Below are 100041 nucleotides of genomic sequence, written 5' to 3'. Positions count from 1 at the left end.
TGCCGGTTCTTTCCGGTGGTCTTCTCTGGTTGTTCTTTCTGGTGGTGGAAGCCCTCTTGTCTTTGTGTGGTTTCCGCTTGCTGTAGGTGTTGATCGGGGGTTCGTCTTCTGCGGGTGTGGAGAGGGCGGGGCCCGCTTGCGGGTGGCCTCAGCGTTGAAACGGATTCCTTTTCTCTTTGGTGTTCAGGGTGGCTCTGCTTGTGGGCCCTCCTCTCTTTGACACGCGTGGGGAGGGATCGGCTCGTCGGCTTCGGCGGCTCCTTCGGGGTGCCTGAGGCCGGGAGTCACTTGCCGGCTCTCTGGCTGGCTCTTTGGCGTGGCGGATTGGGGGGCCGTTCGATGGTTTCTGGGATCTTTTGGGTGGGTTTGAGGGTCGTATACGGGGACTGGAGTCCTTCTCTCGCCTTCTTTGTCGCTGGTGTGGGGGTGCGGAGGCTGTCGGTGGGACGCGGAGGTTGCGTCCTGGTGTGAAATCGGTTCGCCCGGCGCGGTGGAGCGGTCCGTGCGGTCAGTAGGGTTAAGGGGTGGACTATCGTGCGGTTGAACGCGCGATCATGGATCGTGGCGTCGAGTGGGATTTCGAACCGACGCTCGACAGGATCGCGGCCCTCATGGACGTGCTCGGCTCGCCGCAGCAGGCGTACCCGGTCATTCACATCGCGGGCACGAACGGCAAGACGAGTACGGCGCGGCTGACCGAGGCCCTGCTCAAGGAGCGGAACCTGCGTGTGGGGCGCTTCACCAGCCCTCACCTGGTGTCGGTTCGTGAGCGCATCACGGTCGACGGCGAGCCGTTGAGCGAGGAGCGCTTCGCCCAGGCGTACGAGGAGATCGCGCCCTACGTCGATCTGGTCGACACGCAGGGGCGGCGTATCCAGTTCTTCGAGCTGCTCACGGCCATGGCGTTCGCGGTGTTCGCCGACACTCCGGTGGACGTCGCGGTCATCGAGGCGGGCATGGGCGGCTCGTGGGACGCCACCAACGTGGCCGACGGTGCCGTCGCGGTCGTCACTCCGATCTCTCTGGATCACACCGACCGCCTCGGGCCCGACATCCCGAGCATCGCCGGTGAGAAGGCGGGCATCATCAAGCCCGGCGCCACCGCCATCCTCTCCCAGCAGGAGCTGGAGGCGGCGGAGGTGCTGATGCGGCGGGCCGCCGACGTCGGGGCGGTCGTCGCCCGCGAGGGCCTGGAGTTCGGCGTGCTCAACCGCGAGGTCGCGATGGGCGGTCAGCTGCTCAGCCTGCGCGGGCTCAAGGGCGTCTACGAGGACGTCTACCTCCCGCTCTACGGCGCCCACCAGGCGAGCAACGCGGTGACCGCGCTGGCCGCCGTCGAGGCGCTGACGGGCGGTGACGACCCGCTCGACGTGGAGCTGGTGCGGCAGGCGTTCGCGCAGGCGTCCTCGCCGGGGCGGCTGGAGGTCGTCCGGCGGACCCCGACGGTCGTGATCGACGCCGCGCACAATCCCGGGGGGATGCAGGCCACGCTGGAGGGCATGCACGAGGCGTTCGACTTCGCCAAGGTCGTCGGCGTGGTCGCGGTGATGCGCGACAAGGACGTCGACGCGCTGCTGGAGCTGCTCGAACCGATCGTGGACGAGATCGTCGTCACCCGGAACTCCTCACCCCGGTCGATGTCGCCGGAGGACCTGGCGGCGCTGGCCGTTCCCCTCTTCGGAGAGGACCGTGTGCACGTCGTCGAGAGGCTGGACGAGGCGCTCGACAGGGGCATCGGGATCGCCGACGCGGAGGGTGAGTTCAGCGGCACGGGCGTGCTGATCACGGGCTCGGTGGTGACGGCGGGAGACGCGCGTCATCTGCTCAGGGCGGAGGGGACATGATGAGCTTCGAGGTCACTCCGGGGATGCGGCGGCTCGGCGCGAGCGTGCTGGGCATGGAGGCGATCGTCGCGGGGCTCATCACACCGGTGGCCATCATGGTCGACGGTGTCCGGCCGGCGCTGGCGGTGACCGCGGGCATCGGGCTGGCCGTGCTGTGCGTGATCTCCGCAGGGCTGCTGAAGTGGCCTTTCGGATACATCGCAGGCAGTGTGGTGCAGGTTCTTGCGGTCTGCACCGGATTTCTGGTTCCGACCATGTTCTTCCTCGGAGGGATCTTCACGGCGCTGTGGATCACGGCGATATTCGTCGCTCGCCGTGTCGAGGGCGTGACTTCCCGCTAAAGTCGGGCACCATGGCCGTCCCCCTAATCCAGCCAGTCCAGCGGCTCCAGCGCGCGAGGTTCCCGGGGCTGCTCGATGTCGTGCTCGGGCTGCTCGTCGTCGTCGCGCTCCCGCTGGCGATCGTCGCCATCCCCAACACCGTCTCCGTCGTCGCCGAGCTGCTGCCGGGCGACATCGACCGGGTCGGGCTGATGCGGGCGCACGGGCTCGCGCTCCCGGCGATGATGCTGACCGTGCCGCTCGCGGCAGTGGCTCTGCGGCGGCTGAGGCCGGCGCACGTGCTGGTGGGCGGGCTCGTGGTGCTCGCGCTGGCCGACGCCGCCGGGGGCTATGCGGGTTCGGCGTCGCTGGTCGGGGTGCTGCGGGTGCTGCACGGCATCGGGGCGGGCCTGCTCGTCCCGGCCACGCTGGTGGCGGTCTGGGAACGGTCCGCGGTGCTGCGTGGCCTGTGGGTCGGGATGCTCGCGCTGAGCCTGCTGAGCGCGCAGGCGCTGGCGTTGTGGCCGCTCGACGGGATACGCAGGTGGCAGGTCACGCTGCAGCCGTACCCGTTGGTGACCGGCATCGCGCTGGCGCTGGCGGCCGTCTACCTGCTGGTCTGGATGCTGGAGGGGCAGCCGTCGACGCCGAGCGGCACGGCCAGGGAACGTGGTCGCCTGCTGCTCGCGACGGTTCCCGCGGCGGGCATCGCGGTGGTGGCCCTCAGCACGGCCAGCGAGGACTGGACCGCCAGCCTGGTGATCCTGCTGGCGGTGCTGGCGATCGTGGCGCTGCTCGCGCTCGCCTCCATCGGCAGCCGCGAAGGGCGCACGCTGTCCTACGCGATGATCGCGGTGGGCGTCGTGCTGCTGCCCAGCGTCGCCCAGGTGACGTATGTGGAACTGGGCGGTCTCGGCGGGCCGGGGCTGAAGGGGCTGTGGGTGCCGTTCGTCGTGGCAGGCGTGCTCGCGCTGGTCGCGGCCGTGCTGGTGCGGGTGTTCGCGGCCGACTCGTCCAGGTGGCTCACGCCGTTGGGGTTGCTGGCGATGGTGGTCGGGCTGTGCTCGGTCCGGGTCGTGGTGCCGGCCGCGGAAGGGCTGGTGCTGATGGTGCCGTTCACGCTGCTGGCCGTGGGCGCGGCGGTGGCGCTCACCGCGGCGCTGAGCCACGTGGGCGTCGGCGCGACGCTGTTCGGCCTGGCGCTGTGCTTCCCTGGTGTGCTCGCGGGCTACCTACTCGGAACCGGGGTGCAGGTGATGATGTTGCGCGGCGTCGGTTCCGCGCAGCAACTGGTCGACAAGTTCGTCGGGGCGTTGCACCTGTGGTCGCTGATCGGCGGGTTCCTGGTGGTGGCGGTGATCGTCCTGTCCGCGTTGCTGGCCAGGCGGTCCTCGGCGGCCTCCGTCGAGGTGCAGGAGCCAGACCGGCCGGAACCCGCCCACGCCTACGCGCACGCGCCTGCGGCGGTCGCCGGGGCGGAGCCGTCCCCGCTGCCGGAGGGCGAGCCCGCGGAGATTCCCGAGCAGGGAAAGCCCGCAAAAGAGGAGGAAGGGGACGACGCCGATCTGATCCCTCCCGTCCCGCCTCCAGCGCAGTCCCCTGAAGGCTCGTAGCAAACGGTCCCATGGCGGCGGGACGGTAGGCTAAGCCCAGCCGCGACCATGCGCGGCGCGATCCCACAGCCACCAGACCTGTTCGAAGGAGAACCTCTCGTGTCCGAGCGCACTCTTGTCCTGATCAAGCCCGACGGGGTGAAGCGTGGCCTCATCGGTGACGTGATCGCCCGCGTGGAGCGCAAAGGCCTCAAGGTCGTGGCGATGGATCTGCGCACCCTCGACGTCGACACCGCGAAGGCGCACTACGCCGAGCACGCCGAGCGTCCGTTCTTCGGCGAGCTGGTCGAGTTCATCACCTCCGGGCCGCTGGTCGCCCTCGTGCTCGAGGGCCCGCGCGCGGTGGAGGCGTTCCGCGCCCTCGCCGGCCTCACCGACCCGGTCAAGTCCGCTCCGGGGACGATTCGCGGTGACCACGCGCTGGAGATCGGTGAGAACGTCGTCCACGGTTCCGACTCGCCCGAGTCGGCGGCTCGGGAGATCAAGATCTTCTTCCCCGACCGTTTCTGACCTCTTCTGAGCTGGGCTCGATCGGCCCAGCCCGCTCCCGGTGCCCGCCAGCCGCTGCTGGTGGGCACCGGTCGTTTCTGGGGACGACCTTCTTTCTGGGGGCGCCGGCGGCCAGGCAGGGGCACCGGCGCGGAGCGTCCGGGAGGCATGGGGGCCAACCGTGGGGCTGGGAGCGTCTGTGGGGGCCTCAGCACGCGAGCAGCGGTGTTGGTGAGCCCGATGGCGCCGGTGCGGTGTTCGGAGGCGTTGTGTGTCGCTGAGCGGTTCTGTATGAGTCTGCGGGACGACCCGCCGGCACGTCGGCGCCGGTGGTTCTGAGGGGTTTGTGGCGGCTGGAGAGATGGGTGGAGTATCCAGCGGCGGTGGGGACGGTATGCAGGTATGGGTGGTAAAGGGTGACTTTGAGGAGGGGGTGAAGAATTTTGGGGGGCGCAGGGGCTCATTGCGGGCACCGGTGGGTACGTCACGTTACGATTCGAATTCGATCCGTAGTCATCGCGAACGACGTTACGGAAGGCTCCGTTCCCCATGGGCAGCAAGCTCGCGTTTCTCGGCCGTGACATGGCGGTCGATCTCGGCACCGCCAACACGCTCGTGTACGTGCGGGGCCGCGGCATCGTGCTGAACGAGCCGTCAGTCGTTGCCATCAACACCACCACGGGGAAGATCGTGGCGGTCGGCATCGAGGCGAAGCGGATGATCGGCCGGACGCCCGGCAACATCGTCGCCGTGCGGCCGCTCAAGGATGGTGTGATCGCCGATTTCGACGTAACCGAGCGGATGCTGCGATATTTCATCCAAAGGGTGCACAAAAGACGGCATTTTGCTAAGCCGCGCATCATCATCGCCGTGCCCAGCGGCATCACCGGGGTCGAGCAGCGGGCGGTGAAGGAGGCCGGTTACCAGGCCGGCGCGCGCAAGGTCTACATCGTCGAGGAGCCCATGGCGGCCGCCATCGGCGCCGGGCTGCCCGTGCACGAGCCGACCGGGAACATGGTGGTCGACATCGGCGGTGGCACCACCGAGGTGGCCATCATCTCGATGGGCGGCGTGGTCACCAGCCAGTCGATCAGGGTCGGCGGCGACGAGCTCGACCAGGCGGTGATCACCTTCGCGAAGAAGGAGTTCTCGCTGATGCTGGGCGAGCGCACCGCGGAGGAGATCAAGATCTCGATCGGCTCCGCCTGCCCGGGAACCGAGGAGTCGCACGCCGAGGTGCGCGGACGCGACCTCGTCAGCGGGTTGCCGAAGACGATCGTGGTGTCGGGCGAGGAGATCCGCAAGGCCATCGAGGAGCCGGTCAACTCGATCGTCGACGCGGTCAAGACCACGCTCGACAAGTGCCCGCCGGAGCTGTCCGGCGACCTGATGGACCGTGGCATCGCCCTGACCGGCGGTGGCGCGCTGCTCAAGGGCATGGACGAGCGGGTCAAGGCGGAGACGGGCATGCCCGTCCATCTGGTGGAGAACGCCCTTGACTCGGTCGCGCTCGGCTCTGGCAGGTGCGTCGAGGAGTTCGAGGCGTTGCAGCAGGTTCTGGTGCCGGAGTCGCGACGCTGATGCGAGACTCGCGCCGCGCCCGGCTGATCCTCGGAACGCTGCTGACGGCGGCGCTGGTCACTTTGACCGTTGATCACCGTTCCGGTGCGGGCTCCCCGCTCGCCTCGCTGCGCGGGGCGGGTTCATGGCTCTTCGGCGGGGTGGAGCAGTTCGCCGGTGCCACGTTGCGCCCGATCGGCAGCTTCGTCCACGCGGTGGTCGCGGCCCCCAGCGCCCAGGGCGAGATCGACCGGCTCAAGGCGGACAACACCAGGCTGCGCGCGAGCCTGGCGGCGAACCGGCTCGACCAGGTCAGGTCCGTGGAGCTGCGGCGGATGCTGGGCCTGGCGGGGCTCGGCGGCTACCGGGTCGTGCCCGCCAACGTGGTCGCCAGGCGCGGCCAGCCGGGCTTCGAGGACGCCGTCGAGCTCGACGTCGGCACCGCTGACGGCGTCCACCCGGAGATGACGGTGCTGAACGGCGAGGGGCTGATCGGACGGGTCGTCCAGGCGACGGCGAGCAGTTCCACCGTGGTGCTGCTGAGCGACCCCGGCTCGGCCGCCGGCGCCAGGCTGGAGGGCGGCCAGGAGATCGGGGTCGTGCACGGGGTGGGGGAGAACGGGCGAGTCATCCAGTTCAAGCTGCTCGACTCGACCGCGCCGCTCGCCCGCGGCGGGCGCATCGTCAGCTTCGGCTCGCAGAACGGCAGGCCGTACGTGCCGGGGGTGCCGATCGGGGTGATCGAACGGGTGGAGGCGACGCCGGGCGAGCTGACCCGCATCGCCTACGCCAGGCCCTACGCGGATCTGATGGCACTCGACGTGGTGGGGGTGGTGGTGGAGGGGCCCAAGCGCGACCCGCGCGACTCGGTGCTGCCGGCGAAGGAGGGAGCGCGCTGATGCCCGCCTTGTTCGTGGTGGCGGCGGTGCTGGTGCAGGTGATGCTGGTGAACCGGGTGCCGCTGCCCGCGGGCGGCGCGCCCGATCTGGTGCTGCTCGCCGTGGTGGGAATCGCGCAGGCGCGCGGGGCCGCCGCCGGGGCGCTGATCGGGTTCTGCGCCGGGTTGCTGGTGGACGTCGTACCGCCGACCGCGCACCTCGTGGGGCAGTACGCGTTCGTGCTGGCCCTGGTGGGTTACGTGGCGGGGCGGGGGTTGGGCGGCCCGGTCACCACCGTCGTGCTCTGCGTGCTGGCCGCGCCGCTGGTGGCCGCGGCGATGGGCGGGCTGATCTCAGATCCGCGGGTGACGGCGTCCACGCTGACCGCGCAGGTGCCGCTCACGATCGTCTACACGCTGGTGGTGGCCCCGTTCGTGATCTGGCTGGTCACCCGTCGATGGCTGGCGAGGTACGGGACGTGAACAGGATGCATGCCCGGTTGCTCGTGCTGCACGTGCTGGTGCTGACCCTGCTCGCCGTGCTGGCCGTGCGGCTCTACCAGGTGCAGGTCGTACGCGGCCAGGAGTTCGTCACCAGGGCGGCCGAGACCAGGACCAGGACCGTGATGGTGCCAGCCGTGCGAGGGCAGATCCTCGACGCCGCGGGCCGCCCGCTGGTGCGCAACCACACCGCGCTGGTCGTCTCGGTCGACAGGATCGGGCTGATCAGGATGCCCGACGGCGGGTTGAGCGTGCTGAAGAAGCTGGGCGCCGTCCTCGACAAGCCGGTCAAGCTGCTGCAGAAGCGGATCACGCCGTGCGGCCCCGGCGTGGGCAAGCCGTGCTGGACCGGCTCGCCGTACCAGCCGATCCCGATCGACGACAAGGTCAACACCCGCGAGGCGCTGCAGATCCTGGAGCGGCAGGAGGAGTTCCCCGGCATCACGGCCGAGGTGCACTCCGTCAGGCAGTACCCGGGGGGCGAGGCCGGCGCGCAGATGCTCGGCTACCTACAGCCGGTCACCCAGGCCGAGCTGGAGAAGCGTGAGGGGCTCAAGGCCGTCTTCTCCGGCGTGGACCTGGTCGGACGCGACGGCCTCGAGTACGTCTACGACGACGTCCTGCGCGGCAAGCCGGGGTTGCGCCGCGTGCAGGTCGACCGGATGGGCAAGGCCCTCGGGGTGGAGCAGGAGGTGCCGCCCGTCAGCGGCGACACGCTGGTCACCAGCATCGACTCGCGCGTGCAGGCCGTGGTCGAGGAGGCGTTGCAGCACGCGATGAAGAACGCGCCGAAGGCCGACGGCGCCGCCGGAGTGGTGCTCGACCCGCGAACGGGCCGGGTGATCGCGCTGGCCAGCGCCCCCGGCTACGACCCGGCGGTCTGGGCGGGCGGCATCTCGGCGAGCGGGTACCAGCGGCTGCTGTCGGACGCCACCGGCAAGCCGCTGGTGTCACGGGCGCTCAACGGGCAGTTCGCCCCCGGCTCGACCTTCAAGGTGTCGTCGGTGACGGCCATGCTGCGGGCCGGGTACCCGCTGAAAGGCACCTACGACTGCCCCGGCTCGTTCATGGTGGGTGACCGGCCGTTCAACAACTTCCACGGCATCGGCCTGGGCCCGATGAACCTGCACACCGCGCTGGTCAAGTCCTGCGACACGATCTTCTACAGGTCCGGTTACGAGCAGTGGCTCAAGGACGGCGGGCTGCATCCCAGCAAGCCGCCGAAGGAGGTCTTCGCGAACACGGCCAGGGCGTTCGGGTTCGGCAAGCGCACCGGGATCGACCTGCCGGGCGAGTCCTCCGGCCGCATCCCCGACCGGGCCTGGAAGAAGGCGATGTGGACGCAGACCAGCGGCACCGCCTGCAAGCGCGCGAAGACCGGCTACCCGGAGGTGGCCGACAAGGCGCGCGCCGACTTCCTCAAGCGGCTGGCCAACGAGAACTGCCTGGAGGGCTTCCTGCTGCGGGCCGGTGACTCGGCCAACTTCTCCATTGGGCAGGGCGACGTCCTGGTGACGCCGCTCCAGCTGGCCCGCGCGTACGCGGCGCTGGTCAGCGACGGCAAGCTGCGCAGCCCGCGCATCGGCTGGGCGACTGTGCGGCCCGACGGCAAGCTGGTCAAGCGCATCCCGGTTCCGGTGGTCGGCAAGCTGCCGCTCAGCGAGAAGGAGCGCCTCTACATCAAGGACGCGCTCAGCCAGGTCCCCTCCGACGGCACCGCGGCCGGTGCGTTCACCGGCTGGCCGATGGACAAGATCCGCATCGGCGGCAAGACCGGTACCGCGGAGGTATGGGGCAAGGAGGACACGTCCTGGTTCGCCTCGTTCGCGCCCACGCAGCACCCTCGCTTCGTCGTGGTCGTCATGGTCTCGCAGGGTGGCATGGGCGCCTCGACCGCCGCGCCCGCCGCCCGCGAGATCTACGAGGGCATCTTCGGCATCAAACGCCCGCCCGCGCTGCCGCACGGCCGCACGGCCAGCGTGCTGCCGCGCTTCGCGCCCGACGGGACGGTGGAAGGGGAATGACCGACCGTTCCGTGGTGGTGAGGCGGCGCTCGTTCGCCCGGAGGGCCGTGGGCGCGGAGTCGGCGGTGTGGCGGCTCGACGGGGTGATGCTGGTCGCGGTCGCCGCCCTCTGCGTGATCGGCACGTTGCTGGTGTGGTCCTCCACCAGGACGTGGGCGCCCGGGTCCACCGGGCTGGTCAAGAAGCACGTGCTCAACGAGGTCATCGGGGTGGTGCTGTTCGCCGTGGTGGCGATGGTGGACCATCGGGCGATGCGGGCGTATGCGGCGCTGGTGTTCCTGGTCTCGCTGGTCGGTCTGGGTCTGGTGATCACGCCGTTGGGCGCGACGATCAACGGGTCGCACTCGTGGATCCTGCTCGGCGGCGGCTTCGCCGTGCAGCCGTCGGAGTTCGCCAAGGTCGGGCTGCTGCTGATCATCGCGATGCTGCTCGCGCAGCCCGCCGAGGGCAGTGACAGGCCGCGCGGGCTGGACGTCTGGCTGGCGCTGTTCGCCGCGCTGGTGACGATGGGGCTGGTGATGCTCCAGCCCGACCTCGGCACCACGCTGGTGCTGGCCGTGATCACGGCGTCCGGGCTGGTGATCGCCGGGGTGCGCAAGCGGTGGATCATGCTGCTGACGCTGATGGCCGCCGCCGGGGTGTTCTGCGTGTTCTTCTTCCAGATGCTGGAGCCGTACCAGGTGGCGCGGTTCACCGCGTTCGTCGATCCGGGCGTGGATCCGCGCGGGGTGGGCTACAACAGCACGCAGGCGCTGATCGCGATCGGCTCCGGGCAACTGTTCGGCAAGGGGCTGCTCGACGGCGGGCAGACGACCGGAAGGTTCGTGCCCGAGCAGCACACCGACTTCATCTTCACGGTGGCGGGGGAGGAGTTCGGCTTTCTCGGCTCCGTGACCGTCGTGCTGCTGCTCGGCGTGGTGCTGCTGCGCGGGCTGAAGATCGGCAGGCTCTGCGACGACAGGTTCGGGACGCTGGTCGCGGGCATGATCGTGTGCTGGCTGGCGTTCCAGACGTTCGTCAACATCGGGATGACGATCGGGATCATGCCGATCACCGGGCTGCCGCTGCCGTTCGTGTCCTACGGAGGAACCGCCACGTTCGCGAATCTGATGGCGATCGGCCTGCTCCAGGCGATAAGGATCAGGCAACAGACGTTTAATTAGGGGTATGTTCCTGGTTTACTGCGACGAGTGCGAGGAGCGCTTCCTGCTGCCCGCCAGTCACGTCACCGCCGTCCACAACCTCGCCAGCGGCGTCATCGCCGTCGAGCTGATCTGCTACGAGGGCCATCACATCGTCGTGCTCAGCGGCAACGACATCGACATCCCCGGACCAGCCACGGTCTGAGCGCCGCTACGCTGGGTGCCATGCCTGTCGAGTCGATTTTTCCTCGCCTGGAAGCGCTGCTGCCCAAGGTGCAGAAGCCGATCCAGTACGTCGGGGGTGAGCTCAACTCGACCGTCAAGGACTGGGACTCCGCCGACGTGCGCTGGGCGCTGATGTACCCCGACGCGTACGAGGTCGGGCTGCCCAACCAGGGCGTCGCGATCCTGTACGAGATCCTCAACGAGCTGCCCGCGACGCTGGCCGAGCGCACCTACGCGGTCTGGCCCGACCTCGAGGCGCTGATGCGCGCCGAGGGTGTGCCGCAGTTCACCGTCGACGGGCACCGCCCCGTGCGGGCCTTCGACGTCCTCGGCGTGTCCTTCTCCACGGAACTGGGCTACACGAACCTGCTGACCGCGCTCGATCTGGCGGGCATTCCGCTGATGGCCGCCGAGCGGGGCGACGACGACCCGATCGTGCTGGCCGGCGGCCATGCGGCGTTCAACCCGGAGCCGATCGCCGACTTCCTCGACGCGGCCGTCCTGGGCGACGGCGAGCAGATCTCGATCGCCATCTCCGAGGTCGTCCGTGAGTGGAAGGCCGAGGGCAGGCCGGGCGGGCGCGACGAGCTGCTGATGCGGCTGGCCGAGTCCGGCGGCGTCTACGTGCCGAAGTTCTACGACGTGGAGTACCACCCCGACGGGCGCATCAAGCGGGTCGCGCCCAACACGCCCGGCGTGCCGTGGCGGGTGCACAAGCACACGGTGATGGATCTCGATGAGTGGCCGTACCCGAAGAAGCCGCTGGTGCCGCTGGCCGAGACGGTCCATGAGCGGTTCAGCGTGGAGATCTTCCGCGGCTGCACGCGTGGCTGCCGGTTCTGCCAGGCGGGCATGATCACCCGTCCGGTGCGCGAGCGGTCGATCACCACGATCGGCGCGATGGTCGAGAACGGCATCAAGGAGTCGGGCTTCAACGAGGTCGGGCTGCTGTCGCTGTCGTCCGCCGACCACTCCGAGATCGGCGAGGTCGCCAAGGGCCTGGCCGACCGGTACGAGGGTACGAACACCTCGCTGTCGCTGCCCTCCACCAGGGTCGACGCGTTCAACATCGACCTGGCCAACGAGTTCTCCAGGAACGGCCGTCGCTCCGGCCTGACCTTCGCTCCTGAAGGCGGCTCTGAGCGGATGCGCAAGGTGATCAACAAGATGGTCACCGAAGAGGACCTCATCCGCACCGTCAGCACCGCCTACTCGCAGGGCTGGCGGCAGGTCAAGCTGTACTTCATGTGCGGGCTGCCCACCGAGACCGACGAGGACGTCCTGGGCATCGCCGACCTGGCCAGGAAGGTCATCAAGGCGGGCCGCGAGAGCACCGGCTCGCGCGACATCCGCTGCACGGTCTCCATCGGCGGTTTCGTACCAAAGCCGCACACCCCGTTCCAGTGGGCCGGCCAGGCCGACCACGAGACCGTCGACCGGCGGCTCAAGGCGCTGCGCGACTCGCTCAGGGGCGACAAGGTGTACGGCAGGGCTGTCGGATTCCGCTATCACGACGGCAAGCCGTCCATCGTGGAGGGGCTGCTCTCGCGCGGCGACCGCCGGGTCGGCGCCGTCATCCGCGCGGTCTGGGAAGACGGCGGGCGCTTCGACGGCTGGAGCGAGCATTTCTCCTACGAGCGGTGGATGGCCTCGGCCGAGAAGGCAGGCGTCGACGTCGACTGGTACACCGTGCGTGAGCGGGCCGAGAACGAGGTCCTGCCGTGGGACCATCTCGACGCCGGGCTCGACCGGGAGTGGCTCTGGCAGGACTGGCAGGAGGCCGTCTCCGGCGGCGAGGTCGAGGACTGCCGCTGGACCCCCTGCTACGACTGCGGCGTTTGCCCCACTATGGGAACGGAAATCCAGATCGGCCCGACGGGCAGGAAACTCCTTCCCCTTACGGTGGTTTAGCGGCGCTCAGTGGCCGGGCGGTACCTCGCCGTACATGATCGTGAGCGGTTCACGCGTCAGGGCGGCTTATCCTGGGGTAAGGAACTCTGACACGGGAAGGACGACAAGCTCTGAAACCTGTTCCGGAAGGGCCTCCGCCAGCGCCAACGGTGCAGCGCCTGCGCGTGCGCTACACCAAGCGTGGCCGTCTGCGCTTCACCAGCCACCGCGACATCTCGCGGGCCGTCGAGAGGGCGGTTCGCCGTGCCGGTATTCCGGTGGCGTACAGCGCGGGCTTCTCGCCCCACCCGAAGATCTCCTACGCGGGAGCGGCGCCGACCGGTGTCGCCAGCGAGGCCGAATACCTTGAGATCGGCGTCACCACGCCATGCGACCCCGAGCGCATCCGCGATGACCTCGACGGCTCTCTGCCGCCGGGCCTCGATGTGATCGACGTCGTCGAGGCGGGCGCCGGAGGGCTGGCCGACCGCTTGGAGGCCTCCGAATGGGAGGTGCGGCTGCCCGGCGCCGACCGTGAGCCGGCCGAGGTGGCGGTGGAGAAGTTCCTCGCCGCCGGTGCGGTGGAGGTCGAGCGTCTCACCAAGAAGGGGCCCCGGCGCTTCGACGCCCGGGAGGCCGTGCTGGTGCTCACGGTGCCCGAGGGAACAGGCAGAACCGCAGCTCAGGTGCCCGGAGAGTCGTGTGTCATACTGCGCATGGTTGTTCGGCACGTGACTCCGGCCGTTCGACCCGACGATGTGCTCACAGGGCTGCGCCTTGTGGCCGACTTCGCGCCGCCGGTTCCCCCCGAGGTGACCAGGCTGGCGCAGGGGCCGCTCGACGCAAGCACCGGTGCGCTTGCCGACCCGTTCGACCTTGACCGCGAGACCACGCGCGGCGGCGAAGCGGGACCGGCGGGTGAGTACGTCGCCGGTTAAGGGAGCGCCTTGCGCGAGCGAGGCTCGACCGCTGACAGGACTTGGCGCCTGCGTCCTTTCACGAGGGCGCGGGCGGACAACGAGACACGAGAGCTCCTGCGCGGCGCGGCGACGCGCCCGGGAGCTGACGGGAGAACGCCCGCATGCTCGAGAACGAGCCCAACGGCGGGGCCAACGGCCCTGACGAGGAAACAACAGAACAGCTCAAGGTGACCAGGCGCCGCCGATCGGCGAGCCGCCCGGCCGGCCCGCCGCCGGATGTGACCGACGAGTCGGCCGCCGCGCCGGTCACCCAGCCCGCGCCCGCCGTCACGGCGGAGAGCCCGGTTGAGACCGCGGCCGCACAGGCCGTGGGCGAGGCCGTCGCCGAAGCCGCCGAGGCGGTCGAGGAGAAGCCCAAGCGGGCCACCAGAACCAGATCTACGGCCACCACGACGCGCCGCCGCACCACCAAGAAGGCCGCCGAATCCGACGGCGAGCAGCCCTCGGCGGAGCCGGCCGCGTTGCCGGCGTCCGACACGCCCGAAACCGCGCACGCGGTCCGCCCTGCCGGAGCGCCCACCGAGGTGGACGAGCCCGTCCAGGGCTCCGCGACTCGTGTGGTGCGTCGTCCTGCGGGTGCGCCTGTTGAGGTGGAGGAGCCTGTTGAGGCTGCTGTGACGCGGGCGGCGGGGGCTCCGTCGGTCGTGGAGGAGCCGGTTCAGAGTTCCGCGACTCGTGTGGTGCGTCGTCCTGCGGGTGCGCCTGCTGAGGTGGAGGAGCCTGTTGAGGCTGCCGTGACGCGGGCGGCCGGGGCTCCGTCGGTCGTGGACGAGCCCGTCCAGGGCGCCGTGACCCGGGCGGTCCGGCGTCCTGCGGGTGCGCCTGCTGAGGTCGAGGAGCCTGTTGAGGCTGCCGTGACGCGGGCGGCCGGGGCTCCGTCGGTCGTGGACGAGCCCGTCCAGGGCACCGCGACCCGGGCGGTCCGGCGTCCCGCTGGCGCGCCCGCCGAGGAGGCCGCGGAAGAGGCCGCGCCGAAGCGTCGCCGTACCAGGAAGAAGGCGGAGCCGGAGGCTGAGGCGCCGGTCGAGGCGGCCGGCCCGGTCGCCGAGGCCGAGGAAGACGAGATCCTGGAGGGTCTGCCCGCGGACGAGCCGCTCGACGACGAGCCCGCCGGGGAGGACCTCGACGAGGAGGTCGACCGGCCGAGCCTGCTGTCCGACCCGTTCGGCTTCACCGGCCGCAGGGACGAGCAGCCGGGCACCGCGTTCCAGCGGCCCGCCGCGATCTTCGCGCCGCTGTTCCAGGCGCCCGACCCCACCCAGGCCAAGCCCGCGCGTCCGGAGTCGCCGCAGCCCGTCGCCGAGCCCGAGGACGAGCCGCTCGACGAGAGCGTCGAGGACGAGGACATCGAGGGCGAGAGCGCCGAGGAGCAGGAGGACGAGGGCGGCGGCCGCCGCCGTCGCCGCCGCCGCGGCGGCAGGGGGCGCGGCAAGGCGCGCGAGCGTGACGAGGCCGACGAGTCCGACGAGTCCGAGGACGAAGGCGACGAGGAGCGGGGCGAGGAGGCCCAGGAAGAGGAGGCGTCCAGCTCGCGCCGCCGTCGCCGGCGTCGCCGCCGCGGTTCCGACGAGGGCGCCGAGCCGTCCAGCGACGACCCGCCGAACACGGTCGTGCGCATCCGCGCGCCCCGCTCCGGCCGCGCGTCCGCGCTCGACACGGCCACCGACGGCGTCCAGAGCGTGCGCGGCTCCACCAGGCTCGAGGCCAAGAAGCAGCGCCGCCGAGAGGGCCGTGAGCTGGGCCGCAGGCGTCCGCCGATCATCACCGAGTCGGAGTTCCTGGCCAGGCGCGAGTCGGTCGACCGGATGATGGTGGTGCGCCGCCAGGGCGACCGCACGCAGATCGCGGTGCTGGAGGACGGCGTCCTCGTCGAGCACTACGTCAACCGCGAGGCCAGCCAGTCCTACGTGGGCAACGTCTACCTCGGCAAGGTGCAGAACGTCCTGCCGTCGATGGAGGCGGCGTTCGTCGACATCGGCAAGGGGCGCAACGCCGTCCTGTACGCCGGTGAGGTGAACTTCGACACGGCGGGGCTGGAAGGGCAGCCGAAGCGCATCGAGTCGGCGCTGAAGTCCGGCCAGTCGGTGCTCGTGCAGGTCACCAAGGACCCGATCGGCCACAAGGGAGCCCGGCTGACCTCGCAGATCAGCCTTCCCGGCCGCTACCTGGTCTACGTGCCCGACGGGTCGATGACCGGCATCAGCCGCAAGCTCCCCGACAAGGAGCGCACCCGGCTCAAGAGCATCCTGAAGAAGGTCATGCCGGAGAACGCCGGCGTGATCGTCCGCACGGCCGCCGAGGGCGCGTCCGAGGACGAGCTGGCCCGCGACGTGGCCCGCCTGTCGGCGCAGTGGGAGAACATCCAGAAGAAGGCCAAGTCGGCCAGCCCGCCCGAGCTGCTCTCGGCCGAGCCCGACCTGACCATCCGCGTGGTGCGCGACGTCTTCAACGAGGACTTCACCTCGCTGGTCGTGCAGGGCGAGGAGGCCTGGGACACGGTCGACGAGTACGTCAAGTACGTCGCGCCGCACCTGGCCGAGCGCCTGTCGCGGTGGGACGGCGACCAGGGCGACGTGTTCGAGCAGTACCGCATCGACGAGCAGCTCGGCAAGGCGATGGAGCGCAAGGTCTGGCTGCCCAGCGGCGGTTCGCTGGTCATCGACCGCACCGAGGCGATGACCGTCGTGGACGTCAACACCGGCAAGTTCACCGGCCAGGGCGGCAACCTCGAGGAGACCGTCACCCGGAACAACCTGGAGGCGGCCGAGGAGATCGTCAGGCAGCTCAGGCTCCGCGACATCGGCGGCATCATCGTCATCGACTTCATCGACATGGTGCTCGAGTCCAACCGCGACCTGGTGCTGCGGCGGCTGCTGGAGTGCCTGGCGCGCGACAGGACCAAGCACCAGGTGGCCGAGGTCACCTCGCTCGGCCTGGTCCAGATGACGCGTAAGCGGGTCGGTCAGGGGCTGCTGGAGGCGTTCTCGACGCCGTGCGAGTGCTGCAACGGGCGCGGCCTGATCGTGCACACCGAGCCGGTCGAGGCCAAGCCGGAGCCGCGCGGCACGCAGGGGAAGATGGCGGTGGAGAAGGCGGTCTCGGAGAAGGTTTCCGCGGCCAAGGACTCCTCAAGCCGTGATACCGTGACCGGTGCGCTTGAAGACGTCCCTGCTGAGGACGACCAGGCCGGCCAGACTTCCGGCAGGGGGCGGCGACGTTCCCGCCGAGCCAGGTCAGCTGAGTAACGGAACGCTGCTCGGCTGACTGTCCGACGATCCGTCCGGTTCGCCTAGGGTGCTGTCAATCCGGTACCCTAGAGAGCCGGTGCGTCAGGTGACGTGCCCTGTTGGCGCGCCCCACTAGGTTCGTTGGTTCCAGACAGGATGCCAGTGCGGGCGCAGCACTCGGCAGTCAGTGGCCGCTCCTCCGGGGCGGCCGGTGATCGCAACAGTAGACAGTAGAAGGGTTCCGCGGTGTACGCGATCGTTCGTTGCGGCGGCAGGCAGCAGAAGGTCTCCGTCGGTGACGTCCTCGAGGTGGACAAGGTCGCCGGCGAGGTCGGTTCTTCGGTTTCGCTGCCGACGGTGCTCGTCGTCAACGACGGCGATGTGACCACGGAGGCGGGCAGGTTCACGGTCAGCGCCGAGATCCTCGGCGAGACCAAGGGCCCGAAGATCCGCATTCTCAAGTACAAGAACAAGACCGGTTACAAGAAGCGCCAGGGTCACCGCCAGCGGTACACCCAGGTGAAGATCACCGGTATCGACCAGGCCTGATCGGGAGTTTGAGAGATGGCACACAAGAAGGGCGCGTCGTCCACCCGGAACGGCCGTGACTCGAACGCCCAGCGCCTGGGCGTCAAGCGCTTCGGCGGCCAGCTGGTCAACGCGGGCGAGATCATCGTCCGTCAGCGTGGCACGCACTTCCACCCCGGCGACAACGTCGGCCGCGGTGGCGATGACACGCTGTTCGCGCTGGCCGCGGGCCACGTGCAGTTCGGCGTCAAGCGCGGCCGTCGCGCCGTGAGCATCGTCCCGGTCGCGGAGTAATCTGCCGCCACAGGGCGTTACACGAGGGGTGGATCTATGTTGATCCACCCCTTTGTCATGTTTTTGGGGTTTTGTGCGGCTCGCCGGGCCGGGAGGTGGCGCGCCGCGTCCTCGTCCGTACGGCTGTAGCAGGAATGTGGCCCTCGGGCGAGGGTGGAGAGAGGGGCGGAAATGCCGGACTTCGTGGACCAGGTGGTCCTGCATGTCAGGGCCGGTGACGGGGGGAACGGCTGCGCCTCCATCCATCGGGAGAAGTTCAAGCCGCTCGGCGGGCCCGACGGCGGCAACGGCGGGCGCGGGGGTGACGTGATCCTGGAGGTCGATCCCAACACCGCCACGCTGCTCGACTACCACCGGCGGCCGCACCGCAAGGCCGACAACGGCAAGCAGGGCCAGGGGTCCAACCGCGACGGCGCCAACGGCGGCGACGTCATCCTGCCCGTCCCCAACGGGACCGTGGTCAAGGACGCCGACACCGGGGAGGTGCTGGTCGACCTCATGGGAGCCGGCACCCGGTACGTGATCGCCCAGGGCGGGCACGGCGGGCTCGGGAACGCGGCGCTGGCCACCACCAAGCGCAAGGCCCCCGGCTTCGCGCTGCTGGGCGAGCCGGGCGACGGGCTCGACATCATGCTGGAGTTGAAGAGCGTCGCCGACGTGGCGCTGGTCGGGTTCCCGAGCGCGGGCAAATCCTCGCTGATCGCCGCGCTCAGCGCCGCCCGTCCGAAGATCGCCGACTATCCGTTCACCACGCTGATCCCCAACCTGGGCGTGGTGACGGCGGGCGAGACCGTGTTCACCGTCGCCGACGTGCCCGGTCTGATCCCGGGGGCCTCGCAGGGCAAGGGGCTGGGGCACGAGTTCCTGCGCCACGTGGAGCGGTGCGACATGCTGGTCCACGTCATCGACTGCGCCACCATGGAGCCCGGACGCGACCCGATCACCGACTTCGAGGTGATCGAGGCGGAGCTGGAGGCGTACGGGAAGCTCGACGGGCGTCCCCGCATGGTGGTGCTGAACAAGGCCGACGTCCCCGACGCGCGTGAGCTGGCCGACCTGGTCAGGTCCGAGTTCGAGGAGCGGGGGCTGCGCGTCTTCACGATCTCCGCCGCCACCCATGACGGGCTGCGGGAGCTGACCTTCGCCATGGGCGAGTGGGTGGCCGCCGCAAGGGCCAACAGGCCGGTGGAGGAGCCGACGCGGCTGGTCATCAGGCCGAAGCAGCTCGGCGAGGCCGGGTTCACCGTCCGCAAGGTCAACGAGAACCTGTTCCAGGTCACCGGTGAGAAGCCGGAGCGGTGGATCAGGCAGACCGACTTCACCAATGACGAGGCCGTGGGGTTCCTGGCCGACAGGCTGGAGCGGCTCGGCGTGGAGGAGCAGCTGGCCAAGGCCGGCGCCACCGCCGGGGCCGAGGTCGTCATCGGGCCGATGGAGGGCGGGTACATCTTCGACTGGCAGCCCACGCTGAACGCCGAGTCCGTCCGTTCCGGGCCGCGCGGCACCGACAACAGGCTCGGCTAGGCGCAGGACCGCCGTCCGGGTCTGAGAGGGTCGCCTCGGGAAAAGCGGTCGATATCGTGCGGCCGACCTCGGATAGGCTTCCCATGTGCGGGAACGGATCAGCTCTGCGTCGAAGGTCGTCGTCAAGGTCGGCTCGTCGTCGCTCACGACCCCCCAGGGAACGATCGACGTCGACCGGGTCGACGCGCTCGTGGACGTGCTCGCGGCACGCCGGCGCGCCGGGTCGCAGATCATCCTGGTGTCGTCGGGGGCGATCGCGGCGGGCCTCGGCCCGCTCGGGCTGCCGGCGCGACCGCGCGACCTCGCCACCCAGCAGGCGGCGGCGTCCGTCGGCCAGGGCGTGCTGGTGGCCCGCTACACGTCCTCTTTCGCCCGGTACGGCGTGCGCGTCGGGCAGGTGCTGCTGACCGCCGACGACATGATGCGCCGCGCCCACCACGCCAACGCCCAGCGCACCCTCAACCGGCTGCTCGAGCTGGGCATCACGCCGATCGTCAACGAGAACGACACCGTCGCCACCGACGAGATCCGCTTCGGCGACAACGACCGGCTGGCGGCGCTGGTGGCCCACCTCGTCCACGCCGACGCGCTGGTGCTGCTGTCGGACGTGGACGCGCTCTACGACGGGCCGCCGAGCCGCGCCGGGTCCAAGCGGCTGGGCGAGATCCGGGGGCCGGAAGACCTGGTCGGGGTCGAGCTGGGCAGGAACGGGGCCGCCGTCGGCACCGGCGGGATGGTCACCAAGGTGCAGGCCGCCCGGATCGCCACCGGGGCGGGAGTGCCGGTGGTGCTGACCGCCGCCGCGCACGCCGCTCAGGCCCTGGCGGGAGCCGACGTCGGCACCTACTTCCATCCGGGTGGGCGGCATCCCGGCACCCGGCTGCTGTGGCTGGCCCACGCGACCACCGGGCGCGGCCGCCTGCACCTCGACGACGGCGCGGTCGAGGCGATCGTGACCCGCCGCAAGTCGCTGCTGCCGGCCGGGGTGACCTCGGTCGAGGGAGACTTCGCGGCGGGCGATCCGGTGGACCTGTGCGAGCCGCGCGGCCTGGTGGTGGCCCGGGGGCTGGTCAACTTCGACGCGGGGGAGATTCCCGAGCTGCTCGGACGGTCCACGCGGGAACTGGGCAGCACACTGGGCCCGGAATACGAGCGCGAGCTGATTCACCGCGACGACATCGTCATACTGGAAGCCCACAACTGAGACCGCCTCGCCTTGCGAGGCGTTGACGAGGAGCGTGTGATGTCCGAGGAGTTCCTGAAAGTGGCCGGGGCGGCACGGGAGGCTGCCGCTGAGCTGGCTCCGCTGCCTCGGGCGCCGAAGGACCGGGCATTGCGCGCGGTCGCCGACGCTCTGGTGGCCCGCGCGGGCGAGATCGTCGCGGCCAACGCCGAGGATGTCGAGCGGGCCAGGGAGCAGGGCACGTCCGAGGCGATGATCGACCGGCTGCGGCTGGACGAGGCGCGGATCGCCGCCATCGCGGAGGCCGTGCGGCAGGTGGCCGACCTGCCCGACCCTGTCGGGGAGGTGGTGCGCGGCAGCACCTTGCCCAACGGGCTGGAGCTGCGGCAGCTGCGGGTGCCGCTCGGCGTGATCGGGATCATCTACGAGGGGCGGCCGAACGTGACCGTCGACGCGGCGGCGCTCTGCCTCAAGAGCGGCAACGCGGTGCTGCTCAGGGGGTCCTCCAGCGCGTACGCGTCCAACACGGCGCTGGTGCGGATCATGCAGGAGGCGCTCGACGGCACCGAGGTGCCGTCCGGGGCCGTGCAGCTGGTGCCGGGCCTGACCCGCGACTCCGTCAAGGAGCTCATGCGCGCCCGCGGGCTGGTGGACGTGCTGATCCCGCGCGGCGGCGCGTCCCTGATCAACTCGGTGGTCGAGGAGTCGACCGTGCCGGTGATCGAGACGGGCGTCGGCAACTGCCACGTGTACGTCGACGCCGACGCCGACGTGGATCTGGCGGTGGAGATCCTGGTCAACGCCAAGGCGCAGCGGCCGTCGGTGTGCAACGCGGCCGAGACGTTCCTGGTCCACGCCGGCATCGCGGCCGAGTTCGTGCCCAAGGCCCTCGCCGCGCTCGGGGAGGCCGGGGTGACCGTTCACGGTGATGCCGAGATCGCCCGGTTCGGCGAGGTCGTGCCCGTCACCGAGGACGACTTCTACGCCGAATACCTGTCGCTCGACATCGCCGCCGCGGTGGTCGGCTCGCTGGAGGAGGCGGTGGCGCACATCAGGCGGTACGGCTCAGGCCACACCGACGCCATCGTCACCCGCTCCCAGGGGGCGGCCCGCAGGTTCGTGTCGCTGGTCGACTCGGCGGCGGTGGCGGTGAACGCGTCCACCAGGTTCACCGACGGCGGTGAGTTCGGGTTCGGCGCGGAGATCGGCATCTCCACCCAGAAGCTCCACGCGCGCGGCCCGATGGGCCTGCCCGAGCTGACGTCCACCAAATGGGTGTACACAGGGGAGGGGCACCTGCGCACGCCGGAGGGCACGGTCATCGCTCGGTCAGGGAGCTGACCGGATCGGGCGCGGGTCGGCGTGTCGGGTGTCTGGTGACGCGGTCGCTGGTTTGACTGGGAGGCATGGAGATCGTCCTCGCTCTCGCCTCCTCGGTCGCCGTGCTGTTCGGGGCCGACCGGCTGATGCTCTGGCTGGAGAGTCGTGGCCACGTCAACTGGCGCAGGAAGGGCCGCAAGGACCTGTCGGAGGAGCCGACGACCGGGATCGACGGCATGCTGCAGGGGTAAAGCTTCGGCGCGTCGCAGGCGTTCTCCCCTGTCCCGGCGCTAGGGTTGTTTCCCCTATGGGCGCGCCGGGCGGGGAGGGTTGGTGAGCAAGCTCGGCAAGGTCGGGCCTTACACCCTGGTCGAGCGGCTCGGCCGGGGCGGCATGGGCGAGGTCTACCTCGCCAGTGCCCGCCGAGGCGAGAGAGTCGCGCTCAAGGTCCTGCACAACCTGTCGGAGGACGATTCCTCCCGGATAAGGCTCGAACGCGAAGTTCGCGCGCTGCGCCGGGTCGAGAGCCCGTACGTGGCCAAGGTGCTCGACGCCGACCTCGACTGTGCCCGTCCCTACCTGGTCATGGACCACATCGACGGCGCCAACCTGCTCGACCGCGTCCGGCAGGACGGCCCGCTGAACGTCGCCCAGCTGGTCGAGCTGGCGCAGGGCCTGGCGACCGCGCTGGCGATCATTCACGCGGCCGGGGTGGTCCACCGCGACCTCAAGCCCGCCAACGTCATCATGGGAGCCGAGGGGCCCGTCCTCATCGACTTCGGCATCGCGCAGGTGCTCGACGCCACCCGGCTCACCATGACCGGCACCTTCCTCGGCACCCCCGGCTACACCGCTCCCGAGATCTTCGCCGACGAGGAGGTCAACTCGCCCGCCGACGTGCACGCCTGGGGGGCGACGGTGGCGTTCGCCGCGACCGGGCGTCCCACGTTCGGGCGGGGCACGGCCGAGGCGCAGATGTACGCGGTGCTGAACGGGCAGGCCGACCTGAAGGGCGTGCCGGTGGCGCTGCTGCCGCTGGTGCGGGCCGCGCTCAACCGGGAGCCGGGCAAGCGGCCGACCGCGGCGCTGCTCGCCGACCGGCTGTCGCGGCTGGCCAAGGCCACCAGCCCGCCCGATGCCGACGCCCCGGCCAAGAGCGCCCGAGCCGGCGACGAACGCGGCCGCGCCGCCACCGCCGACGACGCGTCGCGTCCAGGTGCGGGGGAGGAGGCCAAGCGGACGGGCGAGGAGGCGAAACCCGCCGCGCCACGGGCGCGCACGAGCACGGACGGATCGGCCGCCACGCCGCGATCCAGGACGAGCGCGGACGGATCGGCTGCCACGCCCCGAGCCCGGACAGGCACGGACGGATCGGCCGCCACGCCGCGCAGCAGGACGGGCACGGACGGAGGGGCCGCCGCCGCACGGGCCCGCACGAACGCGGACGGCAAGGTCCCCGCGCCCCGGAGCCGGACGAGCCCGGACGGGAAGGTCACCGGGCCTCGCAAGATCGCATCCACGCGGAGCCGCGCGGAAGGTAAGACCCCCACGCCGCGGGCCCGCGGCAGCGCCGAGGTGGCGGGGTCCCGGAGCCGGACCACGGGCAAGGCGCGGACAGCCGCGAACCGGTCGGACGCGAGCACCACCACGCTGCCGGCGGGCAACGCGGCCCTGCTGATGCTCGCCGTGCTGGCGGTGCCGTGCGTGGTGGCGTCGGTGATCTGGCCGATCGCGACGATCGGCATCACCGCCGCGTTCGTGGTGCTCACCAGGACGGTCTGGATGAGCCACTGGATGGTCAAGAACCGCACGTCGCGCCGGATGCGGGTGTTCCTGCGGGTGCTGCTGTTCCCGGGCGCGCTGTCGGGCGCGGCCCTGACCGGTGTGGTCTGGCCGGGCGTGCCCGTCGCGGTGGCGGCGGCCGGGGCGCTCTGGCTCACCGGCGGCGGCCAGATCAGTTCCGACTGGTGGCAGCAGCCCGCGCCGGTCACGGCCGCGGGCGTGGTGTTCGGCATGCTGTGCGGCGGCATCACCGGCCGCGAGATCGAGCGGATCGGCGCCCGGCTGCCTGAGCTGCGCCGTGAAGGGCTGCGCGCGCTGGCCGTGCTGGGCGGGTTCGTCGCCCTGTGCGCGGCGGCCGTGCGCGCGATCGCCCTGCTGCTGTGAGGCTCCTGTCTAGCCGTCGCGGCGGGAGAAGCGGTTGAAGATGCGCTCGCCCGCGTTGACCGCGCCCTCCGCGACGTCGCGCAGCACGCCGATGAACGGGTCCTGCGACTGCGACCACGACGTGCGGTACGACTCGGCCGCCGCCTTGATCTCCTCGGTCACCCTGGCGCTGGCGTCGTCCTCGCGGCGCGGGTAGTCGCCGCCCAGGATGCGGTCGTACTCACCGCTGCGCTGCCACTTGTCGAGCTCGGCCACGCGCACCACGGCGAACGGGTGGGTGGTGCCGAGCAGGTTGAGCACCTTGAGGAAGCCGTCGCGCAGGTCGCCCGCGGTGTCGTACTCCTGGTACTGCTCCAGGAACGCCTCGATGTTCATCTCATGCGTGTAGTCGCCGCCGGCGAGCTTCATCAGCGCGCGCTTGGCCGCCTCAGGGTCCTGGCTGGTGAGCAGGCCGCCGCGGTCGGAGGAGAGCTCGGACTTGCGGTACCACTCCTCCAGGCCGGCGACGATCGCGCGCAGGCCGATGTAGCCGAGCGGGATCCAGGCAACGCGGGAGGCGAGGCGGGTGAGGATGTCGAGCATCGTGCGGTAGACCGCGTGGCCCGACAGGATGTGCGACGTCTCGTGGCCGATGACGAAGCGCTGCTCCTCCTCGTTCATGAGGTTGAGCAGGCCGGTGGTCACCACGATGAACGGGTCGTCGAAGCCGATCGCCTTGGCGTTGACCTGCGGGTCCTGCTGGACGTAGATCTCGGGAACCCGGTGCAGGTCGAGCGTGTAGGCGGCGTCGCGGCCCATGTCGTAGAGAGAGCGGAACTGGGTCTCGCTCACGCGCACGGCCGAGGCCAGGTACATCAGGCGCAGGCGGCGCTCGCTGATGAGACCGGACATCTGCTTGAGAACCGTGTCGAACCCACTCAACTTACGCAGAGCGACCAGGGCGGACCGGTCTGCGGGGTGTTCGTAGGCACGGGACGAGATGCCGGGCAGTTGGACGCGGTTGCGGTCCGGGGTGGTCGTCATGCCCGGCATGCTACGTCCGCAACGGGAGTGATGCGCGGTCATCACCCAGGGGGGTGCCGTCATGTTGTGAGATGGCATCCGCGTAAGGTCCGTTTCATGATGAATGCGCCCAGTGTCCGGGGAAAGCGGCGTGTGGGCGTGATGGGCGGGACGTTTGATCCCATCCACCACGGTCACCTGGTCGCCGCCAGCGAGGTGGCACACCACTTCGACCTCGACGAGGTCGTCTTCGTGCCGACCGGACGCCCGTACCAGAAGGCCGAGCGCGAGGTGTCGGCCGCCGAGGACCGCTACCTGATGACGGTGATCGCCACCGCGTCGAACCCGCGCTTCTCCGTCAGCCGCGTGGACGTCGACCGCCCGGGGCCGACCTTCACCATCGACACGTTGCGGGACATCGCGGAGATCTACGGGCCGGACGCCGACCTCTACTTCATCACCGGAGCCGACGCCCTGGGGGCCATTCTCACCTGGCAGGACGTCGACGAGCTGTTCGAGCTGGCCCACTTCGTCGGCTGCACCCGCCCCGGGCACACCCTGCACGACCCCGGTCTGCCCGAGGGAAAGGTGACCCTGTTGGAGATCCCGGCGCTGGCGATCTCGTCCTCGGAGTGCAGGCAGCGCGTGGCGAAGGGCGAGCCCATCTGGTACCTCGTACCGGACGGAATCGTGCAATACATCAACAAAAGGGGTCTTTACCACGCCGAGGGCTGAATGCGTCGTCGTGCCGGACGTGGGGCGTCGGACCCCCAACGGGTACCCTCAACATAAGGCATGTTGCCGACACAGGAGGACCGACCCGCATCGTGACCGCATCCGACAGAGCCGTCCAGCTCGTCCAGATCGCCGCCGAGGCCGCGGCCGACAAGCTGGCCGACGACATCCTCGCCTACGACGTCAGCGAGCAGCTCGTCATCACCGACGCCTTCCTGCTCTGCTCCGCCACGAACGACCGCCAGGTCCGCGCCATCGTCGATGAGATCGAAGACCGGCTGCGCACCGAGGCCGACGCCAAGCCCGTGCGACGCGAGGGCGAGCGCGAAGGCCGCTGGGTGCTGCTCGACTACATCGACATCGTCGTGCACGTCCAGCACGAGGAGGACCGCACCTTCTACGCCCTGGAGCGGCTGTGGAAGGACTGCCCGGCCATCACGCTGCCCGAAAGCGTGGTGCAGGCGAACATCCAGCGGGCCCGCGCGTGAGCAAGCGGATCGTCTGCCTGCGTCACGGGCAGACGCTGTGGAATGTAGAACACCGCTTCCAGGGGCACTCCGACATCCCCCTCGACGAGACCGGGCACGCCCAAGCCGCCAGGGCGGCCTCGCTGCTCGCGTCGCTGCGCCCCACCCTCATCGTCTCCTCGGACCTGCAACGGGCCAACGACACCGCGCTCGCGCTCGGCCGCATCGTCGGCCTCGACGTCGCCGTCGACAAACAGTTCCGCGAACGCGGCGGCGGCCAGTGGGAAGGCCTGACGCGCGACGAGATCGCCGCGCGCTGGCCCGACGAGTACATGGCCTGGGAAGCCCCCGACGGCGAGCCGGTGACCGACGTCGCCGGACGCGTCGCCGCCGCCCTGCGGCGCTGGGCCGCCAAACTCGGCGACGACGGCCTGCTGGTCGTCGCCTCCCACGGGGCCGCGCTGCGGCTCGGCATCTGCGAGCTGCTCGGGCTGCCCGAACAGCTGTGGTCCGCCCTCGGCGGGCTCGGCAACTGCTCGTGGTCGGTGCTGGAGGAAGGACGCAAGGGCTGGCGCCTGCTCGAACACAACGCCGGCACGCTGCCGGAACCGATCAGCAGCGACGACAGCCCCGACGCGGAAGGCCTCACAGCCTGAGCGGCTCCCACCGCACAGGCTGTGGCCCGGCTGCTCCCGCAGGCCCGCCAGCGGTTCTGGTGGCGCAGGCGGGACGGACGAGACGCGATTAGGCGAATCGTGCGGATGGCTATATGCTCTCCGAGCGCCGCAAGGAGTGTGCTTCAAGCGGTGACCAGGGGCTATGGCGCAGTTGGTAGCGCGCCTCCATGGCATGGAGGAGGTCTGGGGTTCGAATCCCCATAGCTCCACTCGGTTGACTGGGGACCCATGGTCGCAAGCCCTGGCGGGCTTGCTCCCTCGGGTCCCCTCGTCGTTTAAACGGGGGGATAACCCCCCGAGCCCCCCAGCGTCGGGCCGATGGGCCTCGCTGCGCTCGGGCTGATTCCTTTTTTTGGCGCCTTTGGCGCAGTGCGTGGGCTTCGCCGGGGGCGCTTCGCGCGTTGTCGGCTCAGGCTGATTCTTCCAGTCGGGCCGGGGCCCGACTCCTGTAGGGCCTCGCTTCGCTCGGGCGTTTTTCTTTTGCCTGCGGGTTGTTGGGGTTCGTATGTCAGGTGACTGCTGCCTCGCATGGGCCCGAGCGGTGTGCCGCCTGATGGCGTCTTGTCAGGCCAACTACGCGCGGGACGCCGCGATCACGGTGGCGCTGGGGCGTGGCTGTTGGGACGCGTGCTCGCCGCCGGCTCCGATGCTCGGCAGGTCGTCGGGGCCGGGCGCTGGAACGAGATCACCCGGCCGCTCGGACAGCAGGCGCTCTTGTTTTATCGTTTTTCGATGCTACGCTGATCCTTAGGGTTCATCGAAAAACGATATGGGGTGATCGTGGTGGATGCCGCGTCGAGTCAGCCGGGTGCGGAGGTTCTGCGGAGTAGCCGGTGGTTCGGGAGGCTGGATGCGCTGCTTCAGGCCGCCCTGGCCGTCGGTGTGCTGGGGCTTGTGGCGGGGGTGGTCACGAGCATCCTGATGGTGCTGCCGGGCAGTCGCGACTTCGGGATCGAGGGGTTGTGGCCGGAGGGGGCCAAGGTGTCGCTCGACGGGGTGCTCACCCGCGGAACAGAGGTCGTCCAGACGAAGGTCCACGTCAGCCTGTACAACGCCGGGCAGGCGCCCGCGATCGCGGTGCTCTTCCTGCTCACCTGGGTGCCTGGCGCGCTCACCGCGCTGCTGGTCTGCTTCTCGCTGCGCCGGATCACCGGGCACTGCCGGTTCAGCGACCGCGCGCTGTTCTCTCTGGTCACGATCTCCCAGCTGCGCAGGATCGGCGCGGTTCTCGTCATCGGGTCGCTGGTGTCCTTCGTGCTGGACGCCGGCGCCAAGGGCGTGGCGACCCGGATGATGATGAATGATGGGTACGTGTTGCCCAGCCTGGGTGACCTGCCGGTGCTCGCCGTGTGCGCAGGGGTGGGGGTGTTCGCCGTGGCCGAGGTGATCCGGCGGGGGATGGTCATGTTCGACGAGCTCGAAGGCACGATCTGAATGCCGCCGGGCGAGTCGGGCGGCCGCATCGAGATCCGCCTCGACCAGTTGCTCGCCGAACGGGGTATGACCCTGACCGAGCTCTCGTACCGGGTTGAGGTGACGATCGCCAACCTTTCCATTTTGAAGACCGGCAAGGGCAAGGCCATCAGGTTCTCCACGTTGATCAGGCTGTGCGAGGTCCTCGACTGCCAGCCTGGAGACCTGCTCCGCTACGTGCCCGAGAGGTCCGGGTAGCGGTCGATACCGGGGAGCGGCGGTGCGGGGTTCGCGGGTACGGCGCGGTCATGGGCCGAGGCCGTGGTCGGCGGCGTAACGGGTGGCCTCCACCCGATTGCGGACGTGGATCTTGGCGAACGCGTTGTTGATGTGCGTCTTGACCGTGGCCGCGCCGATGAACAGGACGCCGGCGATCTCCTGGTTGCTCAGCCCGCGGGCGATCAGGCCGAGCACCTCGGCCTCGCGGGCGGTCAGGCCGTCCGGCAGGGTGATCGGCGGGCGCGGGGGAAGGTGGTCGAGGGCCGCCACCAGACGGTCGGAGACCTTGGGGTCGAAGGTGGACTGGCCGGCGGCGGCCGAACGGAGTGCCGCCGCCATCTCGGCGCGTCCGGCGTCCTTGGTGAGGTAGCCGCGGGCGCCCGCGCGCAGGGCTTGGACGATCGACTCGTCGTCGGTGTAGGTGGTCAGGACCACGACGGCGGTGCCCGGATGGTCGCGGACGATCCGGCGGGTGGCCTCGACGCCGTCCATCACGGGCATGCGCAGGTCCATCAGGACGACGTCCGCCGGGCGGGCGGCGAGCAGGTCGAGCGCCTGCCGGCCGTCGCCGGCGGTGCCCAGGACCTCCACATCGCCGAGCATGCCGAGCAGCGCCGCCAGCCCTTCGCGCATCAGTTGCTGGTCGTCCACCACGACCACCGTGATCACTCAGGCACCTCCGCCGTCACCTGCCACTGCCCGCCGTCCTGTTCGGAGGTCAGTGTCCCACCGGCCAGCGCGAGGCGTTCCCGCATTCCGGCCAGGCCGAATCCGGGAGACTCCGTGGGGACGCCGCCGCCGGTGAGCGGGTTGGCCACGCGCAGCCGCACCCGGTCGCCGGTGAAGTCCAGCGTCATGGAGACGGGCTCGCCCGGCGCGTGCTTGGCCGCGTTCGTGAGCGCCTCCCGCGCGGTCCCGAGCAGCGAGACGGCCGCCGCCGACGACAGCGGGCGCGGCGTGCCGGACGGGTCGAAGCGCACGGCGGAGCGGTGGTCGCGCCGGTGGGCCTCGGCCAGCGCGGCGAGGGCGTCGGTCAGGGCGGGGATGTCCTGGCGCAGCGCCGCGACCGCGTTGCGGGCCTCGGCCAGGCCCTCGGTGGCCAGCCTGCGCGCACGCCTGACAGTGACCAGCGCGGTGGGCACGTCGGCGCGCTCCTCCAGCACCGCCTCCGCCAGCTCCAGCTGGACGCCCAGCGCGCCGAGCGAGTGCGCCAGCACGTCGTGGATCTCGCGGGCGATCCTGGTGCGCTCGTCGAGCGCCGCCGCGCGGGCGTGCTCGGCCTGCGCGCGGCGGGTCTGTTCGAGCAGCAGTTCCGCGTGCCGCCGCTGGACGACGTGCTGGCGGTGGTTGATCCCGATGAGCGTGAGCGCCAGCAGCAGCGCCGCCTGCCCGAGCGCGTCGGCGGCCGAAGCGCCGTAGAGGGGCCAGGTCAGGACGGACAGCGCCATCGCCGCCACGCCCGTCGCCATGATCGCGGCCACGGATGGCACCGCGAGCGCCGCGAACCGGCCCAGGACGACCGAGGTCAGGATGATCGCGGAGCCGTCCCCGGCGAGTCCGAGCGCCGCCGCCGACAGCAGCGCGCCCATGGCCAGGCAGGCGGCCGCCGGACCCGGACGGCGCCTGTCGAGGGCCACGAACGCCAGCCAGCACCCGGCGGCGGCGCTGTACAGGGCCCAGACCGGCGCGGCGTCCTCCCGCGCGGTGAGCAGGGTGACGGCGATGAACACCGTGCCGAACACCTGCACGACGAGCCAGCCGGGCGCGATGGTGTCAGGCAGCGCCCGTCTGGTCAGCGGCCGTCCTGTCGGCATCCGTCTTCTCACAGGTCGATTCCACCAGGCGCCGCAGCCGTCAGTGGATGCGGGTGATGAGCTCGATGAGGATCAGCCGGTACGCGATGAACCCCACCACCACGACGGCGCCGATCGCCGCCACCGCGATCCAGGTCTTGCCGCTCATCTTTCCTCCCCGGTTCGATTCCATGATCTTGTCTGCTGCGTGCCTGATCAGATCGTGTCTGTTCACGCAGGCAACGCTAGGAACCGGGACGGGTGGAGCGGCACCGCCAGATGGTGGAGACGGGGGTGGAGACGCCGGCGCGGGGGTCCACCGGCCGGAGTCCATGTCTAGCGCACGCGAAGGAAAGTTTCTAGAGGGAGTCCACCAGAGAAACTTTCTTCCCCGAACTTATTGACCTGACCGTAAACAGGAGGGAAAGCTGTGCCAGGAGAGACCTGCGAAAGGACCCCGATGGTCACAGTCCGCGCGTTCGTCTCAGGTGATGAGAGCTCCCTGGTTGACGCATGGAATCGGAGCATGCCAGGCGATCCCACGACCTCCGGATGGCTACGCGACTGCGTGCTGCTCGACCCGAACTTCGACCCCGAGGGTCTCCGCGTCGCCGTGGTGGACCAGCGGGTGGTGGGCTGCGCCTACGCCGTGCGCAGGCTGACGCCGCTCGCCCCCGGAACCGATCTGGAGCCGGAGACGGGCTGGATCCCGTTCTTCTTCGTGGCGCCGGAACACCGGGGCGGCGGGCTGGGGCGGCGGCTGGTCGGCGAGGCGCTGGCCTTCCTGGAGGAGCAGGGCAGGACGCGGATCGACTTCGCCTCCTACACGCCCAACTACGTGCTGCCGGGCGCCGACCAGGAGCTGTATCCCGACGCGTTCCGGCTGCTCGGCGCGCTGGGGTTCGGCACGCTCTACTCGCCGGTCGCGATGGACCGCACGCTGGTCGGCTACGCGACTCCGGACGACGTCCACGACCTGCGCGCCAAGCGCGAGAGCGAGGGCTACGTCTTCCGCAGCCCCGAGGACGGCGAGCTGCCCGAGCTCATCCGCTACGCCGCGGACGTCTTCAACCCCGACTGGGGTGAGGCGATCAGGCACCACCGCGACCCCAAGCGCATGATCATCGCGAAGAAGGAGCGGATAGCCGGATTCGCCCTGTACGGCGCCTACCGCGGGATCCCCGAGCGGTTCGGGCCGTTCGGCGTCGATCCGGAGCTGCGCGGCACCGGGCTCGGCAAGATCCTGCTGCATCTGACCATGACCAGGATGCGGGCGGAGGGCCTGCACTCGTCCTGGTTCCTCTGGACCGGCGAGACCAGCCCGGCGGGCCACCTCTACACCCGGGCGGGCTACGAGATCACCAGGCGGTTCCACGTGATGAGGCGGTCCAGTGAGCGAGTCTGACCAGAGCACGACGCATGTCCTGGCCATCGGCGCCCACGCGGGCGACCTCGACCTGACGGCGGGCGCGGTGCTCGCCCAGCACGTCCTGCGCGGCGACCGCGCCACGCTCCTGCACCTGACGCTCGGCGAACGCGGTCACCCCCGCATGTCGGTCGCCGACTACGCGAAGCAGAAACGCGACGAGGCGGAGACGTTCGCCGACAGGATCGGCGCGGGCGTCCGCTTCCTCGACTACGAGGACGGCCTGCTGCCCGAGGACGAGGACGTCAAGATGCGCGTCGGCGACCTGATCAGGGAGCTGCGGCCGGACGTCATCCTGACCCACTGGAGCGCCTCCATCCACAAGGACCACGCCCGCACCCACCGGATCGTGGAGGACGCCCGCTTCTACGGCGGGCTGAAGACGCTCGAACGCGACCTGCCCGCCTACTGGGCGGGCGAGCTGTACTACGCGGACAACTGGGAGGACGCCGAGGGCTACACGCCCGACGTCTTCGTCGACCTGAGCGAGGAGGCCTACGAGGTCTGGTCGCAGGCGATCACGGGGTACGCGTACGCCAGAGGAGAGACCTACGGCTTCCCGTACGTCGACTACTACCGCGCACTCACGATCGTGCGCGGCGCTCCCGCCGGATTCCGCCGAGCGCAGGCCTTCGCCGCCCCGAAGGGCTCGCGGAACCTCCGGACGAGCTACTTCGGAAAGGCAACCCCCCAATGAGACGAACTCTGGTGGCCGTCACGGCCCTGACCCTCGCGATCGCGGGCTGCTCCAGCTCCGGTTCCGCCGGCAAGACCGGCTCGAACGCGCCGCCGCTGGTCATCCACGCCGTGGACGCGGGCACGTTCCAGGAGGACTTCAACCCGTTCCACCTCGAAGGCGTGAACTTCGGGACGAGCGGGATGATCTACGAGACGCTCGAGTTCTTCAACAAGCTCAAGCCGGGCGAGATCACGCCGTGGCTGGCGCTCAAGCATGAGTGGTCCAACGACGGCAAGTCCCTCACCTTCACCCTGCGCCAGGGCGTGAAGTGGACCGACGGCCAGCCGTTCACCGCCGACGACGTGGCCTTCACCTTCGACCTGCTGCTGAAGCACCCGGAGCTGAACAAGAGCGCGCTGGAGATCGCCGGCACCAAGGTCCTCGCGCCCGACAAGGTGCAGATCGACTTCAAGAGCACGTCCTACGCCAAGCTGTTCAACATCGCGGGCAGCTCGCCGATCGTGGCCAAGCACATCTGGGAGAAGGAGCAGGACCCGGTCACCTTCACCAACCCCAAGCCGGTCGGCACCGGGCCGTACAAGCTGTCGAAGTTCAGCGCGCAGCTCTACGAGATGGAGAAGAACCCGAACTACTGGCAGCCGGGCAAGCCCGAGGTGCCGAAGCTGAAGTTCCCCGCCTACACCGCCAACGCGGTGCAGACGGCGCTTCAGCAGGGCGAGCTCGACTGGGCCGGCGCCTTCGTGCCCGACATGCAGAAGATCTACGTCCAGGGCAAGCCGGACCAGAACAAGTTCTTCTTCCCGCCTGAGGGCGTGGTCAACCTGCTGCCCAACCTGACCAACCCCATCCTGGCCAAGCCCGAGGTACGGCAGGCGATCAGCCTGGCCATCGACCGGGACAAGATCGTGCAGGTGGCCGAGCGCGGCTACACCAAGGTGGCGCACCCGACGACGGTGCCGATGCCCGGCGGCGAGTCCTACCTGCCGCCCGAGTACAAGGACGCCGCCTTCAAGGTGGACGTGGAGAAGGCCAAGGAGCTGCTCAAGGGCGTCGACCCGGCCAAGCTGAGCTTCACCCTGCTGGTGCCCTCGCCGTTCACCGACTGGGTCAACGTCGCCCAGCTCATCAGGGAGGACCTGGCCAAGGTCGGCATCAAGATCGAGACTCGCGGTGTGGCGTTCGCCGACTGGGTGTCCAAGGTCGGCAAGGGCGACTACGACCTGTCGATCAGGTCGACCCAGGCCGGGCCCACGCCGTACTTCCAGATGCGCTCGTTGCTCTACAGCGGGCTGGCCACGCCGGTCGGCAAGTCCGCGACCGGCAACTACGAGCGGTGGAAGGACGCCGAGACCGACAAGCTCATCGACGCGTACGCGGCCACCGACGACCTCGCCAAGCAGCAGGAGGCCACCCAGGGGCTCGGCAAGATCATGGTGGAGAAGCTGCCGGCGGTGCCGCTGTTCTACAGCCCCTCGTGGGCGCAGTTCCGCACCACCAAGTACGTCGGCTGGCCGTCGGAGCAGGACCCGTACGCGATGCCGTCGCCGTACACCTCGCCTGACGCGGCCGTGGTCCTGCTGCACCTGAAGCCGGCGGCCAAGTGAGGTTTCTGGCCAGGCGGCTCGGCTTCTACATCCTGACAGCCTGGGCCGCCGTCACGCTCAACTTCCTGGTCCCCCGGCTCATGCCGGGGGACCCGGTGGACCTGCTGGTCGCCCGGATGAAGGGCAACGTGGACCCCGCCGCCATCGACGCGATGAAGCGGGCGTTCGGGATCAGCGACGCGAACCTGTGGCAGCAGTATCTCGACTACCTGTCCAACCTGGCGCACGGGGAGCTGGGCAGGTCGATCACGTTCTTCCCGACCGAGGTGTCCACGGTCATCGCCGGCAGCCTGCCATGGACGGTCGGCCTGGTCGGGGTCGCGACGCTGATCAGCTACCTGGTGGGCACCTCGCTCGGCGTGCTCATGGCGTGGAAGCGCGGCACCTGGCTCGACGGGGTGCTGCCCGCCGCCACGTTCCTGCACGCGGTGCCGTACTTCTGGGTGGCGCTGGCGCTGACGTTCGTCTTCGGCGTGACGCTGAAGTGGTTCCCGGCCAGCAGTGCCTACAGCCTGGAGGTCGAGCCGGGCCTCACCGGCGAGTTCGCCGGGAGCGTGGCCTACCACGCGGTGCTGCCCGCGGTCACGATCGTGCTCGCCTCGATGGCGGACCGGATCCTCGGCATGCGCAACGTCATGGTGACCACGCTCGGCGAGGACTACGTGGTGATGGCCGAGGCCAAGGGCCTGACCAGCCGCCGGGTCATGTGGGCGTACGCGGCGCGGAACGCGATCCTGCCGAACATCACCAGCTTCGCGCTGTCGCTCGGCTTCGTCGTGGGCGGCTCGGTGCTGACGGAGATCGTCTTCTCCTATCCGGGAATCGGCTCGATGCTCCTCAAAGGGGTGGAGAACGAGGACTTCCCGCTCATGCAGGGCATCTTCCTCGTCATCTCGCTGGCCGTGCTCGTCGCGAACTTCCTGGCCGACCTCGCGTACGTGGTGCTCGACCCCAGAACCAGGCAGGAGGGCCAATGAAGATCAAGATCGGGGCGGGCATCCTCGTCTTCTTCATCCTGATGGCCCTGCTCGGGCCGCTGCTCATCGGCACCGACCCGGCGGCCACCAGCAACGACGGCCTCCAGGGGCCGTCGGCCGAGCACTGGCTCGGCACCACCCAGACGGGCCAGGACATCCTCGTCCAGGTCGTCTACGGCGCCCGGATCTCGATGGGCGTCGGCCTGCTGTCGGCGATGATCGCCACCGTCCTCGCCGTCGCCGTCGGCCTGGTCGGCGGCTACTTCGGCGGCGCGATCGACGAGACGCTGTCGGTGCTCACCAACATCTTCCTGGTGTTGCCCGCGCTGCCGCTCATCATCGTGCTGGCGGGCTACCTGCCCCAGCGCGGCGTCGCCTCGGTGGCGGTGGTGATCGCCGTCACCGGCTGGGCGTGGGGCGCGCGCGTGCTGCGCGCCCAGACCCTGTCGGTACGGCGGCGCGACTTCGTCGAAGCCGCCAAGGCCAGCGGCGAGCGGCCGTTCAGGATCGTCTTCTTCGAGATCCTTCCCGTGCTGCTGCCCGTCATCGCCACCAGCTTCCTGGCCACCGTGGTCGGCGCGATCCTGGCCGAGGCCGGGCTGTCGTTCCTCGGCCTGGCCGACCTGTCGACCGTGAGCTGGGGGACCATGCTCTACTTCGCGCAGACCGGCCAGGCGCTGCTGATCGGCGCGTGGTGGTGGTTCATCCCGCCCGGTCTGTGCATCGCGCTGGTCGGCACCGGGCTCGCGCTGGTCAACTTCGGCATCGACGAGCTGGCCAACCCGCGGCTGCGCACGATCAGGGCACCGCGCAAGCGCAAGGCGGAGGGGACGGCGTGAACATCCTCGAGATCCACGGCCTCAGCGTGGACTACCAGTCGAACTCGGGCGCCGTCCACGCGGTCTCCGATGTCTCGCTCGACCTGCGCCGCGGCGAGATCCTCGGCCTGGCGGGCGAGAGCGGCAGCGGCAAGTCGACGCTGGCCAACGCCGTGGCCCGGCTGCTGCGCCCGCCCGCCGCGATCACGTCCGGCTCGGTCGTCTACCACCGCAGGGACGGCACGGAGGTCGACGTCCTCGGGCTGAAGCGCGAGGAGCTGCGCGCCTTCCGCTGGAAGGAGCTGGCCGTCGTCTTCCAGAGCGCCATGAACGCGCTCAACCCGGTCAGCACGGTCGGCGCGCAGATCGACGACGTGCTGCGCGTCCACGCGCCGGACCTGCCGCGCAACGCGCGCACCGAGCGGGCGGTGGAGCTGCTCCAGCGCGTCGGCATCAGCGCCGACCGGCGGCGCAGCTACCCGCACGAGCTGTCAGGCGGCATGCGGCAGCGCGCCGCGATCGCCATCGCGCTCGCGCTCAACCCCGAGATCATCATCATGGACGAGCCGACCACCGCCCTCGACGTGGTGGTCCAGCGCGACATCCTCCAGGAGATCAGGACGTTGCGGGAGGAGTACGGCTTCGCGGTCGTGTTCATCACGCACGACCTGTCGCTGCTCATGGAGATCTCGGACCGGATCGCGATCATGTACGCCGGGCGGGTGGTGGAGACCGGCTCGGCCAAGGCCCTGCACCGGGCGCCGCGGCACCCGTACACGCTGGGGCTGCTGCGGTCGTTCCCGCGGCTGCGCGGGCCGCGCGAGGAGCTGCTCGGCATCCCCGGCACCCCGCCCGACCTGCGGTCGCTTCCCCCAGGGTGCGCGTTCCACCCGCGCTGCCGGTACGCGATGGACGAGTGCGCCGTCACCCGTCCCGCGCTGCTGGAGGGGCCCGAGGGCGCGGCGGCGTGCCTGCTCAACGACGGGGCCGGTGTGGACCCCGTCCCGGCTGGAGGGCAGGAAGGGCTGTGAGCGGACAGATCGTGCTGGAGGGACGGAACCTCACCAAGCACTTCACGGCGGCGCGCGGGCCGCGCGGCAGGTTCGGCAAGCGCCCGCCGGTGCGGGCGGTCGAGGACGTGTCGCTGGCGCTGCGGGCCGGGTCGGTGACCGCGCTCGTGGGCGAGAGCGGCTGCGGCAAGAGCACGGTCGCCCGGCTGCTCGCCCAGGTGTACCCGGCCACCTCGGGAGAGGTGCTGCTGCGCGGCGAGCCCGTGCGGGCGCACCGCGGCCCGGCCTTCCGCGACTTCCGGCGGCAGGTGCAGCTGATCTTCCAGGACCCGTTCGCGTCCCTGAACCCGTTCCATCGGGTCCGCTATCACCTGGCCAGGCCGCTGCGCGTGCACGGGCACGCGCGCTCCGCGGCGCACGAGCGCGAGCTGGTCGCCGAGCTGCTCGAACGGGTCAGCCTGACCCCGGTGGACCAGTTCATGGACAAGCTGCCGCACGAGCTGTCGGGCGGGCAGCGCCAGCGCGTCGCCATCGCCCGCGCGCTCGCCGTGCAGCCGGTCGCGCTGATCGCCGACGAGCCGGTGTCCATGCTGGACGTGTCCATCCGGCTGGGCGTGCTGCGGCTGCTGGAGAAGCTGGCGGACGAGAGCGGCCTGGCGCTGCTCTACATCACGCACGACATCGCCAGCGCCCGGTACTTCGCCGAGGAGATCACGGTCATGTACGCCGGGCGGCTCATCGAGAGCGGGCCGAGCGAGCAGCTCACCCAGTCGCCGCGGCACCCGTACACGCAGCTCCTGCTGGAGTCGGCCCCCGACCCGGACCGGGTGACGCCGCCCGAGGGCAAGCGGCACGGCGAGCCGCCGAGCCTGATCGACCCGCCGGGCGGCTGCCGTTTCCACCCACGCTGCCCGGTGGCGCTGCCGGTCTGCTCCACCGAGGTGCCCGCACGCACCGAGCTGGGCGAGGGCCGCTGGACGCACTGCTGGCAGGCGGCCGAGGACGACGCGCTATCGCCCGTAGCGCCCGGCTAGCTCGGCGACGGTGGCGGCCAGGCCGTCGCGCAGCTCGGCGGGGGAGAGCACCTCCACGTCGGTGCCGAGCCGGAGGAACTCGCCCAGCGCGTGCTCGATCGACTCGATCGGGACCGTGACCCGGGTCCAGCCCTCCCCGTCGGTCGTGGCGGTGGCCCGTGCCGCCGCCACCACGCCCGGCGTCATCAGCAGCTCCAGGCGCTCCACGCCGCGCGGCGACAGCCGGACCACCGCCTCGCCCCACCGCAGCCGCTCCTCGAACTCCGCCAGGTACGCCTGCCAGTACGCCGTCAGGTCGAAGTCGCCGGGCCTGGCGAAGCGGCCGGGAAGCGGGTGCAGGTCGAGGATCTGCGACACCCGGTACGTCCGCACGTCCGTGCCGGAGCACGCCACCAGGTACCACCGTCCGGCCTTGATGACCAGCCCGTACGGCTCCAGCCGCCGCTGCACCTCCTGCGGCGCCTTCCACCGCCGGTACCTGACCTGGATCGGCCGCTCGTTCCACACGGCGTCGGCCACGGCGGGCAGATGGGTGACGGGCTCGGGGTCGCGGTACCAGGTGGGGGCGTCGAGGTGGAAGCGCTCCTGGATGCGCCCGGCCCGGTCACGCAGCTCGATCGGGAGCGCGGCCATCAGCTTGAGCTGCGCCGCCGTCACCACGGCGCCCAGCCCCAGCTCGGCCGCCGGCCCCGGCAGCCCGGCGAGGAACAGCGACTCGGCCTCGTCGGTGGTGAGCCCGGTGAGCCTGGTGCGGTAGCCGTCGAGCAGCTGGTAGCCGCCCCTCGGCCCGGCGTCGCCGTACAGCGGGATGCCGGCGGAGTGCAGCGACTCGACGTCGCGGTAGATCGTGCGCACCGAGACCTCCAGCCGCTCGGCGAGGTCCTGGGCGGTCATCCGGCCGCGGGTCTGCAGGAGCAGCAGGATCGAGACGAGACGGGAAGCGCGCATTCACTGACATTACATGTCAGTGACCACGGCCTAGGGTCCTCGCATGAACGACTTCGACTTCTACGCGGGCTCCTGGAACGTGCTCAACCGCAGGCTCGTCAAGCCGCTGTCGGGCAGCGACGCATGGGACGAGTTCCCCGCCACCAGCGTCGCCACCCGGCACTTCGACGGAGCCGCCAACTTCGACGAGATCACCTTCCACACCAAGGGGTTCTCCGGCCTGACCCTGCGCCTCTACAACCCGGCCACCGAGCAGTGGGCGATCTACTGGTCGAGCAGCGCCAGGGGAGTGCTCGACGTGCCGCCCATGATCGGCTCCTTCGACGGCGACAGGGGCGAGTTCTACGGCGAAGACCAGCACGAGGGCAGGCCGGTGCGCTGCCGATTCATCTGGACCGTCCTCGGCGAGGACGCCGCCCGCTGGGAGCAGGCGTACGCGGAGGACGGCGAGACCTGGGAGACCAACTGGACGATGGACTTCACGCGGGCGTGACGCTGTCGAGGACCTGGTCGAGGGCCTGCCGGGCGGCCTCGCTGTCGGGCGCGGCGCTGCCGTAGACGTAGGACACCGTGCCGTCGGGCGTGTGCACCGCCACGATGCGGACGTAGGCCGGGTCCTTGGTGGCGCTCCTGAACAGGACCCGGAACGAGGCCGTCGCGGCGGGCTGGCCGCCGAGCTGGAGCGCCCGGGTGCGCAGGTCGTCCCGGCTGCTCACGTCCGGCATGAGGGTGCGCGCGGTCTGCAGCGCGACGTCGTTCGCCTGGCTCTGCAGCAGCACGGAGCTCTGCGCGCCGCCGACCTCGCCCTGCTGCTGCGGGAAGGCGAGCACGACCGATCCGCCCGCGGAGATGCCGGAGGTGAACGGCTGCCTCGCGGCCTGCTTCCAGCCCCCGGGGAGGAGATAGGACACGCGGGCCGTGGTGTCGGTGATCCGCGGCGGGCCCGCGCTCGGTTTGCCGGGCGCGGCGGCGTTGCCGCGCAGCCACAGGATGGCGGCGATGGCGATCGCCGCCATCAGTAACGCCAGCCCGCCGATCGCGATCACCCACCACCAGCCGGACCTCGCCGGCCTGGCCTCGTACTGGCGCACATCGGGGAACATGTCCGGCGTGTACGGCAGGCGCCGGGTGCTCGAGGGCTGCTGCGGTTGCCGCTGCCCGGGAGGCGCGGGCCAGCGGTGCCTGATCGTCCGGTTGAGGTCCTGGTGCCCCGGCTGCTCTGGTGTCATGGTCCCCTCGGACGCGCATCAGATTGCTTTACCGAACATTGTCACACCCGGAGCGTCTGCCCCGTCCCGTTCGCATGATGTGTGTTCTGGTAACAGGCGGAAGCGGGCGGCTCGGCCGGGTCCTCCTGGACGGGCTGGTGGAGTCCGGCTTCGACGTGCGCGCGGTGAGCCGCGTCGCCCGGCCCGGCTCGGGCGGCGTGCGCTGGTTCGTCGCCGACCTCACCACCGGTGAGGGCGTCGCCGAGGCCGTCAGGGGAGCGGACGTGGTCGTCCACCTGGCGTCGGCGCCGTACAAGGGGCGCTACACCGGCAGGGTCGAGCTGGGAGGGACGTCCGCGCTGCTCGCGGCGGCGCGCGACGCCGGGGTGCGGCACCTCGTCTACACCTCGATCGTGGGCGTGGACCGGGTGCCGTGGGGATACTTCCAGACCAAGGTGCGGGCCGAGCGGCTCGTCGCGGCGGGTGGCGTCCCGTGGACGATCGTCCGGGTGACGCAGTTCCACCAGTTCGTCGACCAGGCGTTCACCGGGCTTGCCCGGCTCGGGTTCATGGTCGCCGACCCGGGTGTCCCCGCCCAGCCGGTGGACGTGCGCGACGTCGCGTCCCGCCTGCTGAGCGTGGTCCGGCGAGGCCCGGCCGAGACGGTCGAGGAGTACGGCGGGCCGGAGGTGCTGTCCATGGCGGAGGCGGCCGAGCAGTGGTTGCGGGCGCGCGGGCTGCGGCGCCGCGTGCTGCGGGTGCGGCTGCCCGGCAGGTTGGGACGGGCCTTCAGGGCAGGGCACCTGACCACGGCGGCGCAGCCCGCCGGGAAGATCACCTGGGGTGGATATCTCGCTCAGCGGCCCTGAGGCGGCTGCCAGCCGGGCGTGGGCGGCTCCCCCTGCTGGGGTGGCTGCCAACCGGGCGCGGACGGCTGGCCCTGCTCTGCCTGCTGGGGATACTGCTGCCAGGCGGGCTGCTGCTGCCAGCCGGGAGCCGCCGGCTGCTGGAGCGGCGGGCGGCGGGCGACCACGGCCATGATCAGGAGGCCGATGCCGACGGCGCTGAGCAGGCTGGAGACGGCCGTCTCCACCAGGATGATCGTGTTCGCCGAGCTGATGCCCATGGAGTCGACGAGGGAGGAGAACGTGAGACTGCGGACGACGCCGAACACGACCTCGAGCAGGAGCACGAGGCACCCGGCCAGGCCCAGCATCGCCCCCCTGCCCTGTTGGCGTCTCTTCGCGACCGTCAGCACGATCCCGGTGACCAGCACGCTGCCCTGTACCAGGACGATGATCCCGGTGGTCAGCACAATGACCATGTCCACGCCTGCTTTCACCTTGGCTTCGTCTCCATAGACCGCCCCGACGTTACGGGGATCTGATCAGTTCCGCCACTGCCTTGCTGATCGACTCCAGGTCCAGCCCGCCCTGGTAGCGCCGGCCGTTCAGGAAGAGCGTGGGCGTGCCCCGTACGCCGCTCGCCATGCCCGACTCCTCGTCGCGCGCCACCCGCCGCCTGTGCTCGCGCACCTCCGTCCACGGCTCCACGTCCAGCTCGGCGGAGTAGTGGGCCAGGTCGGCGTCGGTCAGGAAGCGCTGGTTGTCGAAGAGGATGTCGTGCATCTCCCAGAACCTGCCCTGGTCGGACGCCGCCTCGGCCACCAGCGCGGCGGGCACCGCCCTCGGGTGCAGGGTGCGCAGCGGGTAGTGCCTGAACACGGTTCGCAGCTCGGGATGGCGTTCGCGGAGCTCGTCCAGGATGGGGTGCAGCCGTCCGCAGAACGGGCACTCGAAGTCGCCGTACTCGACGAGCGTCACCTTGGCGTCGGCGGGCCCGCGCACGTGGTCGTCGGAGCCGACCGGCACCGACAGCAGCTCGGGCAGCTCCTCCTCGGGCTCCGCCTCGGGCGGCGCGCACACCCCGCCCCGGTCCCACGCCATCCGGAAGATCACCCAGCCGAACAGCGCCGACAGCAGCGATCCGGCCAGGATGCCGATCTTCGCCTGGCTCTGCACCGCCGGGTCGTCGAAGGCGAGGTCCACGATGAACAGCGCCACCGTGAACCCGATGCCGGACACCGCCGCGCCGCCCAGCAGCTGGCCCCACACCAGGTTCCCCGGCAGCACGCCCCAGCCGAACCTGAGCGGCAGCCAGGTGCCGAGCGAGATGCCCGCGAACTTGCCGAGCAGCAGCCCGGCCACGATCCCGAGGGAGATGGGCGAGGTGACGGCGGTGCGCAGCGATTCGGCGTCGAGCCGGACGCCCGCGTTGGCCAGCGCGAAGATCGGCACGATCACGTAGCTGCTCCACGGGTGCAGCCGGAGCTGGAGCCGCTCGTTCACGGACACGGCCAGCCGCACCCGCCGGGTCGCCTCCCGCGCGGCCCGCGCCGACGGGTCGCTGGTGAACTCCTGGACGGCCTCGCCCGCCAGCAACAGCTTCTGATCGCTGGGCGCGTACACGAACACCAGGACGCCCAGCGCGATGCCGACCAGTGTCGGGTGCACCCCGCTCTCCAGCGTCGCCACCCACAGCGCGAACCCGAGCACGATGTAGGCGGGCGCCCGCCAGATCCGCAGCCACCGCAACGTCATGATCGCCGCCAGCAGCACGGCCGCCGTGACCAGCGCGGGGATGGACAGGCTGGCGGTGTAGAAGAGCGCGATGATGATGATCGCCAGCACGTCGTCCACGATGGCCAGCGTCAGCAGGAACGCGCGTAGCGGGTCCGGGCACCTCGCCCCCACGATGGCGAGCAGGCCCAGGACGAACGCGGTGTCGGTCGCGATGGGGACACCCCAGCCGCCCGCGCCCGGCCCGCCCGCGTTCAGTGCCAGGTAGACGGCGGCGGGAACCAGCATCCCGCCCAGCGCGGCGACGGACGGCACGGCGATCAGCCGTCGGTCCCGCAGCTGCCCGAGGCGCATCTCGTAGGAGATCTCCAGCCCGATGACGAAGAAGAAGACCGTCATCAGCCCGTCGTTCACCCAGTGGCGCAGGTCGAGTGAGAACTCCGCGCTGCCGAACGACAGCCCCATGGGCGTGTGCCAGAACGTCTCGTAGGTGTCACCCCACGGCGAATTGGCCCACAGCAGCGCCAGCGCCGTCGCGACGAGCAGCACGCTGGTGCTGCCCGCCTCGGTCTTGAAGAACGTCCGCAACATGCCCAAACCCCCCGGATGATCCTAGAGCTACCCGTTTCGGGTAGTTCAGTCGGTGGGGCGGGCGACGTGCCGGGGCGGGCCTTGCGCGCCGCTCGGCGGCGAGGGCGGGCCCGCGGGCCGCCGAGCAGGAACTCGACGGCCCGCGTCCTCCTACAGCGCGCGCAGGTACGCCAGGGACGGCATGAAGAAGTACTCGCCGCCCTTCATCGTGATCGTCTGGGCCACCTGGGCCTGCGGCGCGGACTGCTCCGGCCTGCCCCACACCTTCGGGAAGGTGACCTTGACGTTCCGGTCTCCCTGCCCGATGACGGGGTCGTGGCCGGTGCCCGGCTGCTGGAAGTCCGGGTTGTCGGCCCAGCTGTGCTGGGTGAACTCGAACTGGCTGACCAGGCTGGAGTTGAACGCCATGAACAGCAGCCCCACCTCGCCGCTCGGGCGGGTCTCCGGCGGGGAGTCGTCCCACGGGTCGTCGGTGCGCACGCCGTAGGTCTGGCCCCGCCGGACCATGAGCACCTCACGGCCGAACGAGCGCGGGTTGGTCTTGCGGATGTGACCGCTGAACGGGCACTTGCTGCCGTCGTCGGCGTCGAAGGTGAAGTCGTTGCTCACCGGGCCGCCCGCGGGCCTGGCCTTGGCGGTGATCGGGGTGCCGTCCTTGAAGCGTCCGATGAGCATGGCGCCCGCCCTGTCGCAGTCGGCGCCGGCCAGGCCCAGGTTGTCGGCGAGCTCCTGCTCGATCACCTTGAACGCGCGGACGTCCTGCTCCAGCTTCCTGAAGACGAAGTAGCTGCCGAAGTGCCTGCCAGGGTTCGGGGCCAGCGGGTCGGCCACCAGGATGTTCCCGAGCGGGAACGCCGGGTTCCAGTGCTCCTTGGGCTCCTTGTCCACCTCGTCCTTGACGAACAGCGGCTGGCTGCGGCCGTCCACGTACCCGAAGTGCTCGATGCCGTCACCCGCCGGATTGCGCATGCCCTGGCCCGTCTCCTCGCCCAGCAGCCTGGCGCTGGCGGGCAACTCGCCCAGGATCTCCTCGCGCAGCGCGGCCACCGGCTCGGGGGTCGCGTCGCCGATCAGGATCACGGCGTGGATCTCCCGCTGGTAGCAGTTCTCCCACTGGTCCACGGCCGGATCGTCGATCTCGGCGCCCCTGCGCTTCATGCCGTCGCGGAACGCCTTGTCGCCGAATCTGCGCATGTCCTCGACCGAGTGGCCGAGGTCGCGGTATCCGGCCTTGCTGATGCCGACGCCCACGTAGGGGGTGCCGCTGGTGCGGTTTCCGGCGAAGTCGCGAATCTCTTCCAGGTGCTTGCGGGCCGACTTCATCCGGGTTTCGGCGAGGTGCCGGAGAAAGCGCCGACCCTCCGGAATGTCGTTGAAGCGGACGAACAGGACGGACAGGTGCTCGCGCACGTGCGCGCGCAGGATGTTGGGCTGGAGATTGTCCAGCATCACCTTGGTGTCCGTGTCGAGCGTGGCCGAGTCCCAGGCCAGGGGTTGTGCGTTGGTCAGATCGACAGGCATTGCCGAGTCCTCTCCCCGTTGTGGTGATTCGAGCCCCCTGGTCGCGTCATCGGGAATCGGGCACAGCGCGGCTAGCTGTTAATGAGCCAAATATCCCCGTAATTCCAACGCGCCCCATTGATATGACTCCTGGGGGTGCGGCAAAGTTTCCGGTAATTCCGGTTGTTTCGATTTCCTGTTTCTTGCCGGGGAGCCGCTACTGCTGACGGTGTAGCTGAAGGATCAGCCCACAGTCTGATTCGCCGGACCTCCCCATGGTGGGAACCTCGTCGGCATGGACGCACTGCGGAAAGCCCTGGGAGCCCTCTCGGTGGTGTATGCGCTGGTCTTCTGCGTCGGTGCGGTGCTGCACACCGGCGTCGCGATCGGCCCGCTGAGCGAACCGGTGATCCCCCCGGCCACGATCGCCGAGACGCTCTGCGCGGTGGCCGTGGCCGTCGGCGCGTACGGAGCGCTGTCGGGGCGCCCCTGGGCCTGGAACGGGCTGATCTACACGCACGCCGGCGCGCTGTCGGGAGTGCTGCTCGGCATCCTGGCCCTGGCGTTCGGCGCGGGGGAGGCCACCACCCTCAACACCTGGTACCACCGCATCATGGCGACCTTACTCACGGCCGGCCTCGGCGGCGCCCTCTACGTCTCGAGGGTGCGCAGGTAGTCGGCCGCCTCGGTGACGTGCTCCTCGTTGAACACGCGGATCCCGTTCAGCTCCAGGAGCGCGGTGGTGACGCCCTTGCCGGGCGTGCGGTGGCCCCTGAACGTCCCGTCGTAGATCGACAACGCGCCGCACGACGGGCTTCCCTCCTTCAGCACCGCCAGCCTGACACCGAACGAGCGGGCCACGGCGAGCGCCGCCTGGGCTCCGGCCAGGAACTCGGCCGTCACGTCCGACCCGTCGGTGGCCAGCACCCGGGCCGCGCCCGAGAGCACGGCGGCTCCGCCGACGCCGCCCTCGATCTCGGCGGCGGGCCGGGGGATCGGCAGCCCGCCCTCCACCTCAGGGCAGAACGGCACCAGGCGGCCCTCGTCCCGCCAGGCGGCCAGCAGCGCGTCGTGGCTCGTCTTCGCGTGGCCGTCGTAGCGCACCTTCCGGCCCATCAGGCAGGCACTGACCAGGATCCGTTCCACGCAGTCGATCCTATGCGCGCATAACGGGTGGGAGACGGACGAGAGCCGCAGGAGGGAGTGTTTCCGGGGGAAATGTCGGCTGATGCGGGCGGCGAGGGTTCCTATGCGCGGCGGATCAGGGCGAGTGGGGCGAGCGAGACGGCCGCCAGGGCGATCGCGCACCAGAACGTGTACGTGAACGGTTGCGCCGCTCCTGACCTGGTGAACACCTGCAGCAGCACGGCCAGGAGCGCCACGCCGAACGACGACGCCAGGCGTACCGCGATGTTGCTCAGCGTCGATCCAGCGGGGATGGCCGCCCTGTCGAGGGTCTTGAACGCCGCTGCCGCGACCGACGGCGCCACCAGGCCGTGCCCGAGACCCAGCACGAACATCGGGACGTACCCGGGAAACGCGACGAAGGCCAGCATGCCGGCCACGGCCACCGCGATGCCCGCCGCGCCGACCCCGCGCGGGCCGCCGCGGTCGGTGAGCCTGCCCGCGATCGGCATGGTCAGCGCGGCGCCGACGCCCATCGGGGCCATCAGCAGACCCGCGTCGAGCGCACTGCCGCCCGAGGAGAGCTGGCTGTACAGCGGCACGAGCACGGTGACGCCGAACAGCGCCGCCGAGTAGCAGACCAGCGTGCCGACGGCGGCGGCGAACGTCCGGTCGCCGAACAGCCGCAGGTCGAGCAGGGTCTCCGACGTGCGCAGGGCGCGGATCACGAAGGCCGCCACCAGGGCCAGCCCGATCCACAGGGCCGGATGCGCGAGCGAGGCGCCGTTGCCCACCTCCGACAGGCCGAAGACCAGCCCGGCCAGCCCGGGGGAGAGCAGCACGAGACCCACCACGTCGAGCCTCCCGCCCCGCCGCTGCTCGCCGCCCGTCCGCGCGTTGCCCGCCGGCTCGCCGGCCCTCGAGGCGACGGCGGTCTGCCTTCGGTCCGCCCGCTCGCCGGCCGCGGGGTCGCTGCCGGTCGGCCCGCCGGGCTGCTGCTCGGCGTCCGTCTGCTTGCTGTGCGTGGGTTCGGTGTTCGCCGGGGCGGCGTTCGGGAGGAGGATGATCGCGGCCAGGAGGGCGACGGCGCAGACCGGGACGTTGACCAGGAACAGCCAGCGCCAGTCGAGGCTCTCCACGATCACGCCGCCGAGCACCGGGCCGAGGACCGGGGCCAGCATGGCGGGCACCGAGATCATGGCCATCCCCCGGCCCATCCGCTCCTGGCCGGCGGCCTGGGCGATCATTGCCTGGCCGACCGGCATGAGCAGGCCGCCGCCCAGCCCCTGCACCGCGCGGAACGCCACCAGGCTGCCGACGGACCAGGCCGCCGCGCTGAGCACCGACCCCCCGGTGAACAGCACGAGCGAGGCCAGCCAGACCGCCTTGGCGCCGAACCGTCCGACGGCCCAGCCGGTGATGGGGATCGTCATCGACAAGGCCAGCAGGTAGCCGGTGATCACCCACTGCATGGTGGCGAGGGTCGTCTGGAAGTCGCGGGCGAGGGCGTTCACGGCGACGTTCATGATCGTTGTGTCGAGGATCGTCATGATCACGCCGAGCAGGACGACGAGACCGGTGGTTCGAAGCGAGGGCGCTACGGTGTATCGCATGTCGTACAGCGTAACACCGAGCCGCTACGGTGTAGCGGCCAGACCGAGGTGTAGCGATATCCGTACGCTGTATCGTGAGGTGCATGAGTTCCGTCTGGTCGCGTCCTGCGCCGCAGCGGCGTCCCGCGCTGACCCGTGAAGCGATCGTGGCCGCGGCCATCGCCATCGCCGACGCGGAGGGCCTGGCCGCCGTCTCCATCCGGCGCGTCGCCGCCGAACTGGGCGCGCGGGCCATGAGCCTGTACACGCACATCGAGCGCAAGGAGGACCTCCTCGACCTGATGGCTGACGAGGTGGCCGCCGAGGTGCTGGTCGAGGAGCCGCTGCCCGCCGACTGGCGCGAGGCGATCCTGGTGATCGCCCGCCGCGAGCGCGAGGCCGTCCGACGCCACCCGTGGCGGGTGGACCTGGTGTCGCAGCGCGTCTCGGTGGGGCCGAACGGGCTGCGTCACGTGGAGCAGTCGCTGGCCGCCCTCGACGGGCTCGGCGTGGACGAGCTGACCAAGTGGCGCATCCTCGCTGCGATCGACGACTACTCGCTGGGCTTCACCATCCGGGAGTCGCTCGAACGCGCCGCACCGCGCACCGACGGCGTCAACGACGCCGAGCGCGCCGCGGTCGCCGAGCCGTACATGCGGGAGTTGATCGCCAGCGGCGAGTTCCCCCGGCTCGCGCCGATGATCGAGCGAGGGGTCGCGGGCGCCGACGACAACTACGAGCGCGGGCTCAACTGGCTGCTGGACGGAGTCGAAGGCGACCTGCGCCGCCGATAGCGCAACATCCTGCTCCGCGCCGATCCGTACGCGGGACAACCGTCGGAGAACGAGCACGCGCGTCTGCGTCATGACAGCTGTCATGCAGAGCCGATGACACAGCGGACTAACCTCGCCGCACGCGAGCGATCAGGGTGATGCCCATGCGTACTCGCCAATCCAGACATGCGTTAGAGACCGCCGGCAAGCGGATGATCGTCCGGGCCGCGGTGGGCGCCCTGCTCGCGGTGGGCGTCCTGACCGCACCCGGGACGGCCGCGGCGGCCCAAGCTCCTGGGCTTGACCAGCGGGCGCTCCAGCAGTCCCTCGACGCCGTCCACCAGGCCGGGATGTTCGGCATCTACTCCGGCGTGCGCGACGCGCGCCAGACGTGGCAGGGCGCGGCCGGCGTCGCCGACGTGGCGACCGGCCGCCCGGTGCAGCCGCTGATGCTGCGCCGGATCGGCAGCATCAGCAAGACCTTCACCTCGGTGGCGATCCTGCAGCAGGTGGCGCGCGGCACCGTCGAACTGGACGCGCCGGTGAGCCGCTACCTGCCCGGCCTGATCCCCGGCGATCGCGGCCACAAGGTCACCGTGCGGACGCTGCTCAACCACACCAGCGGCATCGGCGACTACGTGGGAGGGGCGTTCCCCTCGCTCCTGGAGGGCTCGCCCGCCAGCCTGGACGACAACCGATTCCGCGCGTTCGAACCGGCAGAGCTGGTGAAGTTCGGCCTGGCCGCGCCGCCGACCGGGGAGCCGGGGGCGACACCCGGGTCGTACTCCAACACCAACTACGTGATCGCGGGCCTGCTGCTGGAGAAGGTGACAGGCGTCGGCGCCGAGCGGTACATCACCCGCAACGTGATCGAGAAGGCCGGCTTGCGGCACACGTCCTTCCCCCGCACGCCGCACATCCCTGGACCGCATTCCAAGGCGTACGAGTCCCTGTTCGGGCTGATCGACCCGCCGCGCGACTACAGCGTCTACAACATGTCCTGGGCGAGCACGGCGGGCGCGGTCGTGTCGACCATGGACGACCTCAACCGCTTCTACCGGGCGCTGCTGCGCGGTGAGCTGATCGGCGGCGCGCAGCTCGCCGAGATGCAGAAGACGGTGCCCATCCTGGCCGGCGGCGCGGAGCTGCCCTACGGTCTCGGCATCTACGCCCTCGACCTGCCCTGCGGGCGGTTCTGGGGGCACGACGGCGCCGTGTTCGGCATGGCCACGCAGTCGCTGTCCAGCCCGGACGGCGACCGCCAGCTCTCCTTCGGCGTCAACTGGACGAAGTACCAGCGCGTCCATGACGACGGCACCATCGAGCCCAGCCCGATCGACTTCGCGCTCGTCGACCATGTCTCCCTGGCGCTGTGCGGTCAGCGCGAAGCCAGGACGTCGCGGGCGCCCTTCCTGCCGTTCCCCACGGGAGGGCTGCCCTTGAAGCGCTGACCCCGCTTCCGTCGGAACGCGGACGGAATCGAGGGCGACCTGCGCGGGCGATAGCCTTTCCCCCGATGAACACCACCGTTTCCACGATCGTGATCGTCTGGTCGCTGCTGCTCGCGGTGGCGAGCCTGGTCGTCGCGATCCGCAACCGGCCGATGGGCATGGTCCTGCTCGTCGGGTTCGCCGTGCTGGAGGTCGCGGTGCTGGTCCAGGCGGGCTTCGTGATCGCGGCGGTGGCCGGCGGGCAGGGCCCGGCCGACAAGGTCACGCTCTTCGGGTACGTGGGCGGCCAGATCGTGATCCCGCCCGCCGGTGTCGTCCTGGCGCTGGCCGAGCGGAGCCGGTGGGGGCCCGCGATCCTGGTGGTGGCCGGGTTCGCGATCGCGGTGATGACGGGCCGGCTGTTGCAGATCTGGCAGGGCGGCGCATGACGTCCCCCATCAGTACGGGGCCGGGCCGGGCGCTGCTCGCCGTCTACGGGCTGTTCGCGCTGGCCGCCGGGGCGCGCGCCGCCGTCCAGATCGTGCTCCGTTTCGACGAGGCGCCGCTGGCCTACTCGCTGTCGGCGTTCGCCGCGCTCGTCTACATCCTGCTCACCGTGGCCCTGGCGCGCGGCGCGCGCCGAGTCGCGCTGGCGGCGCTGGGCGTCGAGCTGGCCGGCGTCCTGGTCGTCGGCACCGCCAGCGTCGTCGACGCGGCCGCCTTCCCGCACGACACGGTCTGGTCGGTGTACGGCAAGGGGTATCTGTTCATCCCCCTCGTGCTGCCGCTGGTGGGCCTGTACTGGCTGCTGCGCAGGCGTTGACGCCCTTCCGCGGGACCCAGACCTTCGGTGTGAACTGGGAGGTTTGTCATAGGGGGCCCCGATGGTCAGGAATAAATGTTGATTTTGCTACTGTTGGGGAGGTTATTCGTCCCATGATTTGATGAGTGGAGGACCGGTCCCCCATGAGCGTGCTGGCCCAAGAGTCCCGAGGCAGAACCAGCTCCCTTGCCTGGCTCCTCGTGCTGGGGATCGTGCTCGCCGCGCTGAACCTGCGCACCGCCGTCACCTCCGTCGGCCCGCTGCTCGACCAGCTCGCCGCCGCGCTCGGCATGTCGAGCGTCGGCACCGGACTGCTCACCACGCTGCCCGTCCTGGCCTTCGCCACGGTGGGCGCGGTGACCCCCACGATGGCCAGGCGGGTCGGCGAGCACCGGCTGCTGCTGCTCGCGCTCGTGACGCTCGGCGTCGGCCTGCTGGTCCGGTCACTCGTCGACTCGGCGCCGGTGTTCCTGCTGAGCAGCGCGGTCGCGCTGTCGGGCGGGGCCGTCGGCAACGTGCTCATCCCGACGCTGATCAAGCGTCACTTCCCGGCCCGTACCGGGATCATGACCACCGTCTACACCACGGCCCTGGCGGTCGGCACCATGCTCGCCGCCGCCGCGACCGTGCCGATCGAGCGCGCGTCAGGCAACTGGCACATCGCGCTCGGCGTGTGGGCGGCGCTGGCCGTCGTCGCCGCCATTCCGTGGCTTGCGCTGCTGCGCAGTGAGCCGGAGCGCGACACCGGCCAGAGAGACGCGGGCATCCGCCAGCTCGCCAGGAGCAAGCTGGCCTGGATGGTCGCGATCTACTTCGGCACCCAGTCGATGATCGCGTACATCATGTTCGGCTGGCTCGCCACCATCCTCCTCGACAGCGGCTTCAGCACCGGCCAGGCCGGGGTGATCCTCGGGGTGTTCACCGCGCTGAACATCCCGGTGTCGATCCTGGTGCCGATGGTCGCCTCGCGCTTCCGCGACCAGCGTCCGGTCGTGGTGGGCCTGGTCGTCTCGTACACGGTCGGCTTCCTCGGGCTCTGGTTCGCGCCCGGCTCCACCGCGCTGGTCTGGGTGGTGCTCGTGGCGCTCGGCATGGGCTCGTTCCCGCTGGCGCTGATGATGCTGGCGCTGCGCACCCGCACGCCGGAGGCGACCGCCGCCCTGTCCGCCTTCGGGCAGAGCGCCGGATATCTGATGGCGGGCGCCGGCCCGCTGCTCGTGGGCGTGCTGCACCAGCTGACCGGCGGCTGGGCGCTGACGTACACGCTGATCTTCGGTGTGCTCGTCGCGCAGCTGTTCACCGGCCTGTACGCGGGACGCGACCGCTACCTGGAGGACGAACGGCTGCCGAAGGCGATCGAGCTGCCTGAAACAATAAAGAGGTGAACCAGACAGTAGTCACCTTCCCAGACGGCCAGGTTAGCGGGCGTTCGGAGATCGTCGGAACCGTGCAGGCGGGGGGTCTGCACGGCCTGATCGTCGCCGAGACGCCGTTCCATCCGCTCGACCACACCTGGCCCGACCAGCCCGCCGACCGCGGCACCATCGGCGGGCTGCCGGTCGTCGACTGCGTCTCGGGGGCACAGTCGAACGACGGCGAGGTCGTCCTCGGGGCCGACATCCCCGTCCGGCGCGGCGCCGACGGCTGGCAGTGGCTGGTCGTCCACCTGACCGAGAGCCCGCTCGACGTGGGCGCGAAAGTCGAGCTCTCGGTCGACGCCGCGTACCGGGCGGGATTGTCGGCCGGTCACACCGCCTGCCATCTGGCGGCGCTCGCGCTCAACGCGTCCCTGGCGGGCCGCTGGCGCAAGGAGGTCGCGGTCGACGGGCTCGGGAACCCCGACTTCGACCAGAGCGCGATCACGTCCTCGCGGATCTCACCGTACGGCAGCGTGGACGTCTACCGGCTGGGCAAGTCGTTGCGCAAGAAGGGGTTCTCGGCCGAAGGGCTGGACCTCGACGAGGTCGCGCACGACGCCAACGTCCGGCTCAAGGCGTGGGTGGCCGCCGGCGTGCCCGTCTGGCTCGACGTGCCCGACCGCGGGCTCACCGCCCGCCGCACCTGGCACTGCGCGCTGCCCGAGGGGGAGGCCGTGATCCCGTGCGGCGGCACGCACGTGTCGCGGACCTCCGAGCTCGGCGAGGTCACGGTCGGCCTGACGCTGGACGACGCCGCGCTGACCATGCGCACCACCGTGCGACCCTCCGGTACCTAGCGGGCGGCCAGAAAGCCAGGCTCCTCACCTCGGGGCCGAGGTCAGGAACGCGTCCTCCGGTACCTAGCGGGCGGCCAGAAAGGCCAGTACCCGCTGCCACGCGTCCTGGCAGGCCGCGGCGTGGTCGGTGGCGTGGGCGTCGAAGAAGCCGTGCGGGGCGTCCGGATAGGTGACCAGCTCGTGTTCGACCCCTGCCGCCGTCAGGGCCTGGTCGAACTCCGACACCGCCTCGGCCGGGATGCCCTGGTCCGCGCCGCCGAACAGGCCGAGGATCGGCGCGTCCAGCTCTGATGCGTGCTGGGTCGGCCCCGGCCCGTACGGGCCCGCGATGCCGGGAGCGCCGTAGAAGCCGATCACGCCCGCGAAGCCGAACCTCGGGGCCGAGGTGAGGAACGCGTTGCGTCCGCCCATGCAGAACCCGAGCGCGACGGCGGGCCTGCCCAGGTGCTCGGCGGCGGCCATGATGTCGTCCTGGATGGTGTCCCTGCCGAGTTTGGTGACGTGCTCCATGATCGGGAAGTCGGCGTCGCGGCTGTCGTCGGTCGCCGTGCGGCCGTAGTAGTCGATGGCGATGGCCGGATGCCCCTGCTCGGCCAGTCGCACGGCGAGCTGTTTGTAGAAGCCGTGCAGCCCGCGCACGTCGGGCAGGATGACCACGCCCGGCCCCCGCTGGTCGCCGGGGCGGGCCTCGTAGGCGGCGAACGCGGTGCCGTCGGCCGAGGTGAGGCGGACGGGCCCGGCGGACGTCGAGGTGAGGGGCGTGCTGTGAGCGGGTGGTGTCGCATCGTCGTCGTAACACATAGTGCGGTGAAATTACCAAAGCCAGATTGATAAAGCTAGACTTGCTTTCGTGCTCTCAGAAGATGTGCGGATCGCCGTCGGACGCCTCGCCCGGCGCATCCGCCAGCTCTACACGAACGCCTCGAACGACGAGCTCTCGTTCACCGAGCTCGCGGTGCTGTCGCGGCTGGACCGCGACGGGCCGCACACCTCGGCCCAGCTGGCGGCCCTGGAGAAGGTGACGGCGCAGGCCGTCGGCACCGTCCTGGGCGGCCTGGACAGGCGGGGGCTGGTGTCCAGGGAGCCCGACCCCGCCGACGGCCGCCGGGTCATCACCGCGATCTCGGGTGCGGGCAAGGCGGCGCTGAACAACCGCGAACGGGTCATCACGGAACGGCTGGAGGCGGCGGTGGGCACGCTCACGCCCGAGGAGCGCGCCCGGCTGGCGGACGCCCTCCCGATCCTCGCCCTGATGGCGGAACGGCTCTAGTGTCAGCACATGTTGACAAGCGGGTGCTTGTCAGCACATGCTGACACCATGAGAGTCACCGAACTGGCCGAGGCGGCCGGTGATCGCGACCCCGGCGTCGGCCTGGCGGCGGTCGCCGCCCTCAGAGCCCTGCTGGAAGAGCTGGAGGCCACGCACGTGTCCAACGCGCGCGCCCAGGGCTGGTCCTGGGAGCAGATCGCGGACGCGCTCGGAGTCAAACGGCAGTCCGCCCATCGCAAGCACGCCCGCCGGGTCAGGAGGTAGTCCTTGTTCGCCAGGTTCACCGAGGCCGCCCGCCGCGCCGTCATCAAGGCCGGCACCCACGCCCTCGACGCCGGACGTCCCGCGCTCCCCGCCGAGCTGCTGCTGCTCGGGCTGGCCGAGGTGCGTCCCTTCGCGCTCGACACGTTCACCGCGACCCCCGAGGACGTACGGGAACACGTCGACACCGGCGACGCGCGCACGCTGCTCGCCACGCTCGGCATCGACCTCGACGCCGTCCACCGCCGCACCCGGGCCGGAACCGACGACCCGGCGCTGTGGCGGCTGGGCCGCTCCCGCATCAGGCCGCTGCGCGTCACCCTGTACGGGCCGCTCGGGGCGATCCCGCTCGCCGCGCACGCGCGGAAGGCGGTCGAGGTGGCCATGTCGCGGCCCGGACCCGTCACGGGCGAGCGCCTGCTGTGGGGGCTGCTCGCCGACGGCTCCAACGGCACCGGACGGATCCTGCGCGCCACCGGCGTCGACCTCTGCGCGCTCGTCCGCGAAGCGGGCATCCCGACGGTCCGGCGCGCCGCCTGACCCTCTACCCGCCTGGCCGTGTGGCGGTTCCGCTCCACGGCAGGTGGGCGATCTTGTCGGGATTGGCGAGGAGGTAGATCGTGTCGATCCTGCCGTCCGAGACCAGCAGGGAGATGACCGTCACCACCCGGCCCCCGGCGAACAGCACCATCGCTGGGCCGCCGTTCACCTCCTGCACGCCGAACGAGAAGTCCGCATAGTCCTGGACGCCGATCGACGCCATGAACTTCGCGATGCCCTCAGGCGTCGTGGTCGACATGAGGAACCGGGTGACGTTGTCGGCACCCGTGAGAGCGCGCAGCGGTGACCTCGCCTTACCGCCGCCGTCGCTGACCAGCGTGACGTCGCTGGAGAGCAGCTCGATCAACCCGTCCAGATCGCCGTTGACGGACGCGTTGACGAACCGCTCCGTGATCCTCCTGCGCTCGCCCGGATCCACGTCGAACCGCGGCCGCTTCTCCTGTACGTGATCACGGGCCCGCTTCGCCAACTGCCGGGTCGCCGGCTCCGCCCGCCCGATCACCTGCGCGATCTCCGAGAACGGCAGGTCGAACGCCTCTCGCAGCACGAACACCGCCCGCTCCAACGGCGACAACGTCTCCAGCACCACCAACAGCGCCAACTCCACCGAAGCGGCCAGCTCGGCGTGCTCCGCCGCATCAGGCGCCGTACTGATCGGCTCCGGCAGCCACGGGCCGACGTACGACTCCCGCCGCGACTTCGCCCACCGCAGCCGATCGAGCGCCGACCTCGACGTCACCCGCACCAGGTACGCCTTCGGATCGGCCACGGCCGCCTCGTCCACCCCGGACCAGCGCAGCCACGTCTCCTGCACGACGTCCTCGGCGTCGGCGACGCTGCCCAGAATCCGGTAGGCGACACCCGTCAGCAGGCTCCGGTGCTCATCGAAAGTCGACACGAAACCTATGACGTATCACGGACGGCTCGGCGTGACACGAGGCCGCCCGTATTCCGATACACTTGGCGACGCATCGCAAGGGGCTATGGCGCAGTTGGTAGCGCGCCTCCATGGCATGGAGGAGGTCTGGGGTTCGAATCCCCATAGCTCCACTCGGAGTACGGCGAGGTGTGGTCGCGCCTTTGGCGCTTCCCCACGGTCTCCTCGTCATTTTGCCCGGGGGATGACCCCCGGACCCCCAGCGTCGGGCCAATGGGCCTCGCTTCGCTCGGGCGTATTCAATTTCACGCTTGCGCCGAGCGTTCGTAGCGGCGGTGTCAGGTGACACCGCCGCCCTTGCGCCTTCCGTGGGCCGTGTCGCCGACGAGGGGCACCCTCTCAGTGCTCGGCGAAGCTCTCGATGGCAACGCCTTGATCGCTCATAATGGAGACGAAGGGAGTGGTGTAGCTCTCGGGGCGTCCAGTCTGTCCCGAGTCGCGCCCGCTTGGTGATCCGGCGGAATGAGCACCGGACGTTGTGTGCGTCGAGAGGGGTACCGACGCTCGTGCAGAACACCAGGTTGAGATCGTGCCATGCCTCGCCTGCGGACGGCACGCCACACGTAGATGGCGATCCTGTTGTGCCTGAAGCCGACTTCGGCCACTGGTCGCCAGGACTTGGTCTTGGGTATCCAGGTGACGACGTGATCTCATTGCAACGCACGGCTTCCTCGGTGCGTACGCCTGTGCTGAGGCTCAACACCACGTAGGCGTTCAGGGCGGATGATGCAGCGGCTTTCAGCAGCGCATCGGCTTGTTCCCGGCTTGCTCGGACGTCCATCCGTGCCTTCCGGCGTGGTGACCAACTCGGCCACGTTCCTGAGGACCCTGTCGCGGGCCTGAGCTTGCCGGACGGACCGCTTCATGATGCTGTGAACCTCTCGCAGAGTCCTGGTGGCTAGCTTGGTCGCGAGTCCATCAAGCCAGTCGTCCACGTCATCCGCGGTCAGTCGTTGGAGCTTGCCGCCCCTAACGCTGGAACCACGTGAGTCTCGGCGAGCCCTGTTAGCTTGACGATGGTCGCTTTGGATCGTCCCTTGAGGCCCTTGGCGAGCCAGCCTTTGACCGCCTCACCCACGGTGTAGTTCTCCGATGTTGTGATGCCTGCTTCAAGGTCTTCGACCAGCTTCTTGAGCTTGTCCTTGACGACGGCGTTGGTCTTGCCCTTGCGCTTGGGGCGGTTGCGTCTGCCGTCGGGGGGGAACCCGAGGGAGATGGCTCCGGTGTTACCGCCTCACTTGGGGTAGATGGTCGCTTCGTATTTGCCGATCAGGATCTTGGCCAAGGGATCACCCCTTGTCGTGACGGTTGAGGTACTCCTCGATCGCCTTCCTGATCAGCCACGACACACCACGTTCCTGCGACTCGGCGTACCTGCGGAGACGGTCCTTCAGCTCCGCATCCACCCGCACGGGTGGCAGCGCCGTTCGGTCGCTCGTCATTGACGGCTTCCTTTCGTGTCATGCAGTTATCAAGAGGCGCTTGCCGGGCAGTGCGGTCGTGCCGCACATCCGGCTATTAGGCGTTGGTAGACCCATGTTCGACGCATGGCTGTCGCGCGTATGAGATCGGCGAGGCTGATCCCGTCGTTGAGGGCGCGCCTCAGTGCCGCAGTCAGCGCCTCCTCAGGTTCTCATACGGCTTCGTATCGAATGAGTTTGATAGATGACGTCGCCTGCACCTCGGCAGCCTGCCCCAGGGCTTGGACGGATATCTGATCGAGAGGTGAGCGGTGTCCCGCGCGCTGTTTCGCCGTGGCCTGTACTCCGTCGTCGTTGAGGAGGTAGGTCCGGGCGCGGCGTGGGGTGTCGTGTTCGGGGGGAGATGAGGAACTTGCCGGGGCGTCGAGGCGGTGTGCATCCCAGCCGTTCTTGAGCAGGCCCTGTCCGAGGATCAGGTCTACATCACGTTGTTCGCGGACGCGACGGGAGATGCAGACGTCCATCTAGGAGCGGACGGCTCCCTTGCCCATGGCCTTCTGCGAGGGCCGTTGGGTAACGGCCACGAGCTGCACGGCGAAGGCGCGACCGCGTCGGGCGATGGAGTCGGCGTGCACAAAAGCCTCGGGAGCTTCAGCATCGGGAGCTTCGTCGACCAGTTCGGCATACTCGTCTACCAGGATGATCAGCGCAGGCGCGTCCGGAGATGGCTCCCAGGTGCGGTGCCCGTGCCGGGCCAGGTGATCAGCCCGTCCGTCGAGCAAAGTGACCGCGTCGGCGAACAGGGCGTCGGCTTCCCGCGGGCTGGTGGCCAGCCGATCAAGGCAGGATGCCCACGGTTGCAGCTCCATCCCGCGCTTGAGATCCACACCCCAAACGAGGACGTCCGGGCAGGCGGTCAGATCGCCCAACAGGACGTTGTCGGTCCCGGACTTGCCGCGGGGCTTAGCTCGGGCGCCGCTCGCTGATGTTGCCGAGCGGCGCTCGCCCCATCACCAGGGTGGCGGCTATTTGACGACCGTCAGCACCCGCACTTCGTGGTTCGCCGTCGCGGGAGGAAAGAGACCGTTGCCGAGCCACTCGACGGTGTAGGTGTACATACCGGCCTCACGCGGCCGGTCAGTGAAGCGGTATGTCCCGTTGCTGCTGGGGTGCGCCGACGGCAGAGTCGTGGTGATGGTGCCGTTGCCGTTGCTCACAGTCCGGCGCACCTGGAGCGTGAAGCCATCGGTGGAGTTCAGGCCGTCGAATCGCAGCACCCCGTTGAAGGTCAGCGTCGTGCCGACCGGTCCGCCGGCTGGGCCTGTCAGCGTGAGGGATGGCGCGTACTTGACCGTCGCCGTCACTGAAGCCATACTCCCGCGGAAGCCGCCGTTTCCACCCCAGAACACGGTGTAGACGTGCTCTCCGCCGACCGTCGGGGTGTCGGTGACGGTGAAGCTGCCATCCGCAGCGGTTGTCACGTTGTCGAGCGGCTGGCTGGTTCCATCAGGCAGGCGATGTGTCACCGTGAGGATCTGCGCACCGGGAGCCGGCTCGCCGGGGAGTTCAAGCCGCCCGGTCAGAGCGAGCTGCCGGTTCACGAACGGGTCGGCGGGAGCCGTCAACGTCAGCGTCGAGTCCGGGCGGGTGAAGCCCTCGAGTCGCCACAGGTGGAGGCTGTCGTCGTTGGAGGACCTCAGGACAGCGAAGACGTCCGCGCCCAAGAACGCGACGCTGCCGGCGACCAAGTCGCCGATTTCGTTGTCCACCTCGTGGATCTTCGCCCCTGTCGTCGCGTCGTACATGGTGATATCGGTGCCGTAGGTGCGCCCACCTACGACCTGCTTTCCGTCCGGGCTGAGCGCCAAGCCCATCGGAAAGCCGGGGGAGCCTGGCTCCTCGCCGTAGGAACGGACCCTGGCCAGGGTGGTGGTGTCCCATCTTTCGAAGCGGTAGGGGACAGCCGATGCCGAGAGTAGGTTCGACCCGTCGGGGGTGACGACGAGTTCGATGGGGCCCGATGTCTCGTTGGTGAGGCCGTCGATCGTGCCCCGCAGCGTGGGCGTTGCGCTCACGTCGTAAACGAACATGTCGGAAGGGCTCAGTTGCCTCTCACCGACCGCCAGCGTGTTCCCGCCTGCGGCGAGCACCGGAGCGCCGAAGAGGCCGGTCGCTACGGCGACCGGCTGCGGCGCGGTCGTCGACAGATCCAGCCCGATGACGCCGCCGCCCCAGGCACTCTGGCAACCGTAGCCTACCCATAGCCAGTCACCGGAGCGCGCCAGGTTCGTCGGGCACGGATAGGCGGCAAGGTCGATGCGCCGGGTGATCTCCAAGCTGGCGGTGTCGATCTCGATGACCTGCCTGGGGCCGATCAGCGCCGCGTACAGGTGAGCGCCGTCCGGAGCCATGGCCAGCCCGTAGGCGTCGGACAGGCTGGTGATCGCGCCCACGAGCTGGCCCTTTGCGTCCGTGACAGCGATGCGGTCTCCATTGGAGACGAAGACCTTTCCGTTGCCGACGGCGATATCACCGGGCCGGTCCGACCAGCTCATACCGAGGTCTGTCGTGGAGTCGGCGGCCGAGGCGGTCGGAGTCAGGGCGAGCAGAAGCCCGGTTGCCATGGCGAAAACCGACAGGAGGCCTACCGACCGGCGTGCGAGCCGAGTGAGCAGGGGGCCGACGGGGTGAGGGCGTGCCACAGGTAACAGGCGCATCAGGGATCTCCGCTCTTGAGGATGAGGAAGTAAGGACACCTTGATCAACCCAGAGGGAGGCACTTGAGGTCAAGATCGACGTTCAGTGATGATCACAACTTGTAGAACACGTATTCGGCTAACCGGTGGTCGTCCCTACGTGGACGAACGACGCAACACGAGATACGGTCAAGCCGTCCACGGGTGTCACTCTTCGTGACACAACCAGGTCAGCGACGCGTGATCGACACCAAACCGTGATGACGCCTGTCGGCATTGCTGGGTTATCCGAAGAAGGATCCTCGGCCGCCACTGATCGCCCCAGGATCGGCGCCGCCCGCCTGGGCCGTCGGCTTATGGCAGGCAGGCGTGCTGGGGATCGTCAGGAGTTTGAGCTCAGCCGGATCACGATTAAGAAGGCTCTCGACGTTCTCAAGTCTGAGAACTTGATCGAGACGGCGCCCGGTAGGGGACTCTTCGTTAAGGACCACAGGGCGAACTAGCGAGCGTTGTTCGCCTCTGCGGTCAGGGGACTAATGGTGTCCTGGACGCTGCGCAGTTGCTCCACCTGCGGCGCGGTGTTCGAGTAAGCACGCATTAGGTCCACGGTGGACTGGGGGCCTATGGTCGCTAGCCCTTCGGGCTGGCTCCCTCGGTCCCCTCGTCGTTTAGACGGGGGGATAACCCCCCGAGCCCCCCAGCGTCGGGCTGATTGGCCTCGCTGCGCGAGGGCTGTTTTTCTTTTGGCGCCTTTGGCGCAGTGCTTGGGCTTCGCCGGGGGCGCTTCGCGTGTTGTCGGCTCAGGCTGTTTCTTCCAGTCGGGCCGGGGGCCCGACTCCTGTAGGGCCTCGCTGCGCTCGGGCGCTTTGATCTCACGCTTCGCCGTGTCGGTGTGGTGTTGTGTTTTCGGTTTGGCGGGTCGTCGGGGCTGACTGTGGGGTTCGTCGGCGTTGCTGTGAGCGCGTGTGAAGAATGCTTGGTTGGACGGGTTCGTTGGCGATGCCGTACAGCACGTCCGGCGCTGTCGTGAGTGATGCGTGCCATCGGGGTCGGGATGTTCGGCGCAGGAGAGCTGGGATAGCGCGAGAACCGCCGTGCTACGTGCCTTGTCGTATCTCATACGCCTACACGGTCAAACTATGACCTGCGCCGGCCGACGTCGCCGTCCCAGGATTCGAGAACTCCATCAGTTCGGGGTCGGCTCCGTGGCCAAGCGGTCGCCTCGTTCGACACGCGGTCGCATGGTAGATGCCACACTCCCGATCAACGCGCGTCCACACTGTTCACATGGACGAACTGCCGGAAGCGCATCATCAAGACCCCGAGCTGATGGAGTCGATCGACGAAATCCAAGAAGTTATCCGTGCGCGCATAAGGCGCCTTGATCCCAAGACCGTGCTCGAGTTTCGCGCCGGCCCGAAAGGAACCGACGAAACCGGCGTCTGGTGGTGGAACGCTTTTCAAAAGTCGTGGCAGGATAACAATCATTGGACGAACATCTTCGCCAAATCGAGTAATCGATGAAGATCCGGCTTGTCGTTCTCCAGCCCACTTCGCTGTGCAACCTCAACTGCCTGTATTGCTACGTCCCGGGACGCCGCGACGCCCGCATCATGTCGGAGGAGACTCTTGAGGTGGTCATTCGCGCGATCTTGGAAAGCGACCTGGTCGACGACCAGGTGGAGTTTCTTTGGCACGCCGGTGAACCTCTCACGGCTGGTCTGCCGTTCTATGAGCGCGCAGTCGAACTCATTGCGGCGCACAACTCTCACGCCAGAACCGTGTGGAACGCCATCCAGACGAACGGGACGCTGCTTGATGACACTTGGGCACGATTCCTGGCCGGTCACAGGTTCTCCGTCGGGCTCAGCATGGACGGGCCGTCGTTCCTGCACGACCGGCAACGACCGACATGGGGAGGGCGCGGTAGCCTCGCACGCACTCTTCGCGGCCTGCATCATCTCCGCACGCACGGTATCGAGCCCGGAGCCCTGTGCGTGCTGACGCGTAAGGCGCTGCTTCATCCCGACGCGCTGTTTGAATTCTTCCACGAAAACAGCATCAGGTGGCTGGGGTTCAACGTCGAGGAGATCGAGAACGAGCATCGCACCACATCGCTCAAAGAGGCCGACACCTCGATGATGGTAAAAGAATATCGCGCGTTCATGGAGCGGATCTGGCAGCTGTGGAGATCCTGCGCGCCCGACATGGTCATCCGTGAGTTCGAGGACATCGTGGGCCTGATCGCAGACAAGCTGGAGAATCCTTCGTACATGCGTGCTCCATACGAGACGGAGCCGTTTCGGATCATCACGGTGAGCCGAGACGGTGATGTCTCAACGTTCTCGCCCGAATTCGCTGGGGCGGCAAGCGTGCAATATGGCGGTTTCCGTCTGGGAAACCTGCATCGGGAAAGTCTTGCCGCCATGACCGCCAGCCCGCTGTCTGGCCGGCTTTCACGAGACGTCGCAGAAGGGGTCCGCCGCTGCAGGCAAACCTGCGCATACTTCGATTTCTGCGGAGGGGATTCGTGTCCAACAAATACTTCGAAAACGGGTCCCTGGCCACAACCGAGACTCTCACCTGCCGCTTGCATCGCCAAACCCTTACGGACGTGGTCGTGGAGGCCCTTGAACGCGCCGACCGGGAACGGATCGCAGCCAGTTCTGTGCGAGAGGTGTGACCCCCGCCAAGGCGCCGGGCGGTACCGATGCCGCGACATCCGCTGAACATGGACCCGGCGGGGAGGACGGGCGTTTTCAGCGGGTCCGGGACCAAGCTTTGGAAGTCTGCCGTATCCAGCATTCGATGCACGCACTGCACAGGGCGGTGTCGAGGCCTGACCTCCACCCATTGCCTGCTGAGGTGTGGTCGGTCCGCGAAGATATCTTCAATGCCGTTCCTGGGAGAGCGTGAGCTCATGGTGCATTGCTTCTAGCTGCTGTGCGGTTGGCTCATGGCGCAGTATCACCACGCCGACGCCGATCAGCAGCACGCTCAGCCCGAGCGCGGCAGTGCTGAACCGCCGGCCGCGCAGGAGTATCCCGGCCGCCAGAGAGTACGGGACCCTGCCGAGAAGGAACGTCAACAGCGTATTGCTGTTCACCCCGAGACCGGCGACGTCGGTCACTGCCCGTCCCAGCGCCCACCCGGCGGTTCCCCCGCCCATGACCAGCGGTGCCCACAGCGCTCGACGACCACCGGTCGCCCCGAGGGCCGACACCCTACGGGTGACCGTGATCACCACGATCAGGTAGGGCAGGACGGTCAACGCGCCCAGCACGGCAAAGACGCCTACGAGGCCCATCCCACCGGCAAACGCCGCCATCGCCAGGGCCTGCATCGCCATGGGCAGTGCGACCGCTCCCACCGCCCAGGCTGCGCACAGCTGGGCCGCGACCAGCGCCGGCTTCGACGTCCTCGATTCGGCGCGGCGGTGATCCTGCCGCGCAGGTGAATCGGCGGCACTGGCCCCCGAGGAGTCGATGCTCACCTCTGCCAAAAGCAACGGGGGACACCCCGTTTTGCGTGTTCGGGCCCCTGTGGACGTGCGGCAGTGGTGTGCGGGCTCGGTGTCACGAGCCGGGTAAACCGGGCGCCTGACAGGCGGTTAGTAGATCTTTTTACCCGTTTTGTCATGTTAAGGCTACGGGCGGCTACACTTCCCGAATGCGTTTTGTCCCTTTTGTCATGATTCTTTTCGCAATAGTCATGACTGTCGCCACCCCCGCATCGGCCATCACCAACGGCACCGCTGACGGAGACGGTCACCCCGAAGTGGGGGCCCTCATCTCCGACAGTCCGAACCCCGACGGCACGTGGACGTACTGCACCGGCACCCTCGTCTCGCCCACCGTCTTCCTCACCGCTGCCCACTGCGGAGAGGGAAAGATGAAGACGGCCCGGGTCTCCTTCGCCAGTCACTACCGGCCCGGAAGCAAGGTCTATACGGGTCGCTACGTGCCGGACCCGCGCTTCAGCGAGAAGGACGGGCACCATGACATGGCCGTGGTCGTCTTCGACACCGCCATCCCCGACATCAAGCCCGCCCAATTGCCTACGTTGGGCATGCTCGACCGTCTCAAGGCCGACAATCAACTGCAGTCGGCGCGATTCACTCCCGTCGGGTACGGCTCTCTGGCCCCGAAAAAGAAGAAGCCGCACGGACGGCGGTTCGTCTACACCGACACCCGCAACCAGACCTCCATCTCCTTCAAGAACCTCTCCCGCAGGTGGCTTGACCTGAGGCTGGACCTGTCCAAGGGCGACGGCAGCACCTGCTTCGGCGACTCGGGCGGCCCGAACTTCCTGGGAGGTCCCACCTCGCACCTGGTCGTCGCCACCACCATCACCGGAGCCGACAACGCGTGCAAGGCGGCCAACTACGACTACCGCCTGGACACCGCCACGGCCCGGAAGTTCCTCGGCAAGTACGTCACGCTTCCCTGACCTGCTCGCGGTGGGTGGTCAAGGCTCCGGGATGCTCTGGCGGGCTCGGCGCGTGGTCGGCCGGACGAGAGGGCGGGGTGTCGCCGTCCCTTTCGTGGTGGCATGATCATAGCTAGCCCAGCCAAGCAATCGTTTGTGTAACAGTGCTCCTGGAGGAGACCTGATGCGACGATCCAGGCGTTGGTCCCTGAGCGCGCTGGCCGGCATGTTGCTGGCAGCCGGTGCCGTCGTGGCTCCGGCGACCGCGGCGCGGGCCGAGACGTGCTCGACGAGCCTGCCCCACCCCGACGGCTTCGGCATCACCTGCTTACGGGTGGACCGGCACCCGCAGGCGGACGGGTCGGAGCTGCGCGACATCACCATGACGTCCACCGCGATCTTCCAGGCGTCCGGGGGGACCCCGGCGATCGACCCGCTCGCCCGGCAGATCACCGTCCGGATCTATCTGCCCGGCGGCTACGACCCCGCCAGGAGCGCCCGCTACCGCTCGCTCTACCTGCTCAACGGCGGCGGGGACAGCTACGACGAGTGGACGACCAAGGCCGACCTCGTCTCCCTGATCGCGTCGGTGCCCGGCCATCCGTACGACGGCATCGTCGTGATGCCGACCGGCGGGCTGAGCGGCTGGTACGCCGACTGGGCCGGACGCACCGACGGGTACTTCGCGCCCAAGTGGGAGACCTACCACATCGCCCAGCTCATCCCCTGGGTGGACGCCAACTTCAACACCGTCGCCGACCGCTCGGGACGCGGGCTCGCCGGCCTGTCGATGGGCGGCTACGGCACACTCAGGTACGCGGCCGCGCACCCCGACGTGTTCTCCGTCATCGGCGCCTTCTCCCCGGGCATCGACGTGCGGGCCAAACCCGCGCAGGGCACGCTGTCGGACTCCATGTGGCAGGCCGGCGCCTCCATCGCGCCGCTCGACCTGCTCAACGGCAAGTTCCGGGTCAACAAGTACGACGCCAACGGCCTGCCGGTGCTCGACCAGGACCAGCAGCGGCTGTACCGGCTCGACACCCTGTTCGGGGCGCACACCACCAGCGTGGTCGACGGCAGGACGGTCTACGACTGGCCGTCCGCCAACCCGGCCACCCTGGTGACGCAGGGCAGGTACGCCCCGTTCAGCGGCCGGCTCGGCCTGTACGCCGGCGGCTGCGCCGCGCTGCCCCCCGACCCCGACCATCCCGGCCAGGTTCTGTACGGCGACGGAGACGACCCCGCGCCGCCCGAGTGCGCCTACAGCACGACCTCTCCCGCCAACACCGAGGCTACGGGCGTCAACGAGGCCATCCTCGGCTCGTACGCGAGCGCCTTCGACGCCACGCTGACCGGTCTGGGGGTGGCCCACCGGTACTGCTACGGCACCGGCGGCCACGACTGGGGGTCCTGGCCCGCCGACCTGGTCGACTTCCTCCAGTACGCCTACGGCACGGCCCCGCCCCGCTGCCCCAACGCCTGACCTGACCTCGGGAGATCCGCCGGCCAGGAGGGCGGTTCCCGCGACCGGCGTCGGCGCGCATGAGGGGCGGTCTTGTGCGCCGTGCCGCGCTGAGGTCGGGGTGTCCGGCGGGAAATCCCGTCGCGTGACCGTGGAGGGCGCAGTAAGGTCCGAACCAGGCTGGCCGCGGGACTTCGGTGCGACTTCCGGAACCCGCCTGTAAAGCGTTTGCTTCGCAGTTCGCGCTTCCACTCCCCGGCCAGTCCGCCACTGCGAGGGGCCCGATGGACACCTATGCCGACCTGGTCGAGTGCGAGGACGTGCTGCTCTTCGCCAACGCGGCGATCACCGCCACCGGCCAGCGCGAGTTCCACAGCGCCGGGTACGAGCAGCGGCTCTCCCTGGACTTCCTGCACCGGTACATCCAGGGCAACTATCCCGATGTCTACGCGCTGACGCTGGCGCTGGACATCAACGACCACAACGCCGCGATGATCATCCGCAACCTGCTGAGGGAGCCGGGCAGCGGCGACGGGGCGCTGATCGCCTGGCGGCTGGCCCGCATGAGCCCGCCCCGCGTGTACCGGCTCTTCCGGGAGTTACGGCGCGACGGGGTCAACAACCGGCGCACCAGGGCGATCATCCGCGAGTGGCTGGCCGGACGCCAGGACCTCGCCTTCGACGCCGTCAAGTACCGCTCGGCGGTGAAGGCGGCGGTCCGGCACGCGCACCTGACGCTGGAGGGCGAGCTGGGCGACTTCCTGTTCGCGCCGCGCAGCCGCCCCCGCTTCGACACGCCCATCCTGGACGTGTGGCGGCGCGCCCACTACGAGAAGGCGGCCCTGTACGAGCTCCCGTACACGGTCGCCGAAGGCTTCGCCGCCCGCCACGGGATCAGCCGGGAGGTCTTCCTGGAGCGGATCGCGCCCCGGCTGACCCGGCTGGAGCGGCTGAGGCTGGCGGAGTCGGCCGGCAAGGACGGCGTCGACACCGGGGCCGACCTGGCGGCCATGCCGCTGGTGCGGGTGGCGTCCTACGTGCTCTCGCTGCCTTCCGCGACGAGGGAGGAGCGCCGCGCGGAGCTCGTCGGCGCGCTGCGGGCGGCGGCGGGCCGCGCGGCGGGTTCGCGCAGGGGCACGTGGGGGAGCGTCGCGGCGGTCCTGGACGACAGCTTCTCCTCCTTCGGCTCGCCGGTGAAGCGCCGCCGCCCGCTGGCGGTCGCGCTCGCCTGCCACTACCTGCTGGAGGCGCTGGCCGCCCGCTACCGCGGCCTCTGGGTGTCGGGGCGTGCCGACCCGCTGCTGGCGCGGCCTTCGGGGCCGTCGCCGCTGGGGCAGCGCGTCCTCGACGCGCTGGAGCATCGGCCCGACCAGCTCGTCATCGTCTCCGACGGCTGGGACAACGCGCCGCCCGGCCTGGCGGCGGAGGTTCTGCGCGTCTGGCGGCGCAGGCTCGACCCGGCGGGGGAGGTCAGCATCGTGCACCTGAATCCGGTCTACGACGCCGGGCAGTTCGACGTGCGGCGGCTGTCGCCGATGGTGCCGACGGCCGGGATCCGCGACGCCGAGGACCTGCCCGCGCTGGTGGAACTGGCCAAGTTCGCCGAGGGCCGCTCCGGCCTGACCGAGCTGCGCGCCTACCTGGGCGACAGGGCGGCACGGCGATGATCGACCTCACCGGGCTGGCGACGCGTCCCGCGCAGACGTGGGGCGCGGTACGGCTGGTGCCGCTCGTGCGGGCCGAGCCGATCGAGGACCTGCGGCTGCACGCCAAGGTCTACGGCGACGACCTGACCATGGTCTCCCTGCCGGACAGGACGGTATACACCGCCTACGTCCCGCACGCCTTCGTCGCGTCGTGGACCGACGACGGCTCGCCCGCCGCGGCGTACGGCACGCAACTGGGGGAGCGGCCGGAGCACATGGGCATCAGGTTCACCCGCCGGATGGCGCGGCGGGTGGACCGGAACCGGCTGCGCTTCCTGCCCCTGCACCTCGCCCTTGAGGGCTTCCTCGCGCTGCACTTCGGCGGCCCGGTGATCGCGTGGGCGGAGTGGACGCGCGAGACGGTCGCCCGCGGGCTCTCCTCCCGCGTCGAGGAGGCGTTCTGCGGCGCGCAGGTGCGAGGGCTCGACGACGCGCTGCGCGTCTTCGAGATCTACCCGGGCCAGTGCGGCCTGCTGCTGTACGTCGGCGACACCCTGGCCGGCGCGTTCGTGGTGCCGCACCCGGAGGACTATCGGGCGCTGCACCCCACCCTGGTCCGGGACCTGTACGGCGAGCTGATCCACGAGTACGCCCTGTTCTACCCGGCCAGGGACTTCCCCGCCGTGATCGACGAGAGCGCGGTCTCCTCACTGGCCGACCTGCGCGGCCAGGCCGTGCGGCAGGAGCGGGAGTGGGCGCGCTTCCACGACTCGGTCATGGCGGCCGGGCTGCTGGCCGCGCCGGCGCAGGTCGACGACGTGTACCGGCTCGGACGCTTCACCCTCCGGCGGTTCCTGCCCTCCTTCGAGCGGCAGCGGGAGAACCACATCGGCGAGACGATCGTCGACGAGGACGGGCGGTTGGCGTACCTGAAGACCTTCCGGCTGTCGGAGGCGCAGAGCCGGCGCGGCTACCTGCTCAGCAGGCTGACCGAGCACGACTGGCACCTGCCACGCACGGCCGCCGCGCTCGGCGACGACACCGCGAGCCTCGGGCTGCGGCTGGAGCGGGCCGGGTTCGGGCACCTGCTGCGGCAGGACGTGCTGGACGGCTACCGCAAGGCCAGGCGAGGCTGACGGGCGGCGCATGCGCCCCGGCGTCGTGGTGGGGCTGGCCGACATGGGCGACCGGTTCAGGCTGGTGGCGAACGAGACCGACGTGGTGGCGCCGCCGGAGTCGCTGCCCAGCCTGCCGGTGGCCCGCGCGGTCTGGCGTCCTCGTCCGAACCTACGCACGTCGGCGGAGGCGTGGCTGACCGCGGGAGCGTCGCACCACACGGTGCTGTCCACGGCTGTCGGCGTGGAGGAGCTGACCGACCTGGCGGACATGCTGGGGGTCGAGTTGCTGGCCATCGACGCCGACACCACGGCCAGGCAGTCCGCCAAAGAACTGCGCTGGAACCAGGCGTACTACCGGCTCGCCCAAGGGTTCTAACCGGGGCAAAACTCCCCCTAAGAAGCTCCATGGCCAGGTTGGCGGCAAATGGCCGAGGGGACGTCCTCCTCGGCCGTTTCAGTCGTCGACGGGAGTTTGTCGTGCGTGCCATCGCCATCACGGAATTCGGCGCAGATCCAGAGATCGTGCAGCTGCCCGCGCCGGAGCCGGCACCGGACGAGCTGTTCGTCCGGATCCGCGCCGCCGGGTACAACCCCGTCGATCTGAAGATCGCGAGCGGGGCGATGAAGAACACGATGCCCTACCGCTTCCCGATGATTCTGGGGGTCGACGGGGCCGGTGTGGTCGAGGCCGTCGGCGTGGAGGTCACCCGGTTCAAGCCGGGCGACGAGGTCTACGGACGCTTCCTTGACACCACGCGCGGGCTCGGCAGCTACGCCGAGTACGGCGTCGTCTCCCAGGACGGGCCTGTCGCGCTGATGCCCAAGGGCATGATCGCCGAGCAGGCCGCGGCCGTGCCGACGGCCAGCTGCACGGCCCACGACCTGGTCGAGACCTCCAGGCTCGACACCGGGCAGACCGTCCTGATCGTCGGCGCCACCGGCGGCGTCGGCCAGAGCGCCGTCCAGCTCGCCGCGCTGCGCGGCGCCCGCGTCATCGCGAGCGCGTCACCCGACGCCGACGAGCTGATGCGCGAAATGGGCGCGGTCGAGATCGCGGACCGCTTCGTCAGCCCGATCGCCGAGCAGGTGCTCGACCGCCACCCCGACGGCCTCGACGCGGTCTTCGACCTGGTCAGCCCCGCCGACTCGATCGAGCAGATGGCCGACCTGCTGCACCCGGGCGGCGTCATCATCAGCACCATCCACTCCCTCGACCCCTCCTCGCCCGCCTACCGCGAGATCCGCGCCGTCAACCTGCTGGTCAAGCCCACCGGCCAGCTCCTTTCGGTGCTCGCCGACCTCATCGACGGGGGTCAGCTGCGCGTCCACATCGAGTCGCAGGTGCCCTTCGACCAGGCTCCCGCGCTGCTGCGGGACATCGCGAACGGTCACGCGCGCGGCAAGACCGTCATCAAGATCTAGCGCTCCTCGGATGGCGGCTTCGGGGCGTTCCTGCGCTGTTCCTCGGCGCGTTCGCGGCAGCGCCGCAGGAACTCCTCGTCGTCGTCGGGGTTGGTCGCGACGAACCGGCCGGGACGGTCGTACTCCGGGTAGCGGCTGGGACGCGTGGCCGCCCCCATGTGCTGCGGACGTCCGGCGACCAGCCAGGCGATCGAGCCGATCAGCGGGAAGAACAGCACGACGATCACCCAGAGGGCCTTCGGCAGATTCCGGCAGTCGGCTTCCGGCGTCGTGATCGCATCGAACAGGCAGTACAGCCAGAGCACCAGCGTGACCAGGCCCAGGCCCTCGGACAGGTAGAGCAAGGCACACCTCCTGAGACGCAGGAGAACCTAGCGTCACAGGCGCGAACCTGGCAAACACGCGGTACCTGACGGAAGCTGACAGGTATGTCCGGCATGGTGTAGCTCATGACAGCCAAGGGAACCTTCGAAACCGCCGACTGGAACGCCCAGCCGCCGTACGACGAGCGCGACGGCGTCTCGCTCGGCCACGTCACGATGACCAAGACCTTCCACGGGGACCTGACGGCCACCAGCGTCGTCACCCTGACCGTCGCCTCGACCGAGGTGGCCGAGTCGCGGTCCTACGTCGCGATGGAACGCATCGAGGGGACCCTGCACGGCCTGGCGGGCAGCTTCGTCGTCCAGCACGACGCCGTCAGCGACCGCGGCGAGCAGTCGCTGCGCGTCAGGGTCGTGCCCGACTCCGGCACCGGCGAGCTGCGCGGCCTCAGGGGCGAGATGGAGATCCTCATCGCCTCGGACGGCTCGCACTCCTACGTCTTCGACTACCGGATCTGAGCCCGGCGCGCAGTCACCGCGAGCAGCGCCACCGCGCCGAGGCCGAAGACGAGGTGACTGGCCAGGACCATCGCCGGGGTGCTCGGCACCAGGGGCGGGGTGAAGAACAGGTGCCAGACGTAGGTCAGCAGCGCGCCCCCGGCCAGCGCCACCCGGTGCGCGCCGCGCCAGCCGCTCCCGCCCGACCAGAACAGGGCGAGGACGGCCATCCCGGCCTCGGCCAGGACGAGCATCGCGATGGCCACCCCGACCAGGGGACCGGGCAGCATGATCTGGAACTCGAACACCACCCCCGCCGCCAGCGTCACGCCGAGCACCAGCCACGGCGACGGCGCCCGCCTGACACTCGCGGCCCGGCGCTCCGGCAGGCGGAAGGCCAGGGCCACCAGCGCCGCCACGATCACCAGCACGGACGCGATCTGCGGCACCGACGCCAGGAAGTGGCCGTTCATGTAGGAGAAGAAGGTCATCGCAGCCGCGCCGAGCCCCGCCAGCACCGCCGTCACGGCCAGGCCCGCCCCGCCGAGCCACGGCGTCGTCCGCTGCGGGCCGGCCAGCTCCTCCACCAGCGCGATCGGCACGCTCATGCTCCACACCGTGTGCAGGCCCAGCACGAACAGAGTCCACGGCACCGCGATGCCCAGCGCCGGGACGAACCCCTTGGCGAGCAGGTGCGCACCGGCGTAGTCGGGGTTGAACAGCGACATCGTCATGATGCCCTCCTCGAACACGCCGTAGGCGAGGGACATCAGCACGATGCTCGGCCAGCCCAGCCCCGCCCGCCGCGCCACCTCGCGGATCAGCAGCGCGGCGCCGCCGTACGTGGGGGCGAGCAGGGCCAGGAAGGGCAGGGACGTGAGGGGGAAGTCGCCCAGCAGGAACTCCGCGACCAGCGGGGAGAGGAGGGCGAGCCCGAGAGCCAACACTGTTCGTCGCATGCCTCGATCGTCGTCCGCCGGGGGACACCCTGGCAGGTGCCATCGATCCTGTCCTCGGCATGACATTCGTCCTACGGCGCCCGGCCGCCGATACGTAGGCTGGTGGTGAGGCGCTCCTGGGTAAAACCGGTGGCCCCGGGGCGGTGGTCCGTGAAACGGTCGAGCTCTGATGATCACGTGGACCGAAGAAGGACAGGAACACTCCGCCGTCTGGCGTTCCGCGTCGGGGGCGGCGCCGCCGAAGCGTGTCGTGATCGCCGACGACCGGTTGCCGGCCGACACCGCCTACCGCATGGCCTGCGAGGGCACCGCGCTGCTCTGGAGGGGTGACTTCCAGAACGCCCGGCAGTTGCTGCGGGCGATGGCGCGCCGCTGCAAGCCCGCCGAGCCCGGCGACTTCCACCGCTACCGCCAGGCCCGCTCGCAGCGGGCGCGCACGCTGGGCATGCTGCTGATCCCCTTCGACGCGGGCCATGTGATCCCGCTCAGGAGGGCGCCCGACGTCCGCGTGGCCTGCGAGGAGGTGTACGGCGCCGCCGCCGGCCCGGCCGTGGGGCAGCTGCGCGAGCTGCTCGGCCTGATCGGCGCGCACGAGTGGCGCGAGAAGGGGGTGGAGATCCCCGCGCTCGGCGCCCGCATCCACCCCTATCACGGAGTGTTCTCGCCGGTCCGCGGCGAGTACGTCGACCTGGTCGCCACCGCCCCGCTGCCCGCCCGGCCGCTCGGCACCGCCTTCGACATCGGGACGGGAACGGGGGTGCTCGCCGCGGTCCTGGCCAGGAGGGGCGCCGGACACGTGGTGGCCACCGACTGCGACCCGCGCGCTGTCGCGTGCGCCCGCGAGAACGTGGCACGCCTGGGCCTGGCCGACAGCGTCGAGGTGACCGAGACCGACCTGTTCCCGCCGGGGCGGGCGCAGCTGGTGGTGTGCAACCCGCCCTGGCTGCCCGCCAAGCCGTCCTCGCCGCTCGACCAGGCCATCTACGATCCCGGCGGGCGGATGCTCGGCGGCTTCCTCGACGGCCTCGCCGACCACCTGGAGCCCGGCGGCGAGGGCTGGCTGATCATGTCCGACCTGGCCGAGCATCTGGGCCTGCGCACCCGCGCCGACCTGCTGGGCGCCTTCGAACGGGCGGGCGTCCGCGTCGTGGACCGGCTCGACACCAGGCCCCGGCACCGCCGCCCGCACGACGACGCCGACCCGCTGCACGCCGCCCGCGCCGCCGAGGTCACCTCGCTCTGGCGCCTGGGCGTGTGACGCTCACGCGCTGAAGGAGCGCCGGTAGGCGGACGGCGAGGTGCGCATCGCCCGGGTGAAGTGGTGCCGGAACGTCACCGGGCTGTCGAACCCGACGGCCGCGCCGATCTCCTCCACCGGGGCGGCCGTCGTCTCCAGCAGCGGGAGGCTGGCCGCCACCCGCTGCGAGATCACCCACCGCAGCGGGCTGGTGCCGGTCTGGCGCTTGAAGTGCCTGATGAACGAGCGTTCCGACATGTGCGCCACGGCCGCCAGGTCCGCCACGGCGATCGGGCGCGCGAGGTTGCCGAGGGCCCACGCCATCGCCCTGGCGATCGCGTCGTCGTCCTCGACCGGGGTCACGGCGGCCTCGATGAACTGGGCCTGGCCGCCGTCCCTGTGCGGCGGGATCACCAGGCGGCGCGCCACCGCGTTGGCCACGTTGGGGCCGTGGTCCTTGCGTACCAGGTGGATGAGCAGGTCCAGCCCGGCTGCGCTGCCCGCGCTGGTCAGCACGTCGCCGCCGTCGACGTACAGGACCGAGGGGTTGACCGAGACGGCGGGGAAGCGGCGCTGGAGCAGGTCGGCGTACTTCCAGTGGGTGGTCGCCTCGCGGCCGTCGAGCAGCCCGGCGGCGGCCAGCGCGAACGCGCCCGAACAGATGGACACGACCCGCGCCCCGCGCGCGTGCGCGGCACGCAACGCCTCGACGAGTTCGCCCGAGACCGTGCCGCGGACGTCCGCGACGCCCGGCACGATGACCGTGCCGGCCGCGGCCAGCACGTCCAGCCCGTGCTCCGCCCGCATGCTGAAGCCGCCGACCACGCGCAGCGGCCCGGACGTCTCGGCGCACACGCTGAGGTCGTACCAGGGGACGTCGAGGTCCGGACGCGGCAGGCCGAAGATCTCCACGACACAGCCGAGCTCGAACGGCGCCATCCCGTCGAAGGCGAGCACCGCGACGGTGCGCGGACGCGTGGGGATCGGCATCCCCGCATGTTAGTCGGGCCTTTTCAGCGGCAGGAGAAGCGCATGTACATTTCGGGGGTCCAGACGGCTCTGCCTGATCACCGCTACGAGCAGGCGGAGATCACCGAGGCGTTCTGTCAGGTGACGGACGCCGACCCCGAACTGATCAAGCGCTTCCACGAGGCGACCGGGGTGCGGGGCAGGAACCTCGCGCTGCCGCTGGAGGACTACGCCAAGCTCGACTCCTTCACCCGCGCCAACGACCAGTACGTCGACATCGCGCTCGACCTGTCGGAACGGGCCGCGCGGGGCGCGCTCGCCAAGGCGGGCGTGGACCCCGGGAAGGTGGACCTCCTGGTGTTCTGCTCCAGCACGGGCGTGGCCACGCCGTCACTCGACGCCAGGCTCGCCCAGCGCGCGGGGCTGCGCCCGGACGTCAGGCGCGTCCCGATGTTCGGCCTGGGTTGCGCCGCCGGAGCGGCGGGACTGTCACGCCTGTGCGACTACCTGCGCGGCTGGCCGGGACACGTCGCCCTGCTCGTCTGCGTGGAACTGTGCTCCCTGACCGTCCAGCGCGACGACGACTCCGTCGCCAACCTCATCGCCAGCGGCCTGTTCGGCGACGGCGCGGCGGCCGTCGTCGCCTCCGGACGTGGCCACGGCAGGGAGGTCGTCGCCACCCGCAGCAAGCTCTACCCCGGCACCCAGCACCTCATGGGCTGGGAGATCGGCGAGCACGGCTTCCGCATCATGCTCGACGCCGGGCTCACCGACTTCGTCGGGCAGGTCCTCGGCGGCGACGTCAGGAGCTTCCTCGCCGACCACGGGCACACCCCCGAGCAGATCGGCACCTGGATCTGCCATCCGGGAGGCCCCCGCGTCATCGAGAAGATCACCGAGTCGCTCGGCCTGCCCGAAGAGGCCCTGGCCATCACCTGGCGGTCGCTGCGCGAGCACGGCAACCTGTCCTCGGTCTCCGTCCTGCACGTGCTGCAGGAGACACGCGGTCGGACAGGAGAACCGGCCGTGCTCATGGCCCTGGGGCCCGGCTTCTCCGCCGAACTGCTCCTGCTGCACTGGTGATCGCCTACACGGTCCTGATCCTGCTGGTCGCCGCCGAGCGGCTGGCCGAGCTGGTCGTGGCCCGCCGCCACCTGGCCTGGGCCAGATCGAGGGGCGGCGTCGAGTACGGCGCCGGCCACTATCCCTGGATCGTCGCCGCGCACGCCGGGCTCCTGGTGGCCGCGCCCGCCGAGGTGTGGCTGCTCCACCGGCCGTTCCTCCCTGCGCTCGGCTGGCCCATGCTCGCGGTCGTGCTGCTCGCCCAGGGGCTGCGCTGGTGGTGCGTCGCCACCCTGGGCAACCAGTGGAACACCCGGGTCGTCGTGGTGCCGGGGATGCCGCTCGTCGAGCGCGGCCCGTACCGGTGGATGCGCCACCCGAACTACGTGGCGGTCGTCGCGGAGGGGATCGCGCTGCCGCTCGTCCACATGGCCTGGCTCACCGCGATCGCCTTCACCGCGGCCAACGCGGTGCTGCTCACGGTGCGGATACGGGGGGAGGGGGCGGCGCTGGGAGCGCGGGGCTGATGGGCCATGCTGGACGTATGGAGCAGATGCTGCCGTTGATGAGGAACGCCGCCCACCGCACCGCGGACCTGGTGGAGAGCATCGGGGAGGAGCAGCACGCGCTGCCCACCCCGTGCACGGAGTACGACGTGAAGGCGCTGATCAACCACCTGGAGTGGGGCGCGTCGCTGTTCGAGTCGCTGGCCGGAGGCGGGCAGATGATCCCGGAAAAGGAGTACTCCGGCGACTTCCGCGAGCGGGCCGAGCGGATGCTGGCCGTCTGGGAGCGGCCGGAGGCGTGGGAGGGTGTCAGCTCCGGCCTGGGCCTGCCGAAGCCCGCGCTCGCCTCGATGTGCCTGTGCGACCTGCTCGCCCACGGCTGGGACCTGGCCAAGGCCACCGGCCGGACGTACCAGGTGGATGAGGAGGAGGCCGCCGCGCTGCTGGGGTTCGTCCAGCAGATGGCGCCGACCGGCAGGCAGCGGGGGGTGTTCGGCGAGGAGGTCGCGGTGCCGGACGACGCGCCCACCTTCGACCGGTTGCTCGGGATCATCGGCCGCGACCCGTCCTGGAAGCCGTAGCGTCCGGGAGACCACCTCGGGGGAGCGCGGGTCGATAACGGAAGGGGACCTTCCGGGCCACGATCGGGGCTGCTCCTGCGCGTTCGCCTCCAGCTCGTCGGGGCCGCGGATGTCGGTTCGGTGACGGCCGATCACGCGCTGATCGCGGTTTGCGCTCGCTTGCGTCACCGGCCCGGCCGGCTGATCTGCGGGTCCGTCGTAGGGCATGGAGGTGGTTTCCATGAAATTTCGTCCTTTAGCGATCAGTGTCGGGCTTGTGGCGCTGCTCGGGCTGGCCGCGTGCGGCGGCGGCCCGGGCTCTCCCGGCAGGGCCGCCGAACACGCGCAGGCGCCACGCCCGACGAACGCCCCGGCCCGGCCCGACTCCAAGCCCCAGGCCGAGAAGACCACCGGCGAGCAGGACACGACCCAGGCGCAGATCTCCACCTTCGCCCTGGACGTGGACACCGCCTCGTACACCTACGCCCGCCGCACCCTTCAGGAAGGGCGCTGGCCGGAGCCCGCGCGGATCCGTCCGGAAGAGTTCGTCAACTCCTTCAGGCAGGACTACGCGCAGCCGCGCGACGACGGCTTCACCGTCCACGTCGACGGCGCCAGGATGCCGTCGCGTGACGGCGCCGTGCTGCGCGTCGGCCTGCAGACGCGTGCGTCCGACGCCGCCGCGCGGCGACCGGCCAACCTCACCTTCGTCATCGACGTCTCCGGGTCGATGGCCGAACCCGGCAGGCTCGACCTCGTCAAGCAGGCGCTGCACACGCTGATCGACCAGCTCGCGCCCGGCGACCAGGTGTCGATCGTCTCCTTCAGCGACGAGGCGGACGTCCTGGCGACGATGACGCCGCTGGCCGCCCGCGCGGACCTGCACGCCGCCGTGGACCGGCTCGCCGTCCAGGGCGGCACGAACCTGGAAACCGGGCTGGTCACCGGCTACCGGGTGGCCGCCGACGCGTTCAGGACCGCCGCCACGAACCGGGTCATCCTGCTCTCGGACGGCCTCGCCAACCAGGGCAGCACGGAGTGGCAGGCGATCCTGGACCGGGTCAAGGAGTACGCAGGCAGGCAGATCACCCTGCTCAGCGTGGGCGTGGGCCGCGACTACGGCGACGAACTGATGGAACAGCTCGCCGACAACGGCGACGGCGCCGCCGTGTACGTCAGCACCCCGGAGGACGCCGAGAAGATCTTCGCCACCCAGCTGCCCGCCACCATCGAACTACGCGCCCGCGACGCCAAGGCGCAGGTCGTGTTCAACCCGTCGGTCGTGGAGAGCTACCAGCTCATCGGCTACGAGAACCGGGCCCTCGCCACCGAGGACTTCCGCGACGACAGCCGCGACGGCGGCGAGGTCGGCCCCGGCCACGCCGTCACCGCCCTCTACTCGGTCCGCCTCAAGCCGGGCGCGAGAGGGCAACTCGCCCAGGCCACCGTCCGCTGGCAGGACCCCGACACCAGAAGCCCCGCCGAGGCAGGCAAGTCCGTGGACGTCGGCGAACTGGCCGGATCGGTCTGGGACAAGGCGCCCCTCAGATTCCAGGTGGACGTGGTCGCCGCCGCCTTCGCCGTCTACATGCGCGACAGGGAGGCGTTCGGACTGGACCTGCCCGCGCTCGGCGAACAGGCGAAAAGGCTGGCGCAGGCCGCGGAGGACCCGATGGTGAACGAGCTCGCCACACTCATCGAACAGGCTCACACGGTGGCGTCCTAGCCGCGCCCTCGTCGACCCGTCCTTCGACAGGTGGGCGGCCCCGGCGACGCGCAGCCGCTCGAACCGGGCGGCCCGCGGGTGGGCCGCCCACAACCGCAGGAAGGGCGATATGCCACGGACAGTGGCAACCTCTGACCCTGCGTATACCAGTCTTTACGGCGTACTTGAGAGCGCGGGAAGTCCTATAGACTAGGCCACGCAGCAAGGGGCTATGGCGCAGTTGGTAGCGCGCCTCCATGGCATGGAGGAGGTCTGGGGTTCGAATCCCCATAGCTCCACCTCGGTGGACTGGGGACCCATGGTCGCAAGCCCTGGCGGGCTTGCTCCCTCGGGTCCCCTCGCGTTTAAACGGGGGGATAACCCCCCAAGCCCCCCAGCGTCGGGCCAATTGGCCTCGCTTCGCTCGGGCGTTTTTGATTTCACGCTTGCGCCCCAGCGGGATCGTGGTCGGGGTGGGGCCTATCTTGGCCACGTTCGCGTTTCGCCGTATGGGGATCGTGGCGGGTTCGCGCTTGGCCGTGCCGGGGCCGTGGTCGCCGTGGGCAGGTGGTGCCGCTCACGGACTTCATGGGGACTGCTGTCGACGACATGTGAAACTGGGTCTGGCACGGATTCCGTGATCTTCAGGTGGACTGAGCTCGATGCTCGTTGATCATGTACAGGTGGCCGCATCTGAGCTTCTGCAGGGTCTTCGTTCCTCACCTGGCCGGTATCTGCGTTGAACGATTCCCGGGCCTTCGGCTTCGTCCGGGGCGACTAGCTCGCCGGCTGCCGCCACTCTGACGCATTGAAAAGATGGGGCGCCGTGACAGCCGCGCCCACTGGGTTCCCGCTCGCGGGCAACATAAGACCTGTGAGGCGCTCTCCCTTCGCCGGTATGGTCCGGATCAGGTGACTAGGGGTCGCCATTGCCTTTCGGCTCCGGCCTCTCAGTCCTTCCGTTGTGCCCTCTTGAGGGCTCTCGGGTCAGGCTCCCTCGTCGTCCCACAGGCCTACGTTTAGTATACCGCTGTAAGAGCCGCTCTACCAGGGAAAACGGTTCTGGGACCACTGACCCAAGCCATGCTTACGCGTGCCGGTCAAGAGATCGCTCCTGGCGTCACACGTCCAGCGCCACCTGCAGATCCACTGGCCTGTGCGGTGTTCGCGCGTCAGTGCTTGCGGCGCCAGAGTTTGCCTGTTGTCAGGTCCAGGTGGTAGACGCGGTCGTACAGGTACCCGCGGACCAGGAAGGGACCCTCCTTTGACCAGCCGAGACCGGTGCCGAGAGATTCGTCGCCGGGGAACTTGAGGGCGACGCTGGACAGGCGCTTGCCTGTCTTGACGGCGTAGGTGTCCACGCGCTCGTCGGCGCTTCTGACGACCACGAGGCGGGTTCCGTCGGGGTGGAGGTTGTAGGTGTCCCTGGGATTCCTGCGAGGCAGGGTCATGCGTGTTCTACCCAGGTGGTCGACTACCAGGACATGAGACGTCGTCGTCGCCACGATTCCGTTCTGGTTGATGTCGTGAACCTGGTGGGCGTCGAGGATGGTGATTGTGGCCCACGTCCGGGTGTCGGTGATCTGCGCGTTGTCCTTGGCCAGGGCGACGTACCTGCTCTGGTTGGCGAATGCGACGATGGGGACCGCGGCGTCGGCGAGGACGCCGGTGAGGGGGTGGGTGCCGTCGGCGTCCTGATAGATCATGCGGCGGTCGTGTCTGCCCAGGTAGACGACAGCCTCATGGTCGGGGCTGCGGACGAGCGGGGCTCGCTGGGGGGCACCGCCCTTGCGGATGATGTACGGCGCGGCCTGCGGGAACGGGCTGCCGTTCACCAGCCACCAACGGCACGGGTCGTCCATCTCGTCAAACCACGGGCACTTGGGGCCTTTGATTTTGTTGACCGTCGTGAAAGAGGCGGTCGAGCCGGAAAACTGTGCGGGCATCGAATACTCGGGTAGCTCCAGCTGTATCGGTTGCCCAGGTGTGAGCAGCGCACCCGATAACACGATGGCGGTCCCAGAAAGATAGAGGCTTCGGGCCGACCATTGTCCGATTTCATCGGGCCTTCCGATTTTCCGGGCGGTGGCAAGCAGTACGGCTGCCGCCACGATGACCACGATGGCGGCGTGCGCCAGACGCGTCGGAGTGGGGCCCTGGTTCACCAGCAGAAAGCCGGACGCCACCACGGCTCCGCCCGAACCCAGCAGCCATGCCTTCCGATAGATCCCCTGGCCATCCGAGGGCGGCAGCTGTACCGCATGAAGGACAGGGACGGCGCACCAGCCCAGGACCAGATAGAAGGGGTCATTGGTGAGTCCGGTGACAAGAGCGGCGAGTGTGACGGCGATCAAGCGCCACTCGCGTCCGGAGGCGGCACGTGGGTACTCGCTCCGGCTGAGTCCGAAGGGGGCACGTGAGTACTCGGTCTGGGTGAGGCCGGAGGGGGCGCGGGGTCAGCGAAACGCCCTAAAGGCCGGGATGTGGCTCGCTATGGTGGCGATCATGGTTTCTTGGCACCCGTCTCGCGACGGCTCTGATCCGACGTACGACGAGCCCCTCCGGATGCTGAACCTGGGCGGCGTTCCTCCCGAGGCGCACGCAGACCTGAACGCGTGCCTCAGGGCGAGCCTGCAGGGCGCCGAGAACACCCTGCGCACGGGGGCGGCGACGTCGGTCCTGCTGCCTCCGTCGGGCATCATCATGCACGCCGACGGCATGATGGACATGCTGGCGGACTACGAGGTCGACTACTACTACGACGACGGCGCCGTGCTCACCGCCCTGAACACCATGTTCGGCCAGGTCACCGGGCAGGCGGCGGAGCTGCGCTGCATGGCGCTCGGCTACAAGGTGCGGATGCGCGCGCCGGACGGCGCCTCGCCACAGGACATCACGATCGCCAAGTCCACCGAGTGGCAGCAGAAGGACAGCGAGCCGCCGCCCGGCACGGTCGAGGCCGTGTGCGTGGACTTGGAGCATCGCGCGGGGATCGCGGTGCGGGTGTTCATGCCGTACACCTACCAGCAGCAGCGCCTCCTTCTCGGCGGCCTGCTGTCCGTGCCGTACCAGCCGAGGGTGTGGCGCTGATGTCCACCGACCTGTACGGCGTCCGCGTCCTCGCCGTCGACCCCGACCGGTGTGAGGCACGCCTGCGCGTCTTCGTCGTCTACTACGACACCGCGGTGCACGGCTACGCGCCGCCCGAGACCGATCCGGGGTTCCTGTTCGCCCTGCTGTGGCAGGCGGGCCGCTGGGACTCCCCGATCGGCCACGCTGTCACCGTCGACCAGGTGCTCGACGAGGCGTGGATGGCCGAGCACGCCCGCTGGTTCGTGGCCGGCGTCGAGCAGGTCGCCGCGCGCAACCTGCCCCCAGCCGAGGACGACTGGGCGCACCTGCACGACTTTTACTACGAGCGCGACGGCCGCTGGCGCGACGAGGACCGCCTCGTTCAGGCCGACTTCCTGGTACGGGTCACGCACGCCCGCTGGATCGAGCACCTGGAGCCGGGCATGGCCTGGGGCAGCACCCACTACCCGCTGGGCGCCGACTGCCCCCGCGCCGAGGACCTGCCCCACGTGCCTGACCTGCGCCATCCGGCGGCCTTGCTGTCACCGTTCGACGACAAGCCGGACGAACTGGCCTTCTCCGACGACGGCCGCTACCTGGCCGCCGCCTACGAGGGCGAACTGGCGATCTACGACACCCGCGACTGGTCGGAGCACGCCCGCGTCGCTCTGGACCCCGGCAACTTCGGTGCGCGGCTGATGTGGGCGCCCGACCGGCACGTGGTCACGCTCCTCCACCGGGAGGGCGGCCCGCAGCACGCCTACGACGTGGACGCCCGCACCGCGCTCGACGTCCCGGTCGAGGCCGGACACGCCCGGTCCCGTACGGGGCGGCACCGGGTGGAGTACGGGGTGGGCAAGGGCATCCGGTTCGTGGGCGCGTTCCGCGACGACGTCCACCTCGACGGGTGCGCGTACGTGGACACCGTGGCGTTCACGGCCGACGAGTCGCGGCTGTTCGCGGCCGGGATGCGGAACGGCGTGTCCGTCCTGGACCCGTCGGCGGGGGTGGTGCTCGACACCGTCGACGCGGGGGTCCACCGGATGAGATCGCTGGCGGTCAGCCCCGACGGTGCCTACCTGGCCGTGGCGGGCCGGACGAGCGAGTACGTCGAAAGCGATGAGCTGCGCGTGCTTCGCCTCGGCGATCGCCAGGTCGTCACCCGGTATGAGCTGGGGAAGGAGGTGCGGCCGCTGGCGTGGTCGCCGGACGGCCGCTGGTTGGCCGCCGCCGTCGGCGGTGAGTCGGGTGGCGGGCTCCGCGTCATGCCCGTGGGTCTTCCGGCCGAACCTCCGGCCGCCCTCCGACAGGCACCGGCGGCAACTGACACCATGCCCGAGACGCCGTCGCTGGATCCGGATCTGATCCTCGCGCTCGCCCAGGCCGCCGATCCCGTCACCCAGGGGGAACTCGACGCCCTGGCCCGCGACCATCGACGCTGGCTGGCCTCGGGCGGTGGCGGTGCGGCCGGTGCGGGGCCGGCGTGGCAGGTGCTGGCCGTGTCAGGGCTTCCCCTGGCCGTCTACCGGGGCCGGAACGGGTCCCAGGGCGATCAGGCGAGCCTGCGCAACCGCGTGCTGGACCCGGGACTCGACCTGCACGCGCTCGTTCTGCCCTGGGCCGACCTCACCGCCGTCGTAGGGGAGAAGCTGGACCTGGCGGGCGCCGACCTGCGCGGCTCCACCGTCACCGACGCGCGGCTTCCCCATGCCCGCCTCCACGGCGCCGATCTGCGGCAGGCCGACTTCTCCCGTAGCGACCTGCGCGGCGCCGACCTGTCCGGCGCCGACCTGAGGGAGGCCGATTTCGAGCACGCCGACCTGTCTGGCGCGGACCTCACGGGCGCCCTGCTGGAGGGAGCGAAGGGCCTGCGACCTCTCTCCTGAAAGGCGTCAGGTTCATCTCCTGTACCAGGCGCTGGAGGAGCGCGACCTGCGACCTCTCTCCTGAAAGGCGTCAGGCCTGCCGGATATGGCAGAGTGCGGGGAACAACAAGATCGAAAGGTGTGAGTCTTGGCAGTCCCCCTCGCCGCGCTGCTGGTGGCCTCGTTGCTCACCTCTCCGGCCTCCGCCCTGCCCGCGTGCCCGCAGATCTTCGGGCACGGCGGCTACCCCACCGGCGCCAACCCCTGGGAGCGGGATCAGGTGCGTCAGCCCAACAACCCCACGGCCATCCGGCAGTACAAGGCCTGGGGTGCGTCGGGCGTCGAGGCTGATCTGCAGCTCACCAAGGACGGCACCAAGGCCGTCATGTGGCACAACACCTCTACATGGGGATTGACAGGCGCTAAGAAGAACATCACCGACATCTGGTGGGCAACGGGCGACACCGCGCTCAAAGGCCGGACCATCGACCGCGGCCCGTTCCAGGGCGAGACCGTCCACACCTTCCGCGAGTGGCTGGCTGCGATGCAGACGTCCGGCATGATCGGGCTCGTCGAGATCAAGCTGGAGACCCGGCAGTCGCTGCTCAGCGCCGACGCCTCGATCAAGTCGCGAGCCTGGGCCGAGGTGCTCGACCCCGTCAAGGAGCGCTACCGGTCGCAGGAGATCATCCTGTACTCCCACGACAGCGGACTCGCCGCCGAGCTCAGGAAGCAGGTGACCGCCGCGGGCCTGACGCAGGTGCTGAGCGGCGGGCCCGTCTGGCCGGAGGTCACCAAGTGGGAGGAGCCGCCTCCCTCGTGGACGCTGAACGAGAACGCGTGGAAGGCGGCACTCCAGAGCGGTGCCAAGCGGGTGGCCACCGACTACACGCCCCAGTTCAGCACCTGGCTCAAGGGGAAGTGCCAGTGACCGTGCTGCCGGAGGCGTGCGGCCTGCTCGTGGTGCGCACCGGCTTCTCCGGCCAGGACGCGTGGCAGGCCGTCAGGGCGGCGCTCGGTGTGACGGACGAGGAGAGCTTCGTCGAGGAGTTCCAGGACGAGGTGGAGGTCGTCGACGATCCCGCCTACACGGACCTCACGTCCGATCAGCTCCTCGCGCTGCTGCCCGGCGGCTACACCAACCCGATTCTCGTCGTCGTCGACAACGCCGCCCTCGAGTCGGCCGAGCTGCCGCTGCTGGTCGTCGACCTCGCGGACGAGCGCGGCCGGACCTTCCGCGTCATCCCCGCCGAACTCCCCTCGATCCAGATCAATCTCTCCATCGCCAACATGGACTTCTTCGAGTTCGCCGACAGCGCCGACGCCGACGGGGTCTTCCGCGGCTTCGGCGCCTCGTGACGGACGACGCCGCGGCGCTGATGGCCCCGCCCGGGTGCGGGAGGGGCCATCGTCGGGTCTACCGGGTGGGCACCGGGGCGTAGCCGGCGGCCCGGGTGGTGAAGGTGCCCCGGCCCTGGGTCCGGCTGCGCAGCCGGGTCGCGTAGCCGAACACCTCGGCCAGCGGCACGGTCGCGGTGATCACAACCGTCGCCGCCTTGGAGGTCGAGCCCGAGATCCGGCCGCGCCGCGCCGCCAGGTCGCCCAGCACCCCGCCGGCGGCGTCGTCGGGCACGGTGGCCGTGACCTCGACCACCGGCTCCAGCAGCAGCATGCGGCTGGCGCACAGCGCCTCCCGCAGCGCGAGCCGGCCGGCCGTACGGAAGGCCATCTCCGAGGAGTCCTTGGGATGGGTGGCTCCGTCCGTCAGGGTGACCCGCAGGCCCGTGACCGGGTGGCCGCCGAGGGGGCCGCCGGCCAGCGCGTCCCGGCAGCCTGCCTCCACCGCCCGGACGTACTCCCGTGGCACCCGCCCGCCGACGACGGTCGAGCGGAACGCGAAACCCGTCGCACTGCCGTCGGAGTCGGGGGCAGGCTCCAGCGGTTCCACGTCCAGGACGACGTGGGCGAACTGGCCGGCGCCTCCCTCCTGCTTGACGTGCCGGTACAGCAGGCCGGACACGCCGCGGGCGACCGTCTCCCGGTAGGAGACCTGCGGCCGGCCGACGCCGACGTCGAGCCCGTGGGCGCGACGGATCTTCTCCGCCGCGACCTCCAGGTGCAGCTCGCCCAGCCCCGACAGCACCGTCTGGCCGGTCTCGGCGTCGGTCCGGACCACCAGCGACGGGTCCTCCTCGACCAGCCGCGCCAGCGCGGACGCCAACCGGTCGGCATCGGTGCTCCTGCGGGCCTCGATTGCCACGGACACTACCGGGTCGGCCACCTTCGGCGGTTCGAGCAGCAACGGCGCCGCGGGCGCGCACAGGGTGGCGCCGGTGCGGGCCGCCTTCAGCCCGACCACCGCGACGATCTCCCCGGCCGCCGCCTGGTCCACCTCGGTGTGCCGGTCGGCCCGCACCCGCAGGATCCGGCCGATCCGCTCGGTGCGGCCCGCGCCGACGTCCAGCACCGTGTCTCCCTTCCGCATCGTTCCCGAGTACACGCGCAGGTAGGTCAGCCGCCCGGTCGCGGACGAGTGCACCTTGAACACCAGCGCGGCCAACGGCGCCGCCGGGTCGGCGGCGCGCTCCTGCACCGTTCCGTCGTGCGTGCCGCGCACCGCGGGCACGTCCAGCGGTGAGGGCAGGTACGAGACCACGGCGTCCAGCAGCGGCTCGATCCCGCGGTTGCGGTAGGCCGACCCGCACAGCACCACCACGCCCGCACCGGTACGGGTCAGCTCGCGCAGCGCGGCGGCGAGGGTCCCCGCGGAGATCTCCGGCTCCGCGCAGAACTCCTCCAACGCGCCCGGATGCAGCTCGGCCACCGCCTCCTCGAGCAGCCGACGACGGCGCCGCGCCTCCTCGCGCAGGGCGTCCGGCACCGGGCCCTCCTCGTACGTGTCGCAGCCGTCGGACCAGACCAGCGCCCGCATGCGCAGCAGGTCGATCACCCCGGTGAAGCCGTCCTCCTGCCCGATCGGCAGCTGGACCACCAGCGGGGCACCGTGTAACCGGTCACGGATCGTCTCGACCGCGGCGTCGAGGTCGGCGCCGGCGCGGTCCAGCTTGTTGACGAACGCGATCCGCGGCACCCCGTACCGGTCGGCCTGCCGCCACACCGTCTCGCTCTGCGGTTCGACTCCCGCGACACCGTCGAACACGGCGACCGCGCCGTCGAGCACCCGCAGCGAGCGCTCCACCTCGTCGGAGAAGTCGACGTGGCCCGGGGTGTCGATCAGGTTGATCCGGTGGCCGTCCCAGGCGCAGCTGACCGCCGCGGCGAAGATGGTGATGCCGCGATCGCGCTCCTGGGAGTCGAAGTCGGTGACGGTCGTCCCGTCGTGCACCTCGCCACGCTTGTAGGTGGTGCCGGTGACGTACAGGATCCGTTCGGTGATGGTGGTCTTGCCGGCGTCGACGTGGGCGAGAATGCCCAGGTTGCGGACGCCGGTCAGCGAGTCGGTGAGATGACGGTGCAGGTCGGTACGCACAGCCCGAGTCCCTTCAGGACGATCTACACAGGACAGCGCGATTCCCGGACGGAACAGCCTGAAGGCCGACCAGACGAATAGATCAGCTTGGTGCCGGGCAGACAGGGATCAGGTGTTCGCCGGAGACGTCCAGTGACGGCCGCGCAGCCGGCACCGGGTCGACGAAGACACCAGGATCACCTCGTACCGTGACGGGGGGATGACCGCAGCGGTGCTGTTGCGCACGGCCGGCTCCCCTCGCTCGTCAATGCGCGCGCCGCAGAGTCGCCGCAGGGTCGCGGTGGCGCGCCGTTCGTGGCGAGTGTAACGAGACGAGTGTTCAGGGAGAACCGATTTATTCGGTGCCCACGACGTCTCTGAGGGCCGCCGCCGCCACGTTGCGGGGCATCCGGCCGAAGATCAGGCCGTGGAACGGGGAGATCAGCCACCAGTAGAGGTGGCCGAGCAGGCCGTGCGGGTGGAAGACGGCACGCTGGTGATAGACGGTCCGGCCGTTCTCGCGTGACTGGCTGAGTTCCAGCCAGGCCAGGCCGGGCAGTCGCATCTCGGCTCGCAGCCTGAGCAGGCGTCCGGGCTCGACCTCCTCCACCCGCCAGAAGTCGACGGTGTCGCCCACGCGCAGCCGCCGGGGGTCGCGGCGGCCGCGGCGCAGGCCGACGCCGCCGACCAGGCGGTCGAGGACGCCGCGGACGCGCCAGGCCACGGGGAGGGAGTACCAGCCGTTCTCGCCGCCGATCCCCTCGATGACCCGCCACAACGCGTCCGGGTCGGCGTCGACGGGCCTGCTGCGCCGGTCGACGTAGAGGCTGCCGCCCGCCCAGTCGGGGTCGGTGGGGAGCGGGTCGCTCGGGGCGCCCGGCGTGGACGCCGACGACCACCGGGTGGCGACGTCCGCCTCCCTGATCTTGTGGAGGGCCCGGGAGACGGCCTCGCGGAAGCCGATCAGCCCTTCCGGCGGGTCCGGGACGTACCGGGCGATGTCGTGCTCCCGGCAGACGGCCGGGTCGCGCAGGGACTCCACCAGTGGACGCGCGATGGTGGCGGGGACCGGCGTGACCAGGCCGACCCAGAGGCTGGACAGCGACGGGGTCAGCATCGGCACCGGGATGATCAGGCGGTGCGGCAGGCCGGCGACCGCGGCGTAGCCGTGCATCATGGCCGCGTAGGTCAGCACGTCGGGGCCGCCGATGTCGAAGGCCCGGTTGACCTCGCCGGGAACGCTCGCCCAGGCGACCAGGTAGCGCAGCACGTCGCGGACGGCGATGGGCTGGGTGAGGGTGTGCACCCAGCGAGGCGTCGTCATCACCGGCAGCCGTTCGGTGAGGTAGCGCAGCATCTCGAAGGAGGCCGAGCCCGCCCCGATGATCATCGCGGCCCGTAGCGCCACGGTCGGCACGGCGGACCGCAGGAAGATCTCGCCGACCTCGGCCCGCGAGCTCATGTGCGGCGACAGTTTCCCGCCCGGCGCGAGACCGCCGAGGTAGACGATCCGCCGGACCCCCGCCCGCTCGGCGGCCGCGGCGAAGGTGCGGGCCGCCTCCCGGTCGGCCGCCGCGAACCCGCTGCCGCCGCCCATCGTGTGGATCAGGTAGTAGGCGGTGTCGACGCCTCCCAGCGCCGCCGCCGTGTCCTCGGCGTCGCGCGCGTCGGCTTCGGCGATCTCGGCCTGTCCCGCCCAGGGCAGGTCGCGCAGCCGCTCCGGGGAGCGGACCATGCAGCGGACGTCGTGGCCGGCGGCGAGCAGCTCGGGGCCGAGCCGCCCGCCCAGGTATCCGGTCGCCCCCGTGACCAGGCATCGAGCCATGGATACCCCCTCACCCGTTCCGGCACCTCCGCATCAGAGGTGCGGCAAGATTTCCGGCAAAATCCGTCAGAGCACCTGCGCGATGATCTGCGGGGTCTCGGGGGAGGGGTGCGTCTCCAGGGTGTGGCGCTCCGCAGGGGTGATGAGCCCGAGGTCGTCCAGGACGGCGGCGGCCGCGCGCGCGACGCGCGCCCCGCCCTGGTCAGGTGGGGCGCAGGTCGTCCGGGTACGGCGAGAAGTAGCTCTGGGCGCGGACGTAGGCGGCCGCCTCGCCCTGGGCGTCGAGGAGCAGCAGGGCCGCCGGGACGCACAGCGGCACCAGGCCCGCCCGGTACAAGCCGATCGCCTCGACCAGCCGGGCCCGCCGGCCGGGGGCGAGCGTGATCATGCCCATGCAGTGGTGCAGCACGTTGATGTTCGTGCCGACGGTGGCCTTCCTGGCGAGCGCGGCGCGGAAGCTCTCCGCGTAGGCGGCGGCCAGCTCGGCGCGCGGGCATACCCCCGCCTGGGCCACCGCACGGCCCGTCTCGCGGTAGCCGGGCGGGTCGTGGGCGAGGATCTGCATCTTGTGCCGGGTGTGGAAGGCGACCAGGTCGTGGGGGCGCCAGTCGCTGTCCAGGAACTCGCGCAGCCGGGCGTGGGCGAAGAGCCGCTCCACGAAGCGCTCCCTGAGCTGGGCGTCGTGCAGCCGCCCCTCGTCCTGCACGGGCAGCAGCGGGTGCGCGCCGTGCAGCCGTCCCTCCTCCTCCATGGGCAGCAGCGGGCGCGCGTCGGTGACGGCTGCGTCAGGCGGGCCGCTCACCGGGACGGCCTTGAACACGTAGCCGTCCACGTCGAGTGTGCCCAGGCCCGCCTCCGTCTCCGGGGAGATCGGCACCCAGTCGACGTACGGGTCGAGCGGGCCGTACAGGAACCGGTCGCGGCTGTGCCCGCCAGGCTCGCCGAGCAGGCCGCTCGACAGGGCGACCCTGGGCCTGGTCATGCCGTCGCCAGCAGCCTGGACAGGCGGTGCAGGCCGCGCGCGGTCCTGGCCTTGACGGTGCCGAGCGGCACGCCAAGCCGCTCGGAGATCTCGCGCTGGCTGAGGTCGCCGTAGTAGGCCAGCACGATGGCCTGGCGCTGGGCGGCGGGCAGCGCGGCGAGCACCCTGCGGATCAGGTCCCGGTCGGCCAGCTCGTCGCCGTCGGCACGGCCATCGTGTCCTGCGGGATCGCCGGCGGCTTCCAGCGGGACGGTGGGCGGGCGGCGGGTTCGCAGGTGGTCCACGGCGCGTTTGCGGCTGATGCCGAGCAGCCACGCCTCCAGGCTCCTGGACGGGTCGAACCGGTCCCGTGATCGCCACACCTCGACGAAGACCACCTGCGTCACGTCGTCGACGTCCTGCGGGGGCACGAAGCGCCGCAGGTAGGAGCGGACCAGCGAGGCGTGGGTGCGGTAGCAGTCGGCGAGCGCGTCCATCGAAGCCTCCCTGGTGGAGATAACCTACTCAAAACTTATTCAATCCGAGCCGGCAAGAGGGCTCAACCAAGGTGAGGGAGATCAGTCCAGGGCCGCCGTCGCGATCAGGGAGACCGCCTCGTCCAGCGAGGACAGCCTGGCGATCCTGGACGGCAGCTCGCCCCACCAGCCGGGGCCGCCGATGACGACCCGCGCGGGCGGGCGCAGGGCGGGCAGCGCGGTCAGCGGAGCGGGGTCGCCGGTGGCCGCCTGCTGCGACCAGACGAAGACGACCGAGGGGCCCAGCCGGCGCATCGCGTCGGCCAGCGCCGGGTACGGGGTGCGGGCGCCCAGCACCCGCGTCTCCACCCGCCGGTGCACGGACAGCGTGGCGGCCAGCGCGTGGACCGGCAGGGTGTGCTGCTCGTCCTCGGCGCATGCCAGCAGCACCGGACGGACGTTGACCGGCCGCTCGGGCCGCTCGGCCAGGGGGTGCAGCGCGGCGAGGAGCCGATCGGAGAACAGATGCTCGACGTCGATCGCCGCGCCGGTCTCGGCCTGCCTGCGGCAGATCGTCCCGAACGCCGGGCGGACCAGGTGCTCCCACGTCCAGGCCACGCCGTGCCGGGCCAGGGCGGTGGCGAGCCCGGCGTCGACGGCCCGGCCGTCGAGCGTCAGCGCCGCACGCGCCAGCCTCGCAGCCGAGGGCACCTGCCCGGCCGTCCGCGCCTGCTCGTCCGGTCCCGGCTGGTCGTCTGGCCGTGCCGGGGCCTCCGTCCTGCCCGCCGGTTCCCCATCCAGGGGGACGCCGCGCAGGCGGAGGGCCCGCCGGGCGGCCTCGGCGGGAGCGACGCCCGAGTGGATCAGCCGGTTCATCTCCTCCAGACGGAGCAGATCGGCCGTGTCGTAACGGCGGTGGCCGCCGGGGCTGCGGCGGCTGGGGCCGATGCCGTACCGCAGGTTCCAGGTCCGCAGCGTGGGGGCGGGCACGCCGAGCCGCCGGGAGACGGCGCCGATGCCGTACCCCGGTTCCTCCTCGGCGGTCAGCGCGCCGATCTCGTCCATGCCGGGCGCCCCCGTTCGCGGTCCCTCGCCCATTCTTTCGGACGCGGACGCCCCCAGGTTGCAACCGCCGGCGCCCCCGCCCACGAATACCCAGGTGATGGAGACCGCGATCGTGCTGTTCACCCGGGACCTGCGGGTCCACGACCATCCGGCCCTGGCCGCGGCGTGCGCGACGGCCCGCCGGGTGGTGCCGCTGTTCGTGCTCGACCCGGCGGTGCCCGCCGGGCGGCGGCGGCCGTTCCTGCTCGACTGCCTCCGTGACCTGCGCGACTCGCTCCGCGAGCGCGGCGGCGACCTGCTGGTCCGGCAGGGCGACGTGGTCGCGGAGACGATGCGGCTGGTTCAGGAGACGTCCGCGGAGGCTGTCCACGTCAGCGCCGACGTCAGCTCGCTCGCGCGGGCCAGGCAGCGGCGGCTGGCGGCCGACCGGATCGAGTTCCGGACGTTCCCCGGCGTCACCGTCGTCTCGCCCGGCCTGCTGCGGCCGTCCGGTGGCGGCGACCACTACCGCGTGTTCACCCCCTACTGGCGGGCCTGGTCCGCGGCGCCTCACCGGGCTGCCGCCGAGCCTCCGGCCGCCGTCCGGATCCCGCCGGGGCTGGACCCCGGCCACCTTCCCGGCCGGCCGTCCGATGGCGGCGTCCGGGGAGGCGAGCGCGCGGCCCGCGCGCGCCTGGCGGAGTGGATCCGGACCGGCCTGGACGGCTACGCCGAAGGCCACGACGACCTGGCCGGCGACCGCACCTCCCGGCTGAGCCCGTTCCTGCGCTTCGGCTGCCTGTCGCCGCTGGAACTGGCCGCGCTGCCGAACGACGACTTCGTCCGGCAACTGTGCTGGCGTGACTTCTACCACCAGGTCGCCTTCGCCTTCCCGGAACTGAACCGGCGCGACTACCGGCCCAGGGGCACCCGCTGGCGCGAGGACGAGGAGGCTGCGGAGGCCTGGCGGGCGGGCATGACGGGAATCCCCATCGTCGACGCGGGCATGCGGCAGCTGCGCGCCGAGGGCTGGATGCACGGCCGCGCCCGCCTGATCACCGCGTCCTACCTGGTCAAGCAGCTGCGGATCGACTGGCGGGTGGGCGCGGACCACTTCTTCGAGCTGCTGCTCGACGGCGACGTGGCCGACAACTCCGGCAACTGGCAGTGGATCGCCGGCACCGGCAACGACACCCGTCCCCACCGCACGTTCAACCCCCTCCGCCAGGCCAGACGCTTCGACCCCGACGGCGCGTACGTGCGCAGGCACGTCCCCGAGCTGGCCGACGTGCCGACGCGGCTGATCCACGAGCCCTGGACGTCACCCGTGCCGATCAGCGGCTACCCGCGCCCCCTGACCGTCCTGTAGGGCTCGGCAGTCCGGCGCGTTCCCTCCTCGCAGCCGAGCGGCGGCGCACCCCCGAAAGGGCTGACGGTTCGTTGGTCAGGCCTTGTGACCAGGCACGATGCCTTTGCGTGTGTTTGGAGTCGGCGTACCTCGCCCTGTACTCTCTGTCGAACGGTTTCGGCCAGGTCCTCCACGGTTGTTGCTCAATGCGACCAGTGCCCCCCTGGACGCCAACCCGTCGGTCGGGTCCTCCCCTGGACGTCGACTCGTCGGTGAAGCTCTTTGATCCCATGCGTTCCGCCCAGTGCTGCCCAGTGCTGGACGCTGCCGGTCTTTGACCGCCTGCGCGGTCGCCACGGGATCAGTCCCCAGGTCCACTCCTCTGGTCTGGAGCCGATCTTGGTTCGCGGGGGGCCAAGAAAGATCTCCTAGCTCCGGAGGAGCATGTGAACAAACGAATCGGCATCGTGTTCTGTATGACCACGTCGCTGCTGGCGCTCACAGGCGGAGCCGCCATGGCCGACACGCACTCGGGAGCCCGGTCGTCCTTGCAGACGAGCCTGGACGCCGTCGTCGACGGCGGCTCGGTCGCCGCGATCGCCGAGGTCCGCAACGGCGAGAAGGTGTGGCGGGGCAGCAGCGGCAAGTCGAAGGTCGACGGCGACCACTCCCCGCCGCCCAGCGCGCGGTTCCGCGCCGGGAGCATCACCAAGTCCTTCACCGCGACCGTCGTGCTGCAGCTCGTGGGCGAGGGCAGGCTGAGCCTGTCCGACAGCGTCGAGCACTGGCTGCCCGGACTCGTCGGCAACGGCGACTCGATCACCGTCAGGCAGCTGCTCCAGCACATGAGCGGCCTGCCGGAGTACTCCACGGGCCTGCTCGACCGCGCGGGCATCCCGAAGCAGCGATACCGCACCTGGGCCCCGAAGGAACTGGTGGAGAGGGCCCTGGAGGCTCCTCCTGCCTTCTCTCCGGGAGCCAAGTACGAGTACTCCAACACCAACTACATCGTGCTCGGCATGATCATCGAGAAGGTGACCGGCAAGCCGTACGGCACGGAGATCAAGGAGCGGATCCTGCGTCCGCTGGGCTTGACCCGCACCTGGCTCCCGGGAACCTCGCCGGAGGTGACCGGTCCGCACGCCCACGGGTACGCGGCGGTCGAGAAGAACGGCAAGATCACCAGCGTCGACGTCACCAGGTTCAACCCGACGCTGACCGGCGCCGCCGGTGAGATCATCTCCACCACCGCCGACCTCAACCGGTTCTTCCGCGCCCTGCTCGGCGGCAAGCTGCTCAAGCCCGCCCAGTTGAAGGAGATGAAGGACCCCGGCGCCGCGGGCGGCTACGGGCTGGGCCTGGAGGTCGTTCCGCTGCCCTGCGGCACCGCGTACGGGCACACAGGCGAAACCCCCGGCTACGTCACGGGGTCCTTCACCTCGGCAGACGGCACTCGGCAGGTCACTCTGGCGACCACCCCGTTCGCCGGCGACTCGGCATCCGCGGCGAAGAGCCTCCTGAGAACCGCGCTCTGCGACTAGCCAGGGCCGGTCTGATCGAGCCCGGAACGTGCGGGGGAGTTCACTGCCGGCGCGGTTAGGGACAGGTACGCCGTCATCGGCTTCGACCAGCCGAAAGGCCGCTTCCAGGGCGCTGGAAGCGGCCTTCCGTCGCGGTTCGGCCAGCCTTTTCAGGCTGCGCTCGCGTCGGCTAGTGGGTGCTTCCCATGTGCGGGCCGCGCCACTCGCCGCCGTGCCAGCTGCCGTGCCAGCTGCCGTGCCAGCCGCGCCAGCCGTGCCAGCCGTGCCAGCCGTGCCAGCCGTGCCAGCCGCGGCTCCTGCTGCACGTCACGCCGTGGCTGGTCCTGCAGCATGTGCGATTGCCTTTCCGCCAGCAGACTCTGGCCTCAGAGGTGTTCTTCTGCGGGCTGGCGGCCACGGTCGTCTTCGTGGGGCTGGTGGACGTTGAGGCCAGGGAGACCCCGGCCGGCCAGAGTACGAACGTGCTGAGGACTGCTGCTCCGAGCATCGACAGTCGCTTGGTGTGCATGCTGTCTCCTCCCGATGGGGACCCGCGCCTCTCGATGGAGGGACGCGAATCCAGAACCGGTCATATCGGCATATTCCCGGCATTTCACCCACCTACTCCTGACGTCTTCAGGGAGGGGTGGCGCGAAGCCATCGCGAGGAAGGCTCACATCAGGTCTGTGAGCAGGTCATCCGGCAGGGTGTGGGGCCGGTTCATCGCACTCCTCGCCACACCGGATCGGGTGCTTCGTGCTTCGCCGTCCGCATCAGGCGAACCCGGTCGTCCTGCGACGCCGGTTTCCGGGACGGTCGGCGCTACACCTGGCTGAGCACGCGTCGCCGGGCCCGCACGGCGCTGACGTACCGGGCGACACTTTCATAGGTGGCGTCCCGGACGAAGAGCATGTCGGTCGAGATCATGATGAGGGAGAAGGAGAGCAGCCCCATCAGCACGCCGATCCCGAGATGCATGCCCATCACCGCGACGAGTCCCACCCGCCTCGTCACCTTGTTCAACATCAGCAGCGGGAACGTCAGCTGGATGAACACCGCGGCGTAGGACCCCGCCGTGACCAGGAAGACGTTGTCGTAGATCAGGCGGCTCAGTCCGGGAAACGGCTGCACGTCCTCGATGCGGAGCGCGTAGTACAGCGCCGTTCCCTCCTGCCAGAAACGCCCCCGCACCTTCAGTAGACCGGTGTTCATGTAGAGGAGGCAGACCTGGAGCATCGCCGTGAGCAGCGCGGTGTTGTGCAGGATCGTCACGATCCGCCAGCGGAGGCTGCCCGTCGGCGGGCCGGAGAACGTCGATGCGTCGCCCGTGGTTCGCCTTGCCGCCCGCGTGGCGTCGAGTGACCAGCGGGCCGAGAGGTCGGCGAACGACAGGTAGATCAGGATCAGCTCCATGATGTCGTCGCCGCCGTCGAGCACCCACGGCTGCCGCTGGTGCCAGGACCACACCATGACGGCCAGCAGCGGCGTCACCCAGCGCGTTCGCCAGCCCACCAGGAAGAGCGCGGCCAGGACGATGAACGCGTGATAGAGGACGTCGAACAGGGCTCCCGAGTCGGAGAGGGCGAACAGCGAGAACGTGCCGTCCTGCGCCAGGCGCTCTTCGGTCAGGCCCAGGGTCCACGGCGACTCCGGGCCCCAGAGCAGGCGGCGGTCGCCGTAGTTGACCACCAGCAGGCTCAGCAGGACCAGGCCGTAGCCGATGCGCAGCGTCGCCAGGCCGTACAGCCCGTAGCGGATGGTGCTGATCCGCTCCACCGCGTCGAGGACGCGCCCGTGGATCCGGCCGAGTATCTCCCGGGAGGTGGGAAGCGGCTCCTGCTCGGTCTTCACGCGTGCGCCTCTTTCCAGAGCCGGACCGCCTCCGCCGTCACGGGCGACGCTTCCCACCAGTCGAAGTCGGTCTCGTTCGTGTCGTCCTCGCCGTCGTGCGGGTCCGCGAAGCGCGGATAGACGCGACTGGAGATCCGCATCTGCACCGCCGTGACCCCGTCACCCCATCGGGCCCGTGCCGCCAGAGTCAGGATCGTCCTCATGTGGCGCACCGCCTGAGCCTGGAGGAGCGGATCGGGAGGGCGTGGGGCTGCGCCGTCCTCGCCCTCGACGTCGTTGTCCGCGCTCTCGCCGGGTGGCTTGACATTGGCGTCCGCTATCAGCTGACGGCCACCCCCCACCAACCGGGTGATCCGCCCCGGGAGCGCGGTGCCGCGAACCTTGGCCAGCTCGGGCGCGCTGATGTCCAGCCAGCCGGTCTGGCTCTCCTGGCCGCCGGCGTTCCGGATCTTCGCGCGGACCAGGACGTGCGTGTTGGAGTCGATCGGGTCGGGTGCGAACAGCTCCCAGTTCTGGCGGAAGTAGGGGTTGAGATAGCCGTTGACGATCGGGGCGGTCATCGCGGAGATCGGATTCGAGGGGGCGGCGAAGAGAAAGACCGCCACGAAGTGGAAGACCAGGAACAGGGCGCAGCCGATGCACGCCAGGACGACGATCCGCCGCTTCCAGGCGGGCAGCGGGGTATGCGGATCCCGCGTGGCGCGCGGCTCGAGCGCGAACGTGCCTGTGCCCTGGGGCGGATCCGTCATGGACCACTGTCTCCCTCCCTGGGGCGTCGAACAGCCTTCGCCGGCCCGCTACTCCTACGCCATGATTGCGGGGAATTACACAGAGTCATTACCCGGGTGATCTCAAGGGGGCGGCGCGTCCGGGCAAAGCGATCTTGATGTTTCCGTCTGCTCCGGCCGGTGGGGCGCGCCGGCCGTTTCGGGTGCGCGCGCCGATTGCCGGCGGCGCAGCAATCAGATAGTGTCACTATCCAGCGATGGATAGTCGGGCTATCCAAGAGGAGTGGTCATGTTCTTGGTCGTCACCGTTCTCGCGATCGCCGTGCTGGCGTTCCGCCTGCTGGGCGTGGTCGGAGTGGGCCGGTTCGCCGGCTGGCAGGTCTGCGCGGCGCACGGCCTGGCGGTCATGCTCGTCGTCACCGCCAGTGCGCACTTCGTCCCGGCAGGGGTCACGGTCATGCCCAACCACGCCGACATGGTGCGCATGGTGCCGCCGTTCGTGCCGTTCCCGAGCTTCATGGTGTACGCGACCGGGGTGCTGGAACTGCTCGGGGCCGCCGGGCTCGTCCTGTCCGCCACACGGAGGGCGGCCGGGATCGCGCTCGCGGTGCTGTTCGTGCTGCTGCTCCCGGCCAACGTCCACGCCGCCGTCGCCGGCACGCCGTTCAACGGCGAGGTGGCCACGCCCCTGTGGTTCCGCATCCCGGAGCAGGTGCTGTACATCGGCGTCGCGCTCTGGGCGGCCAGGCCGGGCGGCGCCGCGACGGCCGGGCGGGCGAACGCCGCATCGCGCTCCCGTACCGGCGACCCGGCCGTTCAGACACCCTCTCGATGACCGCGCGATTCGCGTGTCATGCCGCTGTGCGCCCACCGGCGCCGCCTGACGTGCGGCGGGCAGGCCACGAATGGATCGTGATCGGGACGTGCGGTGCTTGACGGCATTGTTGCCGGTTGCGGTGGTTCGGTGGAGAGGGTGCCGGGGAGCACGTCCCAGGACGTGGATCGCGGCGAAGGAGCAGAGCGTATGGGCAGCAATCCTCCTGTCCCTCCTTTCACCCGGGAGAGCGCCATCGAGAAGGTGCGCCTGGCCGAGGACGGCTGGAACTCCCGCGACCCGGAGAAGGTGGCGCTGGCCTACACGCCCAACTCCTCCTGGCGCAACCGCGCCGAGTTCATCCGGGGACGCGAGGAGATCGTCGCGTTCCTCACCCGCAAGTGGACGAGGGAGCTCGACTACCGGCTCATCAAGGAGCTCTGGGCCTTCGAGGGCAACCGGATCGCGGTGCGTTTCGCCTACGAGTGTCACGACGACTCCGGGAACTGGTTCCGCTCCTTCGGCAACGAGAACTGGGAGTTCGACGACGACGGCCTGATGCGCAGGAGGCTGGCGTGCATCAACGACCTGCCGATCAAGGAGAGCGAGCGCACCTACCACTGGCCGCTGGGACGCCGTCCTGACGGCCACCCGGGGCTGAGCGACCTCGGCTTCTGACCGGGGTCAGGTGCCGGTGCTCTCGCGGAAGGCGAGCTGGTGGGCCACGCAGACCTCCTGCGGTTTGGCGGCCGCTCCGGCCAGCCGCTGCGCCAGCAGGTCCACCGCCGACTCGGCGATGGACGCCTTGTCGGGGGCGACCGTGGAGAGCGTCGGGGTGCTGAAGCGGCCGTCCTCGATGTCGTCGAAGCCCATCACCATGATGTCGCCGGGCACGTCGTGGCCGCGTGACAGCAGGGTGCGCATGGCGCCGAGGGCCAGGGTGTCGTTGAAGCAGAACACGGCGTCCAGGTCGGCGCCGGCGTCGAGGAGCGAGGCCATCGCGGCGGCGCCGTCGGTGCGAGCCCATCGCTTGACGTGGACGATCAGAGCCGGGTCGGCGGGGAGGCCGGCTTCTGCGAGCGCCTGCTGGTAGCCCTTGAGGCGGAGGCGGGCGGTGGCGCCGGAGGGGGTGTGCTGGGCGCCGATGGCGGCGATGCGCCGCCTGCCCAGCCCGGCCAGGTGGAGGGTCGCGGCGCGGGCGGCCGCGACGTTGTCGATGCTGACATGGTCGTACGGGGAGCGCCCGGTGCCGATGCGCTCGCCGAGCAGCACCAGCGGGGTGCGGTCTGCGCGCGTCGCCAGGTCGCGGGCGGTCAGGGCGAGAGGGCTGAAGAGCAGCCCGTCGATGAGGTGGGCGCGGATGCCGGAGACGACCAGGCGTTCCTTGTCGCGCGAGCCCTGGGTCTGGTCGATGAGGACGGTCCAGCCGCGCAGGTCGGCCGCCTTGATCACGTGCGTGGCGAGTTCCGCGAAGTAGGCGTTGTCCAGGTCGGGGACGGCCAGCGCGACCACGCCGGAACGTCCGGCGCGCAGGCTGCGGGCCGACAGGTTCGGACGGTAGGACAGCTCGGCGATCGCGGCCTCGACCCGGGCCCGGGTGTCGGGGCTCACATGCGGATACCCGTTGACCACGTTGGACACGGTCTTGATCGACACTCCGGCGTGTTCCGCGACGTCCTTGAGTCTCGGGCGCACCCCCATCCCTTCCATGCTGCCAAACCCTACAGCCAGGTGTTTACAACGATGTAACGAACCGCGCCAGCACGATTTACAACGTTGGAACCAACGATGTAAAACGTTGCCGTACCACATGGGCAGGAGTGATGCGGAATGTCCCTCGATAACCTCTCCAGGCGGCGTGTGCTCGGTCTCGGTCTCGGCGCCCTGGCGCTGACCGGATGCGGCGGCGGCGGCGGTGGCCCCAGGCAGGCCCAGGCGCCGGCCTCCGCCGCTCCGACCGCCTACGACGGGCCCGCCGTCTCCCTCTCGTTCTGGAACGGCTTCACCGGCGGCGACGGGCCGGTCATGAAGCGCCTCGTCGAGCAGTTCAACACCGAGAACCCGACCATCAAGGTCGCGATGAACGTCTACGAGTGGGCCGACTACTACGCGAAGGTTCCGGCCGCCGTCACCGCAGGTCAGGGCCCGGACCTCGGCATCATGCACGTCGACAGCGTCGCCACCAACGCGGCCCGCACCATCGTCCTCCCGCTGGACGACGTGGCCACGGCGCTGAGCCTGACCGAGGCCGACTTCTCGCCCCCGGTGTGGCGGGCCGGAGTCTACAAGGGCGCCCGCTACTCCATCCCGCTGGACGTCCACCCGCTCGGCCTGTTCTACAACAAGAAGGTCCTGTCCAAGGCCGGCCTCGACCCCGACAAACCGCCCACGACCGGCGAGGAGTACCTGACCGCGCTGGAGACGCTGAAGAAGGCCGGGGTGCAGGGCCACTGGGCCACGCCGTTCCAGTTCACCGGCAGCATGCAGTTCGGCAGCCTGCTCTACCAGCACGGCGGCCAGCTGTTCGCGGACGACGCGAGCGTGTCGCGCTTCGCCGAGGAGCCGGGCGTGCAGGCGCTGACCTGGCTGGTCGACCTCATCGCCAAGGGCTACAGCCCCAAGAACGTCGGCCAGGACGCGGACTTCCTCGCGCTGCAGAACGGCAAGGCGGCCTTCAACTGGAACGGCATCTGGAGCATCAACACGCTGCGCGAGGTCGAGGGCCTGGAGTGGGGAGTCGCGCCGCTGCCGCAGATCGGCGCCAAGCGGGCCGCGTGGGCGGGATCGCACCAGTTCGTGGTGTTCAGGCAGCGCCGTCCCGACCAGAACAAGCTGACCGCCGCCAAGGTGTTCATCAACTGGATCAGCAACCACTCGCTGGAGTGGGCCAAGGGCGGCCAGGTGCCCGCCCGCAGGTCGATCAGGGACGGCGCGGAGTTCCAGGCGCTGAAGGAGCAGGCCGCGATCGGCTCGCAGATCGACGACCTGTACTTCCTGCCGTCCGTCGCCGGAATCGGCGACGCCTCCGCGGTCGTGGACCAGGCGATCAACGCGGCCGTCCTGCTCAAGAAGAGCCCCAAGGACGCGCTGACGGAGGCCGCGGCCAAGGTCGACAAGATCCTGGAGCAGAACCGCAGGAAGTACGGCGCCTGATGACCGCGACGACCACGGCGAGCGCGCCGCGAGCGCGGGTCGCACCGGGGGAGTCGAGGGCGCCGAGGGCGGGACGGGCCACCCCGTACCTCTTCCTCGCCCCCTACCTGGTGCTGTTCTGCGTGTTCGTCCTGGCGCCCGCGCTGTTCGGGCTCTGGATGAGCCTGCACGACTGGGACTACCTGCTCCAGGGCCGGCCGTTCGTGGGCCTGGACAACTACACGGCCCTGTTCGACAGCGGGTCGGCCGTCTACGCCGACTTCTGGATGGCGATGCGGGCGACCGGCATCTTCACCCTGCTCAGCGTGCCGTTCCTGGTGGTGCTGCCGCTGGGGATGGCGTTGCTGCTCAACCGTCCGTTCCGGGGCAGGACGCTGTTCCGCGGGCTGTTCTTCGCGCCGTACGTGCTGGGCGTGGCGGTGGTCTGCCTGATGTGGCGGCTGCTGCT

At 70.2% G+C, this 100041-nt stretch carries 100 protein-coding genes and 3 tRNA genes (1 of these 103 cut by a window edge); 72 read left to right on the top strand and 31 right to left on the bottom strand.

All coding sequences use genetic code 11. The annotated features are described in order from the left end of the window. Positions 1 to 554: 554 nt before the first annotated feature. The 20 genes from ABT294_RS33270 to ABT294_RS33175 all read left to right on the top strand — a co-directional run bounded on the left by ABT294_RS33270 (position 555) and on the right by ABT294_RS33175 (position 23707). Complete coding sequence (locus tag ABT294_RS33270; protein ID WP_350810274.1) at positions 555 to 1844, top strand: bifunctional folylpolyglutamate synthase/dihydrofolate synthase; 1290 nt, start codon at positions 555 to 557, stop codon at positions 1842 to 1844. After that, positions 1841 to 2185 (top strand): DUF4233 domain-containing protein, encoded by a 345-nt coding sequence (locus ABT294_RS33265; RefSeq protein ID WP_350810272.1) that lies wholly within the window; start codon positions 1841 to 1843, stop codon positions 2183 to 2185. The genes ABT294_RS33270 and ABT294_RS33265 overlap by 4 nt, the downstream gene beginning before the upstream one ends. Before the next feature lie 11 nt (positions 2186 to 2196). Beyond that, entirely contained in the window at positions 2197 to 3777 is a 1581-nt protein-coding gene (locus tag ABT294_RS33260) for a hypothetical protein (protein WP_350810271.1), read from the top strand. Between the two features lie 99 nt (positions 3778 to 3876). Beyond that, complete coding sequence (ndk, locus tag ABT294_RS33255; RefSeq protein WP_350810270.1) at positions 3877 to 4287, top strand: nucleoside-diphosphate kinase; 411 nt, start codon at positions 3877 to 3879, stop codon at positions 4285 to 4287. 528 nt (positions 4288 to 4815) lie between these two features. Then, positions 4816 to 5847 carry a rod shape-determining protein gene (locus ABT294_RS33250; protein ID WP_350810269.1) on the top strand — a complete coding sequence of 344 codons (1032 nt, stop codon included), beginning with the start codon at positions 4816 to 4818 and terminating at the stop codon, positions 5845 to 5847. Continuing rightward, the gene (mreC, locus tag ABT294_RS33245; protein WP_350810268.1) at positions 5847 to 6725 is read left to right on the top strand and encodes a rod shape-determining protein MreC; all 879 of its coding nucleotides are present in this window, start codon (positions 5847 to 5849) and stop codon (positions 6723 to 6725) included. Before ABT294_RS33250 ends, mreC begins: the two co-directional genes overlap by 1 nt. Then, positions 6725 to 7186 (top strand): rod shape-determining protein MreD, encoded by a 462-nt coding sequence (mreD, locus tag ABT294_RS33240; RefSeq protein WP_350810267.1) that lies wholly within the window; start codon positions 6725 to 6727, stop codon positions 7184 to 7186. The genes mreC and mreD overlap by 1 nt, the downstream gene beginning before the upstream one ends. A gap of 5 nt (positions 7187 to 7191) precedes the next feature. Further along, positions 7192 to 9228, top strand: a complete 2037-nt coding sequence (gene mrdA / locus ABT294_RS33235) for a penicillin-binding protein 2 (protein ID WP_350810273.1) — start codon at positions 7192 to 7194, stop codon at positions 9226 to 9228. Next, positions 9225 to 10391 carry a rod shape-determining protein RodA gene (gene rodA / locus ABT294_RS33230; protein WP_350810266.1) on the top strand — a complete coding sequence of 389 codons (1167 nt, stop codon included), beginning with the start codon at positions 9225 to 9227 and terminating at the stop codon, positions 10389 to 10391. The genes mrdA and rodA overlap by 4 nt, the downstream gene beginning before the upstream one ends. Before the next feature lie 4 nt (positions 10392 to 10395). Continuing rightward, positions 10396 to 10575: a hypothetical protein gene (locus ABT294_RS33225; RefSeq protein ID WP_350810265.1), complete on the top strand. Its 180-nt coding sequence runs from the start codon at positions 10396 to 10398 to the stop codon at positions 10573 to 10575. A 20-nt stretch (positions 10576 to 10595) separates the two neighbouring features. Next, positions 10596 to 12506: a TIGR03960 family B12-binding radical SAM protein gene (locus ABT294_RS33220; protein ID WP_350810264.1), complete on the top strand. Its 1911-nt coding sequence runs from the start codon at positions 10596 to 10598 to the stop codon at positions 12504 to 12506. A 149-nt stretch (positions 12507 to 12655) separates the two neighbouring features. Continuing rightward, on the top strand, positions 12656 to 13423 hold the full coding sequence (locus tag ABT294_RS33215) for a TIGR03936 family radical SAM-associated protein (protein WP_350810263.1): 768 nt from the start codon (positions 12656 to 12658) through the stop codon (positions 13421 to 13423). A gap of 143 nt (positions 13424 to 13566) precedes the next feature. Beyond that, positions 13567 to 16710 carry an Rne/Rng family ribonuclease gene (locus tag ABT294_RS33210; RefSeq protein WP_350810262.1) on the top strand — a complete coding sequence of 1048 codons (3144 nt, stop codon included), beginning with the start codon at positions 13567 to 13569 and terminating at the stop codon, positions 16708 to 16710. Between the two features lie 228 nt (positions 16711 to 16938). After that, positions 16939 to 17241 (top strand): 50S ribosomal protein L21, encoded by a 303-nt coding sequence (rplU, locus tag ABT294_RS33205; RefSeq protein ID WP_270159450.1) that lies wholly within the window; start codon positions 16939 to 16941, stop codon positions 17239 to 17241. A gap of 15 nt (positions 17242 to 17256) precedes the next feature. Further along, on the top strand, positions 17257 to 17514 hold the full coding sequence (rpmA, locus tag ABT294_RS33200) for a 50S ribosomal protein L27 (protein ID WP_012893687.1): 258 nt from the start codon (positions 17257 to 17259) through the stop codon (positions 17512 to 17514). A gap of 171 nt (positions 17515 to 17685) precedes the next feature. Next, a complete protein-coding gene (obgE, locus tag ABT294_RS33195) occupies positions 17686 to 19038 on the top strand; it encodes a GTPase ObgE (protein ID WP_350810261.1) in 1353 nt (450 codons plus the stop codon). Between the two features lie 85 nt (positions 19039 to 19123). Further along, positions 19124 to 20242, top strand: a complete 1119-nt coding sequence (gene proB / locus ABT294_RS33190; RefSeq protein ID WP_350810260.1) for a glutamate 5-kinase — start codon at positions 19124 to 19126, stop codon at positions 20240 to 20242. A 39-nt stretch (positions 20243 to 20281) separates the two neighbouring features. Further along, positions 20282 to 21562, top strand: coding sequence for a glutamate-5-semialdehyde dehydrogenase (locus ABT294_RS33185; RefSeq protein ID WP_350810259.1), 1281 nt, complete (start codon positions 20282 to 20284; stop codon positions 21560 to 21562). A 65-nt stretch (positions 21563 to 21627) separates the two neighbouring features. Continuing rightward, positions 21628 to 21792: a hypothetical protein gene (locus tag ABT294_RS33180; protein ID WP_350810258.1), complete on the top strand. Its 165-nt coding sequence runs from the start codon at positions 21628 to 21630 to the stop codon at positions 21790 to 21792. A gap of 82 nt (positions 21793 to 21874) precedes the next feature. After that, positions 21875 to 23707: a serine/threonine-protein kinase gene (locus ABT294_RS33175; RefSeq protein WP_350810257.1), complete on the top strand. Its 1833-nt coding sequence runs from the start codon at positions 21875 to 21877 to the stop codon at positions 23705 to 23707. Positions 23708 to 23716: 9 nt separating this feature from the next. Here ABT294_RS33175 and ABT294_RS33170 read toward each other — a convergent pair whose 3' ends face one another. After that, positions 23717 to 24730, bottom strand: a complete 1014-nt coding sequence (locus tag ABT294_RS33170) for a M48 family metallopeptidase (protein WP_350810256.1) — start codon at positions 24728 to 24730, stop codon at positions 23717 to 23719. A 96-nt stretch (positions 24731 to 24826) separates the two neighbouring features. Between ABT294_RS33170 and nadD the strand changes: the two genes are divergently transcribed. The 6 genes from nadD (at position 24827) to ABT294_RS33140 (ending at position 28259) form a co-directional block, all read left to right on the top strand. Next, positions 24827 to 25444: a nicotinate-nucleotide adenylyltransferase gene (nadD, locus tag ABT294_RS33165; RefSeq protein WP_350810255.1), complete on the top strand. Its 618-nt coding sequence runs from the start codon at positions 24827 to 24829 to the stop codon at positions 25442 to 25444. 92 nt (positions 25445 to 25536) lie between these two features. Continuing rightward, a complete protein-coding gene (gene rsfS / locus ABT294_RS33160; RefSeq protein WP_350810254.1) occupies positions 25537 to 25932 on the top strand; it encodes a ribosome silencing factor in 396 nt (131 codons plus the stop codon). After that, on the top strand, positions 25929 to 26567 hold the full coding sequence (locus tag ABT294_RS33155; protein WP_350810253.1) for a histidine phosphatase family protein: 639 nt from the start codon (positions 25929 to 25931) through the stop codon (positions 26565 to 26567). The genes rsfS and ABT294_RS33155 overlap by 4 nt, the downstream gene beginning before the upstream one ends. Positions 26568 to 26724: 157 nt before the next feature. Then, positions 26725 to 26797: transfer RNA gene (locus tag ABT294_RS33150), tRNA-Ala, on the top strand. A 565-nt stretch (positions 26798 to 27362) separates the two neighbouring features. Further along, positions 27363 to 28022 (top strand): hypothetical protein, encoded by a 660-nt coding sequence (locus ABT294_RS33145; protein ID WP_350810252.1) that lies wholly within the window; start codon positions 27363 to 27365, stop codon positions 28020 to 28022. Then, complete coding sequence (locus ABT294_RS33140) at positions 28023 to 28259, top strand: helix-turn-helix domain-containing protein (protein ID WP_350810251.1); 237 nt, start codon at positions 28023 to 28025, stop codon at positions 28257 to 28259. Positions 28260 to 28307: 48 nt separating this feature from the next. Here ABT294_RS33140 and ABT294_RS33135 read toward each other — a convergent pair whose 3' ends face one another. Genes ABT294_RS33135 through ABT294_RS33125 form a run of 3 tightly spaced genes read right to left on the bottom strand, consistent with a single transcriptional unit; the run spans position 28308 to position 30308 of the window. After that, positions 28308 to 28949 (bottom strand): response regulator transcription factor, encoded by a 642-nt coding sequence (locus ABT294_RS33135; protein ID WP_350810250.1) that lies wholly within the window; start codon positions 28947 to 28949, stop codon positions 28308 to 28310. Next, a complete protein-coding gene (locus ABT294_RS33130) occupies positions 28946 to 30094 on the bottom strand; it encodes a sensor histidine kinase (protein WP_350810249.1) in 1149 nt (382 codons plus the stop codon). Before ABT294_RS33130 ends, ABT294_RS33135 begins: the two co-directional genes overlap by 4 nt. Positions 30095 to 30134: 40 nt before the next feature. Beyond that, positions 30135 to 30308, bottom strand: coding sequence for a hypothetical protein (locus tag ABT294_RS33125; RefSeq protein WP_350810248.1), 174 nt, complete (start codon positions 30306 to 30308; stop codon positions 30135 to 30137). Between the two features lie 291 nt (positions 30309 to 30599). Between ABT294_RS33125 and ABT294_RS33120 the strand changes: the two genes are divergently transcribed. From ABT294_RS33120 to ABT294_RS33090, 7 genes are read left to right on the top strand one after another with little or no spacing between them, the layout of a single operon-like run. Next, complete coding sequence (locus ABT294_RS33120) at positions 30600 to 31478, top strand: GNAT family N-acetyltransferase (RefSeq protein WP_350810247.1); 879 nt, start codon at positions 30600 to 30602, stop codon at positions 31476 to 31478. Next, entirely contained in the window at positions 31465 to 32196 is a 732-nt protein-coding gene (locus tag ABT294_RS33115; protein ID WP_350810246.1) for a PIG-L deacetylase family protein, read from the top strand. The genes ABT294_RS33120 and ABT294_RS33115 overlap by 14 nt, the downstream gene beginning before the upstream one ends. After that, positions 32193 to 33803: an ABC transporter substrate-binding protein gene (locus tag ABT294_RS33110; protein ID WP_350810245.1), complete on the top strand. Its 1611-nt coding sequence runs from the start codon at positions 32193 to 32195 to the stop codon at positions 33801 to 33803. The genes ABT294_RS33115 and ABT294_RS33110 overlap by 4 nt, the downstream gene beginning before the upstream one ends. After that, a complete protein-coding gene (locus ABT294_RS33105) occupies positions 33800 to 34780 on the top strand; it encodes an ABC transporter permease (RefSeq protein WP_350810244.1) in 981 nt (326 codons plus the stop codon). Before ABT294_RS33110 ends, ABT294_RS33105 begins: the two co-directional genes overlap by 4 nt. Beyond that, on the top strand, positions 34777 to 35619 hold the full coding sequence (locus ABT294_RS33100) for an ABC transporter permease (RefSeq protein WP_350810243.1): 843 nt from the start codon (positions 34777 to 34779) through the stop codon (positions 35617 to 35619). Before ABT294_RS33105 ends, ABT294_RS33100 begins: the two co-directional genes overlap by 4 nt. Then, the gene (locus ABT294_RS33095; protein ID WP_350810242.1) at positions 35616 to 36629 is read left to right on the top strand and encodes an ABC transporter ATP-binding protein; all 1014 of its coding nucleotides are present in this window, start codon (positions 35616 to 35618) and stop codon (positions 36627 to 36629) included. Before ABT294_RS33100 ends, ABT294_RS33095 begins: the two co-directional genes overlap by 4 nt. Continuing rightward, positions 36626 to 37642: an ABC transporter ATP-binding protein gene (locus ABT294_RS33090; RefSeq protein WP_350810241.1), complete on the top strand. Its 1017-nt coding sequence runs from the start codon at positions 36626 to 36628 to the stop codon at positions 37640 to 37642. The genes ABT294_RS33095 and ABT294_RS33090 overlap by 4 nt, the downstream gene beginning before the upstream one ends. Here the strand turns inward: ABT294_RS33090 and ABT294_RS33085 are convergent. Further along, the gene (locus tag ABT294_RS33085) at positions 37619 to 38590 is read right to left on the bottom strand and encodes a helix-turn-helix transcriptional regulator (protein ID WP_350810240.1); all 972 of its coding nucleotides are present in this window, start codon (positions 38588 to 38590) and stop codon (positions 37619 to 37621) included. The two genes, ABT294_RS33090 and ABT294_RS33085, sit on opposite strands and share 24 nt — an antisense overlap. 43 nt (positions 38591 to 38633) lie before the next feature. Between ABT294_RS33085 and ABT294_RS33080 the strand changes: the two genes are divergently transcribed. Continuing rightward, on the top strand, positions 38634 to 39083 hold the full coding sequence (locus ABT294_RS33080; protein ID WP_350810239.1) for a hypothetical protein: 450 nt from the start codon (positions 38634 to 38636) through the stop codon (positions 39081 to 39083). Here the strand turns inward: ABT294_RS33080 and ABT294_RS33075 are convergent. Next, positions 39070 to 39819: a hypothetical protein gene (locus ABT294_RS33075; protein WP_350810238.1), complete on the bottom strand. Its 750-nt coding sequence runs from the start codon at positions 39817 to 39819 to the stop codon at positions 39070 to 39072. The genes ABT294_RS33080 and ABT294_RS33075 overlap by 14 nt on opposite strands. Before the next feature lie 77 nt (positions 39820 to 39896). On the opposite strand from ABT294_RS33075, the gene ABT294_RS33070 reads away from it, so the two are divergent. Further along, entirely contained in the window at positions 39897 to 40667 is a 771-nt protein-coding gene (locus ABT294_RS33070) for an SDR family oxidoreductase (RefSeq protein ID WP_350810237.1), read from the top strand. On the opposite strand, the gene ABT294_RS33065 is transcribed toward ABT294_RS33070, so the two are convergent. The 3 genes from ABT294_RS33065 to ABT294_RS33055 all read right to left on the bottom strand — a co-directional run bounded on the left by ABT294_RS33065 (position 40655) and on the right by ABT294_RS33055 (position 44489). After that, positions 40655 to 41128 carry a single stranded DNA-binding domain-containing protein gene (locus tag ABT294_RS33065; protein ID WP_350810236.1) on the bottom strand — a complete coding sequence of 158 codons (474 nt, stop codon included), beginning with the start codon at positions 41126 to 41128 and terminating at the stop codon, positions 40655 to 40657. The two genes, ABT294_RS33070 and ABT294_RS33065, sit on opposite strands and share 13 nt — an antisense overlap. 43 nt (positions 41129 to 41171) lie before the next feature. After that, the gene (gene nhaA / locus ABT294_RS33060) at positions 41172 to 42968 is read right to left on the bottom strand and encodes a Na+/H+ antiporter NhaA (RefSeq protein ID WP_350810235.1); all 1797 of its coding nucleotides are present in this window, start codon (positions 42966 to 42968) and stop codon (positions 41172 to 41174) included. Between the two features lie 150 nt (positions 42969 to 43118). Continuing rightward, positions 43119 to 44489 (bottom strand): Dyp-type peroxidase, encoded by a 1371-nt coding sequence (locus ABT294_RS33055; RefSeq protein ID WP_350810234.1) that lies wholly within the window; start codon positions 44487 to 44489, stop codon positions 43119 to 43121. 274 nt (positions 44490 to 44763) lie between these two features. Between ABT294_RS33055 and ABT294_RS33050 the strand changes: the two genes are divergently transcribed. Then, positions 44764 to 45144, top strand: coding sequence for a hypothetical protein (locus ABT294_RS33050; RefSeq protein ID WP_350810233.1), 381 nt, complete (start codon positions 44764 to 44766; stop codon positions 45142 to 45144). Here ABT294_RS33050 and ABT294_RS33045 read toward each other — a convergent pair. Next, complete coding sequence (locus tag ABT294_RS33045; protein ID WP_350810232.1) at positions 45120 to 45614, bottom strand: 2-thiouracil desulfurase family protein; 495 nt, start codon at positions 45612 to 45614, stop codon at positions 45120 to 45122. The genes ABT294_RS33050 and ABT294_RS33045 overlap by 25 nt on opposite strands. Before the next feature lie 101 nt (positions 45615 to 45715). Next, the gene (locus ABT294_RS33040; protein ID WP_350810231.1) at positions 45716 to 47206 is read right to left on the bottom strand and encodes an MFS transporter; all 1491 of its coding nucleotides are present in this window, start codon (positions 47204 to 47206) and stop codon (positions 45716 to 45718) included. A gap of 83 nt (positions 47207 to 47289) precedes the next feature. Here ABT294_RS33040 and ABT294_RS33035 point away from each other — a divergent pair, with 83 nt between their 5' ends. The 6 genes from ABT294_RS33035 to ABT294_RS33010 all read left to right on the top strand — a co-directional run bounded on the left by ABT294_RS33035 (position 47290) and on the right by ABT294_RS33010 (position 52426). Continuing rightward, a complete protein-coding gene (locus tag ABT294_RS33035) occupies positions 47290 to 47979 on the top strand; it encodes a TetR/AcrR family transcriptional regulator C-terminal domain-containing protein (RefSeq protein WP_350810230.1) in 690 nt (229 codons plus the stop codon). Between the two features lie 143 nt (positions 47980 to 48122). Continuing rightward, complete coding sequence (locus tag ABT294_RS33030; RefSeq protein WP_350810229.1) at positions 48123 to 49409, top strand: serine hydrolase domain-containing protein; 1287 nt, start codon at positions 48123 to 48125, stop codon at positions 49407 to 49409. A 65-nt stretch (positions 49410 to 49474) separates the two neighbouring features. Then, positions 49475 to 49837 carry a hypothetical protein gene (locus ABT294_RS33025; protein ID WP_350810228.1) on the top strand — a complete coding sequence of 121 codons (363 nt, stop codon included), beginning with the start codon at positions 49475 to 49477 and terminating at the stop codon, positions 49835 to 49837. Continuing rightward, positions 49834 to 50211: a hypothetical protein gene (locus ABT294_RS33020; protein WP_350810227.1), complete on the top strand. Its 378-nt coding sequence runs from the start codon at positions 49834 to 49836 to the stop codon at positions 50209 to 50211. Before ABT294_RS33025 ends, ABT294_RS33020 begins: the two co-directional genes overlap by 4 nt. Before the next feature lie 125 nt (positions 50212 to 50336). Next, entirely contained in the window at positions 50337 to 51596 is a 1260-nt protein-coding gene (locus ABT294_RS33015; protein ID WP_350810226.1) for a CynX/NimT family MFS transporter, read from the top strand. 62 nt (positions 51597 to 51658) lie between these two features. Beyond that, positions 51659 to 52426 carry an alanyl-tRNA editing protein gene (locus ABT294_RS33010; protein WP_350810225.1) on the top strand — a complete coding sequence of 256 codons (768 nt, stop codon included), beginning with the start codon at positions 51659 to 51661 and terminating at the stop codon, positions 52424 to 52426. 63 nt (positions 52427 to 52489) lie between these two features. Here ABT294_RS33010 and ABT294_RS33005 read toward each other — a convergent pair whose 3' ends face one another. Beyond that, positions 52490 to 53227, bottom strand: a complete 738-nt coding sequence (locus ABT294_RS33005) for a dienelactone hydrolase family protein (protein ID WP_350810224.1) — start codon at positions 53225 to 53227, stop codon at positions 52490 to 52492. Positions 53228 to 53276: 49 nt separating this feature from the next. Between ABT294_RS33005 and ABT294_RS33000 the strand changes: the two genes are divergently transcribed. Genes ABT294_RS33000 through ABT294_RS32990 form a run of 3 tightly spaced genes read left to right on the top strand, consistent with a single transcriptional unit; the run spans position 53277 to position 54497 of the window. Next, positions 53277 to 53696: a MarR family winged helix-turn-helix transcriptional regulator gene (locus ABT294_RS33000; RefSeq protein WP_350810223.1), complete on the top strand. Its 420-nt coding sequence runs from the start codon at positions 53277 to 53279 to the stop codon at positions 53694 to 53696. Between the two features lie 48 nt (positions 53697 to 53744). Further along, positions 53745 to 53960, top strand: a complete 216-nt coding sequence (locus ABT294_RS32995; RefSeq protein ID WP_350810222.1) for a helix-turn-helix domain-containing protein — start codon at positions 53745 to 53747, stop codon at positions 53958 to 53960. A 3-nt stretch (positions 53961 to 53963) separates the two neighbouring features. Then, the gene (locus ABT294_RS32990) at positions 53964 to 54497 is read left to right on the top strand and encodes a Clp protease N-terminal domain-containing protein (protein ID WP_350810221.1); all 534 of its coding nucleotides are present in this window, start codon (positions 53964 to 53966) and stop codon (positions 54495 to 54497) included. Positions 54498 to 54501: 4 nt separating this feature from the next. Here the strand turns inward: ABT294_RS32990 and ABT294_RS32985 are convergent, their stop codons facing one another. Then, entirely contained in the window at positions 54502 to 55425 is a 924-nt protein-coding gene (locus ABT294_RS32985) for an RNA polymerase sigma-70 factor (RefSeq protein WP_502912182.1), read from the bottom strand. 70 nt (positions 55426 to 55495) lie between these two features. Here ABT294_RS32985 and ABT294_RS32980 point away from each other — a divergent pair. Then, a tRNA-Ala gene (locus ABT294_RS32980) sits at positions 55496 to 55568 on the top strand. A gap of 1176 nt (positions 55569 to 56744) precedes the next feature. Here ABT294_RS32980 and ABT294_RS32975 read toward each other — a convergent pair. The 4 genes from ABT294_RS32975 to ABT294_RS32960 form a co-directional block, all read right to left on the bottom strand. After that, positions 56745 to 56897 carry a CopG family ribbon-helix-helix protein gene (locus tag ABT294_RS32975; RefSeq protein ID WP_350810219.1) on the bottom strand — a complete coding sequence of 51 codons (153 nt, stop codon included), beginning with the start codon at positions 56895 to 56897 and terminating at the stop codon, positions 56745 to 56747. A gap of 191 nt (positions 56898 to 57088) precedes the next feature. Then, positions 57089 to 57400, bottom strand: coding sequence for a hypothetical protein (locus ABT294_RS32970; RefSeq protein ID WP_350810218.1), 312 nt, complete (start codon positions 57398 to 57400; stop codon positions 57089 to 57091). Beyond that, entirely contained in the window at positions 57401 to 57805 is a 405-nt protein-coding gene (locus ABT294_RS32965) for a hypothetical protein (protein ID WP_350810217.1), read from the bottom strand. It lies immediately after the preceding gene. 96 nt (positions 57806 to 57901) lie between these two features. Continuing rightward, on the bottom strand, positions 57902 to 59500 hold the full coding sequence (locus tag ABT294_RS32960; RefSeq protein ID WP_350810216.1) for a hypothetical protein: 1599 nt from the start codon (positions 59498 to 59500) through the stop codon (positions 57902 to 57904). 332 nt (positions 59501 to 59832) lie between these two features. Here ABT294_RS32960 and ABT294_RS32955 point away from each other — a divergent pair, with 332 nt between their 5' ends. The 3 genes from ABT294_RS32955 (at position 59833) to grrM (ending at position 62301) form a co-directional block, all read left to right on the top strand. Further along, entirely contained in the window at positions 59833 to 60075 is a 243-nt protein-coding gene (locus ABT294_RS32955; protein WP_350810215.1) for a GntR family transcriptional regulator, read from the top strand. Between the two features lie 784 nt (positions 60076 to 60859). Continuing rightward, complete coding sequence (locus ABT294_RS32950; protein ID WP_350810214.1) at positions 60860 to 61096, top strand: hypothetical protein; 237 nt, start codon at positions 60860 to 60862, stop codon at positions 61094 to 61096. Next, positions 61093 to 62301, top strand: coding sequence for a cyclophane-forming radical SAM/SPASM peptide maturase GrrM/OscB (gene grrM / locus ABT294_RS32945; protein ID WP_350810213.1), 1209 nt, complete (start codon positions 61093 to 61095; stop codon positions 62299 to 62301). Before ABT294_RS32950 ends, grrM begins: the two co-directional genes overlap by 4 nt. 161 nt (positions 62302 to 62462) lie before the next feature. Here the strand turns inward: grrM and ABT294_RS32940 are convergent, their stop codons facing one another. Next, positions 62463 to 63065, bottom strand: coding sequence for a hypothetical protein (locus tag ABT294_RS32940; RefSeq protein WP_350810212.1), 603 nt, complete (start codon positions 63063 to 63065; stop codon positions 62463 to 62465). 218 nt (positions 63066 to 63283) lie between these two features. Between ABT294_RS32940 and ABT294_RS32935 the strand changes: the two genes are divergently transcribed. The 6 genes from ABT294_RS32935 to ABT294_RS32910 all read left to right on the top strand — a co-directional run bounded on the left by ABT294_RS32935 (position 63284) and on the right by ABT294_RS32910 (position 69648). Further along, entirely contained in the window at positions 63284 to 64021 is a 738-nt protein-coding gene (locus tag ABT294_RS32935; RefSeq protein ID WP_350810211.1) for a trypsin-like serine protease, read from the top strand. 163 nt (positions 64022 to 64184) lie between these two features. Then, positions 64185 to 65483: an alpha/beta hydrolase gene (locus ABT294_RS32930; RefSeq protein ID WP_350810210.1), complete on the top strand. Its 1299-nt coding sequence runs from the start codon at positions 64185 to 64187 to the stop codon at positions 65481 to 65483. 263 nt (positions 65484 to 65746) lie between these two features. Continuing rightward, entirely contained in the window at positions 65747 to 67129 is a 1383-nt protein-coding gene (locus tag ABT294_RS32925; RefSeq protein ID WP_350810209.1) for a hypothetical protein, read from the top strand. Then, positions 67126 to 68244, top strand: coding sequence for an ARPP-2 domain-containing protein (locus ABT294_RS32920; protein ID WP_350810208.1), 1119 nt, complete (start codon positions 67126 to 67128; stop codon positions 68242 to 68244). Before ABT294_RS32925 ends, ABT294_RS32920 begins: the two co-directional genes overlap by 4 nt. 10 nt (positions 68245 to 68254) lie before the next feature. Beyond that, positions 68255 to 68602 (top strand): hypothetical protein, encoded by a 348-nt coding sequence (locus ABT294_RS32915; RefSeq protein ID WP_350810207.1) that lies wholly within the window; start codon positions 68255 to 68257, stop codon positions 68600 to 68602. A 101-nt stretch (positions 68603 to 68703) separates the two neighbouring features. Then, positions 68704 to 69648 carry an NADP-dependent oxidoreductase gene (locus ABT294_RS32910; RefSeq protein ID WP_350810206.1) on the top strand — a complete coding sequence of 315 codons (945 nt, stop codon included), beginning with the start codon at positions 68704 to 68706 and terminating at the stop codon, positions 69646 to 69648. On the opposite strand, the gene ABT294_RS32905 is transcribed toward ABT294_RS32910, so the two are convergent. After that, the gene (locus ABT294_RS32905; protein ID WP_350810205.1) at positions 69645 to 69992 is read right to left on the bottom strand and encodes a PLD nuclease N-terminal domain-containing protein; all 348 of its coding nucleotides are present in this window, start codon (positions 69990 to 69992) and stop codon (positions 69645 to 69647) included. The two genes, ABT294_RS32910 and ABT294_RS32905, sit on opposite strands and share 4 nt — an antisense overlap. Before the next feature lie 105 nt (positions 69993 to 70097). On the opposite strand from ABT294_RS32905, the gene ABT294_RS32900 reads away from it, so the two are divergent. After that, the gene (locus ABT294_RS32900) at positions 70098 to 70490 is read left to right on the top strand and encodes a DUF3224 domain-containing protein (RefSeq protein ID WP_350810204.1); all 393 of its coding nucleotides are present in this window, start codon (positions 70098 to 70100) and stop codon (positions 70488 to 70490) included. On the opposite strand, the gene ABT294_RS32895 is transcribed toward ABT294_RS32900, so the two are convergent. After that, entirely contained in the window at positions 70478 to 71428 is a 951-nt protein-coding gene (locus tag ABT294_RS32895; RefSeq protein WP_350810203.1) for a hypothetical protein, read from the bottom strand. The genes ABT294_RS32900 and ABT294_RS32895 overlap by 13 nt on opposite strands. A 169-nt stretch (positions 71429 to 71597) precedes the next feature. On the opposite strand from ABT294_RS32895, the gene ABT294_RS32890 reads away from it, so the two are divergent. Continuing rightward, complete coding sequence (locus ABT294_RS32890; protein WP_350810202.1) at positions 71598 to 72686, top strand: methyltransferase; 1089 nt, start codon at positions 71598 to 71600, stop codon at positions 72684 to 72686. Between the two features lie 3 nt (positions 72687 to 72689). Here the strand turns inward: ABT294_RS32890 and ABT294_RS32885 are convergent, their stop codons facing one another. Further along, positions 72690 to 73655, bottom strand: coding sequence for a helix-turn-helix domain-containing protein (locus ABT294_RS32885; protein ID WP_350810201.1), 966 nt, complete (start codon positions 73653 to 73655; stop codon positions 72690 to 72692). A gap of 42 nt (positions 73656 to 73697) precedes the next feature. Between ABT294_RS32885 and ABT294_RS32880 the strand changes: the two genes are divergently transcribed. The 5 genes from ABT294_RS32880 to ABT294_RS32860 all read left to right on the top strand — a co-directional run bounded on the left by ABT294_RS32880 (position 73698) and on the right by ABT294_RS32860 (position 77766). Then, on the top strand, positions 73698 to 74717 hold the full coding sequence (locus ABT294_RS32880) for a type III polyketide synthase (RefSeq protein WP_350810200.1): 1020 nt from the start codon (positions 73698 to 73700) through the stop codon (positions 74715 to 74717). Beyond that, on the top strand, positions 74714 to 75223 hold the full coding sequence (locus ABT294_RS32875; protein ID WP_350810199.1) for an isoprenylcysteine carboxyl methyltransferase family protein: 510 nt from the start codon (positions 74714 to 74716) through the stop codon (positions 75221 to 75223). The genes ABT294_RS32880 and ABT294_RS32875 overlap by 4 nt, the downstream gene beginning before the upstream one ends. A gap of 17 nt (positions 75224 to 75240) precedes the next feature. Beyond that, entirely contained in the window at positions 75241 to 75783 is a 543-nt protein-coding gene (locus ABT294_RS32870; protein WP_350810198.1) for a TIGR03086 family metal-binding protein, read from the top strand. Between the two features lie 220 nt (positions 75784 to 76003). After that, a complete protein-coding gene (locus tag ABT294_RS32865) occupies positions 76004 to 77488 on the top strand; it encodes a vWA domain-containing protein (RefSeq protein WP_350810197.1) in 1485 nt (494 codons plus the stop codon). A 205-nt stretch (positions 77489 to 77693) separates the two neighbouring features. Next, positions 77694 to 77766: transfer RNA gene (locus tag ABT294_RS32860), tRNA-Ala, on the top strand. A gap of 873 nt (positions 77767 to 78639) precedes the next feature. Here the strand turns inward: ABT294_RS32860 and ABT294_RS32855 are convergent. Further along, positions 78640 to 79821, bottom strand: coding sequence for a hypothetical protein (locus ABT294_RS32855; protein ID WP_350810196.1), 1182 nt, complete (start codon positions 79819 to 79821; stop codon positions 78640 to 78642). A 151-nt stretch (positions 79822 to 79972) separates the two neighbouring features. Here ABT294_RS32855 and ABT294_RS32850 point away from each other — a divergent pair, with 151 nt between their 5' ends. The 4 genes from ABT294_RS32850 to ABT294_RS32835 all read left to right on the top strand — a co-directional run bounded on the left by ABT294_RS32850 (position 79973) and on the right by ABT294_RS32835 (position 83763). Beyond that, positions 79973 to 80557, top strand: coding sequence for a hypothetical protein (locus tag ABT294_RS32850; RefSeq protein ID WP_350810195.1), 585 nt, complete (start codon positions 79973 to 79975; stop codon positions 80555 to 80557). After that, on the top strand, positions 80557 to 82425 hold the full coding sequence (locus ABT294_RS32845) for a pentapeptide repeat-containing protein (RefSeq protein WP_350810194.1): 1869 nt from the start codon (positions 80557 to 80559) through the stop codon (positions 82423 to 82425). Before ABT294_RS32850 ends, ABT294_RS32845 begins: the two co-directional genes overlap by 1 nt. 127 nt (positions 82426 to 82552) lie before the next feature. After that, entirely contained in the window at positions 82553 to 83335 is a 783-nt protein-coding gene (locus ABT294_RS32840; RefSeq protein WP_350810193.1) for a glycerophosphodiester phosphodiesterase, read from the top strand. After that, positions 83332 to 83763 carry a DUF6924 domain-containing protein gene (locus tag ABT294_RS32835; RefSeq protein WP_350810192.1) on the top strand — a complete coding sequence of 144 codons (432 nt, stop codon included), beginning with the start codon at positions 83332 to 83334 and terminating at the stop codon, positions 83761 to 83763. Before ABT294_RS32840 ends, ABT294_RS32835 begins: the two co-directional genes overlap by 4 nt. 58 nt (positions 83764 to 83821) lie before the next feature. Here ABT294_RS32835 and fusA read toward each other — a convergent pair whose 3' ends face one another. From fusA to ABT294_RS32810, 5 genes are all read right to left on the bottom strand, one after another. Continuing rightward, the gene (fusA, locus tag ABT294_RS32830) at positions 83822 to 85894 is read right to left on the bottom strand and encodes an elongation factor G (protein ID WP_350810191.1); all 2073 of its coding nucleotides are present in this window, start codon (positions 85892 to 85894) and stop codon (positions 83822 to 83824) included. A gap of 334 nt (positions 85895 to 86228) precedes the next feature. Then, the gene (locus ABT294_RS32825) at positions 86229 to 87698 is read right to left on the bottom strand and encodes an SDR family oxidoreductase (protein ID WP_350810190.1); all 1470 of its coding nucleotides are present in this window, start codon (positions 87696 to 87698) and stop codon (positions 86229 to 86231) included. 202 nt (positions 87699 to 87900) lie between these two features. Then, the gene (locus ABT294_RS32820; protein ID WP_350810189.1) at positions 87901 to 88680 is read right to left on the bottom strand and encodes a YbgA family protein; all 780 of its coding nucleotides are present in this window, start codon (positions 88678 to 88680) and stop codon (positions 87901 to 87903) included. Continuing rightward, entirely contained in the window at positions 88677 to 89156 is a 480-nt protein-coding gene (locus tag ABT294_RS32815) for an RNA polymerase sigma factor (RefSeq protein WP_350810188.1), read from the bottom strand. The genes ABT294_RS32820 and ABT294_RS32815 overlap by 4 nt, the downstream gene beginning before the upstream one ends. Before the next feature lie 81 nt (positions 89157 to 89237). Further along, positions 89238 to 90200 carry a MerR family transcriptional regulator gene (locus ABT294_RS32810; RefSeq protein ID WP_350810187.1) on the bottom strand — a complete coding sequence of 321 codons (963 nt, stop codon included), beginning with the start codon at positions 90198 to 90200 and terminating at the stop codon, positions 89238 to 89240. A gap of 97 nt (positions 90201 to 90297) precedes the next feature. Between ABT294_RS32810 and ABT294_RS32805 the strand changes: the two genes are divergently transcribed. After that, a complete protein-coding gene (locus ABT294_RS32805; protein WP_350810186.1) occupies positions 90298 to 91548 on the top strand; it encodes a cryptochrome/photolyase family protein in 1251 nt (416 codons plus the stop codon). Positions 91549 to 92003: 455 nt separating this feature from the next. Continuing rightward, positions 92004 to 93068, top strand: coding sequence for a serine hydrolase domain-containing protein (locus ABT294_RS32800; RefSeq protein WP_350810185.1), 1065 nt, complete (start codon positions 92004 to 92006; stop codon positions 93066 to 93068). Positions 93069 to 93237: 169 nt separating this feature from the next. On the opposite strand, the gene ABT294_RS32795 is transcribed toward ABT294_RS32800, so the two are convergent. The 3 genes from ABT294_RS32795 to ABT294_RS32785 all read right to left on the bottom strand — a co-directional run bounded on the left by ABT294_RS32795 (position 93238) and on the right by ABT294_RS32785 (position 95647). Beyond that, positions 93238 to 93576, bottom strand: coding sequence for a hypothetical protein (locus tag ABT294_RS32795; RefSeq protein WP_350810184.1), 339 nt, complete (start codon positions 93574 to 93576; stop codon positions 93238 to 93240). Positions 93577 to 93869: 293 nt separating this feature from the next. After that, the gene (locus ABT294_RS32790; RefSeq protein WP_350810183.1) at positions 93870 to 94898 is read right to left on the bottom strand and encodes an HTTM domain-containing protein; all 1029 of its coding nucleotides are present in this window, start codon (positions 94896 to 94898) and stop codon (positions 93870 to 93872) included. Next, entirely contained in the window at positions 94895 to 95647 is a 753-nt protein-coding gene (locus tag ABT294_RS32785; RefSeq protein WP_350810182.1) for a DUF5819 family protein, read from the bottom strand. The genes ABT294_RS32790 and ABT294_RS32785 overlap by 4 nt, the downstream gene beginning before the upstream one ends. A gap of 268 nt (positions 95648 to 95915) precedes the next feature. Between ABT294_RS32785 and ABT294_RS32780 the strand changes: the two genes are divergently transcribed. Continuing rightward, entirely contained in the window at positions 95916 to 96461 is a 546-nt protein-coding gene (locus tag ABT294_RS32780; protein ID WP_350810181.1) for a DoxX family protein, read from the top strand. Positions 96462 to 96650: 189 nt separating this feature from the next. After that, the gene (locus ABT294_RS32775) at positions 96651 to 97118 is read left to right on the top strand and encodes a nuclear transport factor 2 family protein (protein ID WP_350810180.1); all 468 of its coding nucleotides are present in this window, start codon (positions 96651 to 96653) and stop codon (positions 97116 to 97118) included. 6 nt (positions 97119 to 97124) lie between these two features. Here the strand turns inward: ABT294_RS32775 and ABT294_RS32770 are convergent, their stop codons facing one another. Next, on the bottom strand, positions 97125 to 98141 hold the full coding sequence (locus ABT294_RS32770; RefSeq protein WP_350810179.1) for a LacI family DNA-binding transcriptional regulator: 1017 nt from the start codon (positions 98139 to 98141) through the stop codon (positions 97125 to 97127). Positions 98142 to 98270: 129 nt separating this feature from the next. Between ABT294_RS32770 and ABT294_RS32765 the strand changes: the two genes are divergently transcribed. After that, entirely contained in the window at positions 98271 to 99593 is a 1323-nt protein-coding gene (locus tag ABT294_RS32765; protein ID WP_350810178.1) for an ABC transporter substrate-binding protein, read from the top strand. Next, positions 99593 to 100041 carry the start of a carbohydrate ABC transporter permease gene (locus ABT294_RS32760; RefSeq protein ID WP_350810177.1) on the top strand. The gene runs 478 nt beyond the window's last position, so the window shows 449 of its 927 coding nt (coding positions 1-449); the start codon lies at positions 99593 to 99595; the stop codon falls past the right edge of the window. The genes ABT294_RS32765 and ABT294_RS32760 overlap by 1 nt, the downstream gene beginning before the upstream one ends.

The organism is Nonomuraea sp. NPDC000554 (assembly GCF_040300065.1).
In the GTDB taxonomy this organism is placed as follows: domain Bacteria; phylum Actinomycetota; class Actinomycetes; order Streptosporangiales; family Streptosporangiaceae; genus Nonomuraea.
This window is presented reverse-complemented; position numbering and strand designations above follow the sequence as displayed.

Excerpts from the sequence above, each read along its gene's own strand:
- ABT294_RS33270 (WP_350810274.1), top strand. The coding sequence starts at position 555 with ATGGATCGTGGCGTCGAGTGGGATTTCGAACCGACGCTCGACAGGATC.
- ABT294_RS33265 (WP_350810272.1), top strand. The coding sequence starts at position 1,841 with ATGATGAGCTTCGAGGTCACTCCGGGGATGCGGCGGCTCGGCGCGAGC.
- ABT294_RS33260 (WP_350810271.1), top strand. The coding sequence starts at position 2,197 with ATGGCCGTCCCCCTAATCCAGCCAGTCCAGCGGCTCCAGCGCGCGAGG.
- ABT294_RS33250 (WP_350810269.1), top strand. The coding sequence starts at position 4,816 with ATGGGCAGCAAGCTCGCGTTTCTCGGCCGTGACATGGCGGTCGATCTC.
- mreC (WP_350810268.1), top strand. The coding sequence starts at position 5,847 with ATGCGAGACTCGCGCCGCGCCCGGCTGATCCTCGGAACGCTGCTGACG.
- mreD (WP_350810267.1), top strand. The coding sequence starts at position 6,725 with ATGCCCGCCTTGTTCGTGGTGGCGGCGGTGCTGGTGCAGGTGATGCTG.
- mrdA (WP_350810273.1), top strand. The coding sequence starts at position 7,192 with ATGCATGCCCGGTTGCTCGTGCTGCACGTGCTGGTGCTGACCCTGCTC.
- rodA (WP_350810266.1), top strand. The coding sequence starts at position 9,225 with ATGACCGACCGTTCCGTGGTGGTGAGGCGGCGCTCGTTCGCCCGGAGG.
- ABT294_RS33225 (WP_350810265.1), top strand. The coding sequence starts at position 10,396 with ATGTTCCTGGTTTACTGCGACGAGTGCGAGGAGCGCTTCCTGCTGCCC.
- ABT294_RS33220 (WP_350810264.1), top strand. The coding sequence starts at position 10,596 with ATGCCTGTCGAGTCGATTTTTCCTCGCCTGGAAGCGCTGCTGCCCAAG.
- ABT294_RS33210 (WP_350810262.1), top strand. The coding sequence starts at position 13,567 with ATGCTCGAGAACGAGCCCAACGGCGGGGCCAACGGCCCTGACGAGGAA.
- rpmA (WP_012893687.1), top strand. The coding sequence starts at position 17,257 with ATGGCACACAAGAAGGGCGCGTCGTCCACCCGGAACGGCCGTGACTCG.
- obgE (WP_350810261.1), top strand. The coding sequence starts at position 17,686 with ATGCCGGACTTCGTGGACCAGGTGGTCCTGCATGTCAGGGCCGGTGAC.
- ABT294_RS33185 (WP_350810259.1), top strand. The coding sequence starts at position 20,282 with ATGTCCGAGGAGTTCCTGAAAGTGGCCGGGGCGGCACGGGAGGCTGCC.
- ABT294_RS33180 (WP_350810258.1), top strand. The coding sequence starts at position 21,628 with ATGGAGATCGTCCTCGCTCTCGCCTCCTCGGTCGCCGTGCTGTTCGGG.
- ABT294_RS33170 (WP_350810256.1), bottom strand. The coding sequence starts at position 24,730 with ATGACGACCACCCCGGACCGCAACCGCGTCCAACTGCCCGGCATCTCG.
- nadD (WP_350810255.1), top strand. The coding sequence starts at position 24,827 with ATGATGAATGCGCCCAGTGTCCGGGGAAAGCGGCGTGTGGGCGTGATG.
- ABT294_RS33140 (WP_350810251.1), top strand. The coding sequence starts at position 28,023 with ATGCCGCCGGGCGAGTCGGGCGGCCGCATCGAGATCCGCCTCGACCAG.
- ABT294_RS33130 (WP_350810249.1), bottom strand. The coding sequence starts at position 30,094 with ATGCCGACAGGACGGCCGCTGACCAGACGGGCGCTGCCTGACACCATC.
- ABT294_RS33120 (WP_350810247.1), top strand. The coding sequence starts at position 30,600 with ATGCCAGGCGATCCCACGACCTCCGGATGGCTACGCGACTGCGTGCTG.
- ABT294_RS33110 (WP_350810245.1), top strand. The coding sequence starts at position 32,193 with ATGAGACGAACTCTGGTGGCCGTCACGGCCCTGACCCTCGCGATCGCG.
- ABT294_RS33100 (WP_350810243.1), top strand. The coding sequence starts at position 34,777 with ATGAAGATCAAGATCGGGGCGGGCATCCTCGTCTTCTTCATCCTGATG.
- ABT294_RS33085 (WP_350810240.1), bottom strand. The coding sequence starts at position 38,590 with ATGCGCGCTTCCCGTCTCGTCTCGATCCTGCTGCTCCTGCAGACCCGC.
- ABT294_RS33080 (WP_350810239.1), top strand. The coding sequence starts at position 38,634 with ATGAACGACTTCGACTTCTACGCGGGCTCCTGGAACGTGCTCAACCGC.
- ABT294_RS33075 (WP_350810238.1), bottom strand. The coding sequence starts at position 39,819 with ATGACACCAGAGCAGCCGGGGCACCAGGACCTCAACCGGACGATCAGG.
- ABT294_RS33070 (WP_350810237.1), top strand. The coding sequence starts at position 39,897 with ATGTGTGTTCTGGTAACAGGCGGAAGCGGGCGGCTCGGCCGGGTCCTC.
- nhaA (WP_350810235.1), bottom strand. The coding sequence starts at position 42,968 with ATGTTGCGGACGTTCTTCAAGACCGAGGCGGGCAGCACCAGCGTGCTG.
- ABT294_RS33055 (WP_350810234.1), bottom strand. The coding sequence starts at position 44,489 with ATGCCTGTCGATCTGACCAACGCACAACCCCTGGCCTGGGACTCGGCC.
- ABT294_RS33050 (WP_350810233.1), top strand. The coding sequence starts at position 44,764 with ATGGACGCACTGCGGAAAGCCCTGGGAGCCCTCTCGGTGGTGTATGCG.
- ABT294_RS33040 (WP_350810231.1), bottom strand. The coding sequence starts at position 47,206 with ATGCGATACACCGTAGCGCCCTCGCTTCGAACCACCGGTCTCGTCGTC.
- ABT294_RS33035 (WP_350810230.1), top strand. The coding sequence starts at position 47,290 with ATGAGTTCCGTCTGGTCGCGTCCTGCGCCGCAGCGGCGTCCCGCGCTG.
- ABT294_RS33030 (WP_350810229.1), top strand. The coding sequence starts at position 48,123 with ATGCGTACTCGCCAATCCAGACATGCGTTAGAGACCGCCGGCAAGCGG.
- ABT294_RS33025 (WP_350810228.1), top strand. The coding sequence starts at position 49,475 with ATGAACACCACCGTTTCCACGATCGTGATCGTCTGGTCGCTGCTGCTC.
- ABT294_RS33020 (WP_350810227.1), top strand. The coding sequence starts at position 49,834 with ATGACGTCCCCCATCAGTACGGGGCCGGGCCGGGCGCTGCTCGCCGTC.
- ABT294_RS33005 (WP_350810224.1), bottom strand. The coding sequence starts at position 53,227 with ATGTGTTACGACGACGATGCGACACCACCCGCTCACAGCACGCCCCTC.
- ABT294_RS32995 (WP_350810222.1), top strand. The coding sequence starts at position 53,745 with ATGAGAGTCACCGAACTGGCCGAGGCGGCCGGTGATCGCGACCCCGGC.
- ABT294_RS32975 (WP_350810219.1), bottom strand. The coding sequence starts at position 56,897 with ATGACGAGCGACCGAACGGCGCTGCCACCCGTGCGGGTGGATGCGGAG.
- ABT294_RS32970 (WP_350810218.1), bottom strand. The coding sequence starts at position 57,400 with ATGGACGTCTGCATCTCCCGTCGCGTCCGCGAACAACGTGATGTAGAC.
- ABT294_RS32960 (WP_350810216.1), bottom strand. The coding sequence starts at position 59,500 with ATGGCAACCGGGCTTCTGCTCGCCCTGACTCCGACCGCCTCGGCCGCC.
- ABT294_RS32955 (WP_350810215.1), top strand. The coding sequence starts at position 59,833 with ATGACGCCTGTCGGCATTGCTGGGTTATCCGAAGAAGGATCCTCGGCC.
- ABT294_RS32950 (WP_350810214.1), top strand. The coding sequence starts at position 60,860 with ATGGACGAACTGCCGGAAGCGCATCATCAAGACCCCGAGCTGATGGAG.
- grrM (WP_350810213.1), top strand. The coding sequence starts at position 61,093 with ATGAAGATCCGGCTTGTCGTTCTCCAGCCCACTTCGCTGTGCAACCTC.
- ABT294_RS32935 (WP_350810211.1), top strand. The coding sequence starts at position 63,284 with ATGACTGTCGCCACCCCCGCATCGGCCATCACCAACGGCACCGCTGAC.
- ABT294_RS32930 (WP_350810210.1), top strand. The coding sequence starts at position 64,185 with ATGCGACGATCCAGGCGTTGGTCCCTGAGCGCGCTGGCCGGCATGTTG.
- ABT294_RS32925 (WP_350810209.1), top strand. The coding sequence starts at position 65,747 with ATGGACACCTATGCCGACCTGGTCGAGTGCGAGGACGTGCTGCTCTTC.
- ABT294_RS32920 (WP_350810208.1), top strand. The coding sequence starts at position 67,126 with ATGATCGACCTCACCGGGCTGGCGACGCGTCCCGCGCAGACGTGGGGC.
- ABT294_RS32915 (WP_350810207.1), top strand. The coding sequence starts at position 68,255 with ATGCGCCCCGGCGTCGTGGTGGGGCTGGCCGACATGGGCGACCGGTTC.
- ABT294_RS32900 (WP_350810204.1), top strand. The coding sequence starts at position 70,098 with ATGACAGCCAAGGGAACCTTCGAAACCGCCGACTGGAACGCCCAGCCG.
- ABT294_RS32895 (WP_350810203.1), bottom strand. The coding sequence starts at position 71,428 with ATGCGACGAACAGTGTTGGCTCTCGGGCTCGCCCTCCTCTCCCCGCTG.
- ABT294_RS32890 (WP_350810202.1), top strand. The coding sequence starts at position 71,598 with ATGATCACGTGGACCGAAGAAGGACAGGAACACTCCGCCGTCTGGCGT.
- ABT294_RS32885 (WP_350810201.1), bottom strand. The coding sequence starts at position 73,655 with ATGCCGATCCCCACGCGTCCGCGCACCGTCGCGGTGCTCGCCTTCGAC.
- ABT294_RS32880 (WP_350810200.1), top strand. The coding sequence starts at position 73,698 with ATGTACATTTCGGGGGTCCAGACGGCTCTGCCTGATCACCGCTACGAG.
- ABT294_RS32870 (WP_350810198.1), top strand. The coding sequence starts at position 75,241 with ATGGAGCAGATGCTGCCGTTGATGAGGAACGCCGCCCACCGCACCGCG.
- ABT294_RS32865 (WP_350810197.1), top strand. The coding sequence starts at position 76,004 with ATGAAATTTCGTCCTTTAGCGATCAGTGTCGGGCTTGTGGCGCTGCTC.
- ABT294_RS32850 (WP_350810195.1), top strand. The coding sequence starts at position 79,973 with ATGGTTTCTTGGCACCCGTCTCGCGACGGCTCTGATCCGACGTACGAC.
- ABT294_RS32845 (WP_350810194.1), top strand. The coding sequence starts at position 80,557 with ATGTCCACCGACCTGTACGGCGTCCGCGTCCTCGCCGTCGACCCCGAC.
- ABT294_RS32825 (WP_350810190.1), bottom strand. The coding sequence starts at position 87,698 with ATGGCTCGATGCCTGGTCACGGGGGCGACCGGATACCTGGGCGGGCGG.
- ABT294_RS32820 (WP_350810189.1), bottom strand. The coding sequence starts at position 88,680 with ATGACCAGGCCCAGGGTCGCCCTGTCGAGCGGCCTGCTCGGCGAGCCT.
- ABT294_RS32815 (WP_350810188.1), bottom strand. The coding sequence starts at position 89,156 with ATGGACGCGCTCGCCGACTGCTACCGCACCCACGCCTCGCTGGTCCGC.
- ABT294_RS32810 (WP_350810187.1), bottom strand. The coding sequence starts at position 90,200 with ATGGACGAGATCGGCGCGCTGACCGCCGAGGAGGAACCGGGGTACGGC.
- ABT294_RS32805 (WP_350810186.1), top strand. The coding sequence starts at position 90,298 with ATGGAGACCGCGATCGTGCTGTTCACCCGGGACCTGCGGGTCCACGAC.
- ABT294_RS32800 (WP_350810185.1), top strand. The coding sequence starts at position 92,004 with ATGACCACGTCGCTGCTGGCGCTCACAGGCGGAGCCGCCATGGCCGAC.
- ABT294_RS32795 (WP_350810184.1), bottom strand. The coding sequence starts at position 93,576 with ATGCACACCAAGCGACTGTCGATGCTCGGAGCAGCAGTCCTCAGCACG.
- ABT294_RS32785 (WP_350810182.1), bottom strand. The coding sequence starts at position 95,647 with ATGACGGATCCGCCCCAGGGCACAGGCACGTTCGCGCTCGAGCCGCGC.
- ABT294_RS32780 (WP_350810181.1), top strand. The coding sequence starts at position 95,916 with ATGTTCTTGGTCGTCACCGTTCTCGCGATCGCCGTGCTGGCGTTCCGC.
- ABT294_RS32775 (WP_350810180.1), top strand. The coding sequence starts at position 96,651 with ATGGGCAGCAATCCTCCTGTCCCTCCTTTCACCCGGGAGAGCGCCATC.
- ABT294_RS32770 (WP_350810179.1), bottom strand. The coding sequence starts at position 98,141 with ATGGGGGTGCGCCCGAGACTCAAGGACGTCGCGGAACACGCCGGAGTG.
- ABT294_RS32765 (WP_350810178.1), top strand. The coding sequence starts at position 98,271 with ATGTCCCTCGATAACCTCTCCAGGCGGCGTGTGCTCGGTCTCGGTCTC.